Genomic DNA, 115,343 nt, shown 5'->3' on the forward strand with positions numbered 1-115,343 from the left:
GGCCATGTTGATGATCGTGCCATCGCCACGTTCCAGCATGCCGGGCAGCACGGCCTGAATGGTGCGGATCATGGCGCGGACGTTGAGATCGAAGGCGAAGTCGAGATCCTTGTCGGTGATGTCGAGCACCGTGCCGCCATGGACGACGCCGGCGCAGTTGAAGAGCACATCGACGCGCCCGACCCTGGCGAAGAAATCCGCGACCGCCGCGCCATCCAGCACGTCGAGCTTCATCGGGCGCACATTCTTCTCGCCCGCCAGCGAAGCAAGCGCTGCCTCGTTCACATCCGTCGCGTAAACCGTCGCACCCGCCGCCGCAAAGGCAAGCGCGCTCGCGCGTCCAATCCCCTGACCCGACGCCGTGATAACAACCGTCCGACCGTGAAGTCTATTCGTCATCGCCTGAAATTCCTGTTCAATCGAGGTGAAAAACCGGTTCCATCATGGCCCACCATTCGCCTTCCTTGCGGGTTTCGAACGGCTTCTGGCAGGGAATGCAGAAGGACCACCATTCCTGGTTCCGCTTGTCGGCGGCCATCTTCGCCATGTCGGCCTCGAAATCCGCGCCGTGATATTCCCAGTACCCAAAGAGCAGGTTCTCCGGCTCCTTGAGGAAGATGGTGTAGTTCCTGATGTTGCAGCTTGAGATCAACGCCAGGATTTCCGGCCACACTGCCCGGTGCAGTTCCTTGTATTCCTTAACCTTGCCCGGCTGCAGGCCAATGACCATGCCCATTCTCTGCATGTGTGCTCCTTCAAAGCTTGTAGAACCGGCGGGCATTGCCGCCAAAAACCGCCCCCCGCGCCGCTTCCGGCACGATGGCACGTGCCTGCGCAAGCCAGCCGGCATAATCGCCGGCGAGATCGAGCACCGGCCAGTCGCTGCCCCAGATCACCCGCTCCGGCCCGAACAGATCGAGGATCGTCTCGGCATAGGGGCGGATCGCCTCCGGCTGCTGTGCGCCCCGTTCCGTCAAAAGGCCGGAGAGCTTGCAGGAGACATTTTCGAGGTCGGCGAGCCGCGCCATGGCAGCGCGCCATTCAGTGTAAAGCCCTTGCGCGATCACTGGTTTGGCGCCGTGATCGATGACGATGGGCAGATCGGGATAGCGCCGGGCGAATTTTTCGAGCGAGGCCAGATGGCGCGGCAGAACCAGCGCATCGAAGACCAGCCCCGCCGCCCGCATGGCGTCAATGGCCGGGTCGAGCGCCGGATCATCGATCCAGTTGTCCTCGACGAGGTCCTGAAGCATGGGCCGCAGGCCCTTCAGCTTCGGGGTCCGGGCCAGCTCGGCAATGACAATGGGCGCATCAGCCGCTTTCAGGTCGGCCCAGCCGACGACGCCGAGAATGAAGCGATTGTTCTCGGCCAGCCCCAGCATGAAGCGCGTATCCTCGACGCTCGGCAGCGACTGGACGAGAACCGTGCCCTCAACCCCGGCTCCGGCCAAATGCGGCACGAGGTCTTGCGGCAGGAAATCGCGATGGATGGCAGTGAGTTCCGGTGGCGGCCAGCCGCCCGCCCGGTCGTTCAACAGCCAGAAATGCTGGTGAGCGTCGATGACCATCTCAGGCCCCGATCGGCGCTTCGGCGGAAATCACGCCCTTGTCTTTCAAGGTCTTCCAGAAGGAGGCGGGAATATCCTCCTCGAACCAGCCGATATTGGCCCGCATCTGCTCGCCGTTGCGCGCCCCGGAAACGACCGTGACCACCGCGGGGTGCAGCAGCGGGAAATTGAGCGCCGCCGCCTGCATGGAAACGCCTTCGGCCTTGCACGCCGTCTCGAGCGTCTCGACGCGGGCGAGAATATCGGCGGGGGCTTCTGCATAATTGAACTTGCGGTTACCGGCGAGAAGACCGGAATTGAACGCTCCGGCCACGACGATGCCGACGCCGTGACGGCTCGCCTTGTCCAGCATGGCGAGGCTTTCCTGCTCCAGCAGCGTGTAGCGGCCGGCCAGCATGGTCACGTCGATGTCGAATTCATCCATCGCCTCCGATACGGCCTGCCATTCATTGACGCCGAGGCCAACCGCCTTCACCAGCCCGGCATCGCGCAATTCGCCGAGCGCCCTGAAGCCGCCGCCCTTCGTGAGCTGTGTCCAGTAATGCTCGTGCTTTTCGCCATGGGTGGCACGGCCGATATCGTGAACGAAAAGGATGTCGGGCCTGAACACGCCGATGCGCTGGCGGCTCGCCTCGAAGGACTTCAGAATGGCGTCATAGCTGTAATCATAGACCGGGCGGAACGGCAGCGGCTGCGCATAGGCGTCCTCCTCCGGACCGACGCTTTCATCGGGAACCATGACGCGGCCCACCTTGGTGGACAGCACGTAATCATCGCGCTGATGTTCGGTCAGCATGGTGCCGAGGCGGCGCTCGGAGCGCGTGTAGCCGTAGAACGGTGCGGTGTCGAAGTAGCGGATGCCCGCATCCCAGGCGGCCTCGAAGGCGCTCAGCGATTCCTGATAGCTCGTCCAGCGATAGAGATTGCCCATCTGCGCGCAGCCGAGCCCCATCAGCGTGAAGGAAACGTCGCGATTGCGCAGCCTGCGCCTGTCCTTGACCTGCATTGTCCTGTCCGTCCGGAATATTGGGAAAGAGAAAGATGCGCGGGAACGGGCAGTTCCCGCGCATCGGAGCGACTTAGTAGAGAACGTTCTTGGCTTCCGGCTTGTCGATGTTGTCCTTGGTGACGACGACAACGCCGGTATCGATGAACTTCTCGACCTTTTCCTTGGCCGTCAGCTTCAGCAGGGCCTCGACGCCCTTTTCGCCCATCTGGTAGGAGCCCTGAACGACGGTCGCTTCCAGCGTGCCGTCCTTCACGAATTCCTGAAGGTCCTGATTGCCGTCGAAGCCGATGGCAACGATCTTGCCAGCCTTGCCGGCCTGCTTGATGGCGCGGCCCATGCCGATGGCCGTCGGCTCGTTTGCGCCGAAGATGCCCTTGAGATCGGCATTGGCGGCGAGAACGTCGGTCGTCTGGTTCAGCGCGGTCGCCATCTGCGACTGCGAATAGAACGGGCCGACGATCTCAAGCTTGGAGTTGGCCTTGATATAGTCGGTGAAGCCGCCGACGCGGCCGATTTCCGAGCCTGCACCGGCCACATAGGACATGACGGCGATCTTGCCTTCCGTGCCGACCTTGGCGATCATCGCCTTGGCGGCCAGCGCGCCGGCAGCCTTGTTATCGGTGGCGAGGAAGGACTGGTAGTACTTCTCGGCGTCCTTCGAGAGCATGGAGTCGATGATGACGACCGGAATGCGGGCTTCCCACGCCTTCTTCACCGCCGGCACCAGCGCATCCGGATCGGACGGGGCGAGCAGGATGGCGTCGACCTTACGATTGACGGCATTTTCCACCATGTTCACCTGATCGGCGATGGCGGATTCCGCAGCCGGACCCTGGAAGGTCATGGTATGGGCCTTCTGCTTGGCGATGGCGGCATCCGCCCCCTTCTGCACATTCTGCCAGAAGGTGGAATTGACCGTCTTGACGATGACGGCGATTTCGCCGGCATTGGCGCTTGCCGCGCCTGCGAGGGCGAAGACGGAGGCCGTGAGGGCCAGAACGAGTTTACGCATGTTTTCCTCCTCAAAGAACGGACCCTGCCGGGGCCCGACACGGGGGAAGGCTCCTCCCCTTCCCTTGTTCTGTCGCAATTCCAGGCGCAAAACCGCTTCACACTTTTGCTGGAATTGCTTCGGCGTTATTTCCGGTTGCGGATCTGGTCGATCCAGACCGTCACGAGAATGACGAGACCGATTATGATCTGCTGGGTGAAGGCGGATACGCCGTTCATGTTCAAGCCGTTGCGCAGGATGCCGATGACGAAGGCGCCGATGAACGTGCCGGAAATCGTGCCGACACCGCCGATCAAGGACGTGCCGCCGATCACCGCGGAGGCAATCGCGTCGAGTTCATAGGCCACGCCTTCGTTTGGCTGGGCGGTAACGAGGCGCGACATCAGCACGCAGCCCGTAAGGCCGGCCAGCGTTCCCGAAACGATGTAGGTGAAGGCGGTGATGCGGGTGACATTGACCCCGGAGAGCTTCGCTGCATCGGCGTTCGAGCCGATGGCATAGATATGACGACCGAGCACGGTGCGGTTCAGCAGGAAGGCCGCGCCGATGGCGATTACGATCATCAGCACCACGGGATAGGGAATGCCGGGGAAGCTGACGACCGGGAAGCCCTGGTCGTCGATGCTTTCGATGCGAAACAGCGAACCGTTGCCCAGCACGCCGAAGCTTTCGCCAAGACCGGAAACGGCGCGCGCACCGGTGATCTGGAGGGCGACGCCGCGCGCAATCAGCATCATGCCGAGCGTGGCGATGAAGGGCGGCAGCTTGAGCCTGGTAATGACGATGCCGTTGATGACGCCACAGGCCGAGCCGGTGAGAATGCCGAGCAGCATGCCGATCCAGATGGGCATGCCCAGTTCCTTGACCGCCAGCGCCGCAACCACGCCCGCCAGCGCCAGCACCGAGCCGACCGACAGATCGATGCCGCCGGTGATGATGACATAGGTGGCGCCAATGCCGAGCAACGCGATCGAGGTGACCTGCAGGGCAATGGTCATGCCGTTGTTGACGGTCAGGAAGGCGCTGGAGGTGACGGCGAAGACGGCGGCAAGGATGACAAGACTGCCGAGCGCTGCAAATTTCTGGATGATATCCTTCTGCCTGTCGCTCAACCCCTTGCGCTGTGACGCCTGCGGTGTGCCCGTGGTGGTATCGGCCATGATAACGGTCCTCACTCGCCGTGCCGGCTGCGGCCGGAGGCGTAAAGCATGATTTCTTCCTGAGACGTCTGGCGCGTCGTCAGCGTTGCGGTGATGCGGCCTTCGTGGAAAACGGCCACGCGGTCGGAAAGACCGAGAATTTCCGGCAGTTCGGAACTGATGAGCACGACGCCGATGCCGCGCGCCGCCAGTTCGTCCATGATCTGGTAGATCGCGAATTTCGCACCGACATCGATGCCACGCGTCGGCTCGTCGAAGAACATGATCTTCGGCTTGCGAAACAACCATTTGCCGATGATGATCTTCTGCTGGTTGCCGCCCGAAAGCAGACGCACCGGCTGAGAAAGCGTCGGCGTCTTGATGCTGAGCAGATCGACATAATGCTGGCTGGACTGGCGATGCAGTTCGCGGTCGATGACACCGAACGGGTTGGCGATCGCTTCCATATTGGCCATCATCAGGTTGGCGTCGACCGGCATTTTCACCGCCAGCCCCTGCGCCTTGCGGTCTTCCGAGAGATAGGCGATGCCCGCATCGATGGCCGAGCGCGGGTCGGTGATCATCAGCCGGTTGCCATCGAGCGTGATGGTGCCGGCATCGAAGGGATCGGCCCCGAAAATGGCGCGGGCCACCTCCGTTCGCCCTGCCCCCATCAGCCCGGCAAAGCCGAGGATTTCACCGCGACGGATCTCGAAACCGATGTCGGAGAACACACCGCGCCGGGTGAGGCCGGAAACGGAAAAGATGACGTCCTTCGTCGGCTGGCGGGTGGGGGCCGGGAATTTTTCTTCCAGCGAACGGCCAACCATGCGCGAAACGATGTCATCGACGGTGATTGCATTGAAATCGTCGGTGGAGATGTAGCGCCCGTCGCGCAGCACTGTCACACGGTCGACGATTTCGGCCATCTCGTCCAGCCGATGCGAGATATAGACGATGCCCGTGCCCTGGCTTTTCAGGTCTCGGATGACGCGGAAAAGAAGTTGCGCCTCCTGCTCGGTGAGCGAAGAGGTCGGCTCGTCCATGATCAGCACCGAGGCATCGAGCGACAGCGCCTTGGCGATTTCCACCATCTGGCACTGGGCGACCGAAAGCGTGCGCACCAGCGCGTTCGGATCGATATCGACGCCCAGCCGATCCAGACAGCGCTTTGAATCGGCGTAGAGCTTGCGGCGGTCGACCAGAAATCCGCGGCGCGGTTCGCGCGCCAGATAAATGTTTTCAGCGACGGAGAGATGAGGGATCAGGTTGAGTTCCTGATGGATGATGGCAATACCCGCCGCTTCCGACTGAAGCGTCGATGTAAAGCGCACCGTCTCGCCCTTGTAGACGATTTCGCCGGCATCGCGCTGGTAGACACCGCTGATGATTTTCATGAGCGTGGATTTGCCGGCGCCGTTCTCGCCGCAAACCGCATGGACCTCACCGGCCCGAAGATCGAAGCTGACACCCTGCAGAGCCTTGACGCCAGGGAACTCTTTGGTGACCCCCTCCAGCGCCAAAAGCAGGCGCGCAGGCTCACGCCCACCAGCGGCAAGCGGCATTCCTCCCATCGCGATTACCTCCTTCGCGTGAAAGCCTCCTCGACTTTCCTGCGGCATAACTAGGCGTGCATTCGACTTTTGGTCAAGCCAATTTTTTAAAATCAACTTGCATTGATCCATTTTTGCGAGTCTAGTCGCTTTCAACGCAGTTCTACAGACAATTGGCCTGACCAAAAATGACCGAACCCAGACGCCTTTATCAACAGATTGCCGACCAGGTACGCCAGCTCATCCAGAACAACCCATATCCACCGGGGTCACGCCTGCCGGCGGAACGCGAACTGGCCCAGACGTTAGGCGTTTCCCGGCCCTCGCTGCGCGAGGCGTTGATTGCGCTGGAAATCGACGGCACGATCGAGATTCGCATGGGTTCCGGCATCTATGTGTTGACAGCTGTCAAGCCCACCCAGACCAACCGGTCGCTGGGTGAAAGCCCGATGGAACTGATGCAGGCCCGCGCCGTCATCGAAAGCGCGGTCATCGTGCAAGCCTCCGTCGCGATAACGAAGGAGACGCTCAACGAACTGCGCGGCATTCTCGACGCCATGCGCCACGAGATCGATGTGGGGCGAAAACCGATGGAGCAGGACCGCCAGTTTCACCTCGCCATTGCCGAGCGGGCCGGTAACACCGTGCTGGCGGAAATGGTCGCAAACCTGTTCGATGAGCGGCACAGCCCGATGTCCGATCGCATTCGCGGCCGGTTTGAAACACCAGAGACATGGATGCAGGCGCTCGCAGAGCACGAAACCATCCTCACCTGCCTCGAAGCGGGAAACCCTCTCGGTGCGCAGGCGGCCATGCACCAGCACCTCACCGCTTCCGGCCGCCGCTGGCTGGAGAGTTAACAGGCCGGACCAGAGGTCAGCCTCGGGGCAGCTTCAGCGATTAGAAGCGCTCTCGATTACTCCCCGAGAGCGACACATCATCCGTGACATGGCGCAACTTCGAGCAGGACCGCTATTCCAGGCAGATTGCGTCCGGCTTTCAATATCTTGCCTTCGAGCCTGAACTCGAGGCCGAGTACCGCGAGGCCGTGATCGACGAGCAGCGCGGAGCCGCGCGCATCTGCGCGATGTTCGGACTGATCGTCTGGACGGGTTTCGCCCTTCTCGACTTCAAGCGTCTGTCCGATGCCAATCTCTGGAACCACATCGACTGGCAGGTCCGGCTATGGCTCGGCGGCCGCTGGACCATCTGGCTCGTTCTCCTGATCGGCATCCTGAAAGCTCGCAATCCAAGATTTCACTATGACGCGCTCTACTGGTTCGGCTATGTGGCGATTGGCGCCGTGGCCGCGACAACGGCCCACATCGCCCGGTTAAAGGGCGTCATCGCCGTCGACAGTTCCCTGATCGTCGTCGTCGTCGCGGCCTTCATGCCGCTCGGCTTCACCTTCTACCGGGCTGTTGCCGGCGCAATGATCGTGGCCTTCATCGGCACCACCTTCCTGTTGTCGGGTTCCGACCTGCGCCCCGGCCCCGAACGACTGCAACTTGCCGCCATCCTGCTGATGGCCATTCCGGTCGCCGCCATCGGCGGCTTCCTGCGCGAGCGGTCTGCCCGCTTCAACTTTCTGCTCCAGCGCAAGGCTGCGCTCGAAGCCACAACCGATCCTCTGACCGGGCTTCCCAACCGCCGCTGGCTCGCCGCCCATGCCGACACCGTTCTGCGCCAGGCCGCGCGGAATGCCGACGATGTCGTCGTGGCGATGGTGGATATCGACCATTTCAAGAAGTTCAACGACCGCTACGGTCACATGGAAGGCGATGCCGTGATCCGGCTCGTCGGCCGTTCGCTGGCTGAAATCGCCCGTCGCCCCATGGATATCGTGGCGCGCACGGGCGGCGAGGAATTCTGCGTCCTGCTCTATAAAACGACTAAAGATGCCGGCCACAAGCTCTTCTGCGAGGCACTCGAACGGCTGAGCGACACACGGATCGCGCATGAGGGTTCACCCCATACACTCCTGACCGCCAGCATCGGCGCGACCCATCACAAAGGCCATGCCACTCTTGATGACCTGATGGCGCGGGCTGACAAGGCCCTCTACACCGCCAAGGTTCAGGGACGCGCGCAGATCATCTGGAGCGCGTAAGCAGGCATGTTCACCGCTCTGTCACGACAATTCTCTCGCTGTGAAGATGTCTTGCTGCGCCTTAGCGACGCGCTTCCGGTGTCGAACACTTGATGGTCGCAAAGGCCGTTTTCAACATCTTGCCCCTCTTCCAGCCCAGATCAACTGTTCCAATTCGCCATTGAGCCCGCACCCAAAGTCAAAGCGCCTCAGACCCTGTCTGGCAGGGTACTGCGTTGCGCCAGATATTCCCAGAAGGCAACAGTCAGCAGCACGCATGCCGTTGCGCCCTGGATCATCAGATACGGCATGTCAGGGCCGAGAGCCAGGATGGCCAGAGCAGCAATGCCGGCGCAATGCGACAGCGGAACGGCACGCGTTGCCAGGAATTTGGTGAGGGCCGATCCCGCGAGGAAAAGCGCCGGTCCGCCTGCGATGGCAAGGGTTGCCGGCAGGTTTGCCGTGGCGTCGGGATGTTCGAGGCTCATCTCCTCACCGACGGCGGCGAGAACAATCCCGGCGACAATCGGGAAATGGCCATAGATGAAGAGATGTTCGACGGTCTTTTGCGGATCGGTCGTGGTTTCCGCCTTGCGCGCCGTCTGCCTCTGCCCATCGTGAAAGTGGACCCACCACATCAGAACCGTAGTCGTAAAGGCAACGCAGAGAAGCGGCAGGGTTAGAACTGAATCCATCTTTTCGGCCGCCGTCCGCCCCGTGGCAAGGATCGTTTCCCCAAGACAGATAATGACGAAGAGAGCAGCCCGTTCGGCAAAATGCCCGCCGGAGACATCAAGGCTGGCGCCCGCCTCCGCGGTCATGAGACCGGGCAGATAATAATTCAGAACGGGTCCCATGTATTCGATGAGGATCGCGACCAGCCAGAACCACAATCGCATCTCGGGTTCTGTCATTGCGCCAACGATCCAGAGCACGCCCGAAACCGCGAGCCAGACGGCGCTGCGGATAAAGGTCATGCGGGCGGGGTGTTCGGCATTGCGAAGGGCAAAGAGCGAAAAGAGCGTTCGCGCCGCCTGCATGGCGACATAGGCGACGGCAAAAAGCAGGCCATCGCCTTCGAATGCTTCGGGAATGGCGATCGACATGACCAGTCCGCCGAACATCAGGCCGAAGAGGAGGAAATGGACCTGTTTCCTGCGCACGTCGAGCAGATTGATCGTCAGGGTGGTCTGTACCCAGACCCACCAGAGGGCCAGAAACAGGACGCCGGCCCGTGCAAATCCTGTGGCATCGGGATGGGTCGTGAGACCGTGTGAAAGCTGGATAAGGGCAAAGACGAAAACGAGATCGAAGAACAGTTCGGGAAAACCAGGCTTGACGTCGGTCTGCTCCGCCGCGCGAAGAAGATCTTCATCCGCGTCTTCTTCCGTGATGTCAGATGGTGTGGTGTGACGCATAACCAGCTTCTCCTTCCGCCACGCGCCCGGCCGTTCCGCTCAAACCGTCAAGGGATGCACTGTGTCAAACGGCGTCCTTGCGGACCCATACGCTGACGCTGCCACCCGCAACCGGAAACATCGCCGCGCCCTTGTCGTCGGTCACGACCTCGTCGGATCGATGTCCCAGGAAATCGACGAATGCTGTGGATGCGTGATCCGGACCGAGTTCGATACTTTTACCGGTGTCTGGACCGTTGGTCATCACGACCACACAACCCGGCGCGTCTTCCGTGCCGTGGCGGACAAAGGCGATGCAGCCGGCGTCATCAAATATGTCGGTCTGGCCGCCGTTGGCAAAGCGCTGACGCGCCTCGATGAGTTTGGGAAGGCACGCAATGGCCGGCATCTCGATCCTGTGATCGTCTCCATCGCCACCGGTATCCGTGTAGCTCGCGCCGAACAGATCCGGGTAGAAGACACAAGGCACGCCCTGCTCGCGCAGCAGGATCAGCGCATAGGCGAGTGCCTTGAACCATGGCTCGACGGGCGCCTCCAGAGCCTGCAAAGGTTGCGTATCGTGATTGTCGACCAGGGTAACGGCATGATCGGGTTCGCTGGAGACGAGTGAACCGTCAAACAGGGTCCGCAGGTCGAACCCCTCGCCTTCCCGCGCCGCCCTGTGAAACGAGTGGTGCAAGGCGACATCGAACAGCATGAGTTGCTGGTCGACCAACTCAAGATAGGTCTTCAGCGCGTCCATATCCGGATGCCAGTATTCCGCGACGACAAACAGTTCCCTGTCCACGGTTTCGCGCATGTGCCCGACCCAGTCGCGGAAAAACCACGCCGGAATGTGCTTTGCGGCATCAAGACGAAAACCATCGACCGGAACCTGCTCCGCCAGCCACCGTCCCCAGAACTTCAGTTCCTCGTAAACGGCGCGATTGCGAAACTCGACATCGGCGCCCATCAGATAATCGAAATTGCCGTTTTCCTGGTCGACCTCGGTGTTCCACTCACCATCACCATATTCGTTGACCAACCGGAAAATGCCGTCTTCATCGGGATCTTCCACATGATCGACGCCGCTGAAGCACTTCATGTCCCAGACAAATTCCGAGTGCCGGCCCTTGCGTCCGGGAAAGGTGAAGCGGGTGTAGGCGAGCGCTTCAAAGGTGTCGTCATCGATTTCCGTGCGGTTATCGGGATTAACGCGCCGCAAATGCACGCGCTCCTTCTCGTCGGCTCCCATTTTATGATTGAACACCACATCGTGGATGACGCGCAGACCATTGTCCTTCAATGCGCGGGTGGCGTGCTCGAGGGCGCTGCGATCACCATATTTCGTGGCGACGCTCCCTTTCTGGTCAAACTCGCCGAGATCGAACAGATCATAGGTATCGTAACCGACGGAGAAACCTCCCGCCGCGCCCTTGTAGGCTGGTGGCAGCCACACGTCGGTGATGCCCATCCGCGCCAGATCCGATGATTTTTCCGCCAATTCGCGCCACAAGTGGCCGCCATCGGGATAGTACCAATGGAAAAACTGCAACAGTGTACGCGCCACCATAATGTGCCTCACCGGGATCGTATTCGAAACGATAGAATTGCGAAACTGTTACGGATGCGCTCAGGAAAGAGGCTGCACTTCTCCCGGCGGCAGCAACGCAAGGTATAGACCCGCGATAATCGCACCGACGACGAAAAGGGTGATGATGAAGTACACCATCTTCCGCGTAACTATTCTTTTGGTCTGGGCTGTTTTTCTCATACAGTCGGAAATGCGTCGCACGCAAAATTGTTCCGGCACAGTGGACTGAAAACCGAAATTTCCGAACGCACCCCAAGTCTAACGCCTATGGCCCGGCGCACTCCAAATCCGTTCAGCCTCCTGTGCCTCTCAGAAGGCCAATCAGGGTTTGCAGACAGTCCTTGTCGTAAGGCTTGCCTAGCACCATGCTTGACCGGAGCGCCGCCGGCAAGGCGTTGTCGTCGCGGTAGCCGGACGTGAACGCGAAGGGAATGCCCTTCTCCCGGAGCGCCATGGCAACCGGAATACTGGTTTCCGTTCCCAGATTTATGTCGAGAAGCGCCATGTCGAACGGCCTCGACGCAACCATGGCCAACGCCTCCCTGACCGTTGAGGCAATGGTCACACTCGTCGCACCGAGCTGCTGCAGCATGTCTTCCGCATCGATCGCGATAATCATGTTGTCTTCCACGAGAAGAACATGGGCCGGCGCTTCGATATGTGTCCCGGCACCGGTTGCGAGCGGTTTGATGGCGGCTTTACGCTTTGCAGAAAGCGCGGGCAGATCGCGAACATGGCCTGCCGGGAGCTGGAACTGCGCGCGGAGACCGTCCACGTCGAACTCCAGTTGTGCCGTGCCGTGCAATTCGTAGGGAACAGAGCGCTCGATGATGGTCGTTCCGAACCCTCTTCTTTGCGGTTGGGCGACCGGCGGACCGCCAGCCTCTTGCCACAAAACCGAAAGGGAGGCGTCCGGCTGGCGCGCAAGCGTGATCGAGACGGTCCCGAGTTCGGTCTTCAGGGCACCGTGTTTCGCAGAGTTCGCAACCAGTTCATGCATGACCAACGCCATGGTGGAGAAGGCCGATGGCGTAAGGAGCGCGTCATCGCCGTGGATGAAAAGGCGAGGACCCTTTCCATTGAGATGCTCCTTCAGTTCGGTCGCGACCAGCGATGTAAATGGTGCCGGGGACCAGTTGTTCCGGGTGATCTGATCATGCGCGCGCGCAAGCGCCTGGATACGGCCTTCGAGAACGGAGGCATAATCCTCCGTCGACATGGCCTCCCTGTTGGTCTGTGAAATGAGACTGCGCACCAGCGTCAGCACATTGCGAACGCGGTGGTTGAGTTCGGCAATCAGAATCTCCTGCCGCTCCACGGTCAGCCTGCGATGCCTGGCGGTTTCATCCACCGTTCGGAGAACGGCATCCAGAATGACGACGCGCAATCGTTCAGCCGCCTGGATTTTCGTCGCGTCCCAATCCTTGCTTTGGCCCCGAACGGTTTGCTTCCAGAGTTCGAAGCTCCGCCGTGGGCTGAGACGCTGATCAGCGCCGGTCATTTCCACCGGTTTTTCCGGGTTGCCGGCCCAGTGAACCTGTTTCGCGATCTCGCTTCGGAAAAACAGCAAGTGGTCGCGCGGCGCGCTTGATATCGGAATGGCCAGAAGGCCGGCAGCACGCTCTGTTATGCCCTGCGTCTCTGCAAGCCATCGGGCGAGATCGCTGGTGCTGAAGATCCTGCCCGGTTCCGTACTGTTCAGCTTCTCCCCTATGTCTCTTATCTCGCTCACCGTCGGCGTGCGGTGGATCGCAGTCACGCCATCATTGACAATGATCGCCATGCCGTCTGCTTCAAGAATGCGGCAAGCCAGCTCGGCATTGTCCAAAAGGACATTGACGATATTCGGAGATAGGGCCGCGGCTTTCTCGATCGCGTCCAGCAGCGTTTTTGAGAGCTGTTCATAAACCGAAGCGGTTTGGGCGAGCCTGCTTTCCAGCACCAGTGACAGCATCTGCCCGAACAGGAGCAGAGCGTTTCGATGACTTATGGCAAGTGTCAGGGGCTGTCGATGATGGCAGGCGAGCAGCCCCCATAACTTGCCATCGACAATGATTGAAACCGAGGCCGAGGCTGCGACCCCCATGTTGCGCAGATATTCCAGATGGGTTGGCGAGACCGCCCGCAGCACGCTTGCCGAAAGATCCAGCGACGGGTTCCCGGTGGCCTCCTCTGAAAGGATGAGCGCACCGATGTCGTGACTGTCCGATATGATGCGGATCGGGTTGCGAACATAAAGCGCCCGGGCCTGTTTCGGAATATCCGTCGCGGGGTAGCGAAGGCCGAGGAATGGCTCCATTTCCGAAACCGCCTGTTCCGTCACGACCTCGCCTGAGCCATCCGGTAAAAACCGGTAGGCCATAACGCGGTCAAACGATGTGAAGGCGCTGCAAAAGCGCACAGCATGCGCGAGGATTTCCTCAAGATCAGGAAGCGCGGTCATTTGCTTGATGGCAAACTGCACATCGGAGACATAACGAGACACGCGTTCAACGCCGACATGGGGTTCGAACTCCATCATTATGACGTCGCCTGAAATCCCGATGCTGACATCGAAGGGCACATCTGCCACGACGACGCCTTGGACCGTTTCCGGATAAGCGCCCGGCTTCACATGCTGCAGCACATTGCGAAACTCATGGATCGTTGCAGGGGACAGAAAGCTGTCTGCCTTGGTGCCCAGGAGTTCGCTGGCGGACGATGGAATGAAAGCACCGACATTTTCGGAGACGGCAGTGACCACCCAATCCGCCGTCACCGCAATCAGAAATCCGAACCCTTGAACACGCCCAAGCAAATGGATCGGTTCCTGATCGCAACGTGTCAAATTCATCGGGGATTGCTCACAGTCGGTTGGTTTCGGGGTTGTTTGCGCTGCTCCGCGAGAACGCACTTTCCTGAGTGCTCGGAGTGTTCTGCAATCACGGGAGGAAGAGTCCATCACGCGCCCCTCCTTCAAAAAGACGTTCTCTGGCAGGCTGCGGAGGACGATATTATGAGCCCGTCAATTGCCATTCAATGTGCTCTTTTAGACGTTCAGCGCTTTTTGTCTGTCCACTAGTGAACATTTCACCAGATCGAGCGTTCTGGCATCGGCAAACAGGAATGTGACGATGACAGCTTTTGAAAGACTTCAGGAAGATACCATTGAGAACAATCTTCTCAGAGCCTTGAAGATTGAAGACTGGGCCAGGCTTTCCCCGCTTTTGCGCGAGTGGCAGGCCGAGCCGGGAACGGTTTTGCATCGACCGGGGGACGAGGTGCAGTTCGCCTATTTCCCCCGCGGCGCAAGCCTGATTTCCTATCTCGTCGTACTGAAGGACGGACGTGCGATCGAAACAGCCATGGTCGGTCGGGAGGGTGCCATCGGCGGCTTTGTCAGCCAGGGCCGGCTGCCCGCCTACACCCGTGCTGAGGTGCAGTGCGGCGGTCGCTTCTTTCGCATCGGCTTGCGGGAACTGGAGGAGATAAAATCCGGCTCGCCTTCCGTGCGTGCCTTGTTCGCGAGATATGCGGACTGCCTGCTCTCGCAAATTTTTCAGTCCGTTGCCTGCAACGCGACCCATTCGATTGAACAGAGAACGGCAAAATGGCTTCTGGCGGCCGTCGAGCGGACAGGCGACACGGAAATTTCGCTGACGCAGGAACAGATGGCGGCGATGCTGGGTGTAGGCCGAAGCTATTTGAGCCGGGTGATCGCCAACCTCAAGGCGAAAGGCGTGATCGAAGCACGAAGGAGCCGTATTTCCGTATCTGACCCGCAGCGGTTGGAGGCCACTGCCTGCGAGTGCACCCGTTCGGTCAGCCGCCATTTTGACGAAGTGCTGCGGGGCGTCTATCCGCATGGCGACGACCATTGAGGCCCAAGGCACGAACGTTCCGCCGCTCCGTTTCCAGGGACATTTTCACCATCACCGCGCCGAGAATCAAGACCGTGCCAAAGCCATACCGGCGAGGGAACGAAACCCACAGCAAGAGAGTTCATGAGGCCGACGACGTTACGCGGCCGTTGGGCGGACCGCCGTCCGCCGTCAGCGCATTGGCTCACCGACGAACGAATTGAAAAGCATGAAGACGTTTTTTGAAACCCGATTTGGTCCCCATCAGTTTGCCGTTCTGGATGAAGCCCTTGAAATGTGGCGTTCGGGAACTTCGCTGACAAAGAAAGATCCTGATCTGATGATTGCTGCGGAAATCTGCATCAACCTGTTCCGGGAAGGAAACGCCACGGTGCCTGATCTTTTCCGCGCGATGTCCGGACACAAGGCTCTACAGGAACTTGCGAATTGGTACAGGTGAAGCATCTATTCCAGTTTGAAGCGTACGGGCTTGTGCGCTTCGCTTCTGGCCGTGGTCGAACAGGCAATTTCAAGATCGATGTGACGATGGCTCGAAATCTCCGCTACTCCGACGCGACTAGAAGTTCCGCCATTTTCGAATCCGTCACGAGATGATCGACGAAGCCGCCCCTGAGAGCGGCTCGCGTTGCCGCGATCTTGAACGTGCCGCTAACGACGAGAAGACCCTCCATCTCGCGCAGGAGGTCATGATCGGCGCCGATGATCCGTTCATCGAGATCGCCGAGTACCGCCTGCCCGAACTCGTCGATGAAGCGGCCCGCAATGATGCCCACGGCGCCTTTGCTCCGGTATTCATCTATCTCCGCAACGGTGGCGATCTTGAACTGCACGACATGCGTATCCGGTGTGCAGGGGCTGAGCGAGAAAACCGACTTGTTGCATTTGCGCAGGTTTTCAAGCTGTTCGCGGATGATAGGTTCCATTTTCAGCGCCGAGGCCAATGCCGCGCTTGAACAGACGGCCGGGGCATTGAAGTTGATGCAATAGGCCTCCAGTCTTCTGGCGATTTCCGTCGTACAGCTTTCGGAGGTGCTGAGCAGCGGATTGGCGATCGAGCCGAGCAACTGCCGGACGGTCAGGCTTTCGATCGGCCAGTGCGGGACGTACTCGGAAACGAAGGAGACGGTCTGTCCCCAGGAAACGCCGAGCACATCGCCCTTTTCCAGAACATTCGGCAAATGGTGTGCCGCCACTTCGCACACCGCCCGCGTCAGCATTTCGCCCTGCATGCCCTCATCGGGCACGATATGAACGCTTTTCAGTCCGTATGCCTCGGTCAGCGCATCCGCCATGGCATTCAGGCGATAATGCTCGGGCGCCACCTGAATGCAGACGATGTTCCGTTCCTTGGCAAGCTTCAGGTAACTGATGACGGTCGGCCTCGACAGGGAGAGCGCGTCCGCAATCTCTCCCTGATTGAGGTTCTTGACGTAATACATCCACGCCACCTCGGCGATGACCTTGTTGGACGGATGTTGCGAACGGTACATTGATGCTTCCCGGTAACCTTGTTAGCGCTCGGCGGCAGCCAGCAGCACCTCTTCGGTGATCAAAAGATCATCGTCAACCTGACGGTCTGCCGCAAGGCCAAGTTTGACGATGTGCCCGTGATAACCGCGAACGGCCTCCGCCGGCGTGGCATTGCCATCCGCCACGGCGCGCATCCAGGTGATGAAGCTGGGCTGATGTTCGGCCAGGTTGATCTTGCGGCCGAACAGGGCAAGCCGGGCACCGAACTTTTCCGCCTGCCAGACGAGTTCAAACGTGTCGCGATGCGTGCCGGTGCCGCCGCCGAGAACGCCGACCACGACCGAGCTGTCATGCGCCACAAGCTCTTCCAGCGCCGCCGGTCCGTTATAGGCAACCTTGAGGAATTCCGGGCGCTCGTCATCCGTCAGGCTGGCCAGCGTGCGAACGATGCAATCGTTGACATACATGCCGGTCTCTCCGGCATCGAAGCCGGTCGGCATGTTCGGGTTGAACACTTCGAGGAAGTGCCGCTTGCCGGCGGCGCGCAGCCTCGGGCGGAAATCGCGATAGGCTTCGAGCGTTGCCATGTCGGCCGCGGCATCATTGTTGAACGTCATGGAATAGAGGCAAAGATCAGCCTGCGCCCGCGTCAGGTCCGTGCCGCTGTAGGGCAGAGACGGTGCTGTTCGATAATTGCCGCCGCGCACCACGCCCCACACATCCGTCGTGTCATTGGCGCGAAATGCGGGCATGACGCGTGAGCCGGCAAAGACCTTGCGTGACTGCAGGCTTTCGATGCTGGATGTCGAGGCCAGCATGATGTCGACCATATCATGCTTCACCAGAGCCTCGATCTCGGCGAGAAATTCCGCGCGGGTGCGGTTCCCGACCACGCGGCCTTCCGCGTCTCTCCGCCGCCCGGTCGTCAGGATGCCACCGGACAGATCGGCGTCCTTGGCGTCGGCGATGATGAAGTCGCCCTTCGCATAGCGGCCTGCGCGGATGCGCTCCATCTTTTCTTCGTAACGGGTTTTCATCATGGTTCTGTCCATTGCTTCGTCGGATCGGATCAGGCGGCGGCGTGCAACAGCGAGCGCCCATCGTCCCTGGAGAAAATGTGAATGTTGTCGGGATCGATGGAGAAGTTGATCCGCTGTCCCGCCTCGATCGTTCGAAACGCCTTCGTGACAAAGGACATCTCTCGCCCGTCGACATCGACAATCACCTGCCCTTCGCTGCCCATGTTTTCGATGAGCACGACGGTGCCGCTGATGATGTTCACATCCCCCTCTGCGGCGATGTCCATCTTGGACGGCCGCAATCCCACTTCTACCCGGGCGCCGGAGACCAGGTCCCGATAGTCCTTCGCCGGTACCTTGAGCCGTATCGAACCCGAGACCAGTTCGGCGCGGTCGCCTTCGACATGGACGCTGCACTCCCGGAAATTCATCGCCGGTGAGCCGATAAAGTCTGCGACAAAGCGCGTCGCGGGCCGGTCAAAAATCTCCGATGGCGTACCCTGTTGCTCGATCGCTCCGGCCCGCATCAGCACGATGCGGTCGGCGATCGTCATCGCTTCAAGCTGGTCATGCGTGACGAAGATGGTTGTCGTCTTCAATTCGAGATGCATGCGCCGGATTTCCGTGCGCAGCTTCTCGCGCAGCTTGGCGTCGAGGTTGGAAAGCGGCTCGTCGAACAGGAAGAGCTTCGGCGTCTTGATCATGGCGCGGGCCATGGCGACACGCTGCTGCTGACCACCGGACAGGTTCTTCGGCTTGCGCTCGAGAAGCTGGCCGAGACCGAGCAGGTTCGAAACCTGATCCACGCGCCGGCGGATTTCCTCTGCCGGCACCTTCTGGCGACGCAGGCCGAAAGCGATGTTGTCGTAGACGGACATATGCGGATAGAGCGCATAGGACTGGAAGACCATCGCAACGCCACGCTCGCCCGGTGGAAGATGCGTTACGTCACGACCGCCGATGCTGACGGTGCCGTCCGAAATTTCCTCAAGCCCGGCAATCATGCGCAGCATCGTGGATTTTCCGCAGCCGGAAGGGCCGAGGAACACGACGAACTCATGATCGGAGATGTCGAGATTGAGGTCCGAAATGACGGTGTGACCGCCGTAGGACTTTCGGATTCGGGTGCATTTGATGTTGGCCATGTCGATTTTTCCTATTTGCGACCCGTGGCGACCATCCGGTTGATGAAGCCCATCAACAACCCGATGAAAACCAGCGGCGGCAGTACGAGGATGACGGTCGAGGCATTGATAACGCCCCAGGGAACTTCCTTGCCGAGCGAGGTAATGGACGCCGCCACAACGGGAAGCGTAGCGTTTTCGGCCGCGAGCGTGAGCGCCAGCAACAGTTCGTTCCAGACCAGCACGAAGGTGAAGACGAGGGAGCCGAAGAGCGAAGGGGCGGCGATCGGCAGCGCAAACTTGATGAAGATTTCGGCCTGCGAGCAGCCTTCCATCGCCGCCGCCTCTTCGATTTCCCTGGGCACCCGCTCGAAGGCCGGCACGGACAGCCAGATGACCGTCGAGATCGTGGAAATGAGGTAGACGAGGATCAACCCGGCCAGCGTGTCGTAGATACCGCTATCGAGGTAGATGATGATGAACGGGATGGCGATTGCTACCGGCGGCATGAAGCGCAGGGAAAGGACGAAGAACTGCAGATCATCCTTCTTGCGCTCCACATGCCGGGCAAGGCTGTAGGCAGCGGGGATGCCGAAAAGAGCGCCGAGAAGAACCGAGACGCCGACGATCACGACAGAATTTCCAAGGCCATCGCGAATGGACGGGTTCTGCAGGATCGTCGTGAAATTCTCCAGCGTCGGCGTGAAGATCAGCGTCGGCACGGGCGTTACGATGTCCTTCAGCTTCTTGAACGAGCCGAGAATGGTCCAGAGGATCGGCAAAAGCGCGATCAGGATCATGAGGGCGAGAAACCCTCGGGAGACGGTGCGGCGGATCAGGCTGACCATTTGCGGATACCTCGCCAGACGAGCGTGAAGACGACCGTGGTTATGAGAAGAAGGAGGATGGACATGGCCGATGCGTATGAAACACGTCCGCCGAGATTGATGCCGGCCTGATAGGCGTAGAGATCGAGCGTCTCGGTGGATGTTCCCGGTCCGCCGCCGGTCATGACGAAAATCAGATCGAAGGATCGAAGCGATTCCACCGCCTTGACGAGCGCAAGACTGATGACGGGCGCCTTCAACATGGGCATGGTCACGTAGGCGTGGATTTCCCAGGTCTTTGCATTATCGAGTTGCGCCGCCTCGATCGGGTCCCGGGGCAGGGTTTCCAGCAGCTTCAGCATGATGACGGTGAAGAACAGGCCCCATTGCCAGATATCGACGACGGCGACCGAAAACAGCGCCAGTTGCGGGTCGGCGAGAAATTCGATCGGGCCAAACCCGAGCAATCCGGTCAGGTAGTTGATGAGACCAAGCGAGGGCGAATACAGAAAACGCCAGATGAAGGCGGCGGCAACGCGCGGCAGCAACACCGGCGCAAGGAAGGCAAGGCAGATGAGGTTGCGGGTGCGGGCCGAACGCGTGGTCTCGAAAATGTAGACCGAAAGGAATACCGCCACCAGCAATGATCCGGCCACGGTCACAACCTCCCAGATCGCGGAGATCTTGAGCGCATTGAGAAAGCGGCGGTCGCCGAGAAGACGCTGGTAGTTGTAAAGCCCGACGAAATCATAGTCGGGATAGCGCAACGACCGGTCCATCACCGAGAAATACAGCGCGCCGGCAACCGAAACCAGGGCGAGGATCGCAAGGATGGAAAAGGCGGGCGCAAGCGTCCAGAAGACGAATCTCTGTTTTTGCATTCCGTTGCTCTTTGAAAGGCGCGGACCTGACCGGGCGAACATACGCCCGGTCGCGATCTCCGCTGTTACTTTGCGTGCCGAAGCGTATCCTCGGCGGCGAAGGCTGCTTCATCGAGCGTCGCCTGGACGTCGGTCTTCGTGCCGGTGAAGAGTTCTTCAAGCGCAAGACCGAGATTGTCGCCGATTTCCGGCCACACGGGGCTTGCCATGATGAGCAGCTTCGTGCGCGAACCCGTTGCCAGCAGCGCGTCGATATATTCAGCCGGGACGGCCTTGCGGAAAGCGTCGCTCTTCAGCGTCGACTGGCGACCGACATCGGACGCGATACCATCCGCAAGGCGGCGGGCCTCCATCTCCTTGGACGTTGCCCAGCCTACGAAATCGCCCGCGACTTTCCTCGTGCACTCATCCTTGGCACCAACCTTGGAAACCGCGAAGCCATGGGCCCAACCGGCAGAGCCCAGCGGTTCGGGCGGCGGCGCATAGCCCACCTTACCCTTGACGGTCGACTTTTCGGGATCTTCCATCCAGGGACCGAACACGTCGGATTCGATCAGATAGGCAACCTGACCGCCCCGGAAGGCTTCAACCGAATCCGACCAGTTGAAGGTGCCGACGCCGGGCGGGGCATACTTCATCAGATCAATGTAGAGCTTGGTTGCCGCAACACCCTTGTCGGAATTGAAGGCTGGCGTCTTGCCATCCATCCATTCCCCGCCGAGACCGCGGAAAAACGGCGTCCAGCGCCAGACATTCATGCCGGAGCCGCGCTGGCCGCGCGCTGCCCAGCCATAAAGCTTGTTGGCGGGATCATTGACCTTCTTGATGCCGGCAACCATGTCATCCAGCGTCTTGGGAACAGAAAGACCCGCCTTTTCAAGCACATCCTTGCGATAGATCAGAATATCGCCGCCGCCGACAAAGGGCGCAAAATACTGCTTGCCCTCATAGGTCGCGACATTGGCGAGGTCGACGCGAAAATCGGCAATATCGTATTCGGCCGGAAGCACGTCAGCCAGCGGATAAAGCCAGCCGGCTGTCGCATATTCCGGAGTGTTCGCCTCATCGACATAGAGCACCTGATAGGCGCCGGCGCCGGTGGATGCATCGAGCCTTGCCTTGGCGCGGCGTTCGTTTTCACCGAGAAGATTGATCTTCACCGTGGTCTGCCACTTCTTGTTGAACTCGCCCACATACTTGTCGAGTTCGGTGACCGAGGGCATGCCCTGGCCGATCACGTTCAGCGTCGGCACCTTGCCGATGCAGGCATCACCGTTTGCCAAAACCGTTGCGGGTGCCGCCAACATGCACGCGGAGCATAAAAAGGCTGTCTTCAGTTTCATGTTCATTCCTCCTCCAAAGAATAGTGGTTCAGTGGCCGCCCCTAGAAGAGATCGGCCAGTTTCTGATCGAGCGTCAGAAATTCCCGGTAACGGTCCTCATAGAACGGACGCACCGCCTCGTCGGGCATGGCCGTGCGGGTGACGCGGCACATGCCGCGCGCTGCCGCCGCAAGATCGGCGTAGTGCCCCGTTGCCACGGCCGCGCACATGGCCGCGCCCAGTGCGCCAAGCTCGTCGCCCTCTGACACTTCCACCGGCATGCCGCAGATATCGGCGAAGATCTGCGACCAGACGCGGCTCTTCGACGCGCCGCCCGCAAGGCGAATGATCGAAGGCCTGTGGGGCGCAACGTAGTTCACGACCGTTTCGCCATGACGGCGATGCTGGAAAGCGACACCTTCATAGAGCGCGCGCAGCATCGAGCCACGGTCATCCGAATTGACGAGCCCGACAAAGGCGCCGCGTCGGGGCGCGGGACCGTTGACGAAGGGCATGAAGTGGCAGCGACGACCGGTGACGGGGCTTGCGGCGACAAGCGCGTTGGCCAAGGCGACATCGATCGCACCGCCCGCGGCCTGCGCGAGATACCAGCTCAGATTGGCCGCCGATGTCGGACTGCCGTCCGCCAGAAGACGGCAGGCGCGGTCGCGGTGCAGCATGTTGAGGATCGGCGGGTTCTCACGCACCGTGCGGTCGGTCTCAATGGCATTGATCGACCAGGTGCCGGCGATCATGGTCAGCGCATTGCTGCCGATAACCCCGGACCCCATGACACAGGCGCTGACATCCATCATCGCCGACACGACCGGCGTTCCGGCGAGAAGCCCCGTCTCAGTGGCAGCGGTTGGCGAAATCTGTCCGGCGATACCGGTGTTTTCAACGAGCGGCGGCATGCGTTCGTTGAAAATGCCGATACCAAGACGCTCGAAATAGGCCGGATCGTAAGCGCCACTGGTCAGATCGAGCAGACCGCCGCCGCTCGCATCCGTGGGATCGGAGGCCGCAACGCCGGTCAACCGCATGCGAATGTAATCCTTGCAGGCCAACGCCCAGCGTGTCTTTTCGACCACGCGCGGTTCATTGCGGGCGAGCCAGATGAGTTGCATGATCGTCTGGCCGCCCCAGATCCGGTGGCCGGAAAAGGCCTCCATATCCGCAGCCGTGCCATCGCGATGAAACTCATCGACAATGGACTGTGCGCGGTGATCGACGGACACGATGCCGTCGCGCGTGCCGTTCCCCTGTTCATCCACGAGAAAGATGCCGTTGCCGAAGCCGGTGCAGGCAATCGCCGCAACGCGGGCCGGATCGATGACCGTGGCCGTCAGTTCGCGGATGGCAACGGCCGTGTTGCGCCAGAAGGCTTCCGGGTCGCGCTCAACCCAGCCGTTATCGCGGTGAATGGTCACGACATCGACAGCCCGGGAGGCGACGAGTTGTCCGTTCGCATCGAAAACCGCCGCCTTGACGGCCGTTCCACCCGCATCGATGGCCAGAAACAGATCACCCATGGCGCACACCCTGCATTTCCGTCCCGACCGTTTGCCGCGGCAAGATGGTCGGCATGGCGAGACAGCGGACGATTTCCTGGTCCGCCCAGGCAGCATCAAGACCCCTCACCGTCGCAAGCAAGGCGCCGAAATCACGCACGACCGCCTCGGTGCAGCGACCGTCCAGCACGATCTGCGTGCGTCGCAGAAGCAGGTCATCGAGGAAGAGCGCCGCCCGTTGCTCGATCAACCAGCGCACTTCGCGTTGGGTGAAGTCGCCGAGGCTTGTCATCGGCGCATCGGTGCCCGCATCACAGAAAGCCGCGACGCGCTCGGCCACCGCCCCATAACGGGCGACGAGGATCTCGGCTCGTTCCGAAGCAAGGTGGAATGTGCCGGCCAACCGCCGCGTAAACTCCTGCCGGCCCGTCTGACCGGGCGCGATACCGACAGCGCCTGGATAGGGCCTGCGGCGGGTATCGGCCCTGCGCACGATGGAAAGCCGCTGCAGGATGCGATCGCAGGTCTGCTCGCCAAAGGCCCGGAAGGTCGTCCACTTTCCACCGATGAGCGAAAGAAGCGGCTGGCCGGAACCGAGCCGGTCCTCCGCAATCAGGTGGTCGCGATTGGCGCGGTTGACGCTTGCATCACCGCCCGCCTGCAGTGGGCGAATGCCGGTGGTCACCGCGACGATATTCTTCTCGGTGATTTCGATGTCATCGAAGAGCCCGGAAAGAGCGCCCGTGAGATAGAGGGTTTCGGAGGCGGCGATCGTATCATCGTCTGGAGTGGCGACCTGGATTTCCGTCGTCCCCAGCAGAATGGTGCGGTCGAGCGGATAGCAGATCACCATCCGGCCGGTGCCATCATCGAAATAGAAGGCACGATTGTTCATGCGTCTGTGCAGCTCTTCGTGCCGCACCAGCACATGCGCGCCCTTGACCGGCCGGATATAGGCGGTCTTCAGCCCAAGCGCCTGGTTCACCTGGTCGACCCACGCACCGGCAGCATTGACCACCAGCTTGGGCCGCACCTGCACCGTCTGGCCGGACACGCTGTCGGAAATGGTAAAACCGTCGACGCCATGGGTCCAGCGAACGTGGTTCAGGCAAGCCACGTTTTCACTCACCTGCATCGCATCCTCGATCATTTCCATGACCATGGCTTCGGGGTTGCGAATGCGGGCGTCGAAATAGCTGATAACAGCCCGGTAGCGGGCAGCAAGGCTCTTCGGAAAGGCGTCGCGGTGGAGCGCCGTGCGATGTGGCGGCAACACCTTGTCCACGCGGCCAAGGAATTCGTAGAGATAAAGCGCCCCTTTGAGGCCTGCCGCGCTAAGCGGTCCACTCCGGTTGCTTAGGCCGAGAAACCGCAGGATCGAACCCGGCATGCCCCGCAGATAGTGGGACAGCGGCACGACCACTTCCAGCGGGAGCGTGAAGTGTGGCGCGTATTTCAGAAGAAGGTTCCGTTCGCGGGCGGACTCGGCCACCAGCTTGAATTCACGGTTTTCCAGATAACGAAGGCCGCCATGGGCCATGCGGGAAGATGCGCTCGTAGCGCCCCGGCAGAAGTCGGCCCGATCGACGAGAAGCGCCGAAACGCCGTTCAGCGCCAGTTCGCGCAACACTGCGACACCATTGACCCCGCCGCCGACAATGAGCACGTCGAAGCCAGCACCCGACGCGATACGCGACAGGCTCTCCTCCCGGATATTCATCTTCTCTCCCAGCGCCTGTCAGGTGGTCTCCACCGCCACCCGTTCGATCAGGCAGAGAGAAATTCGCATAAAATTTATAATTGTCAAATAGTATTTATTTTTATAAATACCCTGCCATGAACACACCCTAATAGACTGATAAAAAAAGATTATTCTAAATAAGTCGTCCTTTATTCCCTTTTGAACATGGACGATGAACGCCGCCATGTCGCAAATAAGCGACAATATCGACTTTGCTTTTCATGTGGCCGTAAATAAATCCAAAGTTGAATTTCAATCACACGCGCGTCATGAAAATGGAACAGAACGCGATCCGCGATGGCTGGCTGGAACCCGCCTGCCGCGACTGGTCTTGACCCGCCGATATGCAAGGCCCCGGCCATACGCAGGTGGCCGAAAGAGCCATGACCTGGCGGGCGCAAAGTGATTTACGTGAACGTCACCGCCAGTTTCGGGACTTCAGCATCTGTAAAGCCGCCTGACACATAACAGCGGCCTTGGACTGGCTTGGATTTGCGCGGATAATATTTAATTCGGCTCATTCAACGCGACATGATTCAATGAATGCCCGAACAAACGGTGACGAGCAGCGCGCATGTATAAAAAATAATCTCGACTTTCCGCGAGACCGGCCTTCGCAAAAAATCGATGGCGCGTTGCACACCTTCGACCTTTACGTTTTCGAACACGCCCATCCTCCTCCGGAAGCAATGCTGAACACGGCCACTCGACGCGCTACCGGCGCGTTAAGCTTTCTCCAGACACATCGCAACGCCCATGCCGCCGCCGATGCACAGGGTGGCGAGCGCCTTGCGCGCATCGCACCGCTGCATTTCATGCAGAAGCGTCACCAGTACACGCGCACCTGACGCGCCGATTGGATGGCCGATGGCAATCGCGCCGCCATTGACGTTGACCCGGTCCGGATCCCACCCCATGGACTTTTCCACCGCGCAGGCCTGCGCCGCAAAGGCCTCGTTGACTTCGATGAGGTCGAGATCGGCGACCGCCCAGCCAGCCTTTTCCAATGCCTTCGTCGATGCAGGGATCGGCCCGGTTCCCATCAGTGCGGGATCAACCCCCGCGATCGCCCAGGAGGCGATGCGGGCCAGAACCGGCAGATTGCGCCTTTCGGCCTCGTGTCTCGACATGAGTACGACGCCGGCCGCGCCATCATTGAGGCCCGAGGCGTTTGCCGCGGTTACAGTTCCCTCGCGGGAAAAGACCGGGCGGAGACTGGCCATTTTCTCAAGGCTGGCATCCGCGCGGATATATTCATCGCTTTCGACGACGGTGGTGCCTTTGCGACTCTCTACCGTAACAGGCACGATCTCGTCTGCAAAACGTCCGGCGATCTGGGCGGCGGCGGCTTTTTTCTGCGATGCAAAAGCAAATGCATCCTGCGCCTCGCGCGTGATGTTGAACCGGGCCGCGACGTTTTCGGCGGTGATACCCATGTGGTAGCCACCGAAGGCGTCGGTCAGTCCGTCATTCAGCATCGTGTCGAGCAAGCTCACCGCGCCCATTTTTGCAGGTACCCGCAGGTTCTGGCAATGCGGGGAAAGCGACATGGATTCCTGACCGCCAGCAATAACAAGTTTGGCGTCACCACACAGGATCTGTTGCGCGCCGATTGCGATCGCCCGCAGACCCGAACCACAAACCTGGTTGATACCGAATGCGGTGGTCGATTCAGCTAGCCCCGCCGAAATACTCGCCTGCCGCGCCGGGTTCTGTCCCTGCCCGGCGGTCAGAACCTGTCCGAGGATAACCTCATCGATCTCGTCCGGGGCAAGGCCGGTATCGGATACGAGCTGGGTAATAACGGTGGCCCCAAGCACATGCGCGGGTGTAGCGGCGAAGCTTCCCATGAAACTGCCGACCGCGGTGCGTTTTGCGGCAACGATAACGATCTCGCTCATGCTACCTGCTCCTTCTTGTCCAGCGCCGTCTCGAAACGGGCAGCGGTCTTGGCGATGACCTCCTCCAGCGTCACGCCATCGGCCAGTTCAATCAACGTCATTTTCGGTTCGCCGTGGCGCGCCAGCGTGAAGACGCCGAGATCGGTGATGACAAGATCGGCAACCCGTCGTCCGGTCAGCGGCAAGGTGCATTCGGCCAGAAGCTTGGGCTGGCCCCGCGCCTCGTGTTCCATCACCACGACAACGCGCTTGACGCCGGCAACCAGATCCATGGCGCCCCCCATGCCCTTGACCATCTTGCCGGGGATCATCCAGTTAGCGAGATCGCCGCTCTGCGACACCTGCATCGCGCCGAGGATTGACAGGTCGATATGGCCGCCGCGGATCATTGCGAAACTGTCGGCGGAAGAAAAATAGCTGGTCCGCGGCAGTTCCGTGATTGTCTGCTTGCCGGCATTGATCAGGTCCGCATCCTCCTCACCTTCAAAGGGAAACGGCCCCATGCCAAGCATGCCGTTTTCGCTCTGCAACGTCACATCGACACCGTCGGGAATGAAATTGGCAACCAGCGTCGGAATGCCAATACCGAGATTGACGTAAAAGCCGTCCTTGAGTTCACGTGCGGCCCGCGCCGCCATCTGCTCTCTGCTCCAGGCCATATCAGGCAATTTCCTTCAGCGTTTTCGGGCGTGTGGTGCGCTGCTCTATACGTTTGTGGGGATTGGCCATGTGCACGACCTTCTGCACGAAGATGCCAGGCGTGTGGATGTGGTCGGGGTCGATCTCGCCGGCCGGAACCAGATGCTCGACCTCGGCAACCGTCAGTCTTGCTGCCGTCGCCATCACCGGATTGAAGTTGCGGGCCGTCTTGCGATAGACGAGATTGCCCTCGGCATCGCCACGAAAGGCGTGCACGATCGCCAGATCGGCGAACAGGCTGGTTTCCATCACGTAATCAGCCTCGCCGAAACGGCGGATTTCCTTGTCTTCCGCCACCAGCGTCCCCACGCCCGTCTTCGTGTAGAAGGCCGGGATGCCGGCTCCGCCGGCACGAATGCGCTCTGCCAGCGTACCCTGCGGGTTGAACTCCAGCTCCAGTTCACCCGAGAGATATTGCTCGGCAAACAGCCTGTTCTCGCCGACATAGGACGAGATCATCTTGCGGATCTGCCGGCTTTCCAGAAGAATGCCGAGCCCGTGACCATCGACGCCGGCATTGTTGGAAATGACCGTAAGATCGCGCACACCCGAAAGCCGGATCGCCTCGATCAGGCTTACCGGTATGCCGCAGAGGCCGAAGCCGCCCGCCATGATCGTCATGCCGTCGAACAATGCGCCAGCCAACGCCTCCGTCGCATCCGCAATTACTTTCCTCATCCGTTACTCCCCTTGTTCACGCGAGCTGCGTGAAGGCTTTCGTCGCCTTGTCGCTCTCCGTCAGAAGGAGACGCGATCTGCACCCTTGAGGCCCAGGATTTCGCGTGCTTCGTCCGGGCTGGCCACCTCGCAGCCTAGGTCTTCGACAATGCGACGGATCTTCGTGACCTGTTCGGCATTCGAAACGGCCGGCCGGCCACGGCCAATGAACAGGCTGTCCTCGAGCCCCACGCGGACATTTCCGCCCATCTGGCTTGCCGTGGTCGCGAGGCCCATCTGCGCACCACCTGCACCGAGCACCGACCAGCGGTAATCGTCACCGAAGAGCCGGTCTGCCGTGCGTTTCATGAAGATCAGATTGTCCACCTCCGGGCCGATGCCGCCGAGGATGCCGAAGACGAACTGGATAAAGATTGGCGCCTTGAACAGGCCGATATCCATGCAGAAGCGCAGATTATAGAGGTGGCCGACATCATAACATTCGTGTTCGAACTTGATGCCGTGCGGCGCGAGCGTGGTCGCCACGGTTTCGATGTCCCGGAACGTGTTACGGAAGATGTAGGTATCGGAGTTGGCAATATACTCCTTCTCCCAGTCAAACTTCCAAGTGTCGTAACGTTTGGCAAGCGGATGAAACGAGAAGTTCATCGAACCCATGTTGAGACTGCACATCTCTGGCGAAAACCGAAGCGCCGGGGCGATGCGCTCCTCGATCGTGTTTTTGAGGCTGCCACCGGTCGAAATGTTCACGACTGCGTTGGTCGCCTGCTTCACACGCGGCAGGAAGGCTGCAAACGCATCGGGGTCGATGGTAACGCCGCCGTCTTCGGGGCGACGGGCGTGCAGGTGCAGGATCGCCGCCCCCGCTTCGGCGGCATCGACCGCCTGCTTAGCGATGTCCTCGGCGGTATAAGGCAGTGCATCCGACATGGTCGGCGTGTGGATCGCACCGGTGATGGCGCAGGTGATGATGGTCTTCGGGCGCTTGGCCATGGATCATGCCTTCCTTGAAAAATGAATATGGACGGTTAGCGGCGGCGGGCCTGGACAAGTCAGGTCAATATGCCTTCGAGTGCACGCAGATGGCTGACGACGCGTTCCCGCAGCGCTCGTGCCTCCTCAGGCGTCCATGTGCGGAAGCCATGGCCTGTTTTCATGCCCAGTTGCCCGTTCGCCACCATCTGTTCGAGCAGCGGTGATGGTCCCGGCCGGTTCTCGATATCGACGAGCACGGTGTTATGGATGTCGAGCGTCAGGTCGCATCCGACGAGATCGGCATTTTCAAGCGGGCCGAGCACAGCCAGGCGTCGGCCGAAACTCGCCTTCACCACGGTGTCCACCGCCTCGGCATCACAGATGCCGCGCTCGACAAGGCTTATCGCCTCCCGCCACAGCGCATGCTGCAGTCGATTACCGATGAAGCCGGGCACATCCTTTTCCACACGCACCGGTGTCTTGCCGGCGCTCTCAAGGAGCGCCATCATCCCGTCCAGCGCTTTTTCTCCGGTATCGGCGGTACGGATCACCTCGACCAGCGGGATGACGTGAGGCGGGTTCCACCAGTGGGTGCCGAGCGCGCGCCCCTTGTCTCGAAGATCGCGCATGATGGCGGTAATGGGCATAACACTGGTGTTCGAAGCCAGAATGGCCTCTGCCGGCGCCGATGCCTCGATCTCGGCAAACAGCGCCTGCTTCAACGCCAATTTTTCTGGCGCGGCTTCGAAGACAACGGCGGCGCCCTGCACGGCCTGCGCTACATTTTCGCAAACCCTCACACGGCGAAGCGCAGCAACGACTTCAGTTTCGTCCGCACCGAGAAGCCGAAGGCTGTCGGCAATCCGGGCGACGACACTCTCACGCGCCGCGGCAATTGGATCGGTGATCGTCACGTCACAGCCGGACCGAGCAAAGGTCAGTGCAATGCCGTGCCCCATAAGGCCCGCGCCGATGACGGCGATCCTGTTTTCCTGTTTCATGCTGTTCTTCCTGTCCCGCTGGGCGGACACGGGAAAGCGGAGAAAAGCAGGCAGCCGTGTCCCCGGTCAGGGCGCAATGATGCAGCCGGCATTCGTCGATCCTCCCAAATCCCGAACCCGTCGATATCGATGCCGGCGGTGCGAGCGCGACTCCCTCCCGCACCGCCGCTTTGGGCCTTAGAAAGCCTCCCCCGCCTCGATGCGGTAATGGCCAGTCTTGTCGATCATGGCGACGAGGCGGATGATGCAGCCATCGCCACGATCCCAGTTCCACGGGAAGAATGCGAAGGTGCAGCGCTTGCCAGTCACGGCATCCAGATCGCCGCCGACGTTTTCGATGCCGAGAATACCGTTCTTGAAGAGAATATTGTGAACCGGCTCCCACTCCGGGAAGTCGTCCTTCCAGTCACGGCCGCCAGACCATTCGAAGTATTCCTTCTGCAGATGCGGCAGCAACGGACCGTTACGCTGCGGACCGATGGCGGTGGCGAGCGGGTGATCGTTGGCCTGGGTATCGTGACCGACGACCTTGACGCCCTTTTCCACCATCCACTCGCCAGCGGAGGCAACGAAGCCGGGGCAATAGGCGAAGTAATCGCCGTCCTCATATTGCTTGTGCCAGCCCGTGTTGATGATCAGCACGTCACCTTTGCGAATAGCGTGGCCACAGGCCTTTTCCAGATCATCGGCCGTAATCGGCTCCCATTTCTTTTTCGGCAGGGAAACGACGAGACCGGTGCCGAAGAAATGCGGCAGCGGCACTTCGTCGATGAAGGGCGTTCCCTGCACGACATGCGCCGGCGCATCGATATGTGTGGTGGCGTGCATGGTGGTGGTAATGCGCTGGCTCAACACGCCGGATTTCGCCATGTAATGAATGCGCTCGATCTTGGTGTCCTGGAAATAGGGCCAGTTGGGGTTCTGAAAGCCGAAGCGGTGGCTCAGGTTGTAGAACTCCAGTCCCATCGAATTTTCGAGGTTCGCCTCGAACTCGATCCCGCGAATCTTCACCATCAAAAATCTCCTCAATTCGCCATGTAATGACGCTGAACTGTTTTCAGGGCGACCTCCTCGACCTGTCTCGCAGATTGATACACATGAACCGCATTGCGGTCAATCCGTCAATTTCATATTTTGGTCAACCTGTACCATATTGCGATACATTTAAATTGACAGTGATTTGCAGATGAGAAACAATGGCATGCACGCAAGGGGAGGAGTGATCATCCATGACAATGACGGACGACAACACGGATGCTGGCCGGGCAAGCGGCATACAGGTCATCGCCCGCGCGGCATCCATACTGCGCTGCCTCAAGACTGACGGTAAGCCGCCGAGCCTTGCGCAGATTGCCGCGCAAGTGGACCTGCCCCGCTCCACGGTACAGCGAATCGTCAATGCGCTAATCGACGAGGATTTTGTGGTGCCGGCCAGTGCCGATGGCGGTTATCGCCTCGGCCCGAGTCTTCAGGCGCTGGCGCAGGCCGGTCGCGTGGATGTGGCGACCACCGCGCGCAGCCATGTCGTGGCACTGTCTCAAGCGACGGGCGAGACGGTCGACCTTTCGATGATGCGCGGCAATCAGGTGCTGTTCATCGACCAGATTACCGGCACGCATCGCCTGCGCACCGTTTCGGCCGTGGGCGAGATTTTCCCGCTGACCAATACGGCCAATGGCAAGGCCTGCCTGTCGATGCTCGACCCGGAAACGGCGCTGGCCCTGATCGAGCATGAAGTCGCCAATCTTGGCGAAACCGCGCCGCGCTCCGTGGCTGACATCGTGGCCGATGTCGAGGCTGCACGCCGTACGGGCATCAGCCACAATCACGGGGAACATACCCCCGGCATCTGCGCGGTTGGCACCGGCTTTCGCGATGCAGCCGGCAATATCTACGCCATATCCGTTCCCGTGCCCTCGCCGCGCTTTCCGCTCGTGATGGACCTGATCATCGAGAAGATGGTCGAGGCGCGCCGCGCGATTGTTCGCGCCCTTGGCACCGAAGACCGCGAAGTCGCCTGATTTTTCCAAACTGTATCGCATTGTGGTTCAAAAAATATCCACTTGACCACAATGCGGTTATCGTGCTTCATGTTGATAGGGAACACGGATCGTGGAGGCGATCCCTTCGGAGGAGCGAAGATTTCCCTGAATGAAGGGGCTCCCACGGCCGTCGTCCGTGGGGCATCCGGCCATCCATTCACACAGGCAAAGACCAGGCGGAACGCGCTTCGTTCCGCCCCTTCGTTGCATGTCGTGCACTCTGGCGCAGACCCTTCCGCTTCCCCGAAAATGCGTAGCTCGGACATTTCATTGGGAGAGAGAAAAATGCCGATTTCATTGACAAGACGCACCGTTCTCGGTGCCATGCTCGCACCGGCCATCATCCGGCCAACGCTGGGCCATGCCGCCGAACCGATCCGCCTCGGGGCGATCCTCTCCGCCACCGGCCCGGGCGCCGGCGTCGGTCTGCCGCAGCGCAATGGCGTGCTGCTGGCCGTCAAGGCGATCAATGAAAAAGGCGGGATTGCCGGGCGACCGATTGAACTGCTTGTGGAAGACGACGGCTCCAACCCCGACGCGGCGGTGACCAAGGCTAACAACCTGATTTTCTCACAGAAAGTGAAAGCGATCATCGGCCCGACGCTCACGGCCAGCACGTTGTCTGTCGGCGGCGTCGCCGACCCGGAAAAGATTGCGGTCATGCCTTTCACCGGTCTCGGGCTGGAGATGGAAAAACAGCGGCGTAGCGTCTTCCACATGCTGCCTACACAGGACCTCAATGCCCGTGCGCTTCTGGAATTCGTGACCAAGAACATGAAGACCAGGAAGGTCGCCGTGCTGCACGATTCCGCCTATGGCAACATCGTCATGACCAAGCTGAAGGAGGTGAATGCCACCTATAACGTCGACTTCGTCGCCGCGGAAAAGTGGGAGGTCGGCGCCACCGACGTTACGACGCAGGCTGCAAAGATCAAGGCGACCGCGCCCGATGTCGTGCTGGTCATCGGCAATTCGGCAACCCCGTTCCGCAATCTCCGTCAGATTCGCATGAACGCACCGCTGATGTCGGCGCTTGGAACGGCATCCTACGAATATGTGCGCGCCATGGGCGATGCGGCCGACAACATCATTTTCGCCGAGTTTCTCGTCGCCGAGGACCCGTTGCCCTACCAGAAGGATTTCGTCGAAACCTTCCACAAGGAATACGACACGTTCCCCAAGACCATGGAAGCCAGTGCCTGGGATGCGGTACACGCAGTCGCGGCCGGCATCGCCAAGGCCGGACCGGACGCGACACCGGCCGCGATCAGTGATGCGATCCGTGGCCCCTATGCCGGCGCGATGGCGAAGTTTGACTTCTCCGCACCCGACCTGACCGGCCTTTCCCTCTCGAGCTACGTCTATTCGAAGCTTGAAAAGGGCAAGTTCACACGCGTTCCCTTCACGGCGGGCCAGTAAGCGGCAGCGGGAGTAGAAACGATGTCAATGATGCTTCTTGCGCAGGCTTGCGCAACCGGAATCACCAATGGCCTGATCTATGCCCTCGTGGGGCTGGGCATGGCCGTGATCTTCAAGGGAAGCCGGCTGATCAATGCCATGCACGGCGAACTGGCCGTCGTCGGTGCGGCCACTGCGGTCTACTGTGTCGAAATCGCCATGTGGCCCACCTGGCTTGCCGTCACCATGGGCATGCTGATCGCGATGGTCCTGTCCACGCTGGTCGATATCGGCCTGGTCAGAAGACTGTTCAACCGGAATGCGCGGGAGGAATCGTTCCTGCTCCTGACCGTCGGCCTCGGCTTCACGTTTTCCGCCGCGGTTCTTTACGTCTTCGGCCGGGAGGAGCATCTCCTCCCGGCTTTCGGCGACGAAATCTACGAAGTGGCCGGCGCCATCATCCGCGAACAGACGATCTGGATCGTCGGCATCGCGGCTTTTATTCTCATCGGCCTGAAGCTCTTCTACAAATACACCGATTTCGGCCTCGCCATGATGGCGGCATCGATCGACCCTGATGGCGCGGCGACCACCGGCATCAATGTGCGCCTGATGCGCACCGCCACCTTTGCGCTCGGGGGGCTGATGGCCGCAGTGGCCGGTCTTCTGGTCACGCCGATGATCGGCGTCAGCTACCAGATGGGGCCGATCCTCACGCTCAAGGGCTTTGCAGCAGCCGTTCTCGGCGGCCTCACCAATCCGCTCGGCGCGCTTGTCGGGGGCATCACCATCGGCCTGCTGGAATCGCTGTCCATCGTCTACATCAGTTCCGGCCTCAAGGACGCAGTCGCTCTCTCGGTGCTGATCGTCATCATGATTCTGGTGCCGGATGGCATTCTCGGCAGGTCCGGGCGCAAGGGAGGATAAGACCATGAAATATAGCGGCTATATCCTTCTCGCCATTGTCTGGCTTGCCCTGCCCTTCGTACTCGAACGTCATGCGATCGACCTGCTCGTCTTCTGCGGTTTCTACGCCGTGGCCGGCGCGGGTGTCGGTTTTCTGCTCGGCCAGGGCGGCATCGTCAATCTCGGTCAGGCCGCGTTTTACGGGCTCGGCGCCTATAGCAGCGCCTACTGCACGGTCCAGCTCGGCCTGCCGGCTCCTGTCGGCATTCTTACAGGCGTTGTGGTTTCGCTTTGCCTTGCCTTCCTCATCGGACGGCCGATCCTGCGCCTCAGCGGCTATTTCCTCGCGCTCGCCACGCTTGCGCTCGGCATCATCTGCTCCAACCTGTTCTACGAGGCGGAGTTCATCACCGGCGGCACGCTCGGCATTCCGGGCGTCCCGAAACTGTCCGTACTCGGCTTTGCGCTCGACACGCCGACGAAGTTCTACTTTCTCATATGGCCGGTGGCGGTGCTTTGCGTCCTTTCCATGCGCAGCCTGATGTCGAGCCGTATCGGTCTGGCCATGCAGGCCATGCGCGACGCGCCGGAAGCCGCCATGGTGCTGGCCATCGATATTTCACGGCTGAAGCTGTGGATGTTCCTGATCTCCAGTGTGCTGGGCTCGGTGGCGGGCAGCCTGTTCGCTCACTATGTCGGCTTCGTCAATGTCGACAGTTTCGGCGTGGAGCGTTCGATCTTCTTCCTGCTCGTGCCCGTCATCGGCGGCGCGGCCAGTCCGGCGGGTGTGCTGGTTGGGGCGCTGTTCGTCGGCCTCGTACCCGAGGCGCTGAGCGTTCTGGGCGATATTCACCGCGTGCTGTTCGGTCTCGCGCTCGTCGCCACAGTCGTCTTCTTCCCGGACGGGTTGATCGGTCTTCTGAAGCGCCTCGCCGATACCTGCATTCCCGCCCGCCGACAGGCTCTCAAGATGGAGCAAAGCCGATGACATCAGCCCCTCTTCTCGAACTGTCCGAAGTCGGCAAGAATTTCGGCGGTTTTGCCGCGCTGAAAGCCGTTTCCTTCACCGTTCCCACCGGCGGGATTACCGGATTGATGGGCCCCAACGGCTCCGGCAAGACGACGCTGTTCAACATCATTTCCGGCTTTATCGCACCGAGCAACGGCACTGTCGCCTATCGCGGCAAGGCCATCGGGCACCAGTCGGTTCAAGAGCGCAGCCTTGACGGACTGGTGCGAACGTTCCAGACGCCCAAGGTATTCGAAAGACTGACGGTTGTGGAAAACGTCATGACCGGTGCCTACAAGAAAACCAGGTCCGGCCTGATGGCCGGACTTCTCAATACGCCGGCCTCTCGCCGCGAGATCGACGCGACCCGCGAAGCGGCGCTGGCCACCTGCCGCAAGTTCGACCTCGGCGCGGTTGCCGGCAAACAGGCCTCGCTTCTGCCTGCGGGTCAGCGGCGATTGCTGGAGCTTGCCCGCGCCTATCAGGGCGATCCGCAACTGCTGTTGCTGGATGAGCCGTCTTCGGGCCTCACTACCACGGAAATCGAGGCGATGACCGACAAGCTCCGGCTGATCGCCTCTGAAGGCATAACGATCCTGATCGTCTCGCACGACATGGACCTGATGGGTATTGCCGAAAACATCCATGTTCTCGATTTCGGGCGCATCATCTGCTCTGGCAGCATGGCCGAAGTGCAGGAGAACACCGCCGTGCGCGAAGCCTATCTGGGAGTTTGACGCCATGTTGACCGTAAGCAATCTGACCGCCGGCTATGGCGTTCCCAATATCCTCCAGGGGCTGGACATAACCGTGAGGCCCGGAGAAATGGTCGGGCTGGTGGGAGCCAACGGCGCGGGAAAGACAACGCTCGTTCGTGTTCTTGCCGGTCTTCTGCCCGCCCGCGGCGGCTCGATTACCATCAATGGCTCGGACACGACCAACGTTCCGGCCCATGCGCGGCCGAAACTCGGCCTCGCCATCGTTCTTGAGAACCGCAATCTTTTTGGCGAGCTTACCGTCGCGGAAAATCTGCGGCTGGCTGAACGTGCAGGTGCGAACCGCCCGAAGAAATTCGACATTCCACGGATCGTCGAAATGTTTCCCGCGGTTGGTGAAAAAATGGCGGTTCGCTGCGATCTTCTGAGCGGCGGCCAGCAGCAGATGGTTGCTATCGCCCGTGCTCTCCTGCTTCAGCCCGACGTGGTGATCATGGATGAACCTTCGACGGGCCTTGCACCAAAGGTGGTCAAAGCCATCCTCGAGGTCCTGCGGGGGTTGTGCAGTGAAGGCATGAGCATAGTTCTGATCGAACAGAACATCGGCATCGCCTCATCGGTCACCCAGCGTGCCTATGTGCTGTCCACCGGGCGCATCGTCCATCACGTGGCAGACGGCGGCTGGCCCGCGTTTCTTCATGACCCCCATCTCGTGTCCCGCTACCTCGGTCAGCACTAGAAACGCTTCACGCAGGCAGTCCGGATTTCACGCCATCCACCCTATCCGGCAAGACATGCTCTTGCCGGATATTTGTGTTTCTTCAAATAGTTGCGTGCGATTCAACCGGATTTTTTCTGCGTTTTCCGGTCACGAAGACGCATCGCCCGATTGACTTTATGCGATACACGTGTACCGTATAAAGGTACATTGGTTCTGGGAGGAGCCAATCCAGAAAACCTGCCGTCTGTCCGTCGCTTCCCGTCAAGCGGCTTACCCTTCCGTGCGCTATTTCAATCGTGGGGATGACGACAGGTTCATGCTGCAGCGAACGGGAGGAAACATGTTCGTCAAGCGTTTCGAAGACGCCATACCCTATGAGGCACCCAACCATCGGGGCGTTGTTGGCTTGCGGCTTCAGGGGTTCGAAGAAGGCGGCCCGAAAAACCAGTGGGTCGGTCTTTCCCAGTTTTTGCCGGGTGGCGGAGCCGGCCCCGACTCCACGCCTTTCGAGAAAGTCTATGTCGTTCTTGAAGGACATATGACGGTCATCGCCAGCGGCCATGAGACCGTTCTCGGCCCACTCGACAGTTGCACGATCCCGCCCGGCGAGGTGCGGGAGATCGAAAACCGCACCAATCACATGTGCAAGATGCTTGTCGTCATTCCTTATCCACCTGGAGCCTGACTTCGTGACCCAAGATGCCTTTCTCAAGAACCCCGCCGCTCTGTTCGACATTCGCGGCAAGGTCGCGGTCGTCACCGGTGCTTCCGGCGCTTTCGGTGCGCTGGCGGCGAAGATCCTTGCCGGTGCCGGCGCACATGTCGCCCTTGTCGCGGGCAATCGGGACGCACTGAAGGAAACGGCTGACGCGTGCCGCGACCTCGGCGCACAGACGCTGGAAATCAACCGCCGTCCGTCCGACGAGGCCGCCTGCGACGCGATTGTTGCAGACACCGTCGCGACCTTCGGCCGTATCGATATTCTGGTCGTCGCCTCGGGCAAGAACGACGTTGCCAAGATCAACGACATGTCGCCGGAACGCTTTCTCGACGTGATGGACGCCAATGTCACGCAAAGCTGGCTGATGACGAGGGCCGCCGGCAAATGCATGATCGAACAGGGCGAAGGCGGCAAGGTCGTCCTCATGTCGTCGGCACGCGGCCTGCTCGGCCATCCGGCCGGCTACACCGCCTATTGCGCCTCGAAATCGGCAGTCGACGGCATAACCCGGGCGCTCGGCTGTGAATGGGGCGCGACGGGCATTACCGTCAACGCCATCGCACCGACGGTTTTTCGCTCACCGTTAACCGGTTGGATGTTCGAGGACACCGAACGGGCAAAAGAAGTCCGTACCGGCTTCCTTGCTCGCGTTCCCAAGGGTCGTCTCGGTGAACCGGAGGATCTGGCCGGCCCGCTGCTCTTCCTGTCGTCAAAAGCATCCGACTTCTACACCGGCCACATTCTTTATGCGGATGGTGGCTACACCGCCGGCTAGCCACCGGAAAGTCCGGTGCACTGCGTTCGCGGGAGGCGACGCGGTTGCACCCGCCTTGAGACATTGACATTGCGCCACGCAAATCTGGGAGGATCGCATGCGTTTCGTGACTACGGGAACTGGCGGCATCAGCCGCCGAACCTTCATGCGGGCCGCCGGCACGGCACTGGCAGCCCCGGCCATCCTGCACATGACCCGGGCCTACGCGGCAACGCCGACCATCAAGGTCGGTCACGTCAGCCCGACAACCGGCCCGTTGGCAGGCTTCGCGGAAGCCAACGACTATATTCTGAAGGGTATCGCCAAATCGCTGTCGTCGATCGACAATAACGGCAAGTCCTGGACGGTGGAAATCATTTCCAAGGATAGCCAGTCGAACCCGAACCGCGCTGCGGAAGTGGCCGCCGACCTTATCCTGAAGGACGAGGTCGACATTATCGTCGCAGCCTCGACGCCCGATACCGTCAATCCGGTTTCAGATCAGGCCGAGGTCAATGGCATGCCCTGCATTACCACGGACTGCCCTTGGCAGCCCTATTTCTTCGGCCGCAACGGCAAGCCGGATCAGGGCTTCGAATCCACCTACCACTTCTTCTGGGGGCTTGAGGATGTGATCGCCTCCTTCCTCGCGCTGTGGGACCATCCGGGCGTGGCCAAAAAGGTCGGCGGGCTGTTTCCCAACGATGCCGATGGCAATGCCTGGGGCGACCCGGAACGCGGTTTCCCCAAGCCGCTCAAGGATGCAGGCTACACGCTGAGCGACACGGGTCGATACCAGCCGATGTCCGATGATTTTTCGGCGCAGATTTCCGCATTCAAGGCAGCGGGTGTGGAAATCGTCGCCGGCAACATGATCCCGCCCGACTTCGCCACTTTCTGGAGCCAGGCCGGGCAGCAAGGCCTGAAGCCCCGCATCGTCACCATTGGTAAAGCGCTCCTCTTCCCGTCCGTCATCGCCTCGCTCGGCGAACGGGGGATCGGCCTTTCCTCTGAAATCTGGTGGTCACCCAACCATCCTTACGCCTCCAGCCTGACCGGTGAAACGTCGCGGCAACTGGCCGAGGGCTATCAGAACGCCACGTCCAGGCCGTGGACACAGCCAATCGGCTTCAAGCACGCGCTGTTCGAAGTCGTCGCTGACGTCGTCCGTCGCGCCGACGACCTTGACGATCCCGCGGCCATTATCGAGGCGATCCGTGCAACAGCGATGAAGACAATCGTCGGCCCGGTCGACTGGTCCAGGGGACCGGTCAAGAACGTGACAAAGACACCGCTGGTCGCCGGCCAGTGGCAGAGCACTGGCGGCAAGGCAGAACTCATCATCACCACCAACAAGACCGCGCCCGACATTCCGGTCGGCGGCGAACTGAAGCTCCTTTGACCCCCGCACCCTGGGCCGTCCGGCTATTCGGACGGCTCCTATCGGAGACCTGGGAATGACGATCATTACACTGGACAGGGTCAGCAAGCGCTACGGCGCCCTGCAGGTGACCGACGCGGTATCATTGGCCCTCGAACGCGGGTCGGCTCTCGGCATCATCGGCCCCAACGGAGCCGGCAAGACCACGTTGTTCAATCTCATTGCCGGAACGACGCTTGCCGACAGCGGCACGATCCGGTTCGACGGCGAAGATGTGACGCGCATGCCGGCGCGGCGCCGGTGCCATCGGGGCATTGGCCGCTCGTTCCAGATTCCGCACCCCTTCGTGGGCATGACGACCTATGAAAACGTGCTGGTGGGTGCCACCTTCGGCGGCCGCCTTTCCGAGCGCGACGCCGCTGCAAAGGCCGTGGACGTGCTGGAACTCACTGGCCTTGCACGAAAAGCCAATGTTCTGGCCGGGCAGTTGACGCTTCTCGAACGCAAACGCCTGGAGATGGCCCGCGCACTGGCAAGCTCGCCCAGGCTTCTGTTGCTGGACGAGATCGCCGGCGGGCTGACGGAGCCCGAATGCGCCGAACTGGTGGATGCGATCCGCAACGTGCGCGCGCAGGGTGTGTCGATCATCTGGATCGAACACGTCGTGCATGCCCTTCTCGCCGTCGTCGACCGGATCGCCGTGATCGATTTCGGCCGCAAGATTGCCGAGGGCGAGCCGGCGGCGACCATGGCAAGCCCGGAGGTCGCGGCAATCTACATGGGCATGGAGAGCGAGGCGGCACATGGCTGAGGTTCTTCTCTCCACCCACGGGCTCAAGGCCGGTTATGGTGATTTCCAGGCGCTGTTCGGCATGGACGTCGCGCTCAATCGAGGCGAGGTTCTGGCACTGATCGGCGCCAACGGCGCTGGCAAGAGCACGCTTCTGAAAGCAATGACAGGGCTTGTCCGATGTCAGCCTGACATGGTTCGCTTCAAGGGAGAGCCGATCGGTGGTCAGCGGCCGGATCGCATTGCACGCCATGGCATTGCCATGGTTCCGGAAGGGCGTCGGCTGTTCCGTTCGCTGACGGTCGAGGAAAACCTCGTGATCGGCGGAGAGCGGGCCCGGAAGGGAGCATGGACGCTGGAACGTATCTACGCCCTTTTCCCAATCCTGAATGAGCGGCGAAAAAATCCGGGAACGGCGCTTTCCGGCGGCCAGCAGCAGATGGTGGCGATCGGGCGCGCCCTGATGGCAAATCCGGAGGTGATCCTGTTCGACGAAATTTCCCTCGGGCTGGCGCCCGTGGTGATCAAGGACATCTACGCCGCGCTACCCGCCATCGTCGAAAGTGGCATCTCGGCCATTCTTGTCGAGCAGGACGTGTCGCGGGCGCTCGCTGTCTCCAACCGTTTCGCCTGCGTTCAGGAAGGGAAGGTTTCCCTTGCCGGCACGCCATCCCAATTCAGCAGGGCCGAAATCACGGCCGCCTATTTCGGAACCTGAAACCATGGACTGGATCAACGCAATCGTGCAGGGCGTCCTGCTCGGCGGGCTTTATGCGCTGTTTGCGGCCGGCCTGTCGCTCATTTTCGGCGTCATGCGGCTGGTCAACATCGCCCATGGCGACCTGATCGTACTCGCCGCCTATGTAGCGCTTGTGGTCGTTGAAGCCACGGGCCTGCATCCTTTGCTTTCCGCCATTCTGGTCGTGCCGGTCATGGCGGCGATCGGCTATGGCATGCAGCGTTTCCTGCTGAACCCCACCATCGGCAAGGACCTGCTTTCGCCGCTGCTCGTCACCTTCGGCATTTCCGTCATCCTGCAGAACGGATTACTGATCGGCTTTACCGCCGATAGCCGGCGGCTGAGCGCGGGCGCGCTCGAGACCGCGAGTTTCGAACCGGTAACCGGTCTCACTCTCGGCGTCCTGCCGCTCGCCATGTTCATCATGTCGGTTCTGGTGATCTTCCTGCTGGACCATGTGTTCTTTCACACGCGCCTCGGCCGCGCATTCCGCGCGACCTCCGACGATGGCGAGATCGCACAACTGATGATGATCGACCGCCGGCACATATTCGCCATGGCAATGGCGCTGTCGCTCGGCGTCGTCGCCATTGCCGGCATTTTCCTGGCGATCCGCACCAATTTCGATCCGTCCTCCGGTCCGACGCGACTGATCTTCGGGTTCGAGGCCGTGATCATCGGCGGGCTCGGCAATCTGTGGGGCACGCTTGCAGGCGGCATCGTTCTTGGCGTCGCGCAAGCCATCGGCGCCCAGATATCGCCCGGCTGGCAGATCCTCGCCGGCCACATCGTTTTCTTCCTCGTTCTCGCCGTCAGTCCGCGCGGCCTGTTTCCGAAAATGGATTGACCGCCATGAGCTTCCGTATCGAACGCTTCACCCCCGCCAGCCGCGCTACCGCCATCGTCGCGCTCATTGCCCTGGCTTTTCTCGTGGCCGCGCCATGGCTCACAGGCCGCGCCAACATCCGTCTTCTCGGCGAGATGTTCTCATTTCTGGCGCTTGCAAGCCTGTGGAACCTGCTTGCTGGCTATTGCGGGCTGGTTTCCGTCGGCCAGCAGGCTTTCGTCGGCTTTGGCGGCTACATGCTTTTTGCGCTCGCCATCTTCTTGGGTTTCGACCCCCTGCTGGCCATTCCCGTGGCGGGTCTTCTCGGCGCCGTGCTCGCCATCCCGGTCGGCACGCTTCTGTTCCGGCTGCAGGGCGCCTATTTCGCGATTGGCAGTTGGGTGTTTGCGGAGGTGCTTCGACTGTCCTTCGCACAGGTTTCCTCGCTCGGTGGCGGTTCCGGGGCCAGCCTGCCGACATCGGTCGTCACCGGCATCGCATCGAACCGCGAATGGCGGGAAATCCTGATCTACTGGACCGGGCTCGCACTCGCGGTCGCCGTCCTTCTCATCGTCATCGCCCTGTTGCGCTCAAAGCTTGGGCTGGCGCTCACCGGCCTGCGCGACAGCGAAATCGCCTCGGAAAGCCTCGGCGTCAATTCCTGGCTCACCAAGATGACAGTGTATGTCAGTGTCGCCGGCCTGACGACGATGATCGGTTCATTCATTTTCCTGCAAAAGTTGCGCATCTCGCCCGACGCCGCCTTTAGCGTCAACGACTGGACGGCCTACGTCATTTTCATCGCGGTCATCGGCGGGATTGGCACCATCGAGGGACCGATCATCGGCACCATCATCTTCTTCCTGCTGCGAGAAACCCTGGCCGATCTCGGCACGACCTACCTGCTGGTTCTGGGAGCGCTCGCCATCCTCGTCATGCTGAAAGCGCCCAGAGGCGTCTGGGGGCTCATCAGCGAAAGGAGCAGGATCTCACTGGTGCCTGTGCGCCGGCAGGTTCGGTTCGATTGAGTCAGCGAGTGTTTGATTGGCTGACAGCCCTGAAATGAAACAAGCGACAAATCCGCTTGCGCAAGTTTCATCGCCCCATGACCGCCATCCGCGAATGGATCGGGCACCCGCAGGACATCGGCTTGCTCGTGCCTGACGCTGCCGATCGACGCCCTCTCCCGAAAACTATGACATGATAATCAGGGAGAGGGTGAGTGTCGGCCTATCCAAGGACCTGGCGTATGGCGTGAAGGGTGGCGGCTACGATCTGATCGGCTTCTTCACGAGAGAGGCAAAGCGGCGGAGCAAAGCCGATAATATCGCCCTGCGGCATGGCACGGGCAATCACGCCCTGCTCCAACATGGCGGCGACGACGGCCGGGCCGACCTTGCGTGCCGGATCGAAGAAGCGGCGATCGTCGCGGTCCTCGACCAGTTCGACGGCGGCCATCAGCCCCTCCCCTCGCACGTCGCCGACGTGAATATGATCGCCCAGCGCCTGGTCAAGCGCTGCGCGGAACCAAGCTCCCGTTACGCGCACATTGTCCACCAAAGCCAGTTCGTCGATCAGTTCGAGATTGGCGATACCGGCGGCTGCGCAAATCGGATGGGCTGAGTAGGTCCAGCCATGGCCGATCGGCCCCAGCCTGTCGGAACCTTCCACCAGCACATTCCACATCTTTTCGCTGACGATGCTGCCGGAGAGCGGCGCATAGGCTGAGGTCAGCCCCTTGGCAATGGTAATCAGGTCCGGCTCGATACCGTAATGATCGGAGCCGAACATCGTGCCAAGGCGGCCGAAACCGGTAATGACCTCATCGGCGACGAGCAGAATGTCGTATTTGCGCAGCACCGCCTGAATGGCCCGCCAGTAACCCTGCGGCGGCGGAACGATCCCGCCCGTGCCGAGGATCGGCTCTCCGACGAAAGCCGCTATCGTATCCGCTCCTTCGGCCAGAATCAGGTCTTCGAGCTTTTCGGCGCAATGGGCGGAAAAAGCCTCCTCGCTCATGCTGCGGTCGGCGCGGCGGAAGTAATAGGGCGCTTCGGTGTGCAGGATGGGGCTGCGCGGCAGGTCGAAATTCTTCTGGAAGGCTTCGAGGCCAGTCAGGCTGCCGGTCATGATGCCCGAGCCGTGATAGCCACGCCAACGCGAGATGATCTTCTTCTTTTCCGGACGTCCGAGAATATTGTTGTAGAACCAGATCAGCTTGATGTTGGTTTCGTTGGCGTCGGAGCCGGACAGGCCGAAATAGACGCGGCTCATGTTGGCCGGCGCGCGCTCGATGATCATGCGTGCCAGCGTGATTGACGCTTCCGTGCTGTGGCCCGCATAGGCATGATAATAGGCGAGCGAGCGGGCCTGCTCCGCAATGGCATCGGCAATCTTCTGGCGTCCATAACCAACATTGACGCAATAAAGCCCGCCGAACGCATCCAGACTGCGTCGCCCTGCGGTGTCCGTGATGTAGACACCCTCGCCGCTGGCGATGGTGCGGGCCGGGCTTTCACCGCGCGCATGGGCTCCCATGGCGGTGGAGGGATGGAAGAAATGATTGCGGTCCCAGGCGGTGAGATCGTTGCGGCGGTCGGTCATGCGTCTTTCCTTTCCTGGCCTTCGGTATCGGCCGTGTCGATGCAGAGATATTTGAGTTCGGTGAAGGCCTCGAGGCCGTGGCGGGACCCTTCGCGGCCGAGGCCCGATTGCTTCCAACCGCCAAACGGCACCGGCCCACCGGTGATTTTCACCCGGTTGATGGCAACCATGCCGAATTGCAATGCGCGGCCCATGCGCCATTGCCGACGACCATTTTCGGTCACGACATAGGCGACAAGGCCATAAGCCGTGTCGTTGGCTCGGCGGATCACCTCCTCCTCGGTGTCGAAGACGGTGACAGCGGCGACAGGGCCGAAGGTTTCCTCGCGCATGATCACGGCTTCATCCGGCACACCGGCCAGAAGCGTCGGCGTGAAGAATAGCGGTCCTGCTGGGTGGCGTGTGCCGCCCGTCAGGCAGCGGGCACCCAGAGCGAGCGCGTTTGCCACCTGTGCTTCCACCTTGGCGATGGCGCGCTCATGCATAAGCGGGCCGATCTGCGTGGTCTCGTTCAAACCCGGTCCGACACGCAGGGCCGCGATCCGCGCGGAAAAACGTTCGAGAAAGGCGCCTTGGATGGAACGGTGGACAAAAATCCTGTTCGCCGCCAGGCAATCCTGACCGGAGGTCGCAAACTTTGCGTTCATGGCAATCTCTACGGCCCGGTCGGGATCGGCATCGCCGAACACGATCAGCGGAGCATGCCCACCCAGTTCCAGCACAAGCCGCTTCATGGAAGGCACACAGCGCGTGGCGACCAGCCGGCCGATCGACGTCGACCCGGTGAAACTCATAGCGCCGATACGCACATCGTCGCATAGCGCACCGACGATTTCGGGAGAGGCACCCGTCAGCACGTTCAGGACGCCGGCAGGCATCCCCGCCCGCTCTGCTAGTTCCACCAGCGCCAGCGCCGAGAGCGGCGTTTCGCCAGAAGGATGCGCGACGACGGTGCAGCCTGCGGCCAGCGCCGCCGAAGCCTTGCGGGTCAGCATCGCTGCGGGAAAATTCCACGGGGTCACGAGGGCGGCAACGCCGATCGCCTCGCGTCGCACCGCCATTTCAACGCCCGGCAGGTGGGAGGTGATGCTTTCGACATTCAGGCGGCGGCCTTCCTCGGCATACCATTCGGGAAAGGAGGCGGCATAGTCGATTTCGCCAAGCGCCTCCGCCATCGGCTTGCCCTGCTCCAGCACCATAATGCGGGCGAGATCGGCCTGATTTTCACGAATGAGCGCCGCCCATCGCCGCAGGATGGCGCCACGTTCATCCGGCAGCATGGCCAGCCAGACGGGGAAAGCTGCGTCCGCCGCCGAAATCGCTGCGTCCACGCCCTGCGGACCAATGGCGGTAACGCGGGCAACAGGCTGCCCCGTGGCCGGGTCGAAAACGGCGAAATCCTTCTCACCGGCAATCCAGCGACCGTTGCAATAGGATAGCTCCCGCAACAGGCCGTGGTCGTTCAGACTGTCGAGAGCGGCGTGCCGCCGCGCGGGGCGGCGTGTCAGGGCCTCGTTCATGGGGTTCTGTCCTCGGCTGCTTGTCGAAACAGCCTTGAGCATCGCAGAACCAGACCGGCCAAACGGACCAAAGACAGAACCTACCGGGTCCGTTCGGGCTGAATTCGAGGGGGCATCTAGTCCAAACGGTCTTTGACGGCGCGGGTCACGATATAGGTGAAATAGCGCTGGATACCGACTTCCATCGCCAGAAGCCGGTCCACGAGCCGCTGATAGCTATCGATGGTTTCGACTTCGACGGTGAGGAAATAATCCACACCGCCGCCAACCGCCCAACAGGACACCACTTCCGGCACGGCCTCCACCGCCGCTTCAAACCGCTTGAAATCGGCATGGCGATGGCTGGCAAGCGTCACCTCCATCAGGACGCGCACGCCAGCGGCCCGTTTGGGCTGCACGACACGCGCGTGATAACCGGTGATGACGCCGTTGGCTTCCAGCCGTTTCAGTCGCGCCCAAGCGGGTGTCGCCGAAAGACCGACCGCTTCGGCAAGCGCCTGTTTCGTCATGCGGCCGTTGCGCTTCATGGCCTCAATGATGCGCAAGTCTATGGAATCGAGTTTCAAACCGGTCTCCGCAGGCTGCGCGCCAAATCGGTGCGACCAGCCCTATCAATGATCTAACTGCCTTCATAATGCACACAGAAGCAGACTTGACTATGATTTTCATATATGAAATGTATTTTGCATCATTATAAAACATTGAGGGCGAACAAATGACATTTCCGAGGACTCTCTGGCGTGCTTTCATCTCTTCCATCGCCATCGGCCTTCCCGGGTTGGCGGCCGCCAACACCCTGACGGTCCAGATCACCGCCGACATTCGCAGTTCCCAGCCCGGCATCAATCGTGATGCGGGCACCGATTCCGTCATGCTCAATGTCGTGGAAGGGCTGGTGGCTGCTGGCGAAAAGGGCGAAATCCGCCCCATGCTGGCGAAAAGCTGGAGTATCTCACCGGACGGCCGAACCTACACGTTCACACTGCGCGAGGGCGTGAAGTTTCACAACGGGGAGACGATGACGGCCGACGACGTCGTGTTCAGTCTTCAAAAGCTGATCGGACATCCCGAATTCAGTTGCAAGACGTTCTTCGACGGCAGCCGCGATGCAAAGGTTGAAAGCATCGCAGCATCCGGCCCCGACACGGTCGTCATAACCCTCGACCGGCCCGACGCCATGCTACTGAACTACATGGCGCAATCCCAGTGTGGTTCCACCGGCATCGTCCACCGCGCCTCCTTCAATGACGACGGCAGTTGGAAAGCGCCGATCGCCACCGGCCCCTTCACCTTCGGCGAGTGGAAGCGGGGAGAAGGGCTGACGCTGCGCAAGTTTGCCGACTATTCCATTACGGGCGACAAGCCGGATGGTTATGGCGGGCGTAAGGACGTACTCGTCGATGCGGTAAAATATGTCGTGGTGCCGGATACGGCCACGGCGGTTGCCGGTCTTCGCAGCGGTGCGCTCGACGTTTTGCCCTACCTTCCGCCGGGCGAAGCTGCCAAACTGAAGGACGACAAGGCCTTTACCGTGGTCGCCGCGCCGCATGGCGGGCTGGTGACCATGCTGTTCCAGACGGGCGATCCGCTGATGTCAAATATCGCCATGCGCCGCGCCGTCATCGCCGCGCTCGATACGCCGCAGATCGTTGATGCCGTGACCTACGGCCTCGGCGTGCCAAACAATTCCCTCGTCGCATCGGGCTCGTTCTACCACACCGCCGCACAGGACAAGGGATATCTGCACGACCCCGCTGCCGTTCCCGCACTCCTGAAGGCCGCCGGCTACAAGGGCGAGAAGATCAACATCCTGACCAACAGGCGCTCTGCGATCAATTACGACACAGCCGTCATTGCACAGGCCATGCTGCAATCGGCAGGCATCAATGCCGATATCGAGGTGCTGGAATGGGCCAGCCAGCTCGACCGTTTCAACAGCGGCAAATATCAGATCATGGCTTTCAACTATTCCAACCGAACGGATCCGGCGCTGGCCTATCAGACGGTGGTTGGCTCCAAGGCCAAAAAAGCGAATGCCATCTGGGATGATCAGGAAGTCAGCGCCCTCGTCAACACTGCGCTTCAGGAAGCCGATCCGGCCAGGCGACAGGCGATCTTCGATGACCTCCACGCCCGCTTCCTCGATCAAGTACCGCTGGTGATGCTCGCGAATGGCCTCGATGTCGGCGTCTCCGGCCCGAAGGTGAAGGGCTATCGAACCTGGCAGGGTTTTGCCCGTTTCTGGGGCGTCGAGCGCAGCGAATAAACCCACTGCCGGATATTGATCATGCTGAAGTTTGCCTTCACCCGATTGCTCTCGGCAATCCCGACCCTGTTCATCGTCTCCGTGGCGGTGTTTGGACTCATCCGTCTCATTCCGGGCGATCCAGCCAGTCTGATGCTGGGCGATCTGGCCGATGCGGATGCCCTCGCGGCAGCCCGCAAGGCCATGGGGCTGGACCAACCCGTGCCGGTTCAGTTCGCGATCTGGCTTGGCAATGTGGTGCAGGGCGATCTCGGCCGCTCGGTGCTGAACGGCCAGCCGGTGCTCGATCTCGTTTGGCACCGGTTCACAACCAGTGCGCAGATGGTGCTAATCGCCGTCGGCCTGTCCGTCCTCCTCGCGGTTCCGCTTGGCATGGCTGCGGCCTGGCGGCAAAACAGCAGCCTCGACCTCGCCATTGTGGCGATGTCGACCCTACTTCTGTCCATCCCCACCTTCTGGCTGGGGTTGATGATCCTGCTGGCCTTTGGCCTGAAGCTCGGCTGGTTGCCGGTGCTGGGCTACGTGTCTGTGGCGGATAACCCCATTTCCGGCATCATCTACCTCGTCATGCCGGTCATGACGCTGGTGCTGCACGAAGTCGGCATCATCGTGCGCATGGCACGGGCCTCGACCCTCGACGTGCTGCGGCTGGATTACATAACCCATGCCCGCGCCAAGGGGCTGAGCGAAAGCGCGGTGCTGATGCGCCACGCTGCCCGTAACGCCTTCGGCCCCACCTGGACGCTGATCGGTCTTATTCTCGGCAATCTTCTCGGCGGCGTTGCAGTGGTCGAAACCGTTTTCACCATTCCCGGCCTCGGGCGGCTGATCGTGGATTCCATCTATGCCCGCGACTACGCCGTGGTGCAGGGCTGCCTGCTTTTCGTGGCGCTCACCTATCTCTTCGTCAACCTGCTTGTTGACCTTCTCTATCCCCTGTTCGATCCGAGAGTGACCGCGGAATGAAACGTCATCAACGAAACCGCATCATCGGTGGTGCACTTCTCATCTGCTTTGTCAGTGCCGCCCTTCTCGGCCGTGTGTGGACGCCCTTCGACCCCATGCGGATCGATCTGCGTTCGAAGCTGCAAGCGCCGGGTGCGGTCCACTGGCTGGGCACTGACGAATTCGGCCGCGATGTGCTGTCCCGCCTCATGGCGGCAGCCGGCACCAGCGTTTCAATCAGCCTGACCACGGTGGCCCTTGCGGTGCTGGCCGGCGTAACGCTTGGTGTTCTGGCCGGCTATGCCCGCGGCTGGACCGACCGCATCATCATGGCGCTCAACAATGCGATGCTTGCCTTTCCCAGCATGTTGCTGGCGCTGGCATTGCTCTCCATCACCGGCGCAAACATCTACGGCATTATTCTGGCACTCGGCCTGGCCTATACCCCGTCGATCGTGCGTGTGGTGCGCGGCTCGGTCCTCTCGCTGCGCGAACGCGAATTCATCGAAGCCTCCCGCGTCATGGGCAATTCGCCCGCCTACACCATGGCTCGCCATATCCTGCCCAACTGCCTGGGACCGGTAATTGTTCTCGCCACCTCCATGTTCGGTTCGGTGCTGTTGACGGAAAGCGCGCTGAGCTTCCTCGGCCTTGGCGTTCCCCCGCCGGCGCCCACATGGGGCAACATGCTGGCCAGCGCCCGGCCCCACATTGCGGAGGCCATGTGGCTCGGCATTTTCCCCGGCCTGTGCATTTCGCTTTCGCTGCTCGGCATCAATCTTTTCGGCGATGCCATTCGCGACCGGTTCGATCCCCGTATGAGAGGATTGTAATGTGATGAACCCGCCTCTTATCGAAGTCGATGGTCTTTGCCTGTCCGTCAATGGCGTTCCAGACCATTCCATCGTCCGTGATGTATCCTTCCGGGTCAATGCGGGCGAGATCGTCGGCATTGTCGGCGAAAGCGGTTCCGGCAAGACAATGGTGGCGCGAAGCCTCATGGGGCTCCAGCCGCCAGCCATCACCATTTCCGGTGGCGATATCCGCTTCGAAGGTCGCTCCGTACCGGCCATGACGGGAAAGGAGCTTCGCGCCCTGCGCGGCGCACGGCTCGGCATGGTTTTCCAGGAACCCATGACCTCGCTCAACCCCTCGATGACCATCGGCGAGCAGCTCGATGAACCGCTGAAACTGCATGCGCAACTGGATGCGAACGCTCGCCGGGCCCGCATCCTGGACATTCTTCTGAGGGTCGGCATCCGCGATGTGCAAGGCGCTCTTTCCGCCTTCCCGCACCAGTTTTCCGGCGGCATGCGCCAGCGCATCATGCTGGCCTCGACCATGCTGCTGAAGCCCGCCCTGCTGATTGCGGATGAACCCACGACGGCGCTCGACGCGCTCGTCCAGCGTGAAGTGCTGGAATTGATGCTGGAGATGGTGCGCGGCGAAAACACCGCGCTTCTCATGATCAGCCACGATCTGCCGATGGTAGCGCGTTACTGCGACCGCATCATCGTCATGCGGCAGGGTGTGGTGGTGGAAGAGGGACCGGTTGACGAAATCATCTCGCGGCCCCGCGAAGACTACACCCGCGAACTCCTGCACTCCATGCCCGTCCGGGGCGCAAACCGCACGATTGACCGGGCGGTCGATCCGGTGATCGAAGTGCGTGACCTTGAGGTGGAGTATCGCCAGAAAGCTGGCCTTCTGGCCCCCAAAACCATGAGGAAGGCGCTACACGGCATCAGTATCGGCGTGTGGCCCGGCGAAATCGTGGCTCTTGTCGGGGCGTCCGGATCAGGCAAGACGACGCTCGGCCGCTGTATTGCCGGGCTGGTTCCCGCATCCTCCGGCCGCATTGCGTTCACCGGCAGCGAAGTGAAGCCGGACGAACCGATCTGGCGCGATTACCGCCAGAATTGCCAGATGATCTTTCAGGACCCCTTCGGTTCGCTGGACCCGCGCATGAAGATCAGCGACATCGTTGAAGAAGCGCTGCGCCATGACCGACAGGCGACGAAATCCGCAAAACAGGAGCGCGTTCGCACGGTTCTGGAGGAAGTGGGGCTCGGCGAACGTTATCTGGATCGCTATCCGCATGAACTCTCCGGCGGCCAGCGCCAGCGGGTCGCCATTGCGCGCGCCGTGGTCGGCCGTCCGAAGTTCGTGATTGCTGACGAGGCAGTCTCCGCACTCGACGTCACCGTCAGGGCGAAAGTGCTGGAACTGCTCGCCGATCTGCAACGCCGTTACGGCTTTTCCTGCCTGTTCATCAGCCATGACCTCGGCGTGGTCGAACAACTGGCCGATCGCGTCGTCGTCATGCGCGATGGCGCAATCGTTGAAGAAGGTGACCGCGATGCGATCTTCGACACCCCTCAATCCGACTACACCCGCGCGCTGCTGTCGGCCATTCCGACGCTCACACGCACGGAGACCGGTGTTTCGCTGACCTGGCGTTTCGCGCAGGACGGTAACGCGACGGCAGAAACAAGGGCATGAACAACATGACGACACCCAACGACCTGCCCCGCGCCACACCTGAAGCGCTGGGCACGGACCCGGCCATCCTGCTGGCCATGCTGGATGACATCGAGCGGCAGGATATTGAACTTCACAGTCTTCTGATCTGGCAGGACGGCGCGTTGATCGCCGATGCCTACTGGGCGCCCTACACCGCCGCGCGTCCGCATATGATGCACTCCGTCACCAAAAGCTTCACCTCCATGGCCGTGGGACTTGCGGTAGCCGATGGCCTGCTTTCGGTCGATGACCACGTACTTGGCTTCTTTCCCGAATATGCCGATCCCGTGGATGACAATCTGAGAGCGATGAAGGTGCGCCATCTGCTGACCATGACCAGCGGTCATGCGCGGGGTATTTCCGGCGGGTCCTGGCGACGCATCCGTTCGAGCTGGACCGAGGATTTCCTGCGCCAGCCGACGCCCCATCGCCCAGGCGAGGTTTTCGTCTATGACAGCGCCGCAAGCTACATGCTGTCGGCCATCGTGCAACGCGCCAGCGGCCGTATGATCCGCGATTATCTTCAGGAGCGCATCTTCACGCCCATGGGAATGTCAGCGGATTTGACGTGGGACACAGGGCCGGATGGTGTCAATACCGGCGGCAACGGCCTGAGTTGCACGACACAGGACATGCTGAAACTCGGCATTCTTCATCTCCAGCATGGCGAATGGGAGGGGCGGCAACTCCTGCCGCGCTCATGGGTTCGTGAAGCCACGGGCATGCAGGTACGCGATGTCGTGCTCGGCGTCTTCACCGGCGACCACTATCTCGGACCCGAGGAAATTGAGGGAGGCGCACCGGCGAGCCGACGGGAGGGCTACGGCTATCAGTGGTGGCGTGGCCCGCATAACAGCTTTTCCGCCAATGGTCTCTTTGGCCAGTATTGCATCGTTCTGCCTGACCAAAAGACGGTCGTTGCCTTCACCGGCGGACTGGACGACAGCGATCGCCGTGTTCATTCGCTGATTTATGACGGGCTGCGCCCGGCACTTGGAGCCGGCGTGAACCCAGCTTCCGGCAGTGGTGAAGTATTGCGGTCGCGTCTGGCCAGACTGCGGCTGAAGACCCGCCCGGGCCTTGGTCGCCTCGATCCCGCGCACAGGTCGTATCATGGCACCTGGCGCATGGCCGAAAACGATCAGGGCGTCCGTCGTATCGCAATCCGGCAGGAGGGTAACGCCCTGCACTTCATCCTGGAGGACGGGCATGGCGAACATGAAGTGGTGGCCGGCTTCGGCTGCTTCCTCGAAACGGTAACGACCATGCCGGGGGCGCGGCTGCACCACTCCTACCAGCCCGAAACCGGGTTGCGCATCGTCGCCTGCGCCCGCTGGCTGCCCGAGCAGCCGGGAGAGACAACGCTGGAGATGGACTGGATTTTCGTTGAAACCGCGTTTCGCGATACCGTGCGGCTGCATTTTAACGAAGACGGGGTGCGCATGTCGCGCGCGGTGAACGTCAACTCCTCCGAGCTTTCCCTGCCGGACCTCATGGGTAAACGCGAGGTTGCGACGAAAAAGCGACGGGAGAAGGAACATGGCTGATCAAAACCCTCGACCAGACGGCCGGACCTTTTCAATTGCCCACATGACCCATGAAGCCTTCGCACGCCGCATGGAGAAGCCGGCCGTCATCCTCATTCCCCTCGCCTCTCAGGAAGAGCAGGGGCCCCACGCGCCGATGGGCGATTTCATGCTGACGCAACGACTTGCGGAACTGAGCGCGGAAGCCGGCGACGGCCTGTCCGCGCCCGTTCTGCCATTCGGCCATGCGGAATTCTTTCGCGCCATGGCGGGTGGCATCCAGCTTCGCGCCACCACCTTCACCGCCGTTCTCGAGGACATATTGACCTCGTTTCTGGATCACGGTCACAACCGGCTTCTGATTTTCAACGGACACACGACCAATGCTCCGCTGATTGATCAGGTGTGTCGCAAGCTCAGGCGGGAACAGGGCGTTCTCATTCCCTCGCTCAACATCTGGCAATGCGTGCCCGACAGTCTATGGACATCGCTTTACGGCGAAGAGGCCGGCCGGGTTCGCGGCCATGGTGGCGAGCCGATGACCTCCGTCTACATGCACTTGTTTCCCGGCCTCGTGAACGCGAAAGCGATACGCTCCCCCGCGCCGCGCGGCACCGTCTTTGGCATGCCCATCGGCGGCGTGTCAGGCAGCCGTTTCGAAGGATTGCCCGTGCAGATCCCGCTCGACTGCACGGAGGTGGATCCGGCTGGCATGCTCGGCGGACTGGCATCGCTTGCCAGCGCGGAAAAGGGGCAGGCAATCACAAACCACATCGTCGACCACACCGCGCGGCTTATCCGGCATCTCTCGCGTTTCGACCCGCAGGATGCGCTTCGCTCCGGTCCTATCCCGCAGGGAGACAAGTCATGACCGAACTTCGCATTGCCCCTCTGCCGCAGCCGGCTCCGGCGGATGTCATCGCCGCTTTGCAACAGATCGAGACAGCCAGCATCGGTCATCTTCGTCACACCGGTTTCATGGATGGCGGTATTCAGGCCATTGATCCCCGGCAAAAGGCGCGGGCGGGCGTGGCCGTGACGCTTGCCTTGCCGGCCATGTGTTCGACGCTGCTGCATTACGCGCTCAGCCATCTGCGTCCCGGCGACATGCTGGTGATCGACCGTCTGGGTGACCGTCGCCACGCCTGCCTCGGCGGCGCGGTTGCCCGGGCGGCGCGAATGGCCGGGATTGCCGGTGTGATTATCGATGGTCCCTGCACGGATGTCGCGGAAATTCTGGCCGAGGGCGTACCGGTCTGGTGCCGCGGCGTATCGTCCGTCACTACACGTCAACTCGATCTCGGCGGCACATTCAACCGCCCTGTGGCCTGCGGCGGCGTGCCTGTTCTGCCGGGCGATGTCGTGCTGGGAGACGCGTCGGGTGTCGTGGTGCTGCCGGTCGACGAAGCCGCCGGGATTGCCTCGACCTGCATTGCCCGCGAGGCGCGTGTCGCCCGCACGATGGAACGGCTTCTGGCCGGCGAGAAGCTGGGCGACATAACGCGTGCCGTCGACAGGATAACGGCCCGCCTGCAACAGGCCGACAAGGAGGAGCCCAAGGCATGAAGACAATTCTCGATGCGTTGAGGGACGAAACCATCGACGGGGTGCTGTCCGTGATCGCGCCGCGCGGCGCTTTGGTGCCCATGGTGTTCGACAGCCCCCACAGCGGTCTGGACCTGCCAGCCGATTTCAACCCTGCCGTTTCCGCCGAACGGGTGCGGGTGGCAGCCGACACCCATGTGGATGACCTGTTTTCCAGCGCCCCGACGGTTGGCGCACCGCTTCTGAAGGCCCATTTTCCGCGCAGCTTTCTGGACGTCAACCGCTCGCTGCTCGACATGGACCCGCAACTCGTGGACGGCCCATGGCCTCACCCGCTGAGAGATAGTCCGACTGCAAAGCGCGGCATGGGGCTGATGTGGCGTTTCGCCTGGGGTGATGAGCCGATGTATTCGGACCCCATGAGTGTAATCGAGGCCGAGACGCGCATTGGACGATACTGGTATCCCTATCACGCGAGGCTGGCCAGCCTTCTCAATACCGTCTACGCACGCTTTGGCAGGGTCTATCACCTCAACTGCCATTCCATGACCGCGGTCGGCCACGCCATTTCATCCGACCCGGCCGGCACGGTCCGGGCCGATATATGCCTTGGCGATCTGCACGGAAGTTCGGCCTCGAAGGAATTCGTGGCCGTAATCGCGCAAACGCTGCAGGCCGAGGGGCTGGATGTGGCCTTCAACAAGCCGTTCCGCGGCGCAGAACTGGTCACCGCCTATTCAAACCCGGCGCATGGCCGCCACAGCGTCCAATTCGAAATCAACCGCAAGCTCTACATGGACGAGACCACGCGCGAGCGGACGGCGGACTATGACGCGCTGAAGCAGGTGCTGACGCGCATGAACCAGACGCTGGCCGACTACGCCAGCCAGCAATGAAGCCTGAAACGAAGAGACCGATCATGTCCGCAAACCCGAACGTCGCCCCCCTGAACTTCTATCGCAGAGGCCGGACACCGCTTTTCGCCTCACGCATGGACCAGCGCTTTTCCTGGTGCTGCTACATTCCAACCGGTTACGATGCACACGCCGAAACGGTTCATCCGCTCGCCGTGCTGGTCCATGGCAGCCTGAGGGATGCCGACATCCTGCGGGATGAGTTCATCGACTTCGCCGAAGCGCATCAATGCGTTCTTCTCGCGCCGCTTTTCCCCGCCGGCATCGATGATGCGGAAGACCTGCACAACTACAAACACATGATTTACCATGGCATTCGCTACGATCTCATCCTGCTCGACATGATCGACGAACTGGCCACGCGTTACCGGGTCCACGGCGACCGGGTTCTGATGCACGGCTTTTCCGGCGGCGCGCAATTCGCACATCGCTTTCTCTACCTGCATCCCGCGCGCCTGCGTGCCGTTTCCATCGGCGCGCCCGGCACGGTCACCCTGCCGGATGATCGCCGCGACTGGTGGGTTGGTGTGAAGGGCATGGAGGAAATCTTCCGCCAGCCCTTCGACATTGAAGCCATGCGCCGTGTGGCCGTGCAACTTGTCATCGGTGATGCAGACATCGAAACCTGGGACGTGACAGTGGGCCCGCAATCCGCCTTCTGGATGGAAGGCATCAACGACAGTGGTGAAACCCGTGTGGAACGCCTGCGCACGCTGGAAGCTGGGCTGAAAGCCATCGGTCTCGCACCACGCTTCGATACCGTGCCCGGCGTCAGCCATGATGGCACCGGCATTCAGGGTCCGGTCAAGGCGTTCTTCTCGGCGGTTCTTGCCGGCAAAGTCTGAGCGGCCCTGCAATCCCTATCGCTGACCGGGGTCATTGCGTTTCCCGACTGTCAACGACAACGGCGGTGGCGATCCAGCGCATCACCTGCGCGGGATCGCCACCGCTTTCGATCGTCGTGCAGCGCGTATTCACCGCAAAGGCGCTTTGCTCGACCGTTACCGTGAGACGGTGACCTCCAACCGCTAAAGCATACGCCAGGCTATTCTCCCTCGACGGAGGTTCCGCAACGTCGCGGAAAGACACCTCGCCGGAAACGCCGTTTTGTGCGGCCCAGGACAAGGCCGCGTGTTCAGCCGCCTGCCGAGGCGCATCGAGTAGCGGATTACCGCGATAGGCGGGAAGATAGGCGACACCCGCGCCGACACAGTCCAGAAAATCCTCCACTTCGAACGGTTCGAGCCTGCCGTAACGGGCCCGTTGCGGCAGAACCAGCAACGACGCCGCAAAGCGGCAACCGCCGAGATGGGTCGATTGCAGGATGCGGAAACGGTCCGGATCGGCCGCTTGCCGAAGCGCCTTCCAGGTCGCGAAGCCATAACGAGCGCAGCAGGGGTCCTGCTTGGCATCAGTGCAGCAAATGATGGTCACGCGTTCATCACGCTCTCCGTCCAGCCGCCCGCCATCCGCAATGTGCAAAAGCAGGCTTTCCGCCTGTTCGGCCGTCACCGATCGCCGGATGATACCTTCATGGGTGAAGCCGATGTGGTCACCGTCCACAAGGGCAACATGGATGCCGGCCGCATTGGCCGTCTGGATGGCCTTGCCCAGAAAGTCGGGCATGAGATGGGAGCGGAAGCGCGGGACGCGCCAGTGGGCGCGCGGCCAGTGCAGCAGTACATAGCTGCGTGACGACGGTCCAAGCCCGGCGACCGGTTCTCCGCGCGCAAGGCAGAGGTCACGGCAGAAGCGACGTTCGGCCATGCCCCACCCTCAGTCGCCGGGAACGAACGGTTCGACCTCCCGTTTGACGGGAGAGCGGCTCAGGTGGCGGAACAGGATGGCCGAGGCCAGCTTGCGGTCGTCTTCCCGCAGCGCCTCAAGAATGGCGATATGATCTCTCGCGGCCTTTCGCACCCCCGCTTCGCTCAGTTCGGCAAACTCCGCATATTCCGTCATGCGGCGAAGGCTGTTCTGCCGGCGAATGGACTGAACGAGAAAACGATTGTGGGACCAGGAGACGACGGTTTCATGGAATCTGGCATTGGCCTCGAACCAGGCCGATCCCTCAATCGTATCCAGTGCCGCGTTGATGAGCGCGGTCTGTTCCCTGAGCAAGGCATCAAGTTCGTCCGCGTTCACGCGAAACGTGTCTTCCATCACCGCGCCACATTCGATGATCGCCCGAAACGCATAGCTTTCGTTGACAGCTTGCCGGTTGTCGAGGCATTCCGCGAAGCGCCAGCCGTGACCGTCACGCCGTTCCGCCAGCCCCTCCGCAGCAAGGCGCATCAGCGCGCGACGCACCACCCCGCGCGAGCAACCGAAATGCTCCAGAAGCTCGGTTTCGGAGACGTCGCTGTGGATCAGGCCATTGGCGCGCGCGTACATGATCTGGTGGTACAATCTGTCGATTTCGGAAGGCGGCAGAAGCTCGGACGGACTTTTGTCCGGGATCGGTTGGCGCGCCAACGTAAAGCCGCGGTTTTCAGTCTGGGCGACAACACCCTTTTCGGCCAGAAACTGAAGAACCTGACGGATCGGCGTTCTGGAAATGCCCAGCTCGCGCGCGAGCGCCGCGTCGGATATCTTGTCACCAACATCCCACCGCCCCGAGCAGATCGCCGGGATAAGTTTATGCGCGATCTCAACCTGCAGGGAACTCAGGCTACTGATATCAAACTCGCCATCGTAAGGCCGCAGCGTATCGTTTTTGGTGGCCTCATCGTGACTCAATCGAGCCTCCCGATCCAAGAATGAATTATTGGATCAAATAGTACACAATTAAGCCATCATGCAACGACCGATTTGATTTTCACTCCAAGATCGACCCAATCGCGATGCGTTCCATCCCCTCAGACCAGCGCAAAGTGGAACCCGAGAGGCAGCCGTAAAATCTGGCTCCGTTGCGAAAAGTCTCTTCACGATCCGACGCCGGACACCCGGTCGCCGCCAGGAAGGCGCACGGCGCGTTCATGTCTCCAGTTCACATACCATGAGACGAATGCCCGGACACCTTCCTCGACGGGAATGGCAGGTGTGAAGCCCGTCAATGCGCGCAGGAGATCAGGGCTGGCGAAGGTTCGCGGCACATCGCCCTTCTGCATCGGCAGGTAATTGCGGATCGCCTCACGGCCGGTGGCCGTCTCGATGGTCTCGACAAAGCGAATGAGTTCGACTGGATTGCCGCCACCGATGTTGACGGAGCGGAACGGCGCATGGGTCGACAGCGTATCGACCACGCCGTTCGCGTGCACCCGGTTCGCCTCGGCCGGTGGTATATCGGCCAGCCGGACGATGGCTTCGATCAGATCGTCGACATAGGTGAAATCGCGGCTCATCCTTCCCTGACCGTAGATGTCGATCGGGCGTCCCTCCAGCAGCGCTTCGGTAAACTTGAACAGCGCCATGTCGGGTCGTCCCCAGGGACCGTAGACCGTGAAAAAGCGGAAGGCCGTGGTGGGTATCCTGTGGAGATGGGCATAGGAATGCGCCATCAGTTCCATACCCTTCTTGGAGGCGGCATAGAGCGTCAGGGGTTCGTCGGCCATGTCGCGCTCGGCAAACGGTACCTTGTCGCCGGCACCGTAGATCGAAGAACTGGAGGCAAGAAGCAGGTGCCTGGGCCTGATCCGCCGTGCCAGTTCCAGCACCGTCCACGAACCGACGAGATTGGACGAGACATAGGCACCCGGATTTTCGAGACTGTAGCGCACGCCGGCCTGGGCAGCCAGATGAACGATCACGTCGGGCGGGTTCAGGGCGGCGGCCCGCTCCAGGCCCGCCTCATCCTCCAGCATGCCGACAACCGGCCTGAAGGCCTCGAACTGCGCGAGAATTTCGTGGCGCTTTTCCTTCAGGGCAACGTCATAATAAGGCGTGAAGCCATCATATCCGGTCACAGCATGCCCGTTCCGAAGCAATCGCAGCGCCAGATGAAAGCCGATGAAGCCCGCTGAGCCCGTGATGAAATAGCGCATGATAGGTTCGCAATCGTCTCTTTTTGAACGATAAATCGTCAAAAGAGCGTCGCCGCGGCCAAGGACTGCGCCCTTCTCGATTGCGACACCTGTGACGCGTTTCGGCGACGGTTTGATGACACGGGAACCAACACGTTGTTCCGGCTGCCGCCACCCTGTCATCAAACCATAGCAAAGCGTCCCCATAACGCGTGGATCGTGTTTCAGAAGGTCATTATCCATGCCTCAGCGTCCCGCTGGCGAAGCGCTCCCCTTCGTTCGCATTTCCGTCGTTGTTCCCGCCCGCAACGAAGCGGAGAACATCATCCCGCTGGTGACCAGTATCGATGCCGCCATGGCCGGCACCGCTCCTTTCGAAATCATCGTGGTGGACGACAGTTCCACGGACGATTCCGTTGCCCGCCTGACGCAGGCCACACAGGCCATGCCGCGTCTCCGGCTCATTCGCCATGGCGCGCGCGGCGGTCAGAGCGCGGCAGTCCACACCGGTGCGCTGGCAGCGCGCGGCGACATCATCTGCACGCTCGATGGCGACGGCCAGAACCCGCCGGAGGAGTTGCCGAAGCTGGCCGCACCGCTCATCGCCGACAATACGGGCCGCATCGGCCTTGTCGCGGGCCAGCGCGTCAACCGGCAGGACACACTGTCGAAGAAGCTTGCCTCACGTTTTGCCAACGGGTTGCGCGCGCGCATTCTGAACGACAATACCCGCGACACCGGGTGCGGGTTGAAGGCCTTCCGGCGCGACGCCTTCCTGCGGCTCCCCTATTTCGATCACATGCATCGCTATCTGCCCGCCCTCTTTGCGCGGGATGGATGGGGTATCGTGCATGTCGATGTCGGCCATCGTCCGCGCACCGCCGGCCGCTCCAACTATTCCAACCTGCAACGCGGCCTGGTGGGCATCGTCGATCTCGCCGGTGTCGCCTGGTTGCTGGCCCGGCGCAAGAAGGCAAGGGAACTGGACGCTGGCATCGAAGGGCACATGGAACCCCGGTAATGGCCTCGCTTCTCGCCTTCTTTCATGTCTCCACCCAGGCCGAACTTTTCTGGGTCGTCTTTGGCTTTCTGGCGCAATTGCTGTTCACGGGGCGTTTTCTCATCCAGTGGCTGGCCTCGGAAAAGGCCCGCCAATCGGTGGTGCCGGTCGCCTTCTGGTATTTCTCGATGCTGGGCGGCGTCATGCTGCTGGCCTATGCCGTGCATCGCAGCGATCCCGTCTTCATTCTGGGGCAGGCGCTCGGCGTCTTCATCTATGCCCGCAATCTCTGGCTCATTCACCGGGAATGGCTGGCCTCGAACGTCCGTTTCACCGCGCTGACGGGCAAGAGCCAATCGGCCGGCTGGTTTCTGCCGGCGCTGCTTCTGGTGGTTGTCATTACCCTGCTGCGCTGGCTGGTGCTGGCCTTCAACCGGACGGATCTTTTCGTCGACGAGACGCAATACTGGCTCTGGGGCCAGAATTTCGAACTGGGCTATTATTCCAAGCCGCCGATGATTGCCTGGATCATCGGCACCGTGACCGGTCTCGTCGGCAGCGATACGCCCGTTTGGGTGCGCATGCCGGGAGCCGCCCTCCACGGCATCACCGCGCTCATTCTCGGTGCGCTCGCCAACCGCCTGCACGGTCCCCGCACGGCGCTCTGGGTCGTGGCCGCCTATCTGACGTTGCCCGCCGTCGGCTTCGGCAGCATCATGTTCACGACCGATACGGTGATGGCGCCCTTCTTCGCGGCGGCGCTGCTGTTCCACCGCCGTCTCCTCGACAACGGCCGGATCGGGGATGCACTTCTGACCGGGCTGATGGCCGGCCTCGCCTGCCTTTCGAAATATGCCGGCGTCTATTTCCTGATCGGCGTCGCCATCGCCGCACTGTGGCGCAGGGACATGCGCCTTTCATGGCGGAATGCAGCGGCCATGCTGGGCGCCGCCATCGTCACGCTTGCTCCCAATCTCGTCTGGGTCGTGCTCAACGGCAGCGTCACCTTTTCCCACACCGCCGATAACATTGGCTGGGTTCGCAAATCCTCGATGTTCGAGGGTCTCAATCTTATCGGCGCACTGGAATTCGTTGCCGCGCAATTCGCCGTCGTGGGGCCGCTGCTGTTCGCCGTTCTCATCGCCACGCTTGCCCGGCGGCGCGACGGGCTCGTGGCCTTCACCCTTCCGGTCCTCGTCATCGTTATCGTTCAGGCGATCATGAACGAGGCGCTCGCGAACTGGGCGGCCAGCGCCTATCTCGCCGGCACGATCGTTGCCGTCGCCGCGCTGGAAACACGCCCGAAACTGCGGCAAGCGGCCATCGGCACCAATGCCGCGCTCTGTATCGCGCTTGGCCTCATCACGGTTCTGCCGATCCCCGGTCTGGATGGTCAGCCGCTTCTCCGGCGCTTCATGGGACGCGAAGCCTTCAGCCTTCAGGTAATCGATGAAGCCCGCCGCGAAGGAGCCCTTGCGGTCATCGCCGAAAACCGCAGCATTCTGGCCGACCTCTTTTATACCGGCCGCGATACAGGGCTCCATTTCTATTCCGTTCCGCCCACGGGGCGGTCCATGAACCATTATCAGATGCAGTACGCCCTGCCGGCCGATACTGCGGGGCCGGTGCTTTGGGTTACGTCCGGCACGGTTCCGCCCTGTGCCGGCGAAGGCCGCACACTCGACACCGACGGCGGCGCCTATGCCCGCCGGATTATCAAGGCCTATCGCACGGATGCGGCCTGCGTTGTCACCCGCTGAGAACATGCCAATGACGCTGGACCGCGCCGCGCCCACCCCTTCCAAGCCGGCAGAACCCTCGCGGAGGCTGGCCATCGCGCTCCTCGTTGTCGTCAGCCTGCTTTCCTTCCTGCCCGGCCTCTTCACCATTCCGCCGGTTGACCGCGACGAAGCCCGCTTCGCACAGGCCACCCGGCAGATGGTAGAGAGCGGCGATTACATCACCCCACGACTGGGCGAGGAACCGCGCTACAAGAAACCGATCGGCATCTACTGGTTGCAGGCCGGCGTCGTGGTCACCGCCGGGCCGGCGCGGGTTGCAGAGATCGGCTATTACCGCCTGCCCTCCCTGGTCGCGGCGGTGTTTTCGGTCGTCGTCACCTATCTGATCGGTCTGTCGCTGTTTGGTCCTTCGGCCGCCCTCACCGGCGCGATCCTGCTCGCCGCAGCGCCGCTCCTTGGCTTCGAGGCGCATCTGGCCAAGACGGATGCGGTGAACATGCTGGCCGCCCTGCTCTGCCAGCTCGTTCTGGTTCGGCTTTACATGAACCGCACGCAAGACCCGCCCCGCTTCACGCCGGCGCTGCTGTTCTGGGGCGCCATGGGAGCCGGCATTCTGGTGAAGGGGCCGATCGTGCCGATGCTGTCGGGCCTGACGGTGCTGACCCTCATCTTTATCGACCGGAAGGCCGCGTGGTTGCGGGGCCTGCGGCCCGGCCTCGGCATTCCGCTGATGCTCCTCGTCGTGCTGCCCTGGCTTATCGCCGTGCTCGTGCATTCCGGCGGGGATTTCTTCCGCGAATCCATCGGTCACGATCTTCTTGGCAAGGTATCCACCGGGCAGGAATCCCACGGCAAACCACCCGGCTGGCACCTCCTCACGGGCTTGCTCACCTATTGGCCGGGCAGTTTCGTCGTCATCGCCGCCACCCCCTGGGTGTGGCGGAACCGTGGGGATGCAGCAGTGCGTTTCTGCCTGGCATGGCTGGCACCCTTCTGGATTGCCTTCGAACTGGTCGTTACCAAGCTGCCGCACTACACCCTGCCGGCGGCACCGGCGGCCTTTCTCATGGCGGGTGCGGCTATCGCGGCAACGGCACCCGTCTTTGCAAAGGGCTGGCGACGCTTTGTCCTTGGTCTTGCCGCCGGGTTGGGTCTGCTTCTGGCGCTGGCCTTACCCTTTGCCTTCCATTGGTATCAATCCGCCTTGCCACCCTTCGCGGCCTTTGCCATCGCCGCGCTCATTCTGGTCGCGGGTGGTCTTGCCCTTCACCAGCTTATCGGGGAAAAGACCCTCGCCGCCCTCGGTCTGCTGGCGGCCGAAGCCATCATGGCGCAGGCGCTGCTTTTCGGCCTGCTGATGCCACAAGCCGACCGGTTCTGGATTGCGCCCCGCGCTGCCGAAACACTGAAGCAGCTTGCCATCTGCCCATCGCCCCGCATTTTCATCGCCGGCATGAACGAGGCGAGCATGCTGTTTGCGCTCGGCAAGGACATCACCTTCGGCGATGGCGCTGCGGCCGCCACGTTCCTCGACGCGCCGGATTGCCGGATCGCGCTGCTGGAGACGCGGCAGAAACCCGCATTTCAGTCCAACCTTGCCGCTTTGGGCAAAGAACCGCCGGAAGCGCGCGCAAGCATAGACGGTTTCAACCTCGGTTCCGGCAAGTGGATCACCCTTGAGGTCGTGACCAATATCCCGCATTGAAAACCGATAGAAATCAGCACTTGTCAGCTTTGCTTCACACGGACGTCATTGATCCGCTCTTTAGTTGCGCGAACAATGACGGGGCAGAGACAGTGCATGAAACGGATATCGCAGTCATGGAATTGGTATCGCGATAGCTGGCAGCATAAGCCGCTTTTCAATATCTTCATCGCAACCTTCGCCCTGTCCGCCTTCTTCATCATGATGCCCATGCTGGATATCTGGTTCAGCGAACTCTTCTATGTCGAAGGCGAGGGATTTCCGGCCCGCAAAGTCGAACTCTTGCTCACCATCCGCGCCATCGGCCAGTATTTTCCAATCGCCTTCGCCATCGTCATTCTGGTGGCCATCATCCTCAAGCTGATCTACCCCAGCCGTCGCTGCCTGTTCCCCGCGCGGTTCACGGTCTATTTCGGCAGTCTGTTTCTTCTGGGCCCCGGCCTTCTCGTCAACGGCATCCTGAAACCGCTGTGGGACAGGCCGCGCCCGGTGAACACGATCGATTTCGGCGGCGTCCTGCCCTTCGTACAGGCCTGGACGATGGGCGGCGGCTTCTTTGCGAACCGCTCCTTCGTCTCGGGCGAGACGGCGGGGGTCATCTGTCTGCTGCCGCTTGCATTTTTCGTCGCAAAGGAGTGGCGACGCAGCGTCATGGGGCTTCTGCTGGCCTTTGCCGTCATCATCTCCGTCAACCGTATCGCCTTCGGTGCGCATTACCTTTCCGATGTGCTGATCTCGGCGGGCCTGATGTTCGCGCTCTCCGTCGGCCTCTGGCAGTTGATCTTCAACGAGGCCTCCTGCGCCATCAGCGAAGAAATCCTTGAAGCAAGGTTGAGCAGGGCCGGCTACAGCCTGCATGGCAGGATCCGCCGGTTGAAGGCCGCGTTCGTCCGAACCGGTCACAGCGCATGGGCATGGCTCGGCACGGCAAGACCCGGCAGCACGCACAAGGCGTAGAAAGCCCGCCCGCCAAGACCTCGGCGGGCAGCCTGCCTGTGTAGATTTCGGTTTCATGACAAAACTGGAAAATGAAGGTCGCGCCGCTTCACACCGGTGACATTCGCCCGCCCTAAGAGTGTCCGCAATCAAGCCAGCAGGCCGCAACACCATCAAGAATGTCGGCGACAAGTTCGACCTGCGCACCGCCAAGATCCCGCTCATCGATCCTGTCAACGGCAAGCTGCCGACCGGCGGCAACGCCGTCGTCGTTCCCGGCACCGGCTCTGTGCCGAACAACGAACTGGCCGCCAAATCGCCGGATTATCTCCGCAATTTCTACAAGGAAAACCCGCTCTTCCTCACCGGTCTCTCACAGATGGACCGTATGATCCCGTGGTATTCCTTCCCCCGGTTCGAACGGCGTGAAGGTCACCCAGACCATCGTCGAGAACCTCTCGCGCATCGTCGAGCAGAAGGCCGGCGCCAACGAAGCGCTGGATGACGCCGCAGCCGAAGTGAAGAAGCTTTTGCCGCGCAAGTAAGGGCCCAGGAGCCGCCGTGTTTGAGGGGCGTTTTCGAGCGCCCCTTTTCGCGTAATCGTCACGCGTGATCGCCAGCGGACCCTTCCGCCATGCCCGGCGCATAGCCCATTTCCGCCGCCGCACGGCGAACGCGCCGGGCCGTTTCCGCACTGACCGGCCCCTTGCCGTTGATCACGCGGCTTGCCGTACTGATCGAGCAGCCCCCGCCCGGGCCGCGATTTTTTCAAGTGTGACCGTGGTTTGCATCGACTTCGCCATGATGAAGGCCGCCTGCGATCGCAAGACCGCACAAGGCCCGCACATCATGCCGGTCGATTATGACTGTCGTGCAAAACCGACGACGGGGATCTTCACCTTGCGACCCGCAACCCGTTTTGCAGGCACTGGAATTGTCACAAGACTGCCTCCTTCGACACAGGATCAGTGGATGATCTGATCAAGGAAGTGGCGCGCACGCTCGGTCTGCGGCGCGGTAAAGAAGGCTTCCGGCTTCGCCTGCTCTATAATGCGGCCCTTGTCCATGAACACGATCCGGTCCGCAACTTCTCTGGCAAAGCCCATTTCGTGGGTGACACACAGCATGGTCATGCCTTCATTGGCGAGACCCTTCATGGTTTCGAGCACTTCCTTGACCATTTCCGGGTCGAGCGCCGAAGTCGGCTCGTCGAACAGCATGATTTTTGGCTGCATGCACAGCGCACGGGCAATCGCCACGCGCTGCTGCTGGCCACCGGAAAGCTGGATCGGGAACTTTTTGGCTTGATCAGCGATGCGGACCTTTTCCAGAAGCGCCATGGCGCGATCTTCGGCCTCCCGGCGTCCAAGGCCATGGGCCGACATTGGCGCGAGGATACAGTTTTCGAGAATGGTCATATGCGGGAAGAGATTGAAGCTCTGGAACACCATGCCCGTCTCACGCCGAACGAGATCAACCGATTTCGGCTCGGGCTTCAGTTCGAAGCCGTTGACATAGATAAGACCTTCATCGTGCCGCTCGATGTGGTTGATGCAACGAATGAGCGTCGACTTGCCGGAGCCGGAGGGGCCGCAGACGACGATGCGTTCGCCTTTTGCGACCCTGAGATCGACTTCGGACAAGGCGGCGAAATCGCCGAAGCGCTTGTAGACGGCTTCCATGCGCACTGCGGACGTTTCGGAAGCGGTAGCAGACTGGCTGGTCATGACGGGCGGCCTTTCAAGATGGGCGGCGACGGGCAAGGACGGTCTTGGCGTCCCGGGCTACAGAGCGTTCGAAGTGGCGCTCAAGCCGTTGCTGGAAGAGATCCCAAATCGAGACCAGGAGCAGATAATAGACGGTCGCTGCGGCATAGACTTCGAGGATCTGGAAATGTTCCTGCATCAGCATGTCACTGCGCCGCATGATTTCCTCGACCGAAATGACCGAGGCGAGCGAGGTTGCCTTGAGCAGCGAATTCACCGAATTACCGAAGGGAGGGATCATCAGACGGAAGGCCTGCGGCAGGGTCACACGCCAGAAGATGGTCGTCTTCGGGATGGACAGCGCCCAGGCGGCTTCGCGCTGACCGCGCGGCACGGCCATGAAGCCGCTGCGAATGATTTCGGCGAGGTAGGCGGCCTCATGGAGGATGAGGCCGATCAGAGCCGAGCCGATTACACCGAACTTGATACCGAGTTGAGGCAGGCCGGTATAGATCACCACGAGCTGGATCAGCAGCGGCGTGCCGCGAAAGAACCAGACATAGACTCTGGCAAAAACAGAGAGCGGACGATTGGCCGACATGCGCATCAGGGCGATGATCATGCCGAGGACAAGACCGCCAACCACCCCGGCCACTGTCAAACCGACCGTGACGACCACGCCTCCGAGCAGGAAGTGATTGAAGAGATAGTCGAAAAAAGCGGCGGGATCGAAGTAGCGCACGTCTTGTCTCCTGGAACGGCCCGGACATCGGCATCAAGCACGCCACCCGAGGAAAACCGTGTAAAATAAGTTGGTCGGAGCGACCCCACCATTTTAGAGAAAATGGGGTCGCTCCGGATCGCCATCGATCAGGTCGGGCCGGGGCCGGCGATTTCGAGCGCCTGGTCGGCCTTCAGCGCGGTCAGGCCGAACTTGTCGAACAGAGCCTGATAGCTGCCGTCGGCACGCATGTCGTTCAGCGCCTTGACCACAGCGTCAGCCACGGCCTTGTTACGGAAGGCCATGGTGGTGCGGGCGGCGCCAAGTTCGGTCAGCGCTTCCTTGACCTTCCCCTTGGAAACGAGGTCGCGGGCAACGCTGTCCACCAGAAGGGCGTTGTCGGCCTGACCGGCGAGAAGGGCTGCGATCACGTTGGTCGCGGTCGGGAAGGTGCGGATCTCAACGGCCTTGCCGCCCTTGGCAACGGCTTCGTCGGAGAACTTCTTCATCCAGTTCATCTGGTAGGAACTGACTTCTACGGCCGAGGTCTTGCCAAGCAGTTCCTCGGGCTTGGTATAGGTTTCCTTGCTGCCGGGTGCGACGACGACCGAAACCGACTGGCGGGCGTAAGGGACCGTATACATCAGCTTGGACCGCTCTTCGGTCCAGAACATGCCGGTGTTCAGACCATCGATACGCCCGGCATTCATGGCGGGGATCATCGCCGGAAAGTCCATGCGAACGAGTTCGATGGTCAGACACAGGCGCTTGGAAAGTTCGTCGGCCAGTTCGACATTGAGGCCCTGAAGTTTCCCGTCCTTGTCGATGAACTGCTGCGGCGGGTTGGTCGGGTTGATCGAAAGCTGCAGCTTGCCCTTCTCGATCAGGTTGTCATCGCTGACGGCCGGCGTACAGGCGGCATGCGCAGCGATCGGCGCGAGGAAAAGGGCGGCGACGGCGCTCGCCCGAAGCAGGGATGTCATCATGTTCTCATCTCCGGAGTTGTGAAACCTTGAATTCACGTTTTCTTGTTCTTGGGCCGCCTTGGGGAGCCGAAGCGCGTTGCACCCGTTGCACCTAGCCGATCTGGCGAAGCTGTATACGCGTGAAATTCTTGACATAAGGCTCGAAAGGACCAAAGCCCTTTACCTGCTGAAATTCGGGGGTCTCAAAGGCCCATTGACCGGCCACCTGATACATCGCGGCGTAACGCGGGCCATCGCCCAACGATACGAAGCGCCTGGCTGAAAGCCAGCCTGGACAAGCAAGCAGATCCGGGAAATGCTTTTCGACATACCACGCGTTGAAGGCTTCCTCGTGTTCCGGGTCGATATCGACCCGGACGATATGGGTGAAAGCTTCGTCCTGCATGATGGCCTCCTTACGACAGGCGAATGTCGCCGGCCTTCAGCGCGGCAGCGACGACGTTAGCGATATTGGCGGCGACGGCGTCTTCGGTGGGCATCATCGGCAGGCGCGGCGAAGCGTTGCGAATGATGCCAAGCGCCTTCAGGCCGGTCTTCATGCGGGTGTGCATGTCGATGAGCGGGGCCGGGCCGTAGATGGCTCGCACGATCGGATAGAGCCGGTCGTTGACAGCGCGCATGGCGGCAAGATCACCGGCAGCGCCTGCCTGGCAGAGTTCCACGAAGAGATGCGGTGCAAGACTGCCCAGACCAGACAGGATACCATCGGCACCAACCGCCATTTGCGGCAGAAACCAGTTGTAGTTGGACGCGAGGATCGCGACATGCGGGCTTTGCTTCTTCACCGCGCGCCAGTTCTCGTCATAGGCCAGCATCGTGTCGCTGCCTTCCTTGACGGCAATCACGCCCTTGATCGCCGCAAGCTCGCAGAGCGTCTCGGTTGAATAACCGTAACCGGAAGTAACCGGATACTGGAAAAGCGAAACCGGGATGCCGATGGCTTCCGACACGGCACGGACATAGGTGACCGGCGCGCGCGCGGTGGCCGAAGCTCCACCACCAAGCGGGCCAGGTGGGAAGAGCACGGCACAATCGGCACCGGCTTCCTCGGCCATCCTGGCTTCGGCAATGGCCTCAACCGTCGAGGTGGCGATGATGCCTGCAAGGACAGGCTTGTTCGGGATGTGGACGCGGGTGCGCTCGATTACCTGACGGCGTTCCTCGGCGACAAGAAGACCGCCTTCGCCGGCATGGCCATTGACGAGAACCGCCGTCACGCCATCCGGCGCAACGCAATAATCGAGCACGCGAGCATAGTCGTCCCAATCGATCGAGAAATCGTCGCGATAGGGCAGAAGTGTGGCAACCGTCAGGCCCTTCAGGTCGGGAGTTTTCATCATCTTCCTCATAAAGCCGGCTTCTTGCGGGGAAACTTCAGCGTGGCTTCGGCCTTCAGCACTTCCAGCCCCTCGGTGTTGCGGGCGCTTGCCTGCCAGATGATCGTCCGGTTTTCGTCCCGTTTCTCGGCGATCCACACCTCGAAAGTGATGGTGTCGCCGTAAAAGACGGGGCCGGTAAACCAGAAGCGGTCTTCGATGGACACGCCGACCACGCCAACGAGTTCGCTCGTCAAAATGCTCGTGCAAAGGCCGGCGACCATGATCCCGGGGGCGAGACGCTTGCCGAAGCGGGTGCCGCCGGCATAGACCTCATCGATATGAACCGGGCCGAAATCGCCCGTTGCCGCGATATAAAGCGCGCCGTCGGCTTCCGTGATCGTCTTGGCAATCGCGACCTTGTCCCCGACATTCAGGTCATCGAAGGATTTAGTATCATACATGAGGTCACACCTTGGCTGTAAAAGGCACGAGGCGGGCCGTGCCGGAGACGACTTCCTCGCCGGAGCCACTGTTGACGCAGGTGACGCGGCAAAGCGCGTCATCGCCTTCAACGGAGAGTATCTCGGCCGTGGCCTGGATCGACTGACCGACGATGACAGGCGCCTTGAAGGAAAAGGTGACTTCGCCGAGGCGGCGATCCGGACCACCAAGGCGGGCAAGGCAAGTGGAGGCAAGCGCCGAGACGGCAAGCTCGAAGGCGACCATACCGGCCGCGCCGACCTTTTCGGCGGCGCGGACGTCGACATAAAGCGGGCCGAGATTGCCGCTGATGCCCGTGAACATGGCCTGTTCGGCGACCGTCATGGTCTTTCGGAAGGAGAAGGTCGCACCGACCGTCAGGGGAGAGAGCGTCGTCATGAAATGTCTTCCTTAGAGATTGAGGCCGTGCTTGATTGTGCTTCGGGCAATCAGCATGCGGTGGATTTCCGAAGTGCCGTCATAAATGCGGGTGACGCGAGCATCGCGATACATGCGCTCCAGCGGCATTTCCTTGGTGAAGCCCATGCCGCCGAACACCTGTATGGCGCGGTCAACCACGCGGCCCTGCATTTCGGAAGCAGCGACCTTGATCATTGAAACCTTGTCGCGCGGCTCCATGCCCTGATCGATTTCCCATGCAGCGTTGAGAACCATCATTTTGACGCCGAAGATTTCGATGGCACTGTCAGCGATCAGCTTCTGCACCATCTGGAAATCGCCGATGGCCTGGCCGAACTGCTTGCGCTCACCGGCATAGGTACGCATCAGTTCGAGGGCACGGCTCGCCATACCGACTGCGCGGGCGCCGATATGGGCAAGACGGATTTCCAGCACACTCTTCATGATGAGCTTGAAACCGTTACCGACCTCGCCGAGCACGGCGGAAGCGGGTATGCGGCAATTGTCGAAGACGAGTTCGGCGTGACCATAGCCGCGATGGCCCATCATCGGCTGGGTGCGTGCCACCTTGAAACCCGCCGTGCCCTTGTCCACGAGGAAGAGGGTAATTCCGCCGCGAGCGCGCTTTTCCTTGTCGGTCAGCGCCATGACGATGACGTAGTCGGCAATGTCGCCATCGCTGATGAAATGCTTCGTGCCGTTCAGCACCCACTCGTCGCCATCGAGATGGGCGGTGGTGCTGATCGAGGCGGCATCGGAACCAGCGCCCGGCTCGGTGATCGCCATGGCGCAGATCTTCTCACCGCGCACGGTCGGCAGCAGGTACTTGTCATGCTGCTCACCCTCGCAGGCCAGAAGCATCGGATAAACCTGACCGAAGACCCGGCGGACCAGTGCGTCCGACGTTTTGCCGAACTCCTCCTCGACAAGGCAATGATCGACGCAGGAGAGGCCGCCGCCGCCGACGTCTTCCGGCATGTTCATGGCGTAAAGGCCGAGTTCCTGAGCCTTGGCGCGCACGCGCTTCAGCTCTTCCGGCGGAATACAGGCATCACGTTCCGTCGCCTCTTCCAGTGGCTGGACTTCGGTTTCCACGAATTTGCGGACAGTATCCACCAGCAGCCGGCTGTCATCCGTCAGTGAAAAGTCTATCATCTTGTCTTCCAATCGGCCCGAAGGCGTTATCCGTGGTGTCAGCGGGCCTGTTCTGCCTGCCCGATGACACCCTTTTCTATGAGTTCAGCCTGCCTTTCGGCGGACAGACCCAATTCCGTCATGATGTCCCGACTGTCAGTGCCGGGGTAAAGTGGCATGCGCCGGATCGGCGGCGTGCCACCGTCATAGCGCAAGGGATGGTTGACGAGCGTAGCGGCCTTGCCGTTGACGTCGATCTCGTTGAACACGCCCATATGGTTGGCCTGCGGGTCTTCCCGCAGGTCCTCGTAGGAACGAACCTTTTCGAACCAGACGCCGTGCGCGTCGAACAGCCGCTCGACATCCGCAAAACGGTGCGGCGCGAGAACCCGCGCCATCACCGCCGCATAGCGGTCGCGCTCGGCATAGCGGTCGATGGAACACAATGCCCGCAATTCGTCGCTGTCGAGCGCGTTGGCCAACTTTCCGGCATCGTTCATGGACAGGACGATCCGGGCGTCGGCGAGCTTGTAAAGCCCGTAAGGGGCATCGTGATACCAACTGCCGCAATTGCGACCGCGCTCGATCCGGCCCGCCCGGTCGGGAGCGGCGTAATATTTGGTCAGAGCCTCGACCTGAAGATCGATGGCCGCCGCGAAGAGACTGGATTCGACCCGTGTGCCCTCACCCGTCTGCAAGCGACGGACATAGGCCGCAAGAATGCCCATCGCGAGCAAGGAGCCGCCATGCTGGTCCACCACGGCTGCGCCCACGACCGAAGGACCTTCCTCACCGCCGCCGGTGGCGGCGACGAGACCCGAACGCGCCTGCATCAGCAGGTCCTGGCCAGGGCGATGTGCCGCCGGACCGGTTGCACCAAGCCCCGAGGCCGAGGCATAGATGATCGAGGGGTTCATCGCCTTCATCGCTTCATAACCGAGACCGAGCCGGTCGAGCACGCCCGGTCGGTAGTTCTCGACCAGCACGTCGGCACCGGCAATCAGATCGCGTGCGACCTCAAGCCCCTCTCTGGATTTCAGGTCGATGGCGATGGAACGCTTGTTCCGATTGACCGCCAGCGAAAAGGCGCTGACATCCGTAACCCAGGAGTTACCGCCCGACCAGTGACGTTCGAAGGCACCCTTCAACGGCTCGATCTTGATGACGTCGGCGCCCATGTCGGCAAGGTACTGGCAAGCGGCCGGCCCCTGCAGGTAATGGCAGAGGCTGACGACCTTCATGCGGATGTCGAGCGATCCAGCCATCATTTCGCTCCGACTGCGCCGCTGGCGACGAGCGCCTCGATTTCGGATGCGTCAAAGCCGACTTCCGCCAGAACATCACGGGTCTGCGCGCCCAGCGGTTGCGGCACCAGACGCACATCCGGCGACTTTCCGTCGTATCGGGCCGGGTGCATGACCATGGTCACCGGCACGCCATGGGCGCCCTCGACTGTCTTGAAGGCACCCATATGCGTCAGTTGCGGGTCGACCTGCAGATCTTCGTAATCCTGAACAGGCGCATGCCAGATCTTGCCTGCATCAAGCAACGGCAGCCATTCGGCCGTCGTCTTTTCCTTGAGCTTTTCGGCAACGATCACGGTAATCTCCTCGCGACGCGCGAAGCTGTCGGCTTCCGTGAAGTCCTGGAGCGCGGCGATGCCCATTGCCAAGCCGAGCGCCTGCGGAGCGGCCATCGAGACGGCGAGATAACCATCGGCGGTGGCGTGAATGCCATAGGGGCCAGGACTGAACCACGAGGCAATGCCGCCAGGACCGCGCGAGGTGGCGGACGTCGCACCGTTGAGCCAGGCCGTCAGCGGCTCCACCTGAAGATCGATTGCCGCCTGATAGAGATTGACTTCCACCAACCGGCCCTCGCCAGTTCTGGACTTGGCAAACAGAGCCGCAAGGATCGCCATCGCATAGAGCGAGGCAGCGTGCTGGTCGACGATGACGGCGCCAACGGCCGTCGGAGCACCATCGGCACGGCCAGTGCGGGCGGCAAGGCCGGACATGGCCTGCAACAGAAGGTCCTGACCCGGACGGTTACGATAGGGGCCATCGGTTCCGAAACCGGTGGCCACCGCATAGATGAGCCCCGGATTGATCGCCTTCAATGCTTCATAGCCAAGGCCGAGCTTGTCCATCGTTCCGGGACGGAAGTTCTCCATCACCACATCGGCGGTCTCGACCAGCTTCCTGATGGCGGCAACGCCTTCCGGATTTTTAAGATCGACGGCAATGCTGCGCTTGTTGCGGCCAGTTGCCAGATGGTTGACACTGTCACCTTCAACGAAGCGATTGGCAACCGCCCAGTTGCGCTGGAAAGCGCCGTCGATCGGCTCCACGGCAATCACGTCGGCACCCAGATCGGCCAGTGTCTGGGCCGCAAGCGGTCCGGCCAGGAAATGGTTGAAACTCAGGATTTTTACACCGTTCAGAAGGGTCATGGACTTACCCGCAAGGTTTCCATCGCATGCGCATAAATTTTGTGCGCATGCAAAATATGCTTTTCTTATGGGCAAATCTTATGTGGCCAGCGCTGGCTTGCGCAATATGCATATCAATTATTTGATATGCATAGTTCATAACTTTATTGAATGAACTATATTGAATTAAAAAAGAATATTCGGCTACAAATCCGACAAGCGGGAGACACCTCTTGAATCTGCGCCAACTTGAAATTCTGAGAGCCGTCGTCAGAACACGGTCAACCATTGCCGCAGCGCAGGATCTGGGCATGTCGCAGCCAGCCGTATCCAATGCGATCAAAAACGCGGAATCCTCGGTCGGCTTCCTTCTTTTCGAACGGGTGAACAAGCGCCTGATCCCGACACAGGAGGCGCAAATTCTCCTTGCGGAAGCCGAACCCTTGTTCCTGATGCAGGAGATGGTGAACCAGACAGCCGTGCACCTGAAGAATGGCAGCAAGGGCCGCATGCGCATCGTCGCGACTTCCGAGCTGTCGGAATCGCTTTTGCCGCAGGCGATTGCCCGCTTCGTTCATGACCATGCGGGCGTCGAGGTCTCCGTCGAGACGCAACGCCTCGACAATCTTCTCGAATATGTCGAGACCGGTATTGCCGATGTCGGCTTCGCGATGGAACCGCATCCGCGCCCCACCCTGAACTATATTCCACTTGCCACGCTTGACATGGTGTGCGCCTGTCACACCGAAAGCGAGTTGAGCGCCCTGCCCTTTGTCACCCCGACCGACCTCAACGGCCATGCCTTGATCAATGCGCGAACATCAAGCCGCATAAGCAACCTGATCGAAGGCGCCTTCCGGCGCAGCCATGCCGCCTACTCACCAAGCATCGATGTCCGCTTCATGAATGTCGCCGGCTATTTCGTGGAAGAAAAGCTCGGTGTCACGATCATGGACGAACTCACGGCCTCTTCCCGCCGCTACAGCAACCTTGCGAGCGTCGCTTTCAAGCCGACGGTGCAGGTCACGGTATCAGCCATCGTTTCATCAGAGAGAATGCAGCAACGCCTGACGCGCTCAATGATAAAGCATGCCCGCGAAGAGATTAAACGGCGCCTCAAGCGTCCGGGACAGGCGCTCGATTGAGGTTGCCGGAAAATTTACAGAGCGGGTTCACGAAACCTCCACCTGACATCGCCCGGCCCTGACCCGGTCATTGAATGAGAGCCGGTTGGCTGCACGAGATACCCGTGGCCCTGACATCTGCTTCTCCTATCCGGACACCAAGAGCGAGAAGCAGGTTGTAAAGGAGCGTATCGACCGGTTTCGTCAGTGCCGACAGCGTTTCCGCCAATGCGGTCGTGACGGCTTTCGGTGTGCCCAACGATATGAAAAGTACCTCAACATCAAGGTCGAGGTTCATCAGCAGTGACTGGACGAGCGATGTCACCGTGTTTCGGGTCGAGACGCTTCTCGTCTTTCCCGATGCGATATCCGACGCGGAAAAGGTCAGCGTCGTCTTGGACAGATTTCCGGAGGAAGCCAGCGCCTTCGCCGTCGCTTTCAGCAGGAGGGAATCGATGAGCGTGGCCTTGCTTACGAACGGGGCCCGGCCAAAATTGATGAACGCGGTCGGATCAACGGTGCCGAGTGCGACGGCAGCAACGCCGGGGACTGCGGCCACCTTTACGATCCCGTTTGCCGGATCCTGACCTTTGCATTGGATATCCGTCAGTTGCGCCTCCGCATTGGCGACCTCGAGATAGAAGGGCACATGCAGCTTCAGGCCAAGAATGCTGGACAAGCCGGTCACATCGACGTTCAGGCTGACGCGCGTCTGCGCTGTACGAACCGTTGCACCGGGGTTTCCCACGGCAATCGAAGGGGTTTCAACGGGGGGCTGACCGATCGCAAGCGTTAGCGTGGCCTTGGCGACACCGGGCAACGTTGCCCCCAGATCAATTCCGACCTGCTTGCCCCCATTGGCGGCAACCGCCATGGCTGAAAGAACATCGAACAGACCAGCCTTGACCGTCAGGTTGTCGGCCGCTCCGATCGGCCTTTGGGCTAGCGGCCCCAGCGAAAGGATTTCCTGCAACTGAATGGATAGCTGCGTCTGGCTCAGGGCCTTCGCGAGAGCGTTCAGGGCTTGGGACGCCGTGCCACCGATACCCGGGGTGCGGCCCATGCGGTCCAGCAGCGTTCCGAGCTTGATATTGGTCTTCAGGATATCCGAATAGCTCAGGGCATTGAGATTAAGCTGAGTATTGAGAGCCTCCAGGAACGAAAGAAGTTCAATGTCGACTTTAGCCAACTGCTCGTAGTCCATGACCTTGAGCGACACGGTCGTTCCAAGCAATCCCCCGAGTATGGCATTCAGGAGACCGTCATCGACGCTTGCCAATCGCGATCCAATGGAGAAGGCAGCCACTTTTTTCACGGCCGCGATCCCGTGGACCGAAATCACCGGAGGTTCGAAAAAGCCGGCCGCCAGCAGCAGATCGGCTTTTCGGGTCAGCGTCACCTGCACGGCATCATATGGCGTTTCACCCGGGGCAAATCGCTTCAGGGGAGCGACCGACGGACTGGGCGTATATCGTCCAACCGTGTAGCTCGCGATACCGTCCGGTACCCGAAAGTCCGAGATGCCGGTCACCGTCATCAAGACTGTCTGCATTCCGGGCCCACCGAAATTCTGATCCCGAACCGGGACCCTGACGCCCTTGGCAGTCATGACGCCAATCATCTTGTTGTTCATGGCGAAGTAGTCGATCAACTGACCTTCGATATCGTTGATGTTCGACGAGGCCGATATGGCGGCGAGATCCACCATCGTCTGGAGCTCTCGTTTCTGGAGCGTGAGATAGCCGTAATCGATACCCAGAACGGCAGACCCGAGAACCAGCGGCAGGCTGAGCGCGCTCCATATCGCCACCGACCCCCGGGTGTTTGCACGCCATGCCTTGAGGAGATCAAACGGCGAAGACATCTCACAGACCTCCCAGGCGGATTGTCGAGAACTTCGTGATGGTCTTGCCGGGAAGCATGTAGGTATAGAGGCCCCATATCGGCAAAGCTTCGGCATTGTATGTCAGTACAACAGTGAATTGATCCGCATTCTTGGGATCGCTCGTAACGTTTATTTGCACCTCTCGAGGGTCCATCAAAGGATAGTCGAGCGTTGAATTCAGAACATATTCTCTGGCGAGCTGCTGCCGCTCCTGCTCGTCGATACCGGCGACAGCAGTCCTGGCGGCATCTGCCGCAACCTGTTGAAGCGCATGGCTTGTCGCGAGATAGATACCATAGGCGATCATCGTCAGCAGAAGAATGAGAAAAAATGGCGCGATAAGCGCAAATTCAACCGCTGCTGCGCCCGAATTTTCATCCTCGATGGAATACTGTTTCATGGCGTCACGCTCCTTTCCCGAATAGCGACGCTTACTTCAGCACCCCGGAATGGTGTGTTGTCCCAGATTAAAACAATCTTAACGCGCAAATTCACCGCTCCGCGTGGAAAATTCTGTACTTCGCAGTGCAAATATCAAACGTGATTTTCAGATTTTATATTTTCGTTGCATTGCGGAATGGGAATTGACTTAGAATTCAAAATTTTACCTTTTGCTAAAATAAAGTACTACAATTGCAAATCGCACCGCTGCGCAACATGAAATCAAAAATTGAACACAGCGGAGGCGATGTATCGATCCGCGACGTCTTTGGGTCATTTTTTCTGGAATCGCCGAGCGCGTTGGAAAAACAACCTACAGACCGCACACCTGAAGTCAAAACTCGGAAAACACAATATAAAATATGGAATAATTTTCTTAATTTTGCGGTTCGTCATTTCCAGGCACGTACCAGGCCAGACTTAACCGTCAAAATTTACGGGTTATATATCCAAAAATTCAGTATACATGTCTTCACGGCTAATTGATGCCGATTTAAACACAATTTAACCGGCATCTTTTCAGGAGAATATTTTCACTTTCGGAATAACAAAATTTATTATTTTAACATGAGCGACTGCTCATTAAACTTTTAATAATCTTCATGCGTGCCTCATATCCGAATTGCTCGGATGAGGTGTCATGTTCACGATCATGGAATGCATTACCGACCAGCATGAACGTTCAAGCGTCCTGCTTGCGGCCAGCACAGCGCTGGTCGGCATGTTCGCTTTTTTCCACCTTCTTGTCCGGGTGGAGGAGAGCTCCGGCAGGCGGCGGACCGGATGGACCGCAGTTGCTGCGGCTGCCGGCGGCCTCAGTGTCTGGGCGACCCATTTTCTGGCCATGCTGGCCTACAGAGGGCTTTTGCCGATCGGCTTCGACTTTCCGTTCACGGCGCTCTCGGCCGTCATTGCGGTTGTCGGGTTCCGGCTCGCCCTTGGCGTGTCCGGAGATGGCGGCGGGCGGATCGTGCTCCGGGCAGCGATCGTCACAACAACGGTCGGGGTCATGCATTTTGTCGGCATGGCCGGCATGAAGGTGGCCGCCAGGATTGACTATACGATCGGATCGATTGTCGCCGCCGCCGTGGTCGCCTTCCTGTTATTTCTGCTGGCATTCGGCCTTTTCACCCGCCTCGAAGGAGCCAGGCGGATCGTGGCACCGGCATTTGGCGCCATTCTCGGCATTTGCACTTTGCACTTCGTGGCCATGCAGGCGACGATCCTTACTCCCGATCCATCCCTGAGCGGACCGGACGCCGAGGGGCTTGAGCGACTGTGGCTGACGGGCGCAATCAGCGGCGCCACGTTGCTGGTTCTCGTTTCGGTCGCGGTTGCGGCCCTGATCGACCGGTACGTCGTTGATCTCAGTGGATTTGCCAATGCAACCCTGGACGGATTGGCGTTTGTGCGCGGCGGGCGCATCGTCGAGGTCAATGCCCGTTTTGCCGCCCTTCTGGATACGCGCGAAGCAGCGCTTGCCGGACAGGACCCGAATACATTGCTGAAGCCTTCCGATGCCTTGCCGGTGGATATGCCGCGTACATGCCCCGTGGAAGCCGCGCCAAGGCTGGGCGACCAGTCGCGCGTCTTCGAACTGGCGGTTCACACGGTGGAATATCGCGGCAAGCCGACAGAAGTGATCGCGGTGCGCGATCTGAGTGAAAACCGTGCTGCTTTGAAGCGGGTGGAATATCTGGCCCGCTATGACATGCTGACCGGCCTCGTCAATCGAGCACTGTTCCACGAACATCTCGACCTTCAGATCGGTAACGGCTTGCGCAATGGTCGGTCCTTCGCCCTGCTGGCCCTTGACCTCGATCGGTTCAAGGCGGTCAACGATCTGTTCGGACATGCCGAAGGCGACCGGGTTCTGAAGGACGTTGCCGGCATTTTGCGCGAATGCGCGCGACCGGGGGATACGGTGGCGCGGCTCGGCGGCGACGAATTCATGATCATCCTCAACGATCCCGGCGATCTTGAACCGGCCGGCCATCTCGCTACGGATATACTCGCGGCATTCCGTGAGAGAATGGATTGCACCGTCGATCCCACGGCCGTTGGCGTGAGCATCGGGATTGCGGTTTTTCCGAAGGATGGCGCGGACGCGGATATGTTGATGCGGGCTGCCGACCTTGCCCTTTATCGCGCCAAGGTTCGCGGACGCGGCATCATGGCCTTCTACGATCAGGCCATGGACCAGGAGGTCCGTGAACGCAGGCAGATGGAAGCGGATCTGCGCCAGGCAATCGAACGCTGCGAAATTCAGCTTGTCTACCAGCCCATGCGTTCGGTCGCGGGCGGGGAAGTCTGCGGCTACGAGGCGCTGGTACGGTGGCAACATCCGGTTCACGGGCAGCTTTCACCGAAAGTGTTTCTTCCCATCGCCGAGGACACGGGCATCATCATTGCGCTCGGGGAATGGGTATTGCGCGAGGCCTGCCGCACGGCGAGCCGCTGGCCGGTGGAGACGAGGGTTGCGGTGAACATTTCGCCGGTGCAATTCCGGCTCGCCAACCTCGCCTTCGTCGTCTCCCGTATACTCGATGAAACCGGATTGAGCCCGGAAAGGCTTGAGCTGGAGATTACCGAAAGCGCTCTTATCAAGGACCGGCCAGCGACGCTGGAAACCTTACGGCAGATCAAGGCGCTCGGCGTCGCGATCGTGATGGACGACTTCGGGACCGGCTATTCATCGCTCAGCAATCTCCAGAGTTTTCCCTTCGACAAGATCAAGATCGACCGGAGTTTCATTGCCGCCATGGGCGAGGATGAGAATGCCCGTTCGATCATGCGGGCCGTGATCGGCCTCGGCCGCAGCCTGGCGCTCCCCGTCACGGCCGAGGGCATCGAAACCCCGGAGCAATACAACATGGTTGCCGACGAGGGATGCGCGCAAGTGCAGGGCTATCTGTTCGGCAAGCCCAACCCGGCCCCTTGCGAGGATTTCGGCACCGCTGACAGCGGCTACCCGCGCGATGTGGCGCAGAACACTGCATGACGGAAAATCTCACCCACACGCAGCACGGAGACGTTAGACGACATTCCCGGCAGTTTTCGTTGAAAAAGGAGAATGAGCATGCACATCAACAGTTTGTTCAAGGCGCAGTCTCTTTTTGGCGATATGGCGGCCCTGTCCCGCTCGCAGGCGATCATCTGGTTCAACCCGGCCGGCATCGTGATCGATGCGAATGAAAATTTCTGCCGGACGCTCGGCTATAGCCTTGAAGAGATAAAGGGCCAGCATCACCGGATCTTCTGCGATGCGCAGGATACGCTGACGCCGGACTACGCTGCGTTCTGGAGCGACCTGACCGCCGGACGGTTCCGGCAGGGGCAATTTCGCCGCCGGGCGAAGGATGGGCGTCCGGTCTGGATCGAGGCGTCCTACAATCCCGTTTTGGGCGGTGGCCGCGTGATCCGGATCATCAAGGTTGCAAGCGACATTACGGCGCTCAAGGCATCTGCCGTCCACGATGCCAACCTGTTGCAAGCGATCGACCAGTCGCAAGCCATCATCGAGTTCGAAACCGATGGCCGGATCGTTCAGGCCAACCAGATGTTTCTCACGGCGATGGGATATACGCTGGAGGAAATCCTGGGGCGTCACCACAGCCTGTTCTGTGAACAGGCTGCGGTCAGTTCTCCCGACTATGCCCGGTTCTGGGATCGGCTGCGAGCGGGCGAATGCATTACCGATGATTTTGTCCGGATCGGCAAGAACGGCCGCAAGGTCTGGATTCACGCCGCCTACACACCTGTTTTCAATGATCAGGGCCAGGTGTACCGTGTCATCAAGGTGGCGACCGACGTATCGGCGCGAATGCGTTCGGTGACGATTATCGGCGAGGCGATCGCCCGTCTTGCGGTCGGCGACCTGACGCAAGACATCACCCAGCCGCTGGACAGGGCGGTGGCCCAGACCGGCCATGACGTGAATGAGGCGACCCGCGCCTTGCGGCAAACGGTCAGCGCCATCTCTGTCGCGGCAGACCAGCTTTCATCGGAAACCGGAGTCATGAACGCTTCCGTATCCGAAATTGCCCAGACCGCTTCCCGTCAGGCGGTTTCCGTCGAGGAGACGGCGGCCGCACTCGAGCAACTGACACGAACGGTTGGCGACGCAGCCATGCGGGCAGCAGAGGCCGGCCGCCTGGCCAAGGATACCCGGATCGACGCGGAACGCTCCGGACAGATCGTGCAGGACGCCAACGCGGCCATGGGACAGATCGAAACGTTTTCCCAGAAGATCGAGGCAATCACGACGATAATCGACGACATCGCCTTTCAGACCAATCTGCTCGCACTGAATGCCGGCATCGAAGCCGCAAGGGCGGGACAGGCCGGCAAGGGCTTCGCCGTTGTGGCGCAAGAGGTCCGCGAACTGGCGCAACGTTCGGCAGAGGCGGCTCGTCAAATCAAGGCGCTGATCACGGCCTCGGGTACTGCCGTGCGCAGTGGTGTCGATCTGGTCGCCAACACCGGCAATGCGCTTCGGGCCATTGTCGATCAGGTGCGGGCTATCGATCAGCATATGATGGCCATCGCCCGCGGTGCAGAGGAACAGACGCAGGGGATCAACGAGATCAACAATGCGGTGAATGTGCTCGATCAGGGCACCCAGACGAATGCTGCATCGCTGGAACAGACAAGTGCTGCCTCGACCGTGATTGCCGAGAGCGCTCTTGCGCTCAGGGAAGTATTGAGCCGGTTCAATCGGGAGGGAGAAAGGCACGAAGGAAGCCCCTCGCCAGTCCGCGCCTCTGCGGGCGCATCGCACTGAACAATGGTGTTCGTCGCCGGGAAGAAGCCGCGTTCCATCCTGGCCTGCATCCAGGTTCGAGTGATACCTGCGATCAGCCGCGCATCAGGTCCACGCTTCCCTTCAGACCGAGCCGCTCGATCCGGACATAGAGCGTGCTCTTGGCAATACCCAGATCACGGGCGGCGGATGTAAGGTTGCCGTGGTGACGGCGGATGGCGGCGAGGATGGCGTCGCTTTCGGCGCGCTCCAGCGTTCCGCTTGCGGCTGCGGGCGGAGGGAAGGCAACGCTTGAGAAGCGCGCACTCCCAAGCTCGCTTGGCAGATGGCACAGGCCAAGACTTGCACCGCCGCTTTCGAGCACCATACTCTCCAGCACATTGCGCAATTCGCGGATATTGCCCGGCCAATCATGCTGGCTGAAGACACCCAGAACCTCCGGCTTGATATCCGGGGCCGGGATTTCGTAACGGCGGGCAATCTCGCCCAGAAGATGCTCCGCCAGCGCGGCAAGATCACCGGCCCTTTCGCGAAGCGACGGCAATCTGAGCGTCGTCACGGCGACCCGGTAGAACAGATCGGCCCGAAAATGGCCGGCCTCCACCTCGGCTTTCAGATCGCGGTTGGTGGCGGCTATCAACCGTAGCCGAACCTTGCGCGGGCGATTTTCGCCGATGCGGTAAACCTCCCCGGCCTCCAGAACCCGCAGGAGATGCGGTTGAAGATCGAGCGGCATTTCACCGATTTCGTCCAGGAACAAGGTGCCGCCATCGGCCGCCTCGATCTTGCCGGTCATGCCGCCGCGCCGGGCGCCGGTAAAGGCGCCTTCGGCATAGCCGAAGAGTTCACTCGTCAGAAGCTCGCGGGAAAAACCACCGCAATTGATGGCAACGAAGGGGCCGGTACCGTGCGCGCCGCCGGCGTGCAGTGCCTGCGCGAAAGCATCCTTGCCGACCCCGGTTTCGCCGAGCAGCAGCACCGGTGCCGGGCTTTTCGCCAGAAGACGCGCGCGGCGGACCGCCTCCAGATAGGCTGGCGAACACCCGCTCAGGCGGTCGAAGGGATCGGCCGAAGCGGGCGTGCTACGCGGCACGGCCCGCAGACCGGCCCGGCGCACGACGGCGCTGCGGTCCGGCAGAACCAGCATTGCCCCCAACCGTTCGCCGTCCAGCAGGACCGGTTCGATCCAGTCGCGGTCGATCCAGTCCGGCATGTTTTCCGGCGTCACGCGTCCCGCCCGCCAGGGCAATGTGAGATCGCGGATCGCGCCGGCAACGGTGCCCCGCCCCTTGGCGAGTTCCGCCATCAGCGTGGCGGCGCGGTCATTGGTCTTGATGGCCCGGCCAGAGCGGTCGAAAACGATCAGGCCGTCGCCGCCCGGCGCCCGCAACCGTTCGAGACAATGGTCGAGAAGCCGGTAACGCAGCTTCATTTCCCGTTGCGCCAGCCTGTTTTCGATGCGGCCGGAGGCGGCGACCGCCAGGGCAAGGCTATGGCGGCTATAGCTCTCGCTCAGGCCGGAGAGATCAATCGCACCAAGCGTTGCACCGCTTAGCGGATCGCGAATGACACTTGCCGAGCAAGACCAACGCTTGATGCCGGAACAATAATGCTCCGCCGAGTGAATCTGGATCGGTTGGCCGATCTGCAAGGCTGTGCCGATGGCATTGGTGCCGCACACCGCCTCGCTCCAGTTCGCGCCGGGCATCAGGCGGATGCGCTCGGTGGGATCGCGCAACGCCCGGTCACCTTCCACACTCAGCACCACGCCCTGCGCATCCGTCAGCACCATCACAGTGCCGGTTTCCAGCAGGAAATCGCGCGCCGATGCCATAACCGGCGTGCTGGCCCGGACGAGATCACGGTTGTCGCCGAGAATGTCATGCAGCGCATCCTCCACCACGGGATCAGGCGCATGGGATCGTCCGGGATCGACAATACCGTGGCACCGCCGCCAGGAATCGTCGATCAACCGTCGCAGCGCATCGGAGCCCGGGTCTTGCCCGCCCATGAACCGCTCCCAGGACGACATGATTTTCTCGTCGTTCTCAGGACGTGAAAATGTCTGGTACGAACCGTTGCCGGTCACCATCGGTGTTCCTCCCTTTGCCGGCACCCGCAGCGGGTGCTCAACGGCCGGCGTTCCCTCCCCGGAACGGTCTCCCGCCGTGCGCGGCGGCGGCTCTCCCAAACCGCATCGCCACCGATCAAAAAAAGTTTAGCACCAAAAAAATCGTTCTTGCATTCATTTTTAACGGCTTTCACCGGGCGGACACGGCCACGGCAAAGGCCGTTGACCGCTCTTCGGACGCAACCCGTCCGGTTTCCGGACGGTGCCGAAACACGGCAAGGAAACGCCCGCCAAGCTAAGCCCTTGTTCCCGCCTCAACCTTTCGGTTCTGCCGGAACTGGCAGGAATCCTGCTTCCCTCCTCCATCGGGAGGACTGACAATGACGAATAAAAAAAGCGAAATTTACGGCGGAAGCCCCTGCGGACGGGTGCCGGTGACGGTTTTGACCGGCTTTCTCGGCTCCGGCAAGACAACCTTGCTCAATGCCTTGACCACCCGGCCGGAGATGGCCGGCGCTGCCGTGTTCATCAACGAGTTCGGCGCTGTCGGTATCGACCACCACCTTGTCGAGCGCGTGGACGACACCTTGGTCATTCTCGAATCCGGCTGCCTTTGCTGCTCCGTTCAGGGGGATCTCATCGCGGCGCTGATGCGGCTGCACGAACGCATGTCACGGCGGGAGATTGCGCCGGTCAGCCGGGTGCTGATCGAGACGACCGGGCTGGCCGACCCAGCCCCCGTTGTGCGTGCCTTGATGGAGGACAGGCTGGTCTCGGCGCGCTTTCGCTGCGATGGCGTGCTGACGGTGGTCGATACGGAACGGGCGCGGGCGCAGATTGCCCGCCACCGGGAGGCGCGGGTGCAGGTGAGCCTGGCCGACCGGCTACTGCTTTCCAAATGCGATCTTGCCAGCCGTGCCGAACGCATGGCACTGGAACGCGACCTTGAGGCGTTGAACCCGGCGGCGCCACGCATCGCGCTTTGCCATGGCGAGGCCGATCCGAAACATCTCTTTGGCGGCGGGCTTTATGTGTCCGGCCCAACCTCCATCAATGCAAGTGACTGGCTCTCCGGCCAGCGCGCACCGGGCAGGAACCATTTCCACTGCACACCGCATTCGGGACGGGTGTCGAGTTTTGTCGTGACACTGGATGAGGCGACCGGCTGGCGGGGCTTTGCCGTCGCGATGGGGGAAATTCTGACCCACTGGACGGGCCGGCTGCTGCGCGTGAAGGGCCTTGTCTCCGTCGCGGGTCTTGACCAGCCCGTGGCGGTGCAGTGCGTAGATGGCACGGCCTATGCGCCGGTGCGGCTGACGGCCTGGCCAATCTCCGGCCCTCTGGCCGATCGCCAGGGTCGGCTGGTGTTCATCGGCGAAGACCTGGATGCCACCATGGAAGCCGACATTCGCGCCCGGCTGGCTTGTCTGCCCGGCGATCGCGAGGCGCTTCGCCGCGCCGCCGTGGCCGGATTGCCAACCCGTACCTGGCTGGGACAACGGATGCCGCTAGCGCCCCGCCCCGGCCTCGTCTCGGACGCCTTCATGATCCAGCCGCGTTTTCTCGGCGAAATGCCGGCGCGGGTCTAGGCCATGCGTGGCACGAACACCCTTGGCCTGCGGCAGACTGCTTCGCAGCGCATGACGCAGGCCCTGCAACGCGCCATGACCCTGTTGCAGATGGACAATGCGGAACTGGCCGGCGCACTCGTCACGGAAGCGACCGTCAATCCCTGTCTGCGGGTCGAGTTACCCTTCGCCACGCCAAAATCCGGTAGCGGCCCGCCACGCTGGCGGCCCTCCCCGTTCAGCGCGACGGAAGGGGCAGGCGAGCGGCTGGCGGCACCTGAGGCCAGCCTTTACGGCCATGCGACCACCCAGATCGGAATTCTGTTTGGCGGGCAGCGCGAACGCACCATCGCACTGGCCTTTGCCGAGGCACTGGAGCCGAGCGGCTGGCTTGGCACGACGGTGGAAACCATCGCCGCACATGCCCGCTGCTCCGTGGCAGAGGCGGAAGCGGTGCTGGCCCGTCTTCAGCAAATGGAACCGGCTGGGCTCTTCGCCCGTTCTCTGCGCGAATGCCTCGGCCTGCAAATGGCCGATCAGGACGCGCTGACGGAACCGATGCAGACACTTCTCGACCATCTTCCCCTGCTGGCGCGTGGTGACGTGGCCGCCCTTGCCCGGATTTGCGCCGTGAACGCAGAACAGTTGGGCGCCATGGTCGCCCGGTTGCGGCGTCTCGACCCCAAGCCCGGCGCACGTTTTCAAGCGGCACCCGATCATCGCCACCCGCCTGATCTTCTGGTCGAGCGGGATGCCGATGGTCGATGGCAGGTCACACTCAACCGTGAAAGCCTGTCCAGGATCACCGTCGATCCGCTGGCCGGGCGGGCCGGATCACAGGCGCTGGCGCAGGCCCGCTGGCTGGAGCGCACCGTGGCGCAGCGCAATCGCATGATGCTGGAGGTTGCAGCCTTTGCCGTGGGCCGGCAGGCAAGCTTTCTCGAGCATGGTCCGACATGGCTTCAGCCGCTGACCAACGGTGAAGTGGCGGCCGCGCTCGGCTGCCACGAAACGACCGTCAGCCGCATCCGCACCGGCCTGACGGTCGAAACACCGGAGCAGGTCTTGCCCCTTTCTGCCTTTTTCGCGCGGGGAGGCGCGACCAGCTCGGATGGCGCAAGCGTACCCGGCCCGGCCATTGCGGCATTGATTGCCGCGCTTATTCTTGCGGAACCGCAAGAAGAACCGTTGACCGACGCCGATATTGCCCGGACACTCGGTGCCCGGGGTATTCACATTTCACGCCGCACCATTGGCAATCGCCGTCAGGAGGCGGGATTTCCAAGCGCGGCAAAGCGTTTGAAAGGGAGGAGAACGACATGACAGGACCCGCAAGCGGGAGAAAAATCTACACGTCGGCGGGAAAGGCGCTGGATGGGCTGTTATTCGACGGCATGACCATCGCCGCCGGTGGCTTCGGCCTTTGCGGCATTCCGGAACTTTTGATCGATGCACTGGTGGAAAGCGGGGTGAGGAACCTGACCATTGCCGCCAATAATTGCGGCGTCGATCATTTCGGCCTCGGCAAGCTGCTCGACACCCGGCAGATCCGCAAGATGATCGCATCCTATGTGGGGGAAAATGCCGAATTCATGCGGCAGTATCTGGCCGGGGAACTGGAGATCGAGTTCAACCCGCAGGGAACACTGGCAGAGCGTATGCGCGCCGGCGGTGCCGGCATTCCCGGCTTCTACACGAAAACGGGGGTCGGAACGGTGATTGCCGAGGGCAAGGAACACAAGCAGTTCGACGGCGAGACCTATATTCTCGAACGTGGCCTTGTCGCCGACCTCGCCATCGTCAAGGCATGGAAGGCCGACGAGACCGGCAATGCGGTGTTCCGCAAGACGGCCCGCAATTTCAACCCGCCAGCCGCCATGTGTGGCAAGGTCTGCGTGCTGGAAGTCGAGGAAATCGTACCCACCGGCAGCCTCGATCCCGACCACATTCACCTGCCCGGCATCTACGTTCACCGGCTCATTCAGGGGCCGCATGAAAAGCGCATCGAAAAACGCACGGTTCGTCAGAGGGAGAACGCTTGATGGCCTGGGACCGCAATCAAATGGCGGCCCGCGCCGCGCTCGAACTCGTGGATGGAACCTATGTCAATCTCGGTATCGGCATTCCCACGCTCGTGCCGAACTTCATTCCCGACGGCGTGTCCGTCACGCTGCAATCGGAAAACGGCATGCTGGGTATCGGACCGTTTCCCTATGAGGGCGAAGAGGATGCCGACCTCATCAATGCCGGCAAGCAGACGGTTTCGGAAATGCCCGACACGGCCTATTTCGATTCCGCCACCTCCTTCGCCATGATCCGCGGCGGCAAGATCGCCATGGCGATCCTGGGCGCGATGGAGGTGAGTGAGACCGGCGATCTCGCCAACTGGATGATCCCCGGAAAACTGGCCAAGGGCATGGGCGGTGCAATGGATCTCGTCGCCGGCGTCGGCCGCGTCGTCGTGTTGATGGAACACACCAACAAAGAAGGCGAATCCAAGGTGCTGAAGGCCTGTACCCTGCCGCTGACCGGCACGCGGGTCGTGGACCGGATCATCTCCAATCTCGGCGTTCTGGATGTGGTGGAGGGTGGCCTGAAGATCGTGGCGCTGGCCGATGGCGTCAGCGAAGCGGACCTGCGCGCCGCAACGCAAGCGACAATCGTCGACTGACACGTCGCAGCGCCGACAGAAAAGCCGGGACCGAAAGCCCCGGCTTTTCCTTGCGCATGACGACGGCGGAGACGTCAGGCGCGCATGCGGGCCAGCGCATCGAGCACAGCTTCCGGCGGATGGCCGGGCGGAATGCTGGCATAGCGGAACTGCGCCGCACCGCTTTCGGGCAGGTCACCGCCGGCAAACAGAGGCTGGCTGACATCGCGGCCGTCAGCCTCTTCATCACAGCCGATCACCGCGTCGAACATCGCTTTCTGCCCCGACCGAACGCCGCGCCCGACCACCGCCCAGCGGTAATGACGCGCGGCGTTGAACACCGGCGCATAGCGGTCCGCAGGACCCGGAACGCCATCGGCTTCCTCGATCAGAAGGCCGCCGACGGGACGCGCGGCGACGCAGCGGACAAAATCGGCGATATACATCGCCGCATCTTCCACCGCGTCATCATCACGCTCTTCGACTTCGCGCCCGACCATGCGCTGCGCTTCATCGAGCCAGGCGGCCGGCGAAGGCATGGCGAGAACCATGGGCACCTGCCCCTGAAGATTGGCCGCGACCGCCTCTGCCACCTCATCCAGAAGCCGGCGCGGCCCTTCTTCCTCCAGCATCCGGCGCAGCGGAAAGGTAGCGCGCTTCTTGGCCGCCATTTCCACCGCCAGTCCCGGATGACGCGCGATCCAGGACCGGTAGAGGTCACCGACCGGTACGACGGCAACGTCCGCCCTCAACAGGCCGCGTGCCTGCGAGAAGAAGGAGAGGTATTTCGCCGCCCCTTCGCCCCAGGGATCGCCCTCGGGACCGAGAAGGAGCCGCCGGGCATAGCCCGACGACTCCAGCCAGACCCTCAGACGGTTTGCGCCCGGCCCGCCGGGCAGCATCTCCGCGAGGCTTGCGCTCATTGCTTCTCGCCTCCCATTGCGCCCAGCGCCATCAGGCGTTGTTCGAGTTCGGCGATGCGAACGTCCTTCGGATGCGTCATGTAGTTCGGCCTCGGTTCGTCGCCGCGCCGGGTCCTGTCCGGCGACCCCATGTAGAGCGTGTCCACATCATCGCCCCAGCAGCCGAAATATTGCAGGTGGGTCGGCGGCTTGGGCTTGTTCCAACCCTTGACGAATTCCGAATAGGGCACCGAGCGGGCGATGCGCGCCTTGCGTTCGTCGGCACGGGCCTTTTCCGTGGCGTCGAAGTCGATGGCGAGCGTCACCGGATCGAAGACCACCTTGTAGAGCCGTGCCGCCACTTCCGGCGACATGAGGCCTTCCTCAATATCGCGTACAACCCCCACCGGATCGCGCTCCAGAACGTCGCCATAGCCGGCACCGGCCCCTTGCGAAATCATGAACAGTTCACCGCGCTTCGAAATCTCGAAGCCCATGCCCATGTGGTGGGTGGTGTAGCGAGCGCCCTCGAAGGGCTGCTCGTTCATGATTTCCTCGATGGAGTGGCGGAACTTTTCCGGCTGGTTGAGCAAGATGTCGTAGACATCCACGCCCTGCACCTTGGACAGCGGGTAGCAACCGCAGGCATAGCCGCCGAACAGGCCCTGGATCGGAGGAATCTTGGCGCCCTGCGCGGTGGTCATGAAGCCCCATTGTTCCGAATCCTTGGTGGCGACCATCATCGTGTAGCCCTGGCCGCCGCGATACTTTCCCGGTGCGATGGCGTCACGCGTCATCTTCTTGGACACGAGCTGGAGGAATGGCACTTCCTCCTCGTTCAGTTCCTGCTCGCCAATGTCGGCCATGGTGGCAAAGATCGGCGCCAGCGCGTGTTCGCCATCCCGATCCACCCTGGCACCTGCACCCATGCCGTTCAGGTCGGCGCAAAGATTGCCGAGCGTTTCACCATGCTGACTGACCCCGCCCCAGATGAAGGTGTTGATCATGTTGAAGGTCGGGGCATGGACCTTGGTGAACTTTTCCGGGCAGGAATAGAGGAACTTCGCCACCGCGTGCTGACCGGCGGTGAACCCGGTGAAGATCGACATCAGCGATTGCGAGTTCGGTGCGTCATAGGAGCAATTGACGATCGAATGCGGATCGGTGATCACCTCGATCGGCGCGAACGCCGCCTGCCCGCGCGGCAGGTCCGGCCAGACATAGCACAGGAAAACCTGCGCCAGCATGCCCTTCAACCCTGCAACGATGGTGTTCGTGGCCCGGTTGGTGAATTCCGGCGAGGAGCCGCGGAAGTCGAAGATCAGCCGGTCACCCGTCTTGGTCAGCTTGCAATTGATCTTCACCACGCAGTTTTCGCGCAGCGTCGAATCCTGAATGATGTAGGTCTTCACCGTCATGTCCGGCCATTCGGAAACGCGGCGCTTTACTTCGGCGCGAACGTTCTCCATGGTCAGACGCAATGTGGAAACCAATGCTTCCGGTCCATCGGAATTCAACGTTTCCTCGATGCGCTGCTTGATGCGCAGGCAGGCGAAGAGCTTCACCTTCATATCTTCATATTGCAGCTTCGGTTCGCGCACCGAATTCTGCAGGAAGGTGAGAATATCACGCTTGATCTGGTAGTTCTCGACCACCTTGAAGGGCGACATTTTCAGCCCTTCATCACTCGGGCTTTCGGCCATGGAGGGCATGCCGCCCGGCTCGATGGCACCGTTTTCGCCCTCGTGCACAGTCGAGGCCACCCAGCAGACGAGCTTGCCCTTGTGGAAAATCGGCAGGATCATCGACTGGTCGGTGTTGTGGACATTGCCGTAGCGGCTGTCGTTGTGGATGAAGCCGTCGCCTTCCTTCACGCCCACCGTCGGGTCGTTCATCCAGTTCTTGATGATGAACTTGATGGGGTGGTGCACAAGCGCCGAGAAGATCAGCACGCCGCCCGCCGAAGCGATGGCGAGGTCGCCGGAGGCCGAATAGACGCCGGTGATGACGTCGCCCCACTTGGCGCCGGGGGCGGCCCCCATCTGCTCGACCATTTCATACCCTTCGTCGCAACCCGCCTGAATGCGGTCGCGGATCTTGGCAACGATATGGCTGTCGGAAACCCGCGTGATGGCCTCGTCTTCCTGCGCGGTGCGTGGCATCAGGTCGTGGTTCTGCATGATCTCCGGATCGGGTCCGAGGAACAGTGTGGTGTCGTCGAGAAACTTCTTGATGAGGTTCATCTCTTCGAAAGAAGGCATCTTGGCCCGGGTGTCGATCTTGTTCATGGAATTCTCCTCCAGTCGGGTTGGGCGTAAGGCCCGGCGCTCCTCCCGCGCCGGGCTGGCCGTTTTCAGTGACGGGTGACGGGGTTTTCGTTGCGCAGGAACCACGAGGCGCCCTGCTTTGCCGTCACAAAGGTCCAGCCGGGATTGACGAGGAAGGTCGTGACCTCCGAAGCGACAATGGCCGGTCCCGCGATCTCGATGCCGGGCTCCAGATCCTTGCGGGCCCAGACCGGCGTCTCGAACGGCCCGTCATGGCCGACGAAATGGCAGGTGCGGTGGCTGGACGGCGCCGGCGGCGCCGTGCGCTCGGGTTTCGGCACCGGCTTGATGTCCTCGAACTGCACCGTCTCGTGGCGGGCATAGGTGGCAACACGGATCGTGTTGATGCGGATGCCCGCTTCCGGTGCCTGCGAACCCTCGCCGAAACGCTTGCCGTAGTCGGCCGAGAACTGCGAGATGATCGACAGAACATCGCCCGGTCCGTGAACCTCGTGGTTGGGAATGACGGCCGTCGTCTGTACGAGCTGGTTGCCGTAGCGCATGTCCAGTTCCAGATCGTGGCGGATGTCTTCCAGCGGAACGCCCTGACGCAGCAGGTCCTGACGGCCTTTTTCCTTCAGTTCGCCGACGATGGCGTTGAAGCGTTCGTAGTCGTCGAAGATATGGCGGGTATTGCTGTCGTAGAGCACCATGTAGAGCGACTGCTCGTGGATGTGGAGCTGGTGCATGTTGCCGGCACCGACCGCCGAGAACACCGACGAGAGCGGCGGCGCCAGAATACGGTCGATATTGAGGTTCTGGGCAATGCCGCAGCAATGCAGCGGGCCGTTGCCGCCATAGGCCAGCATGGTGAAGTCCTTGGGATCGTACCCTCTAGCGCGCAACTCGGTGAAGAGGCCGTTGGCCATGTTGTCGTCCACCTTTTCGCGGATCAGCTTCGCCGCTTCGATGACGGAGCAATCGAGTTCGTCGCACACCGCATCCTCGATGGCCGCCTTGGCGCGGCGCGGATTGAGCGGGATCGAGCCGCCGGCATAGTTGGCCGCATCGAGATAGCCGAGCAGCAAATCCGCATCCGTCACGGTCGGTCGCAGGCCGCCACGGTCGTAGCAGGCCGGGCCGGGATCGGAGCCGGCACTTTCCGGACCGCATTTCACCGTCTTGTACATGCGGTCATAGGAGGCGATGGAGCCGCCACCGGCGCCGAGCGTGACGAGGTGAACCATCGGCACCGAGACCAGCCAGCGGTCGATGACAGGATTGAAGTCGTAATGCTTCACGCCGCCTTCCACCACGATACCGATATCATAGGACGTGCCGCCCATGTCGGTGGCGACGACGTTACCCAGGCTTGCCTGCATGGCGAGATGTTCGGAGGCGCCGATGCCCGAAACCGGACCGGAATGGATAGTCTGCAGAGCATCGGTGGAGTTGAGCTGGGCCATGCCGCCGGAATTGTGGATGACCAGCATCGGCTTGTCATATTTGTGGGCGCGCAGGTTCTGCTCCAGCGCCGAAAGGGCGTGATACATGGTCGAGTGCAGGTAACCGTCGACGATGGCCGAGGTGGCCCGCACATATTCGCCCTTGCGGCCCGCCACCTGATGCGACAGGATCACCGGTATCGCGCCCAGCAGATGCGAGGGATATTCCTCCAGAACGATTTCCTCGATGCGCTGTTCGTGGGCGGGGTTAACCACCGCATTGACGAGCGCGACGACGATGATCTGGGCACCGCGGTCCACCAGTTCGCGAAGCTGAAGACGAACATCGTCCTCATCCAGCGCCATGACGAGATTGCCCTGGAAATCGAGCCGCTCGCGGATGCCGCGGATCATGTGCGGCTCGACCAGCGGTTCGGGACGCTGCGCGTTCGGCATGTCCTGCTGGCCGAGATTGTCGAGACCCTCGCCGTAGCCGCGGGCGCGGCTGAGCGGCACCGTCGCCTCATAGCCGGCCGTGACCAGCATGCCGATCTTCGGCCCCTTGTGCTCGATCAACGCATTGGTGCCGAGCGTTGTCGCATAGCGCACGCTGTCTACGGATTGCAGGATCTGCTCCAGTTCCAGCCCCAGCACCGAGCAGGCTTTCCCAAGCGCCTCGTTGAAGCCCATGGCCAGGTTATGATGCGTCGTCAGCGCCTTGGTTTCGATATATTGCTGGCCCCAGACGACGAAGCAGTCGGTAAAGGTGCCGCCGATATCAACGGATACGCGTTTCATTCTCGCTCCCTATCTTTCTCAAGGGGATCGCGCCGCCCTCCCCGGCAAGCGCGTCCCTGCGAATGGTCAGATCCCCGCGCCCGATTGCGCGGGGCGCCGGCATCAGTGGCCGTGGCCGCGTCCGGGCACGACGGCGGGGCCGGCGTCCGGCAGCATGTCCGGGCCTCGCCTGGCCCACTGGGCCTTCAGTGCGGGCACATCGACCTGCATGTCCTGCAACGGCGGATGGCCGGGAATGGCGTATTCCGTCTCCACCTGCGTGCCGCAGTTCGGGCAGCAGAATTCGAGAATGCGCACCCATTCCGGGTCCGGGCTGAAGGTGAAGCGGTAGCGCTCCGGATCGAGGATCGGTGGATGGATCTCGCGCGGATCACGGTTGTGAACCAGAAGCCCTTCCTTGTAGTTGCCCTCGGCAGGCGCGATCTCGTGGTCGCAGACCCGGCATTCCCATTTCTCCTTGTCGAGATCGATGCGGAGATATTCGGTCATCGGAATTTTCATGGTGGTCAGTCCTCCCGTTCCAGAATGATGTCGCCCGCCTGCGAGACGACGAAGCCCCAACCCGCCGGCACGCGAGCCGTGAAATAGTCCTCCTCGAGGATCGCCGGTCCGCTGGCATGATCGCCCGCCGCCATCGATGCGAGGCGATAGACCGGCAGATCGACGCGCCCCTTGCCGGCCACCAGAACGTTGCGCTTTCCATCGGCTTTCGCTTCGGCCCTGCGCGGGAAGCCGGTATGACGGGTTTCGTCGTGACGCAGGCTCTTCACAGCGCTCAGTTCCAGTTCGATCGTGGAAGCCTGCGCCAGTTCCGCCGGGAAGTCGGGCGCATCCCCCAGCGGCACGATCTTCTCGCCATCCGCCGTGCCGACGACGAGGCGGGCGGTGACCGTATAGCTGCCCTCCTTGAAACCCTCGGCGAACATATCGCGGGCAGCCTTGCGCTTCAGGGCGTCCAGAGCGGCGGCAAGCCCCGGTGTCGAGCGGTCCTCGAGCGTCACGGCATAAGCCTGCGACACATCGCAGGAGCCGATACCGTAGGCGGAAAACACCGCCGCCATGGCCGGCACGGCAACCCGGCGGATGCCCGCCTTGTCGGCCACGCCGCAGGCGTTCAGCGGCCCGGCGCCGCCGAAGGCCAGCATCACCGTGTCCGGTCCGATCTTCGTGAAGCGGTGCAGTTCATCGGCGATCTTCGCCTCATAGGCATCCGCCATGGCGAGGATGGCGGTATCGAGGTCGGTGCCGAGCGGTTCGGCGATATTGCCGCGCACGGCCGCTTCGGCGCGGCTCACATCGAGCCCCATGCCGCCGCCGAAATAGGAGACGGGATCGAACAGGCCGGCCAGCAGGCTGGCATCCGTGATCGTCGCTTCCTTGCCACCGCGACCGAAGCAGGCCGGTCCCGGCAGGGCGCCGACGCTTTCCGGGCCGATGGCGATATGACCGTCCTTTACCTTGAAGATGGAACTGCCGCCGGCTCCGGCACTCATGATTTCGCACAGCGGGAAGGACACGCTGATACCTTCGACATGACCGCGCCGGATTTCGGCAACCTTCCCATCCGTGCATTGGCCGATGTCGGTCGTCGTGCCACCGACATCGATCGAAACGGCATCGCGGAAACCGTAAAGCGCCGAAAACGCCTTCACGCCCTCCATGCCACCGCGCGGGCCAGACGAATAGGTCTTGATCGCCACCGTCTTCGCCACGCGCGAGGCGTCGCCATCATTGCGGAAGATCAGCAGCGGGTTCTTGGTGCGAAACGCCCTCAACCGGTTTTCGGCATTGTAGAGAAAAGCCTCCATCGAAGGGTGCAGGAAGGAGTTGATGAGCGCCGACCAGGCGCGACGATCGACATTGCGGTCGCAGGTGAGGTCCGTTGCGTAGAGAACCGGAACGGCCCCCAGAAGATGGCGCGGATATTTGCGCAGCACGATCTTCTTGACCCGCTCCTCGGCCTCCAGGAAACCGGCACCGCCAAGCGAGACGACCAGACGGTTCGCGCCCCGGGCGGCAAGCTGGTTGATCACCTTGACGACCTCAACCTCCGCTTCCGGCTGGTTCAACGTGGCCAGATCGATGAAGCCGACACGGTCGCCCACCAGCGCCTCGAACACTTGCGGGTCGTGCGCCTTCAAGGCGGCCGGCAGATCCGCTGAACCGGTATCGAGAATGAGGCCGAGCTTCGGTCCCTTGCGTTCACAGATGGCATTGGTGCCCTGCGTCGTGGAGTAGCGAATGAGATCGACTTCTTCGAGCAGCCGCTTCACATCTGCCGCGCCATAAACCACTTCCGACGCCTTCTGCAGCCCTTCGAAGAAGCATTTCGAAAGATCGTAAGGGGTGGTCAGAACCTTGGTTTTCTTCACACCGCTGTCCGACATGATGCATACGTCGGTCAGTGTGCCGCCATTATCGATATTGATTTGCAACGCCATCGCGCATTTCTCCTCCCGTTCCTGTCTGGTGGGATACGCGGTTACGGCACGCGGCAGGCTCCTCCCCGCGGCACCGGACCGTCTGTCCCGCTGACAAGAGAAGCAGGTTCGCTTCCATGCGGCTTCGCGGCCGAACGGACTTGATCAAGTCATTGAAAAATAAAATTTATATTTTCGAGATCACGAACACCGCCCCCGCGCGCAATCTACGCCGTCCGGTTTTCGGACGGCCATGCGGCGTTGGCGTCCGGAATAAGGAGGCCCGGTGGACGGTGCGGTATGATCACGGAGAGAACAGACGTCCGTCTTCGGTTCTGCGGCTATCCGACGGCTGTTTCACAGCGGAAGGATTGCCGGCGTTTGCGCGCCGGCATTCGGTTGAGGATGGCGCAGACAATGGCGGCACCCAGTGGTGCCGCCCCAATCGATCGTTGGCGTATTCAGCACCCTGAGGACGTCATCGCCCTCAATCAGACTGCGTCGATCTCCGTCTTGCGTTTCACGGCGAAAAGCTTGCCCGCGACCAGCGAAACCGCCGCCGCACCGAAGGAGAACAGAGCGCCCATCTTGGCCGCATCCTGTTCGGCGCCGGGCGGGAAGGCGACACCAGCAACGAAAAGCGCCACCGTGAAACCAATGGCCGCCACGCAGCCGACGACCGGCAGGTCGGCGAGCCGCATGCCTTCCGGCAGGCCGAGGCCGAGCGGCCTGGCGGCCAGCCAGCCCATGAAGCTGATACCGAGCGGCTTGCCGATGATAAGACCGGCCAGCACCAGCCACGTGGCTTCATCCATGGCCGAGAATTCGACGCCGGCATTGGCAAGGCCGAACAGCATGAGGATGATCTGCACCGGCCCCTTCATCGCATGTTCCATGAGGTTGAGAAGATCGGTCTGGTAGCGCTCTTCCTCTGCGAAGATGCCGAAGTCGGTTTCGGCATGCGGAATGGTCGGGATGATCGGCAGAAGGCCGAGCGCCGGGTGAATGCCCGCCTCCTGGAAGCCATACCAGCTCAGCGCCCCGCCGATGAGATAGGGCCAGAAGGACAGGTTGCGCCGCACGGCGCTGGACACCGGTTTGCGCGGGTTCTGCCCATCGAGAATGCGGGGCAGACGGTTTGCGAGAAACCACACGCCAAAGGCAGCGGCAACGGACAGAAGCAGCCATACCGGCGCCAGATCGCCCTGCGGATAGAAGATCGCGAGGATGATGAGCCCACCGGCATCGTCAGCAATGGCCAGCAACAGCAGGAACATCACCGCCGGATGACCGGCCCCGAAGACGAGACGGCCGACGAGATAGGAAAAGGCAATATCGGTTGCGGTCGGGATGGCCCAGCCATTGGCCAGCATGGCGAACTTGCCGAGAAGGAAGGCGCCGAGCAGATAGACGGCCACCGGCCCCAGCATGCCGCCCACCGTCGCGATCAGGGGCGAAAGCGCCTTCTTGCCGCGCAACGAGCCGTTCTTCAGCGCCACGGCTTCCCATACTTCCTTGCCGGCAATGGCGAAGAAGAAGGCCATCAGAATGTCATTGATGAGATAGTGCAGCGTCAGCGTGCGGTGACCATCGTGCAGATGGCCGATGAACCCACCCTCCCAGAGCGGATATTCAACGATGGCATGATAGCTGTCCGGCGTCGTGTTCGCCCAGACCAACGCGGTGATCGCGCCAAATACGAGCAGCAGCGAGTACTCCTGCAGAAATTTCCAAGTGCGGTACATCTCGTCTCCCATCATCCAGTTAGGGGAGGTGTAGGCCGCATTTTGACATCAGGCAAGAAGCGGGGCGGCGAAGGCGCCCCGCAGCCAAGTTCAAAAGCCGAGCGCCGAACCGTCCTTGCGCTGGTCGGAACCACCCACCAGAAGGCCGCGGGCGTGATCGATGAAGATGGCCTGAGCGCCGCCCATCGGGCTCGTGAGGCGACTGACCTTGTGGCCGATCTTCTCCAGCGCGGCAATCGCGGTGTCGGAAACGGTCGGCTCCACATCCAGCACGCCGCCAAAGGAGAAGCTGCGCGGTGCGTCGATGGCTTCCTGCACGTTGAGGCCCCGGTCGAACATGCCGGAGAGGAAAGCGGCGTGGCCGGCGGCCTGATACTGCCCGCCCATGACGCCGAAGGGCATGACGACCTTGCCGTTTTCGCGCACCATGCCGGGAATGATGGTGTGCATCGGGCGCTTGCGCGGGCCGATGGCGTTCGGGTGCCCCTCGATCAGCCGGAAGGAAGAACCGCGGCTGTGCAGCAGAATGCCGGTCTTCGGCTCCAGCCGCGTCGAACCGAAGCCGTGGAAGATCGAATTGATGAAGGAAATGGCATTGCCATCGCGGTCCACGACGCTCAGATAGATCGTGTCCTTGTGTTCCGGCTCGTTCCACAACGCCGGCGCCAGAACGCGGTCCATGACGATGCGGCTGCGCAGCTTCGCCGCAACATCCTCGGCCAGCAATGTTTCCGGCGCATAGGGCAGCGTGGACGGATCGCAGATCAACGCGTCGCGGTGGTAATAGGCAAGCTTGGCCGCCTCGGCATGCAGGTGGATGCGCTCCGCCTCGCTGCAACCGGCAAGATCGAAGCCCGACAGCGTATTGAGCATGAGAAGGGCTGCCAGCCCCTGCCCGTTCGGCGGGCATTCGAGAACCTCCCGGCCGCGATAGACCGTCGAGATCGGCTTGACGTAGTCGGCGCCATCGACGGCGTTTTCGAAATCATCCATTTCATGCAGGCCGCCGAGTGCCTTCAGGTGCGCCACCAGCGCTTCAGCCGTCTCGCCGGTGTAGAAGCCGGCCGCCCCCTTGTCGGCGATCAGGCGAAGCTGCTTGCCGAGCAGCGGCTGGGCATGACGCTCACCCGCCACCGGCGCGCGGCCGCCCGGCAGGAACACGGCGGCGGCATGAGGATCATCGGCGACCGCCGTTTCGAGCGCCCAGTCGAAGGCGACGCGCGGCGTAACGGGATAGCCGTTTTCGGCATAGGTAATCGCCCGCGCCAGAAGCCGGTCAAGCGGCAGACGGCCATGATCGCGATGCAGCTTCGTCCAGGCGGCAATGGCACCGGGAACGGTAACGGCGTGCGGGCTGTTACGCGGGATTTCGGTATCGAGACCGGCCGCCTTCAGCTTTTGCACCGTGGCGGCAGCGGGTGCACGGCCCGAGCCGTTGACGGCGATCACCTCACCCCCATGGGGGGCGTAGAGGGCGAAACAATCGCCGCCAATGCCCGTCATCAGCGGATCAACGACGCACTGCACAGCGCAGGCGGCAATGGCCGCATCGACGGCGGTTCCGCCGGCCGCGAGAACATCGAGACCGGCAGCAGTGGAAAGCGGATGCGACGTGGCAATCATCGCCTCGCCGGCGAGCGCCGGATCGCGTCCGGGCTTGAAGAAGTTGCGCATGGTTTCCTCCCGGAAGTGGACGCGGATCAGCCCGCGAAAAGTGGCCAGAGCATGCGGATCGACGTGATCATCAGGAACACGGCGAAGGCGCGCTTGAGATATTCAGGTTTCAGGCTGTGGGCGAGTTTGACGCCGAGCTTGGCCGTCGTCATCGTCAGCGGAATGATGAGGGCGGCCGCGAGAAGGTTAACATAGCCGAGCGACAGCGGCGGCAACCCCGCCTCCCCCCAGCCGGTGATGACGAAACCGATGACAGCCGGCAGCGAAATGATGAGGCCGAAGGCCGACGAGGAGCCCACCGCCTTGTGAACGGGGTAGGAATAGGCCGCCAGCGTCGGCACTGTCAGCGATCCGCCGCCAATGCCCATTAACGATGAAATGAAACCGATCATGCCGGGAACGCCGAGCCTGAACGGTATGCTGTACGGCAGATGTTCACCGAGAACGATCTTCTTCGGCAGCAGCATGTTGACGGCGACCGCCAGCGCCACAAAGCCGAACACGGATTTCAGGCTGGCGCCGCTGATGAAGTGGGCAGCGATACCGCCGATGGCGGCACCGAATGCCACATAGGGTGCCCAGGCGCGGATGAGATCCTTGTCCATGGCGCCACGCTTGTTATGCGCGCGGAGCGAGGTGATGGATGTGGGAATGATGGTCAGAAGCGAGGTGCCAACCGCCACATGCATCGCGACATTGGGCGAAAATTTCAGGAATTCCAGCATGAAGGAAAGAACCGGCACGATGACGATGCCTCCGCCGACGCCCAACAGACCGGCCAGCACACCCGCAAAGGCGCCCGTTACCGCAAGGCCTGCGGCGAACAGAAGGAACGACTGAAGATCAAGCGCTTCCACGGAATTTCACCTCAAAATATCTCTGGCGGCATGAGTGCATGATATGTATACATATCGCAAGTCAATAATACCGAAGCGACCAGAAGAATGCAAAAATCTTCCAGAGACGGCGCAATGGAGGAACCATCCGGCAAGGCGGCAGACGAAGTTTACGCCGCCGTGGTGGACTGGATTGTCGAGGGACGGCTGAAGCCCGGTGATACGCTGAACGAAATGGCGCTGGCCGACAGCTTCGGCCTGTCGCGTACGCCGGTTCGTGAGGCGCTGCAGCGCCTGACGCTTGAGGGCCTTACCGAACGCGGCGCCCGGCGCGCCTTCCATGTGCGGCGGCTGGAACCGCTGGAACTGGGCGACCTGTTTGAAGCCATGGGTGAGATCGAGGCGCTCTGCGCTCGCCTCTCGGCCCAGCGCATGTCCCCGCTGGAACGGGCACGGCTCTCGGCCCTCGTCGACGAAGGCCAGGCCGCTGCCGAAGCAGACGACACCATCGCCTATACCGGCATCAATGCCCGCTTTCATCTGGCTTTGTTCGAGGGCGCACACAATGCGAGCCTCAGGGAAATCGCCCTTTCGCTACGCATGCGCACCATGCCCTATCGCGACGCCCAGTTTCGCCAGACCGAACGGCTCTCCTCGTCCCAGACGGAACATCGCCGCATTGTCGATGCAGTCATGACCGAAGACCCGGAAGCGGCTTTCGCGGCCATGCGCGCGCACATGACCGCCACCTCGCTCAACATCACCCGCATGCTGGAAGCCGTGGGCAGTTGAACCCGGTTCACTCCGCCGCGATGTTCCAGCCTTCCGGTGCGGGGACCAGCGGCGGATCGATATCGGGCGTCAGCGGGTTGGCGAAGGGACGCCCGCGCAGCGCTGACTTGTGATCGGCCTTCGCGGCCTCGATCCGGGCCGGATCAAGAAGGAGCGCAGCAGCGGTCGAGGCCATGATCTTCGCCGCATGTTCCATACCCTTGTGGGCAGCGGGCAGCTTGCCCTGCGCCACCATCTGCCAGCTATGGAACGATGTACCGACGGCGCATGTCGCACCATACATCTGCACCGTCGGCACCGCCCAGCTTACCGTGCCCACATCCGTCGAGCCGATCAGGGCGGGATCGCCGCTGTTGAGCGGCAGAATGCGGTCGCACAGCACCAGCCCGTCTTCGGGCGGCATCCTGTGGGTGGCAAAGCAGGTGGCGATATCCTCCGCACTGAACGTGGTCTGGAACTTCGCCGCCATCTCCCGGTCGGCGGCATCGAACGGGGCGGGGCCGAGACGTTCCAGCTCACCCTGCATCAGCGCCTCCAGCGTATCGTTGCCCAGCAGGTTGGCCTCACCGGATACCGGCTCGCACACCACGGTCGTCTCGGTCATCAGGGCCGCGCCTTCGGCCACCTTCTTCACCCGCTCGAACAGCGTCTGCATCTCGTCCAGTTCGCGGGCACGCACCAGATAGCGCACCGTGGCCTTGGCCTGAACGACATTCGGCGCAACGCCACCGGCATCGATCAGGGCGTAGTGCACGCGCGCCGTGGACGGCATATGTTCGCGCATGTAGTTGACACCGACATTCATCAGTTCCACCGCATCGAGCGCCGAGCGCCCGAGATGCGGTGCGGCGGAGGCATGCGAAGCACGGCCGGTGAAGTGGAACAGCACTTCGACACAGGCGAGCGACACCGGGTACATGACACAGGTGAACGGGCCGGGATGCCAGGAAATGGCGATGTCCACATCATCGAACAGGCCTTCGCGCACCATGAAACCCTTGGCCGAACCGCCCTCTTCCGCCGGGCAGCCATAATAACGGATGCGACCGGGGCGGCCGGTTTCGGCCAGCCATTCCTTGACCGCCGTCGCCGCCTGCAACGCGGCCGTGCCGAGCAGGTTGTGGCCGCACCCGTGACCGTTGCCTCCGGCCTCCAACGGCTTTTCCTCGGCAATGCAGGCGGCCTGCGAAAGACCCGGCAGCGCGTCATATTCACCGAGAATGGCAATGACCGGGCCTCCCTCACCCGCCTCGCCAAGAAGGGCGGTGGGAATGCCGCCGACGCCACGGCTGACCTTGAAGCCCATGGCCTTCATCACCTCGGCGTGGGAATCACTGGAGCGGAATTCGCCGTAGTTCAGTTCCGGCGTGTCCCACACCCGATCGGCCAGCTCGATGAATGTCAGGCGTCTGGCGTCCACCAGGTCCCAGATGCGGTCGGAATTCTGCACGGAATATCCCCTTGCGGCGTTATTTTCGAAGCGTTCGTTATAGGCCGGAGCGGTGCTGAAGGAAACGGTTTCGTGACACCGGTGTTACAGACAGCATGCCACCGTGAATTTCGTGCCGTAATTTTGGTGCACACGGCATTGCAATTTTTCGGATATGTCGTCAGAGTCAAACTTGCAAAATAGGGATGAAATGGGGCGGGTCTGAAGAAGCGGGGGCTTTGCCGGATAGTCCAGGGGACATTTGGAGACATTATGGAATCAATCGCGCAGGGGCCGCGCGAGGAGACATTCCGGCGCATGTTACGCTTGCTGTCTGAAGTCAGACAGACGGCTGGAGAACTGGATCTTTCCGATGTGGGCCATTTGGTTGAAATGGCGATTCTGGATGTCGCGGTGCGTTGGGAAGGGCTTGACCCGGATACGATCAACGACGCCAAGCTGGAAATGATCGCAAAGACGCGGCTCAAACAGGCTTGCGAAGTCCGCACCGGCGCCACCGTCTATCGCATGGATGAGTGGACGGTCGGGCCGCAACGCCTGCCGTTCGCTCCTCGCGGGCCAAAGCTTGTCGAATAGCCGTCAGGCTACGCGATACAAGGATCGTTGAAAAGCCGGCCGTTGATGGCGCCGGCAACCGTGCGCGCCGCCACGACAAGCCAGATCACCACGAGCAGGCAGACCATTCCAGCCCCGGCCACGGGAAACAGGCCGAGCGGCAGGATCGCACCAATCTTCAGTGTCGCCAGCGCATAGACGCCGAGCGGGAACGTATAAGCCCACCAGCCGAGATTGAAGGGCAGGCCAAGGCGTATCTGCCGAAGCGTGACCAGAAGCGCGGTTGCCAGCCACCAGACACCATAGCCCCACAGCGCCAGCGCACCCAGCAGGGCAGCGCCCGTCAGCGGCTGCGCCAGAGTTCCAAGCCCGCTGGCATTCAGCGCCTGTGGCCCATTCAGTGCGATCAAGGCAAGACCCAGCGCGCCGGTGCCGATAGGCCCGAGGGCCAGCCAACTCGTGGCCGCCATCGCCGCCGGAGGCAGCTTGTAAAGCACCATGCGCAGAAACAGGATGACCAGAATGCTGAGGGCAAGAGGCACCGAACAGGCCCACAGTGCAATGCAGACGACCAGCATGGTGAGTGCAGCTTGCGGATCGGCAAGATGCGGCAAGAGCAGCAATCCGCTGGCAGCGGCAACCTCGGCTGCGACCACGGGCAGAAGCCACACCGCGCTCATATCGCCAATCGCATGGCTCTGGCGGGTAAACATGAGGAACGGCACGCCGATGCCGACGGCCAGCGCCAGCATCGCATCGACAAACCAAAGGGTTGTGGCAAGCCCGGTCGCCGCCGTTTCACCGTAGAGAGCCGGACCATACATCAGAGTGGCATTGATGATGGTCGCAAGCGCCATCGGGATCGTTCCGAGAAACATCGACTGGACCGGATGCGCGAACAACCGCGCGGCGAGGTGAGGGTGCAAAACCCATTTCAGGGCATAGGCCGAGGCGAGCAGCAGAAAGAGCCCGGTATTCGCCAGATAGAGTGCCTGCCCCGCGCCATGCAGCAAAGGCGACGCCGGGAATTGCCCGAGCGCCACGGCCAGAATGCCGGTGCCCATGCTGGCGGCAAACCAGTTGGGTGTGAAATGGAGGATGATTTCGGCGATGCGGCCTGTGGGCGGTGCGCTGAGTATGATCGGGTCCGGCATGATTTTCGTCCGTTACTGCAATAGGAAGAAAATATTTCCTTCAAATACGCATTTCCAACGCATTATTCTTGTCATATCATTCGATAAAATCGAACGGTTTGTGGCTTATGACGCTTGAGCAGCTCCGCATTTTTCTGGAAGTGGCCGCACTGGAGCATGTGACAAAGGCGGCCCAGCGCCTGAACATGACGCAATCGGCCGTCAGTGCCGCCATCACGGCGCTGGAGGTGCGGCATGGCATCGTCCTCTTCGACCGGGTCGGACGTTCCATCGTGCTGAACCCGATGGGCCGGCAGTTCCTGAAGCAGGCGCAGGACGTCATAGCCAGCGCCCGGGCGGCGGAGGCGGCACTGGCCGACCTCTCCGGCCTCCAGCATGGCGAACTCACCATTATGGCCAGCCAGACAATTGCCGGCCACTGGCTGCCGGCCCGGCTGGTGGCTTTCCGGCAGGCAAGGCCCGGCATTCGGCTCGATGTGAGGATCGGCAACACGACAGAGGTGAGCGAAGCGGTGGCCGAAGGTCAGGCGGAACTCGGCCTCATCGAATGGCCGAGCCCTCGACGTGGTCTTTCCATGAACCCGATTGCCGTGGACGAAATGGTCGTGGTCGTCGCACCGACCCATCCCTGGGCCCGGCGCACGGAACCGGTGGCCCGGTTTTCCGAAAGTGTCTGGGTTCTGCGCGAACCGGGTTCCGGCACACGTCTCGCCTTTGAGGAAATGATCGCGCAGGCCGGCCTTGGCATCGGTGACCTGGACATTGCGCTGACGCTGCCGGGCAACATGGCGGTGATCGGTGCTGTCACGGCCGGTCTGGGTGCAACACTCGTCTCGCGCAGCGCAGTCGCCGCGTCAATGACTGCCGGCTTTCTCGTTGAAGCGCCCGTCAAACCGGTGCCGCGACCCTTTTTCGTGCTGAAACATGCCGAGCGTTATCATAGCCGTGCCGCTCTGGCCTTCGAGACCTTTCTGGAGGAGCATGGCACGGATACGTAAACGCAAACGGCCCGTGCGCCATTTCACCGGCGCCGGGACGTTTGGAGAGCCAACCTTGAGTATCAGGCTTCGGGGCTGCCGCTGGCGATGGTCTGGACGAGGCGCAGGATGTTTTCGCGAATGCGCTCGTCGGCAATGGAGAAGAAGGCTGCGTTGAGCAGGAGACCCTGACGCGAGGTGATGAAGTTCTTCGAAACCGGCTGGTTGTCGTTATTGCCGGCTTCTTCCTCAAGCCCGTCGAAAAACAGCCTCACATCGACATCCAGCGCGCGGGCAATTTCTACGAGCTTGCTGGCGCTGACGCGGTTGGAACCACGTTCATATTTCTGCACCTGTTGAAACGTCACACCGATGCGATTGCCAAGTTCGGTCTGTGACATTTTCTTCATCGTGCGCTGGACGCGGATTTTCTTTCCGACCTCGACATCGACTTTGTGGGGTTCAGCTTTCATAGACGGCATTTTCCTTGTTCGATTTTCGTTAGCATGGCGTCCGACGCCCCCTATTGGTCGGATTGCCCAGCCATACTGGCACATCTGTATCTCGCGTGCTTCTAATCCGCAACCGGTTAACGGCAACTCGACGGTAATCCTCTCCTGTTGCGTAAAAAAAGCGCTTCATTTTTGGGAGTATGCGCCGTTTCGATACGCATTTAACACCGCGCTTTGATGCGCCTTGTCCATGCTGCGCACAGAGCGTTTCAATCGTGAACGGGGATTGTAGGCAATTGTATGCGATATTTTATCGTCAGGAGCAACTTATCGATTTGCGGCAAGCCCAACGCGCGCTAAATAGAATTGAAGATGCGGATATATCGACATGAACATTGCCGACACCAATATCAATACGACGGACATTCAGCCTGAAGACCGGGCCCAGCATATCCGTGACAACTTGCGCAGCGCCATCGCCGACCGCCGGCTGGCGCCGGGTACGAAGCTTTCGGAAGCGGAAGTGGGAACCCTGTTCGATGTCAGCCGCACCGTGGTCCGTTCCGCCCTGCAGATGCTCGCCTTCGAAGGGCTGGTGCGTATCGAGCGCAATCGCGGCGCCTTTGTCTCCAACCCGACGCCCGAAGAAGCCCGCGAAATCTTTGCCTCGCGCCGCCTCATCGAACCGGGCATCGTGGCCGCCGCAGCCGCCAGGGTGACGGCGCAGGATATCCGCGACCTGCGCAACCACCTCAAGGAAGAAGAGTTCTACATGAACCAGCGCGGCCCGGATGCGCGGCGTGCTGAAATCAAGGCCTCGGGCGAGTTCCACCTCAAGCTGGCGCTGGTGGCCGGCAACACCATCCTCATCAAGTTCATGGATGAGCTGGTGGCGCGCTCTTCGCTCGTCATTGCGCTTTATGGCCGCTCCGGTGTTTCAAGCTGCGGCCATGGCGAACACGGCGCGCTGATCGACGCACTCGAAAAGGGCGACGTGGAAAAGGCACGGCACCAGATGCTGCACCACATCGACCACATCGAAGCCGATCTCGATCTGCGCACCACCGAAGGCCTCGCGCTCAAGGACGCGCTGATGCTTTGAGCATCGGGGCATAGCCCCCTGCCCTCACACCTCGGGCCCGAGGGCGTAGTCAACAAAGTCCTTTCCCAACATGCGGCACAGCGCCTCCACCACCGTCTCATGATCCTGCCGTTGCGGCAGGCCGGAAATCGTGATGCAGCCTATCACGCCGGCGCCAGCGACCCGCAGCGGGAATCCGCCGCCATGCGCCGCGTAATCCGCAACCGGCAAACCGCTTCGCGCATCAAGTGTCGTTTCCTTCAACCGCATCTCCAGACCAACGCGGTAACTGGACTTGTGGAAGTGTTTGACAACATTGAATTTTCTACGCATCCAATCGACGTTCTCCGGCGTCGTTCCGGGCGTTGCGGCATAAAAAAGCGGTCGCGTGAAATCTCGAATATCAATAGTGAGGCCCCACGCGTTGTTTTCCGCAAGCCTGCGTAACGATGTGCCAAGTTTGAAAGCGGTATTTTCGGTAAATTCGGGAAAGACCAGAGCCTGTTCCTGCCGCGCGATGCGGTCGATGTCTTCCTTCAGGCCCATGCGGATTTTTCCTCCTCGGTCAGTGGCAAGGTAACGCTCCGCCCCTCGGCGGAGGAAATCTCTGCGGCTTCAAGAACGGCCATCACCGCCAGTGCCTGAAGCGGGGTGACGGGATTACGTCCCTCACCCCTGAGCGCGCGAGCGATATCGCGATAGTAGCCGCTCTGATCGCCGGCGGGGGATGGCAGGTTGCGCTCGCCCTCACCATCGAAGAACACGACCGGATCGTCATCCTGCCCGAAGCCAGGCAAGCCGGGACGCATGCCGGAAAGAAGCTGCGCCTCCTGCGGATCGAGATGGCGTTTTACGAGACTGCCCTTTTCGCCGTGAACCGTGAAGCGGTTGACCCCACCTGCGACGAGCATCGCCCCGTGCAGAACCGCCTTGGTCGTACCGTAGTCGAGGATGACGTGGGCATAGTCGGTCGTCTGCCCGCCGGCACGCTGCGTGGCAATGGTGGCCGTCACCATCTGCGGCAGGCCGAGAATCTGCAGGGTCTGGTCGACGAGATGGGGCCCCAGATCGAACCAGAGACCACCGCCGGGCACTGCCCGCTCACGCCAGCGATTTCGAACGACCGGGCGGAAGCGGTCGAAATGCGTTTCGAAATGCACCACCCGACCGATCGCACCGCTGTCGATGGCAGCCTTCACGCCGCGAAAATCGGTATCATAACGCCGGTTTTGGAAGACGGACAGCAGCCGATCTTCGGCTTTGGCAAGGGCGACGAGGTCGCGCGCATCGGCCAAGGTCAACGTAAACGGCTTGTCCACCACCACCGCCTTGCCGGCTTCCAGGGCCAAGCGGGCGAGCGACGCATGGCTGTCATTCGGCGAGGCGATGACCACAAGGTCGATCTCATCCGACATCGCGAGTTCTTCCGGCGTGGAAAAAACCCTGATGGCGGGGAAATCAGCCAGCACCGCTTCCGGTCTGGAGGACGAAACTGCCGTCAGCGCCAGATCCGGCACGGCGGCAATCAGCGGCGCGTGAAAGGTCTTGCCGGCAAAACCATAGCCGATCAAGCCGACGCGGATCGGTTTGTTTTCACTCATCATTCTCTTCCTTCCAGAGCCAGGCCGCACCGCGCACGCCTGAACTGTCGCCATGAACGGCTTTGCGGATCGGTGTCATGAACCCGTCACCGAAGACGTATTTCGGGATCAAACGCGGCAAGTCATCGTAAAGTTCATCGACATTCGACATGCCGCCACCCAGCACGAAAACATCGGGGTCGACCACATTGGTCAAGAGCGTCAGCGAGCGTGCGAGACGGTCGGCAAAGCGCTCATAGGCGGCTTGCGCAACCGGATCGCCAGCGCGCATATCGGCGATGATGGCTGCGGCGCGCTTCGTTGTGCCCGTCGTCGCACCATAATCCAGTTCGAAACCGGTGCCGCAGGCATACATATCGAGACAACCGCGCTTGCCGCACCAGCATTGCGGCCCCGGATATTCCTGCGGTGTCATCCACGGCAGGGGATAGTGTCCGATCTCGGCGGCCACGCCCTGAAACCCGGCGTGAACACGCCCCTTTATGGCGATGCCGCCGCCATGGCCGGTGCCGATAATGACGCCGAACACGACATTCGCGCCGGCGCCGGCACCATCGACCGCCTCTGACACCGCCAGACAATTCGCGTCATTGGCAATACGCACCCGCCTGTCCAGCACCCGTTCAAGGTCGCGACCAAGGGGCTTGCCGTTCAACAGCACGGCATTGGAATTGCGCACCAGCCCGGTCTGCGGCGAAGGGCTGCCGGGAATGCCGATACCAAGCGGACCGGCTCTTCCGGCTTGCCGTTCGGCCTCGCGCACCAGTTCCTGCGCCGCATCAAGGCAATCCTCATAGCGGGTCGCAGGCGTCGAAACCCGGTGCCGGGCCTGAACCTCGCCCCTTGCGTCAAGGGCGACGATTTCCATCTTGGTGCCACCCCAATCGATGCCGAAAAGCATATCGTCACCCGTCCTCCTGCCCCGAACGGTCCATGACCGCTCCTCTTTTGCGAGGCTGCTTCCGGCGATTGTAACGTTATAAATATATGGACTGTCAAGCAGCACGCCTTATACCAACCGAACCGATCGGTTCGGTCATCCCCATGAAAATAATGGACTTTACGAACGGTATATCGGTCGGCACCCTTGAAAAGGGCAAAACGCAAACGTTATAATTGCACACCACAGACCGGAAAGGCGGGGAGCGCATGGCGGATGGGGAAGCGACGAAACCACCGATCCGGACCGGGCGCAGGCGTCCCTCCAGCAAACCCACGCTCAAGACGATTGCGGATCTGACCGGGCTTGCCATCACCACCGTTTCCCGCGCTCTGGCCGGCGCCCCCCAGATCGCCCTTGAAACGCGCGAAAGGGTGCGTGCCGTGGCAGACGAGATCGGCTATCAGCCGGATCGTGCAGCCCTGAGGCTACGCACCGGCCGCACCCATGTCATCAGCCTGATCCTCGACCCCCACGACGAAATCATCGGTTACGGTACCTCGATGATCAATGGATTGATGCAGGCACTGCGCGGCACCGCCTATCATCTGGTCGTGACGCCGCACTTTCCGGGTGTGCCGGATGTCGAACCGGTGCGCCATATCCTCAAGAACAACATGGCGGACGGCCTTCTCTTTGCCCGCACCGGTCCCTTCGATGAACGGGTAAAACTGCTGACGGAAACGGATTTTCCCTTCGTCAGCCATGGCCGCACCGAATTCTTCACGCCGCACGCCTTCGTGGATTACGACAATACCGGCTTTGCCCAAAAGGCGACGGAAAGCCTGATCGCCAGCGGCTGTCGGCGGCCCGCGCTCATTCTGCCGCCGCGTCGCTACACCTTCGCCCAGCACCTGCTTTACGGCTTCATGACCGCGGTGCGCGCGGCCGGCGTCGATTACGAGATCGTCGATGCCGTCACGCTCGATTCGCCTTCCGACGAAATCCGCCGCTTCTTCTCGAATCGATTCGCCGCCTCCGACTGTCCGGACGGCGTGGTCTGTGGCGGCGAGGTTTCGGCCCTTGCCGTCATGGCTGCGGCCTCGGATCTCGGGCTTTTGCAGGCCGGAACGGTAAAAATCGTCACCAAGCAGACCTCGGGATTGTTCGATGAAGTGCGCCCTCGGATCGGCTCGCTTTACGAGGATCTGTCCGACGCCGGACGGCTGATGGGAGAATTCCTGCTGCGCCGGATTGCCGGGGAACCCGTTGAAAATCTCCAGCATATTCAGCAGGTTCAGGCCCGCCCATCCCTCTCGTGAGAGGCCCTTTCCCAGCCGTCCGCTTCCCCCGATGCGCGCATCTGAAAGGGGAATTTAACCTTTATTTTCTATTACTCGTGGACCGCGTGTTGCATTTGTCTCTAGTGCAGGTTCCCCATGAGTTCACATCACAATTCCGCCTATCCCTCCTTCGATCATCAGGGGAACATGGAGGAGCCGGATCATCCGGCGCCGGTGCAACTGCCGGAGTGGCAGAGCGCCTTCACGCTGGCTTCCAATGTCCGTTTCTCCCGCACACCGGAAAGCGAACTGCAGAAGCGCCGCACGCCGGTTGAACCGCCCAAGGATACCTATGCTGCCCGCCGCGCCGCGGAGCGTGCCGCCGAACAGGAGCGGATCGCCGCTGCCGAAAAGGCTGCCGTCGATAGCCTGCTTTCCAACCGCGCCCGCATGGCCGCCAACCAGCCGCTGACGGACCTGCAGGCGGCGTTGCCCGTGCCCGGCCAGGAAGCCGCCCAGCCCATGGTGACACCGGCCATGCTGCAGGACATCGCCCGCGTCGGCATGCGCACGCCCTTCTTCGCGCCGATCGATGCCGAAGCACCTGAACCCTCTGCCGAGATGGACGTTGTGGCACCGCCCGAGGCCTCCCTCCCCGCGCCGGAAGCGCCGGTGGTGGTTGCCGCGCAGCCGGACGCCCCGGCCCGCGAAATCCCGGTCTGGGTGTCGGATTTCGCCTTCTTCGAAACGCTGGGCCAGGGGGCAGATTTCGGTGAAATCGTGACCCGCGCGCCGCTGCCGCGCTTTGCCTTCAATGCGCCGCAGGGGTCGGTCGTCGCGCTTTATCGCGAAATTGCGCTGAAGCATGCGCCCGCCACCCGCACCGCAGTAGAGGCCACCCCTGCGCCGCAGGAAGATCCGCGCCGCGACTGGATGAAGCTCCCGCCCGCCACCCTCGCTCCGGCTCAGGTCTGGTTCGGCGAACTGACCGACGTCAGCTTTGGTCCGCGTGAACCCGCGGTCGAGATTGAAGAAGCCGTTACTGTTGCGGCCGTTGAGCAGGTCATCGAGACCCCGGCGCCTGCCCATCAGCCGGACGCTCCGGTCGTCGCGGAAGGCCCGGTTTCCATCGAACCGGCATCCGAAGCCCCTGCCTTTCTGCCGAGCTTTCTCGCCAATCTGCCGACCCCGGCGACCTTCGAGGCCCCTGCCCCGGAGGCCCCCGTGGTGACCCCGGCAGCGGTGCCGATGCCGGTTGCCGCTCCCTTCGTGCCCCGCCCGCTCAACCGCCTGGTGGATGATTACGGCCCTTACGAATTCCCGCCCGTTGCGCTGCTGCAGGAACCAGCCGGCCAGCGCGCCGAAGCCATGTCGGCGGAAGCGCTGGAACAGAGCGCCGGCTTGCTGGAAAGCATTCTCGAAGACTTCGGCGTGCGCGGCGAAATCATCGACGTGCGCCCTGGCCCGGTCGTGACGCTTTACGAATTCGAGCCTGCGCCCGGCGTGAAATCCTCGCGTGTCATCGGCCTTTCCGACGATATCGCCCGTTCCATGTCGGCGCTTTCGGCCCGCGTGGCCGTCGTGCCCGGCCGCAATGTCATCGGCATCGAACTGCCGAATGCCGTGCGCGAAACCGTGTTCTTCCGCGAACTCATCGAATGCGAGGAGTATTGGGAATCGAAGTACAAGCTGGCCGTCTGCCTCGGCAAGACGATCGGCGGCGAACCGGTCATCGCCGAACTCGCCAAGATGCCCCACCTTCTGGTCGCCGGCACCACCGGTTCGGGCAAATCGGTCGCCATCAACACCATGATCCTTTCGCTGGTCTATCGCCTGCGTCCGGAAGAGTGCCGCCTCATCATGGTCGATCCCAAGATGCTGGAGCTTTCCGTCTACGACGGCATCCCCCACCTTTTGACCCCCGTCGTGACCGACCCGAAGAAGGCCGTGATGGCGCTGAAGTGGGCCGTGCGCGAAATGGAAGACCGTTATCGCAAGATGTCGCGTCTCGGCGTGCGCAATATCGACGGCTACAATGCCCGCGCGGCGGAAGCCCGCGCGAAGGGCGAGGAGATCACGGTTCAGGTGCCTTCCGGTTTCGACCGCTCCACCGGCGAGCCGACCTATAGTGAAGAGGCCATGGACCTCTCGCACATGCCCTATATCGTCGTCATCGTCGATGAAATGGCCGACCTGATGATGGTCGCCGGCAAGGAGATCGAAGGCGCGATCCAGCGTCTCGCCCAGATGGCACGCGCCGCCGGTATCCACCTCATCATGGCGACGCAACGCCCCTCGGTCGATGTCATCACCGGCACGATCAAGGCGAACTTCCCCACCCGCATCTCCTTCCAGGTGACCTCGAAGATCGACAGCCGCACCATTCTCGGCGAACAGGGCGCCGAACATCTGCTCGGTCAGGGCGATATGCTGCATATGGCCGGCGGCGGACGCATCAGCCGCGTTCACGGGCCCTTCGTCTCCGACCGTGAGGTCGAGCATGTTGTCGCGCATCTGAAGCGCCAGGGCCGTCCGCATTATCTCGGCACGGTGACGGAAGAAGAGACGCCGGCAGAAGACGTCGCTGCTGCAGACGAGCCCGTCTTTGACAAGAGCGCACTCAACGAAGAAAGTGGCGATGACCTCTACGAAAAGGCCGTGAAGGTGGTGCTGCGCGACCGCAAGTGCTCGACCTCCTACATCCAGCGCCGCCTTTCGGTCGGCTACAACCGCGCCGCCTCGCTGGTGGAACGCATGGAGCAGGAAGGTCTGGTCGGTCCCGCCAACCACGTCGGCAAGCGGGAGATCATCAGCGGCGGACGCGACGCCGCACCGCCACCGATCAGCGAAGACGACTGATCCACCAATTCTCGAAACCAAAGAAGGGGCGGCCTTGCGGTCGCCCCTTCTCGTTTATGCGTTGGGCGCTCAGTAGGAATAGGGCGAGACGCAAACCCTGTAATAGCCGGAACTGCTCAGGAAGCGGTTTGTTGCCGGATTATAGGAACGGTAGCGACTGAGGCACCACTCCACATGTGCGTTCATCCGCGGGCGGGGTCGATAAACCGGCGGCGGCGGTGGCGGGCGATAGTAACCCGGCGGTGGCGGCGGGGGACGGTAATAGCCAGGAGGCGGTCCCCAGCCGGGCGGAGGCGGAGGCGGCCGATAGCCGCCCCAGCCGGGAGGCGGTGGCGGGCGGTAATAGCCCGGAGGAGGCCCCCAGCCCGGCGGTGGCGGTGGTGGCGGCCCCCACTGGGCGAGCGTGATATCGCCGGCGGGCACGGATGGCAGTGCCGGCGCGGCAGGCATGCTGAAGGCCGGTGCAGCTTCGGCGGCGACGCCGAGGCCAATCATGCACAGGGCCAGAAACCTCCCGGTTCGCGTCATGACAATTCCTCACTTTCTCGAACGGAATTGATCTTGTTCCTCACCAGTGGCCGTGCTCGATCTTCATTCCGCTCGGCTCGGTCAGGCGAGTGGTTCCACGCTAATCCTCCGACGATGAACGGACGATGAAAAGCGCGATGTCTCCACATCCCCGTTGACAGCTGTCAACCGAGCCTTGTCGGCGACAGAGCGTTGACAGCTGTCAACGGCAGGCGCGCCGTAAAAACGGCCAGACAGTGACAACGGTTCCCGGCCCTTTCCGATTTCATTCATCCCCGTGGCGCAAAAGCAGCGTACACTTGGCTGCGTGGTTCATGAGGAGATGGAAATGCCCCGGCCAAGTCCCTGTCATAAATGCCTTGACCCGACTCGCAAGCTTCTGCAC

Annotated in this window: 102 protein-coding genes and 2 pseudogenes; 45 read left to right on the forward strand and 59 right to left on the reverse strand. The window is 61.4% G+C overall.

Going from position 1 to position 115,343, the window contains the following annotated elements:
* The 7 genes from GGQ66_RS17445 to GGQ66_RS17475 form a co-directional block, all read right to left on the reverse strand.
* The coding region (locus GGQ66_RS17445; RefSeq protein ID WP_183794026.1) for an SDR family NAD(P)-dependent oxidoreductase at positions 1-399 on the reverse strand (399 nt) is incomplete at its 3' end.
* A 16-nt stretch (positions 400-415) separates the two neighbouring features.
* Positions 416-745: an L-rhamnose mutarotase gene (locus tag GGQ66_RS17450; protein WP_183794027.1), complete on the reverse strand. Its 330-nt coding sequence runs from the start codon at positions 743-745 to the stop codon at positions 416-418.
* Positions 746-755: 10 nt separating this feature from the next.
* A complete protein-coding gene (locus GGQ66_RS17455; protein ID WP_183794028.1) occupies positions 756-1,568 on the reverse strand; it encodes an amidohydrolase family protein in 813 nt (270 codons plus the stop codon).
* Position 1,569: 1 nt separating this feature from the next.
* Entirely contained in the window at positions 1,570-2,574 is a 1,005-nt protein-coding gene (locus tag GGQ66_RS17460) for an aldo/keto reductase (protein WP_183794029.1), read from the reverse strand.
* Positions 2,575-2,647: 73 nt separating this feature from the next.
* Positions 2,648-3,589: an ABC transporter substrate-binding protein gene (locus GGQ66_RS17465; protein ID WP_183794030.1), complete on the reverse strand. Its 942-nt coding sequence runs from the start codon at positions 3,587-3,589 to the stop codon at positions 2,648-2,650.
* 125 nt (positions 3,590-3,714) lie between these two features.
* Positions 3,715-4,749 (reverse strand): ABC transporter permease, encoded by a 1,035-nt coding sequence (locus GGQ66_RS17470; RefSeq protein WP_183794031.1) that lies wholly within the window; start codon positions 4,747-4,749, stop codon positions 3,715-3,717.
* A gap of 11 nt (positions 4,750-4,760) precedes the next feature.
* Complete coding sequence (locus tag GGQ66_RS17475; RefSeq protein WP_183794032.1) at positions 4,761-6,302, reverse strand: sugar ABC transporter ATP-binding protein; 1,542 nt, start codon at positions 6,300-6,302, stop codon at positions 4,761-4,763.
* A gap of 167 nt (positions 6,303-6,469) precedes the next feature.
* On the opposite strand from GGQ66_RS17475, the gene GGQ66_RS17480 reads away from it, so the two are divergent.
* Positions 6,470-7,141 carry a FadR/GntR family transcriptional regulator gene (locus tag GGQ66_RS17480; RefSeq protein ID WP_183794033.1) on the forward strand — a complete coding sequence of 224 codons (672 nt, stop codon included), beginning with the start codon at positions 6,470-6,472 and terminating at the stop codon, positions 7,139-7,141.
* Between the two features lie 83 nt (positions 7,142-7,224).
* Positions 7,225-8,391, forward strand: a complete 1,167-nt coding sequence (locus GGQ66_RS23395) for a GGDEF domain-containing protein (RefSeq protein ID WP_183794034.1) — start codon at positions 7,225-7,227, stop codon at positions 8,389-8,391.
* A 188-nt stretch (positions 8,392-8,579) separates the two neighbouring features.
* On the opposite strand, the gene GGQ66_RS17490 is transcribed toward GGQ66_RS23395, so the two are convergent.
* The 3 genes from GGQ66_RS17490 to GGQ66_RS17500 all read right to left on the reverse strand — a co-directional run bounded on the left by GGQ66_RS17490 (position 8,580) and on the right by GGQ66_RS17500 (position 14,194).
* Positions 8,580-9,788 carry a low temperature requirement protein A gene (locus tag GGQ66_RS17490; RefSeq protein WP_183794035.1) on the reverse strand — a complete coding sequence of 403 codons (1,209 nt, stop codon included), beginning with the start codon at positions 9,786-9,788 and terminating at the stop codon, positions 8,580-8,582.
* Between the two features lie 64 nt (positions 9,789-9,852).
* Complete coding sequence (gene amyA / locus GGQ66_RS17495; RefSeq protein ID WP_183794036.1) at positions 9,853-11,340, reverse strand: alpha-amylase; 1,488 nt, start codon at positions 11,338-11,340, stop codon at positions 9,853-9,855.
* Between the two features lie 313 nt (positions 11,341-11,653).
* On the reverse strand, positions 11,654-14,194 hold the full coding sequence (locus GGQ66_RS17500) for an HWE histidine kinase domain-containing protein (RefSeq protein ID WP_183794037.1): 2,541 nt from the start codon (positions 14,192-14,194) through the stop codon (positions 11,654-11,656).
* A 427-nt stretch (positions 14,195-14,621) separates the two neighbouring features.
* Between GGQ66_RS17500 and GGQ66_RS17505 the strand changes: the two genes are divergently transcribed.
* Entirely contained in the window at positions 14,622-15,221 is a 600-nt protein-coding gene (locus GGQ66_RS17505; RefSeq protein ID WP_370686382.1) for a Crp/Fnr family transcriptional regulator, read from the forward strand.
* A 208-nt stretch (positions 15,222-15,429) separates the two neighbouring features.
* Positions 15,430-15,660, forward strand: coding sequence for a hypothetical protein (locus GGQ66_RS17510; RefSeq protein WP_183794039.1), 231 nt, complete (start codon positions 15,430-15,432; stop codon positions 15,658-15,660).
* A gap of 103 nt (positions 15,661-15,763) precedes the next feature.
* On the opposite strand, the gene GGQ66_RS17515 is transcribed toward GGQ66_RS17510, so the two are convergent.
* From GGQ66_RS17515 to GGQ66_RS17580, 14 genes are all read right to left on the reverse strand, one after another.
* On the reverse strand, positions 15,764-16,711 hold the full coding sequence (locus GGQ66_RS17515) for a sugar-binding transcriptional regulator (protein ID WP_183794040.1): 948 nt from the start codon (positions 16,709-16,711) through the stop codon (positions 15,764-15,766).
* Between the two features lie 21 nt (positions 16,712-16,732).
* Positions 16,733-17,731: a hypothetical protein gene (locus GGQ66_RS17520; protein ID WP_237358973.1), complete on the reverse strand. Its 999-nt coding sequence runs from the start codon at positions 17,729-17,731 to the stop codon at positions 16,733-16,735.
* A 29-nt stretch (positions 17,732-17,760) separates the two neighbouring features.
* Entirely contained in the window at positions 17,761-18,855 is a 1,095-nt protein-coding gene (locus tag GGQ66_RS17525) for an ABC transporter ATP-binding protein (RefSeq protein ID WP_183794041.1), read from the reverse strand.
* An 11-nt stretch (positions 18,856-18,866) separates the two neighbouring features.
* Positions 18,867-19,682, reverse strand: coding sequence for a carbohydrate ABC transporter permease (locus GGQ66_RS17530; RefSeq protein WP_183794042.1), 816 nt, complete (start codon positions 19,680-19,682; stop codon positions 18,867-18,869).
* Complete coding sequence (locus GGQ66_RS17535; RefSeq protein ID WP_183794043.1) at positions 19,670-20,542, reverse strand: carbohydrate ABC transporter permease; 873 nt, start codon at positions 20,540-20,542, stop codon at positions 19,670-19,672. The genes GGQ66_RS17530 and GGQ66_RS17535 overlap by 13 nt, the downstream gene beginning before the upstream one ends.
* A 65-nt stretch (positions 20,543-20,607) precedes the next feature.
* Positions 20,608-21,885: an ABC transporter substrate-binding protein gene (locus GGQ66_RS17540; protein WP_210287312.1), complete on the reverse strand. Its 1,278-nt coding sequence runs from the start codon at positions 21,883-21,885 to the stop codon at positions 20,608-20,610.
* A 41-nt stretch (positions 21,886-21,926) separates the two neighbouring features.
* Positions 21,927-23,396, reverse strand: coding sequence for an FGGY-family carbohydrate kinase (locus tag GGQ66_RS17545; RefSeq protein WP_183794045.1), 1,470 nt, complete (start codon positions 23,394-23,396; stop codon positions 21,927-21,929).
* Positions 23,389-25,095 carry a glycerol-3-phosphate dehydrogenase/oxidase gene (locus GGQ66_RS17550; RefSeq protein ID WP_183794046.1) on the reverse strand — a complete coding sequence of 569 codons (1,707 nt, stop codon included), beginning with the start codon at positions 25,093-25,095 and terminating at the stop codon, positions 23,389-23,391. The genes GGQ66_RS17545 and GGQ66_RS17550 overlap by 8 nt, the downstream gene beginning before the upstream one ends.
* A gap of 746 nt (positions 25,096-25,841) precedes the next feature.
* Positions 25,842-27,017: an acetyl-CoA C-acetyltransferase gene (locus tag GGQ66_RS17555; RefSeq protein WP_183794047.1), complete on the reverse strand. Its 1,176-nt coding sequence runs from the start codon at positions 27,015-27,017 to the stop codon at positions 25,842-25,844.
* Entirely contained in the window at positions 27,014-27,676 is a 663-nt protein-coding gene (locus tag GGQ66_RS17560; RefSeq protein ID WP_183794048.1) for a 3-oxoacid CoA-transferase subunit B, read from the reverse strand. The genes GGQ66_RS17555 and GGQ66_RS17560 overlap by 4 nt, the downstream gene beginning before the upstream one ends.
* Before the next feature lies 1 nt (position 27,677).
* The gene (locus GGQ66_RS17565; protein WP_183794049.1) at positions 27,678-28,394 is read right to left on the reverse strand and encodes a CoA transferase subunit A; all 717 of its coding nucleotides are present in this window, start codon (positions 28,392-28,394) and stop codon (positions 27,678-27,680) included.
* Positions 28,395-28,454: 60 nt separating this feature from the next.
* Entirely contained in the window at positions 28,455-29,387 is a 933-nt protein-coding gene (kce, locus tag GGQ66_RS17570) for a 3,5-dioxohexanoate:acetyl-CoA acetone transferase (RefSeq protein WP_183794050.1), read from the reverse strand.
* Positions 29,388-29,446: 59 nt separating this feature from the next.
* On the reverse strand, positions 29,447-30,370 hold the full coding sequence (locus GGQ66_RS17575) for a 3-hydroxyacyl-CoA dehydrogenase family protein (RefSeq protein WP_183794051.1): 924 nt from the start codon (positions 30,368-30,370) through the stop codon (positions 29,447-29,449).
* A gap of 177 nt (positions 30,371-30,547) precedes the next feature.
* The gene (locus GGQ66_RS17580) at positions 30,548-31,384 is read right to left on the reverse strand and encodes a cyclase family protein (RefSeq protein WP_183794052.1); all 837 of its coding nucleotides are present in this window, start codon (positions 31,382-31,384) and stop codon (positions 30,548-30,550) included.
* A gap of 215 nt (positions 31,385-31,599) precedes the next feature.
* Between GGQ66_RS17580 and GGQ66_RS17585 the strand changes: the two genes are divergently transcribed.
* The 13 genes from GGQ66_RS17585 (at position 31,600) to GGQ66_RS17645 (ending at position 43,401) form a co-directional block, all read left to right on the forward strand.
* Entirely contained in the window at positions 31,600-32,391 is a 792-nt protein-coding gene (locus GGQ66_RS17585) for an IclR family transcriptional regulator (protein WP_183794053.1), read from the forward strand.
* Between the two features lie 306 nt (positions 32,392-32,697).
* The gene (locus GGQ66_RS17590; RefSeq protein WP_183794054.1) at positions 32,698-33,831 is read left to right on the forward strand and encodes an ABC transporter substrate-binding protein; all 1,134 of its coding nucleotides are present in this window, start codon (positions 32,698-32,700) and stop codon (positions 33,829-33,831) included.
* Positions 33,832-33,852: 21 nt separating this feature from the next.
* The gene (locus GGQ66_RS17595) at positions 33,853-34,737 is read left to right on the forward strand and encodes a branched-chain amino acid ABC transporter permease (RefSeq protein WP_183794055.1); all 885 of its coding nucleotides are present in this window, start codon (positions 33,853-33,855) and stop codon (positions 34,735-34,737) included.
* A gap of 4 nt (positions 34,738-34,741) precedes the next feature.
* Entirely contained in the window at positions 34,742-35,704 is a 963-nt protein-coding gene (locus GGQ66_RS17600; RefSeq protein WP_183794057.1) for a branched-chain amino acid ABC transporter permease, read from the forward strand.
* On the forward strand, positions 35,701-36,462 hold the full coding sequence (locus GGQ66_RS17605) for an ABC transporter ATP-binding protein (RefSeq protein ID WP_183794203.1): 762 nt from the start codon (positions 35,701-35,703) through the stop codon (positions 36,460-36,462). Before GGQ66_RS17600 ends, GGQ66_RS17605 begins: the two co-directional genes overlap by 4 nt.
* The gene (locus GGQ66_RS17610) at positions 36,371-37,180 is read left to right on the forward strand and encodes an ABC transporter ATP-binding protein (protein WP_210287314.1); all 810 of its coding nucleotides are present in this window, start codon (positions 36,371-36,373) and stop codon (positions 37,178-37,180) included. The genes GGQ66_RS17605 and GGQ66_RS17610 overlap by 92 nt, the downstream gene beginning before the upstream one ends.
* 322 nt (positions 37,181-37,502) lie before the next feature.
* Complete coding sequence (locus GGQ66_RS17615) at positions 37,503-37,847, forward strand: cupin domain-containing protein (RefSeq protein ID WP_183794059.1); 345 nt, start codon at positions 37,503-37,505, stop codon at positions 37,845-37,847.
* A 4-nt stretch (positions 37,848-37,851) separates the two neighbouring features.
* The gene (locus GGQ66_RS17620; RefSeq protein ID WP_183794060.1) at positions 37,852-38,658 is read left to right on the forward strand and encodes an SDR family NAD(P)-dependent oxidoreductase; all 807 of its coding nucleotides are present in this window, start codon (positions 37,852-37,854) and stop codon (positions 38,656-38,658) included.
* A gap of 97 nt (positions 38,659-38,755) precedes the next feature.
* Positions 38,756-40,039 (forward strand): ABC transporter substrate-binding protein, encoded by a 1,284-nt coding sequence (locus GGQ66_RS17625; RefSeq protein ID WP_183794061.1) that lies wholly within the window; start codon positions 38,756-38,758, stop codon positions 40,037-40,039.
* 55 nt (positions 40,040-40,094) lie between these two features.
* Positions 40,095-40,829, forward strand: coding sequence for an ABC transporter ATP-binding protein (locus tag GGQ66_RS17630; RefSeq protein WP_183794062.1), 735 nt, complete (start codon positions 40,095-40,097; stop codon positions 40,827-40,829).
* Positions 40,822-41,526 (forward strand): ABC transporter ATP-binding protein, encoded by a 705-nt coding sequence (locus tag GGQ66_RS17635; RefSeq protein ID WP_183794063.1) that lies wholly within the window; start codon positions 40,822-40,824, stop codon positions 41,524-41,526. Before GGQ66_RS17630 ends, GGQ66_RS17635 begins: the two co-directional genes overlap by 8 nt.
* 4 nt (positions 41,527-41,530) lie before the next feature.
* Positions 41,531-42,394 carry a branched-chain amino acid ABC transporter permease gene (locus tag GGQ66_RS17640; protein ID WP_183794064.1) on the forward strand — a complete coding sequence of 288 codons (864 nt, stop codon included), beginning with the start codon at positions 41,531-41,533 and terminating at the stop codon, positions 42,392-42,394.
* Between the two features lie 5 nt (positions 42,395-42,399).
* Entirely contained in the window at positions 42,400-43,401 is a 1,002-nt protein-coding gene (locus GGQ66_RS17645) for a branched-chain amino acid ABC transporter permease (protein ID WP_183794065.1), read from the forward strand.
* 202 nt (positions 43,402-43,603) lie between these two features.
* On the opposite strand, the gene GGQ66_RS17650 is transcribed toward GGQ66_RS17645, so the two are convergent.
* From GGQ66_RS17650 to GGQ66_RS17660, 3 genes are all read right to left on the reverse strand, one after another.
* Positions 43,604-44,977, reverse strand: a complete 1,374-nt coding sequence (locus GGQ66_RS17650; protein WP_183794067.1) for an aspartate aminotransferase family protein — start codon at positions 44,975-44,977, stop codon at positions 43,604-43,606.
* Complete coding sequence (locus GGQ66_RS17655) at positions 44,974-46,497, reverse strand: NAD-dependent succinate-semialdehyde dehydrogenase (RefSeq protein WP_183794068.1); 1,524 nt, start codon at positions 46,495-46,497, stop codon at positions 44,974-44,976. The genes GGQ66_RS17650 and GGQ66_RS17655 overlap by 4 nt, the downstream gene beginning before the upstream one ends.
* A 116-nt stretch (positions 46,498-46,613) precedes the next feature.
* Positions 46,614-47,063, reverse strand: a complete 450-nt coding sequence (locus GGQ66_RS17660; protein WP_183794069.1) for an Lrp/AsnC family transcriptional regulator — start codon at positions 47,061-47,063, stop codon at positions 46,614-46,616.
* A 149-nt stretch (positions 47,064-47,212) separates the two neighbouring features.
* Here GGQ66_RS17660 and GGQ66_RS17665 point away from each other — a divergent pair, with 149 nt between their 5' ends.
* The 9 genes from GGQ66_RS17665 to GGQ66_RS17705 are packed head-to-tail and all read left to right on the forward strand — an operon-like array spanning position 47,213 to position 57,061.
* Positions 47,213-48,763: an ABC transporter substrate-binding protein gene (locus tag GGQ66_RS17665; protein WP_183794070.1), complete on the forward strand. Its 1,551-nt coding sequence runs from the start codon at positions 47,213-47,215 to the stop codon at positions 48,761-48,763.
* A 21-nt stretch (positions 48,764-48,784) separates the two neighbouring features.
* Positions 48,785-49,729, forward strand: coding sequence for an ABC transporter permease (locus GGQ66_RS17670; RefSeq protein ID WP_183794071.1), 945 nt, complete (start codon positions 48,785-48,787; stop codon positions 49,727-49,729).
* A complete protein-coding gene (locus GGQ66_RS17675) occupies positions 49,726-50,541 on the forward strand; it encodes an ABC transporter permease (RefSeq protein ID WP_183794072.1) in 816 nt (271 codons plus the stop codon). The genes GGQ66_RS17670 and GGQ66_RS17675 overlap by 4 nt, the downstream gene beginning before the upstream one ends.
* A 4-nt stretch (positions 50,542-50,545) precedes the next feature.
* Positions 50,546-52,210, forward strand: coding sequence for a dipeptide ABC transporter ATP-binding protein (locus GGQ66_RS17680; RefSeq protein ID WP_183794074.1), 1,665 nt, complete (start codon positions 50,546-50,548; stop codon positions 52,208-52,210).
* On the forward strand, positions 52,207-53,778 hold the full coding sequence (locus GGQ66_RS17685) for a serine hydrolase domain-containing protein (RefSeq protein ID WP_237358975.1): 1,572 nt from the start codon (positions 52,207-52,209) through the stop codon (positions 53,776-53,778). Before GGQ66_RS17680 ends, GGQ66_RS17685 begins: the two co-directional genes overlap by 4 nt.
* Positions 53,771-54,628 carry a creatininase family protein gene (locus tag GGQ66_RS17690; RefSeq protein ID WP_183794076.1) on the forward strand — a complete coding sequence of 286 codons (858 nt, stop codon included), beginning with the start codon at positions 53,771-53,773 and terminating at the stop codon, positions 54,626-54,628. Before GGQ66_RS17685 ends, GGQ66_RS17690 begins: the two co-directional genes overlap by 8 nt.
* Positions 54,625-55,323 (forward strand): RraA family protein, encoded by a 699-nt coding sequence (locus GGQ66_RS17695; protein ID WP_183794078.1) that lies wholly within the window; start codon positions 54,625-54,627, stop codon positions 55,321-55,323. The genes GGQ66_RS17690 and GGQ66_RS17695 overlap by 4 nt, the downstream gene beginning before the upstream one ends.
* Positions 55,320-56,198 carry an N-formylglutamate amidohydrolase gene (locus GGQ66_RS17700; protein ID WP_183794080.1) on the forward strand — a complete coding sequence of 293 codons (879 nt, stop codon included), beginning with the start codon at positions 55,320-55,322 and terminating at the stop codon, positions 56,196-56,198. Before GGQ66_RS17695 ends, GGQ66_RS17700 begins: the two co-directional genes overlap by 4 nt.
* Positions 56,199-56,221: 23 nt before the next feature.
* Positions 56,222-57,061, forward strand: coding sequence for an alpha/beta hydrolase family protein (locus tag GGQ66_RS17705; RefSeq protein WP_183794082.1), 840 nt, complete (start codon positions 56,222-56,224; stop codon positions 57,059-57,061).
* A 31-nt stretch (positions 57,062-57,092) separates the two neighbouring features.
* Here the strand turns inward: GGQ66_RS17705 and GGQ66_RS17710 are convergent, their stop codons facing one another.
* The 3 genes from GGQ66_RS17710 to GGQ66_RS17720 form a co-directional block, all read right to left on the reverse strand.
* On the reverse strand, positions 57,093-57,983 hold the full coding sequence (locus tag GGQ66_RS17710) for a sucrase ferredoxin (RefSeq protein ID WP_183794083.1): 891 nt from the start codon (positions 57,981-57,983) through the stop codon (positions 57,093-57,095).
* 9 nt (positions 57,984-57,992) lie between these two features.
* Positions 57,993-58,955: a GntR family transcriptional regulator gene (locus GGQ66_RS17715; RefSeq protein ID WP_237358976.1), complete on the reverse strand. Its 963-nt coding sequence runs from the start codon at positions 58,953-58,955 to the stop codon at positions 57,993-57,995.
* A gap of 185 nt (positions 58,956-59,140) precedes the next feature.
* Complete coding sequence (locus GGQ66_RS17720; protein WP_183794084.1) at positions 59,141-60,199, reverse strand: NAD-dependent epimerase/dehydratase family protein; 1,059 nt, start codon at positions 60,197-60,199, stop codon at positions 59,141-59,143.
* A gap of 220 nt (positions 60,200-60,419) precedes the next feature.
* Between GGQ66_RS17720 and GGQ66_RS17725 the strand changes: the two genes are divergently transcribed.
* The 6 genes and pseudogenes from GGQ66_RS17725 to GGQ66_RS17745 all read left to right on the forward strand — a co-directional run.
* Positions 60,420-61,199, forward strand: a complete 780-nt coding sequence (locus GGQ66_RS17725) for a glycosyltransferase family 2 protein (protein ID WP_183794085.1) — start codon at positions 60,420-60,422, stop codon at positions 61,197-61,199.
* Positions 61,199-61,486: pseudogene (locus GGQ66_RS23125) on the forward strand (lipid-A-disaccharide synthase N-terminal domain-containing protein); the annotation flags it as partial. The gene GGQ66_RS17725 and the pseudogene GGQ66_RS23125, both read left to right, overlap by 1 nt.
* Before the next feature lie 78 nt (positions 61,487-61,564).
* Positions 61,565-62,938, forward strand: coding sequence for an ArnT family glycosyltransferase (locus tag GGQ66_RS17730; protein ID WP_370686387.1), 1,374 nt, complete (start codon positions 61,565-61,567; stop codon positions 62,936-62,938).
* Between the two features lie 10 nt (positions 62,939-62,948).
* Complete coding sequence (locus GGQ66_RS17735) at positions 62,949-64,625, forward strand: ArnT family glycosyltransferase (protein ID WP_183794088.1); 1,677 nt, start codon at positions 62,949-62,951, stop codon at positions 64,623-64,625.
* 96 nt (positions 64,626-64,721) lie between these two features.
* Positions 64,722-65,582, forward strand: a complete 861-nt coding sequence (locus GGQ66_RS17740; protein ID WP_183794090.1) for a phosphatase PAP2 family protein — start codon at positions 64,722-64,724, stop codon at positions 65,580-65,582.
* 142 nt (positions 65,583-65,724) lie between these two features.
* Positions 65,725-66,106, forward strand: a pseudogene (locus GGQ66_RS17745) (ABC transporter substrate-binding protein); the annotation flags it as partial.
* A 58-nt stretch (positions 66,107-66,164) separates the two neighbouring features.
* On the opposite strand, the gene GGQ66_RS23325 reads toward GGQ66_RS17745, so the two are convergent.
* The 11 genes from GGQ66_RS23325 to GGQ66_RS17800 all read right to left on the reverse strand — a co-directional run bounded on the left by GGQ66_RS23325 (position 66,165) and on the right by GGQ66_RS17800 (position 74,779).
* The gene (locus tag GGQ66_RS23325) at positions 66,165-66,281 is read right to left on the reverse strand and encodes a hypothetical protein (RefSeq protein ID WP_370686383.1); all 117 of its coding nucleotides are present in this window, start codon (positions 66,279-66,281) and stop codon (positions 66,165-66,167) included.
* 245 nt (positions 66,282-66,526) lie between these two features.
* A complete protein-coding gene (locus GGQ66_RS17755) occupies positions 66,527-67,288 on the reverse strand; it encodes an amino acid ABC transporter ATP-binding protein (RefSeq protein WP_183794092.1) in 762 nt (253 codons plus the stop codon).
* Between the two features lie 13 nt (positions 67,289-67,301).
* Positions 67,302-68,009 carry an amino acid ABC transporter permease gene (locus GGQ66_RS17760; RefSeq protein ID WP_183794094.1) on the reverse strand — a complete coding sequence of 236 codons (708 nt, stop codon included), beginning with the start codon at positions 68,007-68,009 and terminating at the stop codon, positions 67,302-67,304.
* Positions 68,010-68,137: 128 nt separating this feature from the next.
* Positions 68,138-68,974, reverse strand: coding sequence for an ABC transporter substrate-binding protein (locus GGQ66_RS17765; protein ID WP_183794096.1), 837 nt, complete (start codon positions 68,972-68,974; stop codon positions 68,138-68,140).
* 91 nt (positions 68,975-69,065) lie between these two features.
* Positions 69,066-69,359 carry a DUF4286 family protein gene (locus tag GGQ66_RS17770; RefSeq protein WP_183794098.1) on the reverse strand — a complete coding sequence of 98 codons (294 nt, stop codon included), beginning with the start codon at positions 69,357-69,359 and terminating at the stop codon, positions 69,066-69,068.
* Positions 69,360-69,369: 10 nt separating this feature from the next.
* Complete coding sequence (locus GGQ66_RS17775) at positions 69,370-70,311, reverse strand: dihydrodipicolinate synthase family protein (protein ID WP_237358977.1); 942 nt, start codon at positions 70,309-70,311, stop codon at positions 69,370-69,372.
* An 8-nt stretch (positions 70,312-70,319) separates the two neighbouring features.
* On the reverse strand, positions 70,320-70,754 hold the full coding sequence (locus GGQ66_RS17780) for a MaoC family dehydratase (protein WP_183794102.1): 435 nt from the start codon (positions 70,752-70,754) through the stop codon (positions 70,320-70,322).
* Positions 70,755-70,758: 4 nt separating this feature from the next.
* Positions 70,759-71,172 (reverse strand): MaoC/PaaZ C-terminal domain-containing protein, encoded by a 414-nt coding sequence (locus GGQ66_RS17785; protein WP_183794104.1) that lies wholly within the window; start codon positions 71,170-71,172, stop codon positions 70,759-70,761.
* A gap of 12 nt (positions 71,173-71,184) precedes the next feature.
* Positions 71,185-72,348 carry an acyl-CoA dehydrogenase family protein gene (locus GGQ66_RS17790; RefSeq protein WP_183794106.1) on the reverse strand — a complete coding sequence of 388 codons (1,164 nt, stop codon included), beginning with the start codon at positions 72,346-72,348 and terminating at the stop codon, positions 71,185-71,187.
* 38 nt (positions 72,349-72,386) lie between these two features.
* Entirely contained in the window at positions 72,387-73,592 is a 1,206-nt protein-coding gene (locus tag GGQ66_RS17795) for a CaiB/BaiF CoA transferase family protein (RefSeq protein WP_183794108.1), read from the reverse strand.
* On the reverse strand, positions 73,592-74,779 hold the full coding sequence (locus GGQ66_RS17800; protein WP_183794110.1) for a CaiB/BaiF CoA transferase family protein: 1,188 nt from the start codon (positions 74,777-74,779) through the stop codon (positions 73,592-73,594). Before GGQ66_RS17800 ends, GGQ66_RS17795 begins: the two co-directional genes overlap by 1 nt.
* A 212-nt stretch (positions 74,780-74,991) precedes the next feature.
* Between GGQ66_RS17800 and GGQ66_RS17805 the strand changes: the two genes are divergently transcribed.
* On the forward strand, positions 74,992-75,903 hold the full coding sequence (locus GGQ66_RS17805; protein ID WP_183794112.1) for a LysR family transcriptional regulator: 912 nt from the start codon (positions 74,992-74,994) through the stop codon (positions 75,901-75,903).
* 67 nt (positions 75,904-75,970) lie between these two features.
* Here GGQ66_RS17805 and GGQ66_RS17810 read toward each other — a convergent pair whose 3' ends face one another.
* Together GGQ66_RS17810 and GGQ66_RS17815 are read right to left on the reverse strand one after the other, a co-directional pair.
* Complete coding sequence (locus GGQ66_RS17810) at positions 75,971-77,746, reverse strand: TadG family pilus assembly protein (protein ID WP_183794209.1); 1,776 nt, start codon at positions 77,744-77,746, stop codon at positions 75,971-75,973.
* A gap of 1 nt (position 77,747) precedes the next feature.
* Complete coding sequence (locus GGQ66_RS17815; RefSeq protein ID WP_183794114.1) at positions 77,748-78,167, reverse strand: TadE/TadG family type IV pilus assembly protein; 420 nt, start codon at positions 78,165-78,167, stop codon at positions 77,748-77,750.
* Positions 78,168-78,848: 681 nt separating this feature from the next.
* Between GGQ66_RS17815 and GGQ66_RS17820 the strand changes: the two genes are divergently transcribed.
* Positions 78,849-81,209 carry a bifunctional diguanylate cyclase/phosphodiesterase gene (locus tag GGQ66_RS17820; RefSeq protein WP_183794116.1) on the forward strand — a complete coding sequence of 787 codons (2,361 nt, stop codon included), beginning with the start codon at positions 78,849-78,851 and terminating at the stop codon, positions 81,207-81,209.
* Positions 81,210-81,287: 78 nt separating this feature from the next.
* Complete coding sequence (locus GGQ66_RS17825) at positions 81,288-82,991, forward strand: methyl-accepting chemotaxis protein (RefSeq protein WP_183794118.1); 1,704 nt, start codon at positions 81,288-81,290, stop codon at positions 82,989-82,991.
* 73 nt (positions 82,992-83,064) lie between these two features.
* On the opposite strand, the gene GGQ66_RS17830 is transcribed toward GGQ66_RS17825, so the two are convergent.
* Positions 83,065-85,062, reverse strand: coding sequence for a sigma-54-dependent Fis family transcriptional regulator (locus GGQ66_RS17830; RefSeq protein WP_183794120.1), 1,998 nt, complete (start codon positions 85,060-85,062; stop codon positions 83,065-83,067).
* A gap of 359 nt (positions 85,063-85,421) precedes the next feature.
* Here GGQ66_RS17830 and GGQ66_RS17835 point away from each other — a divergent pair, with 359 nt between their 5' ends.
* Genes GGQ66_RS17835 through GGQ66_RS17850 form a run of 4 tightly spaced genes read left to right on the forward strand, consistent with a single transcriptional unit; the run spans position 85,422 to position 89,280 of the window.
* A complete protein-coding gene (locus GGQ66_RS17835) occupies positions 85,422-86,630 on the forward strand; it encodes a CobW family GTP-binding protein (RefSeq protein ID WP_183794122.1) in 1,209 nt (402 codons plus the stop codon).
* Positions 86,631-86,633: 3 nt separating this feature from the next.
* A complete protein-coding gene (locus GGQ66_RS17840) occupies positions 86,634-87,932 on the forward strand; it encodes an RNA polymerase factor sigma-54 (RefSeq protein ID WP_183794124.1) in 1,299 nt (432 codons plus the stop codon).
* Positions 87,929-88,651: a CoA transferase subunit A gene (locus tag GGQ66_RS17845; protein ID WP_183794125.1), complete on the forward strand. Its 723-nt coding sequence runs from the start codon at positions 87,929-87,931 to the stop codon at positions 88,649-88,651. The genes GGQ66_RS17840 and GGQ66_RS17845 overlap by 4 nt, the downstream gene beginning before the upstream one ends.
* Positions 88,651-89,280 carry a 3-oxoacid CoA-transferase subunit B gene (locus tag GGQ66_RS17850; RefSeq protein ID WP_183794127.1) on the forward strand — a complete coding sequence of 210 codons (630 nt, stop codon included), beginning with the start codon at positions 88,651-88,653 and terminating at the stop codon, positions 89,278-89,280. The genes GGQ66_RS17845 and GGQ66_RS17850 overlap by 1 nt, the downstream gene beginning before the upstream one ends.
* A 74-nt stretch (positions 89,281-89,354) precedes the next feature.
* Here the strand turns inward: GGQ66_RS17850 and GGQ66_RS17855 are convergent, their stop codons facing one another.
* The 8 genes from GGQ66_RS17855 to GGQ66_RS17890 form a co-directional block, all read right to left on the reverse strand.
* Positions 89,355-90,182, reverse strand: a complete 828-nt coding sequence (locus tag GGQ66_RS17855; protein WP_183794129.1) for a hypothetical protein — start codon at positions 90,180-90,182, stop codon at positions 89,355-89,357.
* Complete coding sequence (locus GGQ66_RS17860; protein WP_183794131.1) at positions 90,179-92,449, reverse strand: hydantoinase B/oxoprolinase family protein; 2,271 nt, start codon at positions 92,447-92,449, stop codon at positions 90,179-90,181. Before GGQ66_RS17860 ends, GGQ66_RS17855 begins: the two co-directional genes overlap by 4 nt.
* Before the next feature lie 65 nt (positions 92,450-92,514).
* The gene (locus GGQ66_RS17865) at positions 92,515-94,671 is read right to left on the reverse strand and encodes a hydantoinase/oxoprolinase family protein (protein WP_183794133.1); all 2,157 of its coding nucleotides are present in this window, start codon (positions 94,669-94,671) and stop codon (positions 92,515-92,517) included.
* A 102-nt stretch (positions 94,672-94,773) separates the two neighbouring features.
* Positions 94,774-95,160, reverse strand: a complete 387-nt coding sequence (locus tag GGQ66_RS17870; RefSeq protein WP_237358978.1) for an acetone carboxylase subunit gamma — start codon at positions 95,158-95,160, stop codon at positions 94,774-94,776.
* A gap of 17 nt (positions 95,161-95,177) precedes the next feature.
* Entirely contained in the window at positions 95,178-97,112 is a 1,935-nt protein-coding gene (locus tag GGQ66_RS17875) for a hydantoinase/oxoprolinase family protein (protein ID WP_183794138.1), read from the reverse strand.
* Between the two features lie 470 nt (positions 97,113-97,582).
* Entirely contained in the window at positions 97,583-98,836 is a 1,254-nt protein-coding gene (locus GGQ66_RS17880) for a Na+/H+ antiporter NhaA (RefSeq protein WP_183794140.1), read from the reverse strand.
* Between the two features lie 90 nt (positions 98,837-98,926).
* Positions 98,927-100,510: a gamma-glutamyltransferase family protein gene (locus GGQ66_RS17885; RefSeq protein ID WP_183794142.1), complete on the reverse strand. Its 1,584-nt coding sequence runs from the start codon at positions 100,508-100,510 to the stop codon at positions 98,927-98,929.
* 26 nt (positions 100,511-100,536) lie between these two features.
* Complete coding sequence (locus GGQ66_RS17890) at positions 100,537-101,367, reverse strand: sulfite exporter TauE/SafE family protein (protein ID WP_183794144.1); 831 nt, start codon at positions 101,365-101,367, stop codon at positions 100,537-100,539.
* 114 nt (positions 101,368-101,481) lie between these two features.
* Here GGQ66_RS17890 and GGQ66_RS17895 point away from each other — a divergent pair, with 114 nt between their 5' ends.
* On the forward strand, positions 101,482-102,138 hold the full coding sequence (locus GGQ66_RS17895; RefSeq protein ID WP_210287315.1) for a GntR family transcriptional regulator: 657 nt from the start codon (positions 101,482-101,484) through the stop codon (positions 102,136-102,138).
* 7 nt (positions 102,139-102,145) lie between these two features.
* Here GGQ66_RS17895 and GGQ66_RS17900 read toward each other — a convergent pair whose 3' ends face one another.
* A complete protein-coding gene (locus tag GGQ66_RS17900; protein WP_183794149.1) occupies positions 102,146-103,588 on the reverse strand; it encodes a M20 family metallopeptidase in 1,443 nt (480 codons plus the stop codon).
* Positions 103,589-103,885: 297 nt separating this feature from the next.
* On the opposite strand from GGQ66_RS17900, the gene GGQ66_RS17905 reads away from it, so the two are divergent.
* Positions 103,886-104,164, forward strand: coding sequence for a hypothetical protein (locus GGQ66_RS17905; protein ID WP_183794151.1), 279 nt, complete (start codon positions 103,886-103,888; stop codon positions 104,162-104,164).
* A gap of 8 nt (positions 104,165-104,172) precedes the next feature.
* Here GGQ66_RS17905 and GGQ66_RS17910 read toward each other — a convergent pair whose 3' ends face one another.
* A complete protein-coding gene (locus tag GGQ66_RS17910; RefSeq protein ID WP_183794153.1) occupies positions 104,173-105,297 on the reverse strand; it encodes a TDT family transporter in 1,125 nt (374 codons plus the stop codon).
* A 107-nt stretch (positions 105,298-105,404) separates the two neighbouring features.
* Between GGQ66_RS17910 and GGQ66_RS17915 the strand changes: the two genes are divergently transcribed.
* A complete protein-coding gene (locus tag GGQ66_RS17915; RefSeq protein WP_183794155.1) occupies positions 105,405-106,295 on the forward strand; it encodes a LysR family transcriptional regulator in 891 nt (296 codons plus the stop codon).
* A 62-nt stretch (positions 106,296-106,357) separates the two neighbouring features.
* On the opposite strand, the gene GGQ66_RS17920 is transcribed toward GGQ66_RS17915, so the two are convergent.
* Positions 106,358-106,747: a helix-turn-helix domain-containing protein gene (locus tag GGQ66_RS17920; protein ID WP_183794158.1), complete on the reverse strand. Its 390-nt coding sequence runs from the start codon at positions 106,745-106,747 to the stop codon at positions 106,358-106,360.
* Between the two features lie 367 nt (positions 106,748-107,114).
* Between GGQ66_RS17920 and GGQ66_RS17925 the strand changes: the two genes are divergently transcribed.
* Positions 107,115-107,828 carry a GntR family transcriptional regulator gene (locus GGQ66_RS17925; protein ID WP_183794160.1) on the forward strand — a complete coding sequence of 238 codons (714 nt, stop codon included), beginning with the start codon at positions 107,115-107,117 and terminating at the stop codon, positions 107,826-107,828.
* A gap of 24 nt (positions 107,829-107,852) precedes the next feature.
* On the opposite strand, the gene GGQ66_RS17930 is transcribed toward GGQ66_RS17925, so the two are convergent.
* From GGQ66_RS17930 to GGQ66_RS17940, 3 genes are read right to left on the reverse strand one after another with little or no spacing between them, the layout of a single operon-like run.
* A complete protein-coding gene (locus GGQ66_RS17930; protein ID WP_183794162.1) occupies positions 107,853-108,353 on the reverse strand; it encodes a heme-degrading domain-containing protein in 501 nt (166 codons plus the stop codon).
* On the reverse strand, positions 108,344-109,408 hold the full coding sequence (locus GGQ66_RS17935; protein ID WP_183794164.1) for an oxidoreductase: 1,065 nt from the start codon (positions 109,406-109,408) through the stop codon (positions 108,344-108,346). Before GGQ66_RS17935 ends, GGQ66_RS17930 begins: the two co-directional genes overlap by 10 nt.
* Positions 109,401-110,309, reverse strand: a complete 909-nt coding sequence (locus GGQ66_RS17940; protein WP_183794166.1) for an ROK family protein — start codon at positions 110,307-110,309, stop codon at positions 109,401-109,403. The genes GGQ66_RS17935 and GGQ66_RS17940 overlap by 8 nt, the downstream gene beginning before the upstream one ends.
* Positions 110,310-110,557: 248 nt before the next feature.
* On the opposite strand from GGQ66_RS17940, the gene GGQ66_RS17945 reads away from it, so the two are divergent.
* The gene (locus GGQ66_RS17945; protein WP_183794168.1) at positions 110,558-111,610 is read left to right on the forward strand and encodes a LacI family transcriptional regulator; all 1,053 of its coding nucleotides are present in this window, start codon (positions 110,558-110,560) and stop codon (positions 111,608-111,610) included.
* 117 nt (positions 111,611-111,727) lie between these two features.
* Positions 111,728-114,430 carry a DNA translocase FtsK gene (locus tag GGQ66_RS17950; RefSeq protein ID WP_370686385.1) on the forward strand — a complete coding sequence of 901 codons (2,703 nt, stop codon included), beginning with the start codon at positions 111,728-111,730 and terminating at the stop codon, positions 114,428-114,430.
* 69 nt (positions 114,431-114,499) lie between these two features.
* Here the strand turns inward: GGQ66_RS17950 and GGQ66_RS17955 are convergent, their stop codons facing one another.
* Positions 114,500-114,958 (reverse strand): BA14K family protein, encoded by a 459-nt coding sequence (locus GGQ66_RS17955; protein WP_183794170.1) that lies wholly within the window; start codon positions 114,956-114,958, stop codon positions 114,500-114,502.
* Positions 114,959-115,343: the final 385 nt, after the last annotated feature.

It is taken from the genome of Allorhizobium borbori (assembly GCF_014196535.1).
GTDB classification, from domain to species: domain Bacteria; phylum Pseudomonadota; class Alphaproteobacteria; order Rhizobiales; family Rhizobiaceae; genus Ectorhizobium; species Ectorhizobium borbori.

Coding starts and splice junctions, on each gene's coding strand:
- GGQ66_RS17450 (WP_183794027.1), bottom strand. CDS start 745: ATGCAGAGAATGGGCATGGTCATTGGCCTGCAGCCGGGCAAGGTTAAG.
- GGQ66_RS17455 (WP_183794028.1), bottom strand. CDS start 1,568: ATGGTCATCGACGCTCACCAGCATTTCTGGCTGTTGAACGACCGGGCG.
- GGQ66_RS17460 (WP_183794029.1), bottom strand. CDS start 2,574: ATGCAGGTCAAGGACAGGCGCAGGCTGCGCAATCGCGACGTTTCCTTC.
- GGQ66_RS17465 (WP_183794030.1), bottom strand. CDS start 3,589: ATGCGTAAACTCGTTCTGGCCCTCACGGCCTCCGTCTTCGCCCTCGCA.
- GGQ66_RS17470 (WP_183794031.1), bottom strand. CDS start 4,749: ATGGCCGATACCACCACGGGCACACCGCAGGCGTCACAGCGCAAGGGG.
- GGQ66_RS17475 (WP_183794032.1), bottom strand. CDS start 6,302: ATGGGAGGAATGCCGCTTGCCGCTGGTGGGCGTGAGCCTGCGCGCCTG.
- GGQ66_RS17480 (WP_183794033.1), top strand. CDS start 6,470: ATGACCGAACCCAGACGCCTTTATCAACAGATTGCCGACCAGGTACGC.
- GGQ66_RS17490 (WP_183794035.1), bottom strand. CDS start 9,788: ATGCGTCACACCACACCATCTGACATCACGGAAGAAGACGCGGATGAA.
- amyA (WP_183794036.1), bottom strand. CDS start 11,340: ATGGTGGCGCGTACACTGTTGCAGTTTTTCCATTGGTACTATCCCGAT.
- GGQ66_RS17500 (WP_183794037.1), bottom strand. CDS start 14,194: ATGAATTTGACACGTTGCGATCAGGAACCGATCCATTTGCTTGGGCGT.
- GGQ66_RS17510 (WP_183794039.1), top strand. CDS start 15,430: ATGAAGACGTTTTTTGAAACCCGATTTGGTCCCCATCAGTTTGCCGTT.
- GGQ66_RS17515 (WP_183794040.1), bottom strand. CDS start 16,711: ATGTACCGTTCGCAACATCCGTCCAACAAGGTCATCGCCGAGGTGGCG.
- GGQ66_RS17520 (WP_237358973.1), bottom strand. CDS start 17,731: ATGATGAAAACCCGTTACGAAGAAAAGATGGAGCGCATCCGCGCAGGC.
- GGQ66_RS17525 (WP_183794041.1), bottom strand. CDS start 18,855: ATGGCCAACATCAAATGCACCCGAATCCGAAAGTCCTACGGCGGTCAC.
- GGQ66_RS17530 (WP_183794042.1), bottom strand. CDS start 19,682: ATGGTCAGCCTGATCCGCCGCACCGTCTCCCGAGGGTTTCTCGCCCTC.
- GGQ66_RS17535 (WP_183794043.1), bottom strand. CDS start 20,542: ATGCAAAAACAGAGATTCGTCTTCTGGACGCTTGCGCCCGCCTTTTCC.
- GGQ66_RS17540 (WP_210287312.1), bottom strand. CDS start 21,885: ATGAAACTGAAGACAGCCTTTTTATGCTCCGCGTGCATGTTGGCGGCA.
- GGQ66_RS17545 (WP_183794045.1), bottom strand. CDS start 23,396: ATGGGTGATCTGTTTCTGGCCATCGATGCGGGTGGAACGGCCGTCAAG.
- GGQ66_RS17550 (WP_183794046.1), bottom strand. CDS start 25,095: ATGAATATCCGGGAGGAGAGCCTGTCGCGTATCGCGTCGGGTGCTGGC.
- GGQ66_RS17555 (WP_183794047.1), bottom strand. CDS start 27,017: ATGAGCGAGATCGTTATCGTTGCCGCAAAACGCACCGCGGTCGGCAGT.
- GGQ66_RS17560 (WP_183794048.1), bottom strand. CDS start 27,676: ATGGCCTGGAGCAGAGAGCAGATGGCGGCGCGGGCCGCACGTGAACTC.
- GGQ66_RS17565 (WP_183794049.1), bottom strand. CDS start 28,394: ATGAGGAAAGTAATTGCGGATGCGACGGAGGCGTTGGCTGGCGCATTG.
- kce (WP_183794050.1), bottom strand. CDS start 29,387: ATGGCCAAGCGCCCGAAGACCATCATCACCTGCGCCATCACCGGTGCG.
- GGQ66_RS17575 (WP_183794051.1), bottom strand. CDS start 30,370: ATGAAACAGGAAAACAGGATCGCCGTCATCGGCGCGGGCCTTATGGGG.
- GGQ66_RS17580 (WP_183794052.1), bottom strand. CDS start 31,384: ATGGTGAAGATTCGCGGGATCGAGTTCGAGGCGAACCTCGAAAATTCG.
- GGQ66_RS17585 (WP_183794053.1), top strand. CDS start 31,600: ATGACAATGACGGACGACAACACGGATGCTGGCCGGGCAAGCGGCATA.
- GGQ66_RS17590 (WP_183794054.1), top strand. CDS start 32,698: ATGCCGATTTCATTGACAAGACGCACCGTTCTCGGTGCCATGCTCGCA.
- GGQ66_RS17595 (WP_183794055.1), top strand. CDS start 33,853: ATGTCAATGATGCTTCTTGCGCAGGCTTGCGCAACCGGAATCACCAAT.
- GGQ66_RS17600 (WP_183794057.1), top strand. CDS start 34,742: ATGAAATATAGCGGCTATATCCTTCTCGCCATTGTCTGGCTTGCCCTG.
- GGQ66_RS17605 (WP_183794203.1), top strand. CDS start 35,701: ATGACATCAGCCCCTCTTCTCGAACTGTCCGAAGTCGGCAAGAATTTC.
- GGQ66_RS17610 (WP_210287314.1), top strand. CDS start 36,371: ATGTTCTCGATTTCGGGCGCATCATCTGCTCTGGCAGCATGGCCGAAG.
- GGQ66_RS17615 (WP_183794059.1), top strand. CDS start 37,503: ATGTTCGTCAAGCGTTTCGAAGACGCCATACCCTATGAGGCACCCAAC.
- GGQ66_RS17625 (WP_183794061.1), top strand. CDS start 38,756: ATGCGTTTCGTGACTACGGGAACTGGCGGCATCAGCCGCCGAACCTTC.
- GGQ66_RS17630 (WP_183794062.1), top strand. CDS start 40,095: ATGACGATCATTACACTGGACAGGGTCAGCAAGCGCTACGGCGCCCTG.
- GGQ66_RS17635 (WP_183794063.1), top strand. CDS start 40,822: ATGGCTGAGGTTCTTCTCTCCACCCACGGGCTCAAGGCCGGTTATGGT.
- GGQ66_RS17640 (WP_183794064.1), top strand. CDS start 41,531: ATGGACTGGATCAACGCAATCGTGCAGGGCGTCCTGCTCGGCGGGCTT.
- GGQ66_RS17645 (WP_183794065.1), top strand. CDS start 42,400: ATGAGCTTCCGTATCGAACGCTTCACCCCCGCCAGCCGCGCTACCGCC.
- GGQ66_RS17650 (WP_183794067.1), bottom strand. CDS start 44,977: ATGACCGACCGCCGCAACGATCTCACCGCCTGGGACCGCAATCATTTC.
- GGQ66_RS17655 (WP_183794068.1), bottom strand. CDS start 46,497: ATGAACGAGGCCCTGACACGCCGCCCCGCGCGGCGGCACGCCGCTCTC.
- GGQ66_RS17665 (WP_183794070.1), top strand. CDS start 47,213: ATGACATTTCCGAGGACTCTCTGGCGTGCTTTCATCTCTTCCATCGCC.
- GGQ66_RS17670 (WP_183794071.1), top strand. CDS start 48,785: ATGCTGAAGTTTGCCTTCACCCGATTGCTCTCGGCAATCCCGACCCTG.
- GGQ66_RS17675 (WP_183794072.1), top strand. CDS start 49,726: ATGAAACGTCATCAACGAAACCGCATCATCGGTGGTGCACTTCTCATC.
- GGQ66_RS17680 (WP_183794074.1), top strand. CDS start 50,546: ATGAACCCGCCTCTTATCGAAGTCGATGGTCTTTGCCTGTCCGTCAAT.
- GGQ66_RS17685 (WP_237358975.1), top strand. CDS start 52,207: ATGAACAACATGACGACACCCAACGACCTGCCCCGCGCCACACCTGAA.
- GGQ66_RS17690 (WP_183794076.1), top strand. CDS start 53,771: ATGGCTGATCAAAACCCTCGACCAGACGGCCGGACCTTTTCAATTGCC.
- GGQ66_RS17695 (WP_183794078.1), top strand. CDS start 54,625: ATGACCGAACTTCGCATTGCCCCTCTGCCGCAGCCGGCTCCGGCGGAT.
- GGQ66_RS17700 (WP_183794080.1), top strand. CDS start 55,320: ATGAAGACAATTCTCGATGCGTTGAGGGACGAAACCATCGACGGGGTG.
- GGQ66_RS17705 (WP_183794082.1), top strand. CDS start 56,222: ATGTCCGCAAACCCGAACGTCGCCCCCCTGAACTTCTATCGCAGAGGC.
- GGQ66_RS17710 (WP_183794083.1), bottom strand. CDS start 57,983: ATGGCCGAACGTCGCTTCTGCCGTGACCTCTGCCTTGCGCGCGGAGAA.
- GGQ66_RS17720 (WP_183794084.1), bottom strand. CDS start 60,199: ATGCGCTATTTCATCACGGGCTCAGCGGGCTTCATCGGCTTTCATCTG.
- GGQ66_RS17725 (WP_183794085.1), top strand. CDS start 60,420: ATGCCTCAGCGTCCCGCTGGCGAAGCGCTCCCCTTCGTTCGCATTTCC.
- GGQ66_RS17735 (WP_183794088.1), top strand. CDS start 62,949: ATGACGCTGGACCGCGCCGCGCCCACCCCTTCCAAGCCGGCAGAACCC.
- GGQ66_RS17740 (WP_183794090.1), top strand. CDS start 64,722: ATGAAACGGATATCGCAGTCATGGAATTGGTATCGCGATAGCTGGCAG.
- GGQ66_RS17755 (WP_183794092.1), bottom strand. CDS start 67,288: ATGACCAGCCAGTCTGCTACCGCTTCCGAAACGTCCGCAGTGCGCATG.
- GGQ66_RS17765 (WP_183794096.1), bottom strand. CDS start 68,974: ATGATGACATCCCTGCTTCGGGCGAGCGCCGTCGCCGCCCTTTTCCTC.
- GGQ66_RS17770 (WP_183794098.1), bottom strand. CDS start 69,359: ATGCAGGACGAAGCTTTCACCCATATCGTCCGGGTCGATATCGACCCG.
- GGQ66_RS17775 (WP_237358977.1), bottom strand. CDS start 70,311: ATGAAAACTCCCGACCTGAAGGGCCTGACGGTTGCCACACTTCTGCCC.
- GGQ66_RS17780 (WP_183794102.1), bottom strand. CDS start 70,754: ATGTATGATACTAAATCCTTCGATGACCTGAATGTCGGGGACAAGGTC.
- GGQ66_RS17785 (WP_183794104.1), bottom strand. CDS start 71,172: ATGACGACGCTCTCTCCCCTGACGGTCGGTGCGACCTTCTCCTTCCGA.
- GGQ66_RS17790 (WP_183794106.1), bottom strand. CDS start 72,348: ATGATAGACTTTTCACTGACGGATGACAGCCGGCTGCTGGTGGATACT.
- GGQ66_RS17795 (WP_183794108.1), bottom strand. CDS start 73,592: ATGGCTGGATCGCTCGACATCCGCATGAAGGTCGTCAGCCTCTGCCAT.
- GGQ66_RS17800 (WP_183794110.1), bottom strand. CDS start 74,779: ATGACCCTTCTGAACGGTGTAAAAATCCTGAGTTTCAACCATTTCCTG.
- GGQ66_RS17810 (WP_183794209.1), bottom strand. CDS start 77,746: ATGTCTTCGCCGTTTGATCTCCTCAAGGCATGGCGTGCAAACACCCGG.
- GGQ66_RS17815 (WP_183794114.1), bottom strand. CDS start 78,167: ATGAAACAGTATTCCATCGAGGATGAAAATTCGGGCGCAGCAGCGGTT.
- GGQ66_RS17820 (WP_183794116.1), top strand. CDS start 78,849: ATGTTCACGATCATGGAATGCATTACCGACCAGCATGAACGTTCAAGC.
- GGQ66_RS17825 (WP_183794118.1), top strand. CDS start 81,288: ATGCACATCAACAGTTTGTTCAAGGCGCAGTCTCTTTTTGGCGATATG.
- GGQ66_RS17830 (WP_183794120.1), bottom strand. CDS start 85,062: ATGGTGACCGGCAACGGTTCGTACCAGACATTTTCACGTCCTGAGAAC.
- GGQ66_RS17835 (WP_183794122.1), top strand. CDS start 85,422: ATGACGAATAAAAAAAGCGAAATTTACGGCGGAAGCCCCTGCGGACGG.
- GGQ66_RS17840 (WP_183794124.1), top strand. CDS start 86,634: ATGCGTGGCACGAACACCCTTGGCCTGCGGCAGACTGCTTCGCAGCGC.
- GGQ66_RS17845 (WP_183794125.1), top strand. CDS start 87,929: ATGACAGGACCCGCAAGCGGGAGAAAAATCTACACGTCGGCGGGAAAG.
- GGQ66_RS17850 (WP_183794127.1), top strand. CDS start 88,651: ATGGCCTGGGACCGCAATCAAATGGCGGCCCGCGCCGCGCTCGAACTC.
- GGQ66_RS17855 (WP_183794129.1), bottom strand. CDS start 90,182: ATGAGCGCAAGCCTCGCGGAGATGCTGCCCGGCGGGCCGGGCGCAAAC.
- GGQ66_RS17860 (WP_183794131.1), bottom strand. CDS start 92,449: ATGAACAAGATCGACACCCGGGCCAAGATGCCTTCTTTCGAAGAGATG.
- GGQ66_RS17865 (WP_183794133.1), bottom strand. CDS start 94,671: ATGAAACGCGTATCCGTTGATATCGGCGGCACCTTTACCGACTGCTTC.
- GGQ66_RS17870 (WP_237358978.1), bottom strand. CDS start 95,160: ATGACCGAATATCTCCGCATCGATCTCGACAAGGAGAAATGGGAATGC.
- GGQ66_RS17875 (WP_183794138.1), bottom strand. CDS start 97,112: ATGGCGTTGCAAATCAATATCGATAATGGCGGCACACTGACCGACGTA.
- GGQ66_RS17880 (WP_183794140.1), bottom strand. CDS start 98,836: ATGTACCGCACTTGGAAATTTCTGCAGGAGTACTCGCTGCTGCTCGTA.
- GGQ66_RS17885 (WP_183794142.1), bottom strand. CDS start 100,510: ATGCGCAACTTCTTCAAGCCCGGACGCGATCCGGCGCTCGCCGGCGAG.
- GGQ66_RS17895 (WP_210287315.1), top strand. CDS start 101,482: ATGGAGGAACCATCCGGCAAGGCGGCAGACGAAGTTTACGCCGCCGTG.
- GGQ66_RS17905 (WP_183794151.1), top strand. CDS start 103,886: ATGTTACGCTTGCTGTCTGAAGTCAGACAGACGGCTGGAGAACTGGAT.
- GGQ66_RS17910 (WP_183794153.1), bottom strand. CDS start 105,297: ATGCCGGACCCGATCATACTCAGCGCACCGCCCACAGGCCGCATCGCC.
- GGQ66_RS17915 (WP_183794155.1), top strand. CDS start 105,405: ATGACGCTTGAGCAGCTCCGCATTTTTCTGGAAGTGGCCGCACTGGAG.
- GGQ66_RS17920 (WP_183794158.1), bottom strand. CDS start 106,747: ATGAAAGCTGAACCCCACAAAGTCGATGTCGAGGTCGGAAAGAAAATC.
- GGQ66_RS17925 (WP_183794160.1), top strand. CDS start 107,115: ATGAACATTGCCGACACCAATATCAATACGACGGACATTCAGCCTGAA.
- GGQ66_RS17930 (WP_183794162.1), bottom strand. CDS start 108,353: ATGGGCCTGAAGGAAGACATCGACCGCATCGCGCGGCAGGAACAGGCT.
- GGQ66_RS17935 (WP_183794164.1), bottom strand. CDS start 109,408: ATGAGTGAAAACAAACCGATCCGCGTCGGCTTGATCGGCTATGGTTTT.
- GGQ66_RS17940 (WP_183794166.1), bottom strand. CDS start 110,309: ATGCTTTTCGGCATCGATTGGGGTGGCACCAAGATGGAAATCGTCGCC.
- GGQ66_RS17945 (WP_183794168.1), top strand. CDS start 110,558: ATGGCGGATGGGGAAGCGACGAAACCACCGATCCGGACCGGGCGCAGG.
- GGQ66_RS17950 (WP_370686385.1), top strand. CDS start 111,728: ATGAGTTCACATCACAATTCCGCCTATCCCTCCTTCGATCATCAGGGG.
- GGQ66_RS17955 (WP_183794170.1), bottom strand. CDS start 114,958: ATGACGCGAACCGGGAGGTTTCTGGCCCTGTGCATGATTGGCCTCGGC.